Here is a 113,124-nt window from a genome sequence, read left to right as displayed (position 1 = left end):
ATCCTGCTGGTGGTGCTGAGCCCTCTGGCATGGTTGCGGCCGTCTCGCCACCAGAGCGGTCGCATGGCCCTGCGCATGGAGGCGCGACGCATCGGGTTGGCCATGCAACTGGCGCCTCAGGAGTGGCCGCACTGGTTGAGCCACGAGCCGCCGAGCCCTTGCGCCCAGTACCATCGACCGCGTCGGGGCAATCAGCCGGCGTGCTGGAGCTACTGGCAAAAGGCACCGGGAGTCTGGGTGAATCAGTGGCAAGAAGCCTGCGACGATCCGGCGTTGTTGATTCATTTCGAAAAGTTGCCAGACAACGTCTACAAGGTCGAAGCAGACAAGCAAATGATCACCTTGTATTGGGGCGAGAAGGGCGAAGCGACTGTTTTGCAACAAATCGATGCCACCCTGAAGGCATTAGCCTGAACACGATCCCCTGACATTTCCGAATCCTCTGCGTCGCGCGGAATCCTTGTAGGAGCTGCCGCAGGCTGCGATCTTTTGATCTTGCCTCTAAAAAAACAACATCAAAAAATCGCAGCCTTCGGCAGCTCCTACAGGATCGTGTGCATTCTGCGGGCAATAAAAAGCCCGACATCATCATCGGGCGGGGTTGGCCAGGCAGGCCGGTAATTCGTTGTGGGCAAGATCTTACGCCGGGCATTCGCCAAAAGCGTTCATATTTTTTCTCGTGTTCCCGCCAGCGTAGCCTGTTAAACAAAGGCTGCAGCGAATTAGGGCGACTTTTCTAACTATTGATTCTATGAATGGCCTCACATGCAGCCGCGTGTTGCAGGGCTTCGCGGTACGGAAATGACCGGAAAGTCGCATTTCAACCCGCATTTTGGGCGATTGACAATTGCCGGAAATTCCGTGAAGGTGACGTACCCAAATCAAACGGGCGTATGAATTGAGCGTTTGTATTTCAGATCGCTCCTACAGAATCCCGACTATCGCGTTGGAGGGTGTGCCGGGTGGATTGGCGTAGCATCAGACGTTAAACGTCCTGCCGAGCCATTCGCCTGCGTCCGACGTGTACTGTTCAGCTTCCATATCGTGGAGATCAGTTGATGATTTACGAAGGTAAAGCCATCACGGTTAAGGCTCTTGAAAGTGACATCGTCGAATTGAAATTCGACCTCAAGGGTGAGTCCGTCAACAAGTTCAACCGTCTAACCCTGAACGAACTGCGTCAGGCCGTAGACACTATCAAGGCAGATGCTTCGATCAAGGGTGTGATCGTCAGCAGTGGCAAGGACGTGTTCATCGTCGGCGCCGACATCACCGAATTTGTCGAGAACTTCAAGCTGCCTGATGCAGAGCTTGTTGCAGGCAACCTCGAAGCCAACAAGATTTTCAGCGATTTCGAAGACCTCAACGTCCCGACTGTCGCCGCGATCAATGGCATCGCCCTGGGTGGCGGTCTGGAAATGTGCCTGGCGGCGGACTACCGCGTCATGTCGACCAACGCCAAGATCGGTCTGCCGGAAGTCAAGCTGGGCATCTACCCGGGCTTCGGCGGTACCGTGCGCCTGCCGCGCCTCATCGGTGCCGACAATGCCATCGAGTGGATTGCCGCCGGCAAGGAAAACCGTCCTGAAGACGCGCTGAAAGTCGGCGCCGTCGATGCAGTGGTTGCTCCCGAGAAGCTGCAAGAAGCTGCCCTGGAGCTGATCAAACGCGCCATTTCCGGCGAGTTTGACTACAAGGCCAAGCGTCAGCCGAAGCTGGAAAAGCTGAAACTGAACGCGATCGAACAAATGATGGCTTTCGAAACCGCCAAAGGTTTCGTGGCCGGTCAAGCTGGCCCGAACTACCCGGCGCCGGTTGAAGCGATCAAGACCATCCAGAAAGCCGCGAACTTCGGTCGCGACAAAGCGCTGGAAGTCGAAGCCGCCGGTTTCGTCAAGCTGGCCAAGACCTCTGCCGCGCAGAGCTTGATCGGTCTGTTCCTGAACGACCAGGAACTGAAGAAAAAGGCCAAGGCCTACGACGAAATCGCCAAGGACGTGAAGCAGGCTGCCGTATTGGGCGCCGGCATCATGGGTGGCGGTATCGCTTATCAGTCGGCTTCCAAAGGCACGCCGATCCTGATGAAAGACATCAACGAGCACGGCATCGAGCAAGGTCTGGCGGAAGCCGCCAAGCTGCTGGTGAGTCGCGTTGATAAAGGTCGCATGACCGCTGCGAAAATGGCTGAAGTGCTCAACGGCATTCGTCCGACCCTGTCCTACGGTGATTTTGGTCACGTTGACCTGGTCGTCGAAGCAGTCGTCGAGAACCCGAAGGTCAAGCAAGCCGTTCTGGCCGAAGTGGAAGACAAGGTCAAAGAGGACACCATCCTCGCGTCCAACACCTCGACCATTTCCATCACCTTGCTGGCCAAGGCCCTCAAGCGTCCGGAAAACTTCGTCGGCATGCACTTCTTCAACCCGGTGCACATGATGCCGCTGGTTGAAGTGATTCGTGGCGAGAAGTCCAGCGAGCTGGCCGTTGCCACCACCGTTGCCTACGCCAAGAAAATGGGCAAGAACCCGATCGTCGTCAACGACTGCCCGGGCTTCCTGGTCAACCGCGTACTGTTCCCGTACTTTGGCGGTTTCGCCAAATTGGTCAGCGCCGGTGTGGACTTCGTCCGTATCGACAAGGTCATGGAAAAATTCGGCTGGCCAATGGGCCCGGCATACCTGATGGACGTGGTCGGCATCGACACCGGTCACCACGGTCGTGACGTAATGGCTGAAGGCTTCCCGGACCGCATGAAAGACGATCGCCGTACGGCCATCGACGTGCTCTACGAAGCCAAGCGCCTGGGCCAGAAGAATGGCAAGGGTTTCTACGCCTACGAGACCGACAAGAAAGGCAAGCAGAAGAAAGTTGCCGATCCATCGGTACTGGAAGTGCTCAAGCCGATCGTCTACGAGCAGCGCGAAGTCACTGACGAAGACATCATCAACTGGATGATGATCCCGTTGTGCCTGGAAACCGTACGTTGCCTGGAAGACGGCATCGTCGAAACTGCTGCCGAAGCCGACATGGGTCTGGTCTACGGTATTGGTTTCCCTCCATTCCGTGGCGGTGCGCTGCGCTACATCGATTCGATCGGTGTTGCAGAGTTCGTTGCCCTGGCTGACCAGTACGCTGATTTGGGCGCGCTGTACCACCCGACCGCAAAACTGCGTGAAATGGCCAAAACCGGCCAACGGTTCTTCGGTTAAGCGTCCCAACACTTGAGCGAGAGTGAAATTTTATGAGCTTGAATCCAAGAGACGTCGTGATTGTCGACTTCGGTCGTACTCCGATGGGCCGCTCCAAGGGCGGCATGCACCGCAACACCCGCGCCGAAGACATGTCGGCGCACCTGATCAGCAAATTGCTGGAACGCAACGTCAAGGTCGACCCTAACGAAGTCGAAGACGTGATCTGGGGCTGTGTAAACCAGACCCTGGAGCAGGGCTGGAACATCGCTCGCATGGCCTCGCTGATGACGCAAATCCCGCACACCGCTGCCGGCCAGACCGTCAGCCGTCTGTGCGGCTCGTCGATGAGCGCTTTGCACACTGCTGCGCAAGCAATCATGACCGGCAACGGTGACGTGTTCGTCGTCGGCGGCGTCGAGCACATGGGCCACGTGAGCATGATGCACGGTGTCGATCCGAACCCGCACATGTCCCTGTACGCGGCAAAAGCCTCGGGCATGATGGGCCTGACCGCTGAAATGCTGGGCAAAATGCACGGCATCACTCGCGAACAACAGGACGCGTTCGGCGTGCGCTCCCACCAGCTCGCCCACAAGGCAACGGTGGAAGGCAAGTTCAAAGACGAAATCATCCCGATGCAGGGCTACGACGAGAACGGTTTCCTGAAACTGTTCGACTACGACGAAACCATTCGTCCGGAAACCACTCTGGAAAGCCTGGCGGCATTGAAGCCAGCGTTTAACCCGAAGGGCGGCACCGTGACAGCCGGCACTTCGTCGCAAATCACCGATGGTGCTTCGTGCATGATCGTGATGTCGGCACAGCGTGCACAGGACCTGGGCATCCAGCCTCTGGCGGTGATTCGCTCGATGGCAGTGGCAGGTGTGGACCCGGCAATCATGGGCTATGGTCCAGTACCGGCCACACAAAAAGCACTGAAGCGCGCGGGTCTCGGCATTAACGATATCGACTTCTTCGAGCTCAACGAAGCTTTCGCCGCACAGGCCCTGCCAGTGCTGAAAGATCTGAAAGTGCTCGACAAGATGAACGAGAAGGTTAACCTGCACGGCGGCGCGATCGCCCTGGGTCACCCGTTCGGTTGCTCCGGTGCCCGTATCTCCGGCACTTTGCTGAACGTGATGAAGCAAAATGGCGGCACCTTCGGGGTAGCCACCATGTGCATTGGTCTCGGCCAAGGCATCTCCACCGTCTTCGAACGCGTTTAAGCGATCCGTTGATGGAAGCCGGGGCCAAGTGCCCCGGTTTTTGTTTTTCTGAATTTATTTTTGTTTTTATTTTGAAAAGATTTGAGTGAGGGCCAAAGCATGCCGATACAACCTGGGCTCTACCAACATTACAAAGGTCCGCAGTACCGTGTATTCAGTATTGCGCGGCATTCGGAAACCGAAGAAGAAGTCGTCTTCTACCAAGCCCTGTATGGCGATTACGGCTTTTGGGTACGTCCCTTGAGCATGTTCCTGGAGTCGGTCGAGGTTGACGGCGAACAGGTGCCGCGCTTTGCTTTGGTGCAAGCCGAACCGAGCCTTTTTTCGAAGGTATAAGCTGAGTGCGCGCAAGACCCTGCGCTTGACCTCACCTTGTAGCCACTATATATAGCGGTGCCGCGTCAGGCGCCAACCGCCTTTCACTTCTAGAATTCAGGAATTTTCTGATCCATGGGCAAATCGCTGGTCATTGTGGAATCCCCGGCTAAGGCCAAGACCATCAACAAGTATCTGGGTAACCAATACGTGGTGAAGTCGAGTATCGGCCATATCCGAGACCTGCCCACCAGCGGTTCGGCTAGCGCCAGCAAAGAGCCAGCCGCCAAGCGCGGCAAGGCTGCCGCGGGTGAAGGTCCGGTGCTCACGCCAAAAGAGAAGGCGCGCAAACAGCTCGTTTCCCGCATGGGTGTCGATCCTGATCATGGCTGGAAAGCCAAGTACGAGATCCTCCCCGGCAAGGAAAAGGTTATCGAAGAGCTGCGCCGGCTCGCCAAAGATGCTGACACCATCTATCTCGCAACCGACTTGGATCGCGAGGGGGAAGCCATTGCCTGGCACCTGCGCGAAGCCATCGGTGGCGACGACAGCCGCTACAAGCGCGTGGTGTTCAACGAAATCACCAAGAAGGCGATTCAGGAAGCGTTCTCCAAGCCGGGTGAGCTGGACATCGATCGTGTCAATGCCCAACAGGCGCGTCGTTTCCTCGACCGTGTGGTGGGTTACATGGTTTCGCCACTGCTGTGGTCCAAGATCGCCCGTGGCCTGTCTGCCGGTCGCGTGCAATCGGTTGCCGTGAAGCTGGTGGTCGAGCGTGAGCGCGAAATTCGTGCGTTCAACCCGGAAGAATACTGGGAAGTGCACGCCGACCTCGGCACCGCCAAGGGCGCTACTGTGCGCTTCGACGTGGCTCGCGAGAAAGGCGAAGCCTTCAAGCCGCTCAACGAAGCCCAGGCCATGGCCGCGCTGGAGAAGCTCAAGGCTTCCAGCTACAGCATCGTCAAACGCGAAGACAAGCCAACCAGCAGCAAGCCGTCGGCACCGTTCATTACTTCCACCCTGCAACAGGCTGCAAGCAACCGCCTGGGCTTCGGTGTGAAGAAAACCATGATGATGGCCCAGCGTTTGTACGAAGCCGGCTACATCACGTATATGCGTACCGACTCCACCAACCTCTCGGTTGATGCAGTGGCAATGGCGCGCACTTATATTGAAGGCGAGTTCGGCAAGAAGTACCTGCCGGAAACCCCGAACGTCTACAGCAGCAAGGAAGGCGCACAAGAGGCTCACGAAGCGATTCGTCCGTCCGACGCCAACACCGAGCCAAGCAAGCTGTCGGGCATGGAGCGCGACGCGGAGCGGCTCTACGAGCTGATCTGGCGCCAGTTCCTCGCCTGCCAGATGCTGCCGGCCCAATACCTGTCGACCACGGTCACGGTGGGTGCCGGTGACTTCGAGCTGCGCGCCAAGGGCCGCATCCTGAAGTTCGATGGTTACACCCGCGTGATGCCGCAAATTGCCAAGCCAGGCGACGACGACGTGCTGCCCGATATGGCCCAGGGCGACGCGATGAAGCTGATCAAGCTTGATCCGACCCAGCACTTCACCAAGCCGCCTGCGCGTTATTCGGAAGCCAGCCTGGTTAAAGAAATGGAAAAACGCGGCATTGGTCGTCCTTCGACCTACGCAGCGATCATTTCGACCATCCAGGACCGTGGCTATGTAGCGCTGCATAACCGTCGTTTCTATTCGGAAAAGATGGGTGACATCGTTACCGAGCGTCTGGCCGAGAGCTTCTCCAACCTCATGGACTACGGCTTCACCGCCGGCATGGAAGAGAATCTCGATGATGTGGCTCAGGGCGAGCGCGACTGGAAGAATGTTCTCGACGAGTTCTACGGGGACTTCAAGAAGAAGCTCGAAGTAGCCGAAAGTGCCGAAGGCGGCATGCGCGCCAACCAACCGGTAATGACGGACATTCCGTGCGTGGTGTGCGGTCGCCCGATGCAGATTCGTACCGCATCGACCGGCGTGTTCCTCGGTTGCTCGGGCTACAGCCTGCCACCGAAAGAGCGCTGCAAGGCTACCGTTAACCTGGTGCCGGGCGACGAAATTGCCGCGGACGACGAAGGTGAGTCGGAGTCGCTGGTGCTGCGTGGCAAACACCGTTGCCCGATCTGCAGCACCGCGATGGACGCTTACTTGCTCGACGAGAAGCGCAAGCTGCACATTTGCGGCAACAACCCGGATTGCGACGGCTACGAAATCGAAGAGGGTACTTATCGCATCAAGGGCTACGAAGGTCCGAGCCTGGAGTGCGACAAGTGCGGCAGCGAGATGCAACTCAAGACCGGCCGGTTCGGCAAGTTCTTCGGTTGCACCAACGCGACCTGCAAGAACACCCGCAAGCTGCTGAAAAGCGGTGATGCAGCGCCGCCGAAAATGGATCCGGTGAAAATGCCTGAGCTGAAATGCGAAAAGGTCAACGACACCTACATCCTGCGCGACGGGGCTTCCGGCCTGTTCCTGGCGGCCAGCCAATTCCCGAAAAACCGCGAGACGCGTGCCCCGCTGGTCATCGAAATTGTGCCGCACAAGGATGAGATCGATCCGAAGTATCACTTCCTCTGCGAAGCACCGAAGAAGGACCCGGACGGCCTGCCTGCCGTGATCCGTTACAGCCGCAAGACCAAAGAGCAATACGTTCAGACAGAAGTCGACGGTAAGCCGACTGGCTGGAAGGCGTATTACGACGGCGGCAAGTGGACCGTTGAAGACAAGCGTCCGGCGAAGGTCAAGGCTTAAATAGCTTTACTGTAGGAACGAGCTTGCTCCGTTGCACAAAAGGCCGCATGACAACCCTCGGGTTTTCATGCGGCCTTTTTGTTTTGGGGTTGCGGTGTGCTTGGGTGATCCATGACACTGTCCGACCTGCGTGAAGCAATTATTTCGTTGTGGAGGCTGCCGTCATGGCCCACGAACTCTATACCCGTACCAACCAGAAGATTTATTTCGCCGGCCTGTCGCTGGAAGCGCTCGCCAAAGCTGAAGAGGGGCGGGCGATGAATTCCCTGGCGCTGATTCAGGCAGGGCGTGAATCAGCGTTGTTTCACCTGTACGGTGCGCTGTTGGGGCTGTGCCATGAAATCGCCGGTTTCTATCGCTTGCCCCAAGCCAATGCGCCTCGTGCGGAATTGCTGCTGACTCGCGAAGTCCTGGAAACCATCGCTATTCCTGAAATGGCCGAGATGGTCGAACTGGCGCAGAACCCGGAAACATGGCTGGCCAAGCTGCTGGCGGCTCACTCAGCGCTGTTCCAGCCACCTCGTGCCCCGCGCAAACCCAAGGGCGACGTGACGCAACCGCTGATCGTGGCGGTTAATCTGGATGAGGTGGATGCTCCGGAGGAGTTGGGCCGGGAAGAGCTGGAGAGTTGGCGTCAGAACCTTAAAGGGCTGGCTATCCGGTTTCGTGAAGGCTTGAACGAGTGCTGATGACCGCAGTTCCAGTGGCGCGATTAAAAGTGCTGCTGGTCAAGATCATGAGCGAAGCCTGACCGATGCCTATATAATCCCCGCCTTTCGTGGAGAACAGACTTTTATGCCAACGTCCTTTCTAGAAATTGTCGAGTTGCCAGACGGCCGAATCGAGCTGCGCAGGGCTGAGGACGAGGGTTCTCTGGTTACTTTGGATTTCTCCAAGGATGCCAAAGAGTTCCTGCAAGGCCAGCACGTGGAAGTCGCAAAAGCGATGTTGAGCGTCGGCGTGCAGATGGCAGGACGTCTGGTTGAAGGCGATTTCAATACGGATGAGAGTGCTCGGGTTCTCCATTGATCCCGTTCGTCACTTTTTACTGATATCGCTACAGATTGGCTTCTCTATCCCTGGAGAAGCCCTGCGTCGTTCCTGTCGCACATGTTTTGTCCGTTACCCCAATCGAATATTCAAACTTTGTGCGTCCCCGGTGCGGGCTGCGCTGATCAACTGTTGCCGCGAGTTCGCGTTCAGTGGATTGAGCCAACTGACGACCGTGTGGCTGCGGCCCAGGCGCAAGGCTTCACACGTCAATTGCTGGGCGCTTTGGGTGCCGCGCGGTTGCAGCAGCAGGATGCGTTCGCGGTTAAGGCCAGCGTCCCGTAACCAGGCCTGAGTCAGGCTGGCGGGCGGGGCGATCAGTGTCAGCCAGCGCGCATCCTGATCCTCGCTCAGTTCCCTGAGGATCGGTGCCAGTAGGTTCAGGCAGTTCCCGGCCGCACCGCGCAACGACAATTCACTGAACACTTCAGGTTCAGCGATCCAGGGCGATTCGATCACGTCTTTCAGGATCGGCGCCAACGGCTGCACCATGAACGCCTCGAACAACGGCAGTTGGGCTTGCTGGGGTGTGTGCGGGAACTGCATAGAGCCTCCTTTAGCGGCGAATGACGCCGACACTCAAGCCTTCGATCACCAGTTCCTGATCTTTCAGGTCTACTTCGATAGGGGCGAATTCAGGGTTTTCGGCAATCAACCAGACTTTGCTGCCATCGCGCTTGAAGCGCTTGACGGTCACTTCGTCGCCGATCCGTGCAACCACGATCTGACCATTGCGGGCTTCACGGGTGGTATGGACTGCCAGCAGATCGCCGTCGAAAATGCCCACGTCCTTCATGCTCATGCCATGAACGCGCAGCAGGTAGTCAGCCCGAGGATGGAAGAAGGCAGGGTTGATGTTGCAGGATTCTTCGATGTGCTGCTGCGCGAGGATAGGCGCACCGGCAGCCACTCGGCCAATGATCGGCAGGGTGGATTCGTCGGCCTTGGCTTCGAAGCCGGGGATGCGGATCCCGCGGGAGGCGCCGGGCGTCATTTCGATTGCGCCCTTGCGGGCCAGCGCCTTGAGGTGCTCTTCCGCCGCGTTTGGCGACTTGAAGCCCAGCTCCTGAGCGATTTCCGCACGGGTTGGCGGGTAGCCGTTGTCTTCGAGGCAGCGTTTGATGAAGGCCAGAATCTCTGCTTGGCGTGGCGTCAGCTTTAGCATATTGATCGCTCTGTCTTTTTATACAGTGACTGGGATTATATACAGTGAAAGCGTCTTGGCAATGCCCCTTTTTTTGCCTGCCGCCGGACGGTCGATCAGCCTGCTGATTTACGCCTCGCCGTTGTATGGTTAAATAGCTGACCGACCATTCCCAAAACGAACTGCCAGGCTTGACAACGCACAGGCTGAAACGTATGTTTCAAACAAGTGTTTGTCAGGCGGAGTAGCCATGGCCCAGTCGGAAACCGTTGAACGCATTCTCGATGCTGCCGAGCAGTTGTTCGCGGAAAAAGGTTTCGCTGAAACCTCGTTGCGTTTGATCACCAGCAAGGCCGGTGTGAATCTCGCGGCAGTGAACTATCACTTCGGTTCGAAGAAGGCGCTGATCCAAGCGGTCTTCTCGCGCTTCCTCGGGCCGTTCTGCCTGAGCCTCGATAAAGAGCTGGAGCGGCGTCAGGCCAAGCCCGAAAACAAGCCGACACTGGAAGAGCTGCTGGAAATCCTCGTCGAACAAGCCCTGGTGGTCCAGCCACGCAGCGGCAATGATCTCTCTATCTTCATGCGCTTGCTGGGGCTGGCGTTCAGCCAGAGCCAGGGCCACTTGCGTCGTTATCTGGAAGACATGTACGGCAAGGTGTTTCGCCGCTACATGATGCTGGTCAATGAAGCTGCACCGCGTATTCCACCCATCGAACTGTTCTGGCGCGTGCATTTCATGCTCGGTGCCGCGGCGTTCAGCATGTCCGGTATCAAGGCCTTGCGCGCCATTGCCGAGACCGATTTCGGTGTCAATACGTCCATCGAGCAAGTGATGCGACTGATGGTGCCGTTCCTGGCCGCTGGCATGCGTGCCGAAACCGGCGTCACCGATTCGGCCATGGCCACCGCGCAATTGCGTCCGCGCAGCAAATCGGCCCCGGTTGCCGCCAAGGTTTAACCGCACGGGTGGGCGCGGCAGCTTACATCCGCTAAGCTAGCCGCCCATGCCGACTCTCGTTCTGAACCCGCTTCCCATTGTTATCGCCGACCTGCCGGGTACTGCCCATGGCGGCGAACGCGTGCGAGCCGGGTTTATCGTTATCAAGGAATCTCTATGACTGCTGGCCTGCAAGGCTCGTTGATGGTGGACGTCGCCGGTACCTGGCTGACGGCTGAAGATCGCCAATTGTTGCGCCAGCCCGAAGTGGGCGGCCTGATCATTTTTGCCCGTAATATCGAGCACCCGCGTCAGGTGCGTGAGCTGAGTGCTGCGATCCGTGCCATCCGCCCCGATCTGTTGCTGGCGGTGGACCAGGAAGGTGGACGGGTTCAGCGTCTGCGTCAGGGCTTTGTGCGACTGCCGGCGATGCGCGCCATCGCCGACAACCCGAATGCCGAATACCTGGCTGAACAGTGCGGCTGGATAATGGCGACTGAAGTCCTCGCGGTCGGCCTTGACCTGAGCTTCGCCCCGGTACTCGATCTGGACTACCAGCGCAGCGCCGTTGTCGGCACTCGCTCGTTCGAAGGTGACCCCGAGCGCGCAGCGTTGCTGGCCGGTGCGTTTATCCGCGGCATGAACAGCGCCGGCATGGCCGCCACCGGCAAGCATTTTCCCGGTCACGGCTGGGCCGAGGCCGATTCCCACGTCGCCATTCCAAATGACGAACGCAGCCTCGGCGAGATCCGCGCCAACGACTTGGTGCCGTTCGCCAGGTTGAGCAAGCAACTGGCCGCCGTCATGCCGGCCCACGTTATTTACCCGCAAGTCGACTCCCAACCTGCCGGGTTCTCTCGTCGCTGGTTGCAGGACATCCTGCGCGGCGAACTACAATTCGACGGTGTGATTTTCAGCGACGACCTTTCCATGGCCGGTGCCCACGTGGTTGGCGATGCCGCCAGCCGTATCGAGGCGGCGCTGACGGCCGGTTGCGACATGGGCCTGGTGTGCAACGATCGTGCGGCCGCGGAATTGGCCCTGAGCGCCGCCCAGCGTCTGAAGGTCAAACCCTCCGGGCGTATTGCGCGGATGCGCGGCCAGTCGTACGCCGGCACTGAATACCGTCAAGACCCGCGCTGGCTCACAGCCATTGGTGCACTCAAAGAAGCTCAACTGATTGAGTAAGGACTTCCCGTCATGACCGTTTACGCGATTATCGGTGGCACCGGCCTGACTCAACTCGAAGGCCTGAGCATTCGTCAGTCTCTGGCAGTGGACACACCCTATGGCGCTCCGTCGGCCGAGGTGCAGATCGGTGAATACGCGGGCAAGGAAGTGCTGTTTCTCGCACGCCACGGTCATCCTCACCGTTTTCCGCCGCATCAGGTGAACTACCGCGCCAACCTCTGGGCACTGAAACAGGCCGGTGCCGAAGCGATTCTCGCGGTCAACGCGGTCGGTGGGATTAATGCTGCGATGGGCACCGGGCATTTCTGCGTGCCCCATCAGTTGATCGACTACACCAGCGGTCGCGAACACACCTATTTCGCCGATAATCTCGAACAGGTCACCCATATCGATTTCAGCTATCCCTACAGCGAAGCCCTGCGCCAGCAGCTGATCTCGGCATTGGCGGCTGAAGGCGTTGGTTTTAGCCGTCAAGGCGTGTACGCCTGCACCCAAGGACCACGGCTGGAAACCGCTGGTGAAATCGCGCGACTCGAGCGTGACGGCTGCGACATTGTCGGCATGACCGGCATGCCGGAAGCGGCGCTGGCCCGTGAGCTGGAACTGGATTACGCCTGCCTGGCCCTGGTGGTGAATCCGGCGGCGGGCAAGTCGACGGCGGTGATTACCATGGCCGAGATCGAACAGGCGCTGCGTGACGGGATGGGGGCGGTGAAATCGGCGTTGGCGCGGGCGCTTAAGGCCTGAACAGGTTTTACACCGCGTTGACCCCTTCGCGAGCAAGCCCGCTCCCACATTCGACCTAACTCTTCCTAAAGAATACGGTCAAATGTGGGAGCGGGCTTGCTCGCGAAGGCGGCCTACCAGACGCCGCACATTTCAGCGCTTCTCCAGCTTATCCGGCAGCGGCGCAAACAACGCTTCAATGTCGTCACTCTGCAGCTTCCAGTCCCCGGTCTTGCGCCCATCTAGCACGCCTGCCGCCAGGTCGGATTTTTCTTTTTGCAGATGCTGGATCTTCTCTTCCACCGTGCCCCTGGCAATCATCTTGTAGACGAACACCGGTTTCTCCTGGCCGATGCGATAGGCGCGGTCAGTCGCCTGGTTTTCCGTTGCCGGGTTCCACCACGGATCGTAGTGAATCACCGTGTCCGCTTCGGTCAGGTTCAGGCCAACACCGCCGGCCTTCAAGCTGATCAGAAAAATCTGACGCTTGCCGCTCTGGAAGTCTTTCACGGGGGCGCGTCGATCGCGGGTTTGTCCGGTCAGCAACGCATACTCGACACCGCGTTTCTTCAGCTCGACCTCGATTAACGCGAGCATTGAAGTGAACTGCGAGAACAGCAGGATTCGCCGGCCCTCCTCGAACAGTTCCTCAAGCATTTCCATCAGGCTGTCGAGCTTGCCCGACGTGCTGCCACGAGTCGGCAGCACAGCGTCATTCACCAGCCGCAAATCGCAACACACCTGACGCAGCTTCAGCAGCGCCTCAAGAATGATGATCTGGCTGCGGGCCACGCCCTTGCGGGTGATCTCGTCGCGCACTTTCTTGTCCATGGCCAGGCGCATCGTTTCGTACACGTCGCGCTGGGCTTCATTCAGTTCGACCCAGTGAATGATTTCAGTCTTCGGCGGCAATTCCGTCGCGACCTGCTCCTTGGTCCTGCGTAGCAGAAACGGTTTGATCCGACCGTTCAGGTGCTGAAGTCGTACTTCACTGGCGCGCTTTTCAATCGGAACACGGTAATCGCGGTTGAAGCTTTTCACATCACCGAGCCAACCGGGCAGCAGGAAGTGGAACAGCGACCACAGCTCACCCAAGTGGTTTTCCAGTGGCGTACCGCTCAGGCACAAACGCTGGCGGGCATTCAGTTCGCGAGCAGCCTGCGCGGCCTTGCTGTTGGGGTTCTTGATGTATTGGGCTTCGTCCAGCACCAACACATGTAACGGCTGTGCGGCCAGGCGTTCGACGTCCTTGGGCAGCAGCGCATAAGTGGTCAGGATCAGGTCGTAATCGGACAGATTGTCGAAGTGTTTTTTACGGCTGGCGCCGTACAACGCCAGCACTTTCAGTTGCGGCGTGAAATGCGCCGCTTCGTCGAGCCAGTTGGGGATCAGGCTGGTGGGCATCACCACCATGCACGGTCGATCAAGGCGTCCGGCAATTTTCTCGCTAAGAACATGCGCCAGGGTTTGTAGGGTTTTTCCCAGGCCCATGTCGTCCGCGAGAATTCCACCGACTTCCAGTTGCCGCAACGACTGCATCCAGCTCAGGCCCTCCAGCTGATACGGACGCAACGTTGCATTCAAGCCTTCGGGCGCAGTGACAGTGAAGTCCTTGATGTCCCGCAGGCGCTGGGCAAACGTGCGGATCTGTTCGCCACCTTCCCACAGCAGCGGCATGCCTTCCAGCGGATTCAAACGTATGGCGTCGGCCTTGCTCAGGCGCAGCGCGGTTTCGCCGGGCCCTTGCAGATAGAACTCGCCGAGGGTCGCCAGCACCGGTTTCAAGCGGCCGAAGGGCAGGGCGACTTGCAACGGACCGTACTCGGAGTTCGGGCGATTTGGGATGTTCACCAGGATCAACTCGTCATCGCGCCGTCGGGCGAGGCGTTCCGGGTTGAGGATTTCGGTGTGGGAGCGCATCAGGTTCAACAGGATTGGCAACAAGCTCAGCCGTTCACCGTTAACGATGATCCCCAGCTCCAGATCAAACCAGTCACGTTCCGGTGCCTGCTCGACGGTGGCGTACCAGTCGTCCACGGCGGTCAGGTCGAAGCCGAATTCTTCGTCGATCTGCAACTCCCAGCCCTGGGCGCGCAGCTTCGGCAGTTCATTGAGGGTGAAGGTCAGCCAGGCACTGTCGTTGACCATCTCGAACAGCTCGCCGGCACTTTCCGGGAGGGCTTTGCTTTGTCGGGTGGCGACCTTGAAACCGAGGATTCTTAATTGTTCCCTGCAGGCCTGTTCGACTTCCGGGTGACGTTTTATCCGCAGGGTCTGTGTTTCCTGGCGGATCAGGATGTCGGCGTTCTTCTGCCCGGAAACGTATTCATCCAGATAGCTGAACGACAGCGCCGCGCGATGCTGGATGTAGCGTTGCATCTTGCCGTTGCGTGGTTCGAAGGCGCTGAACTCGATACTCGCCAGCCATAGGCGCGGCATCGGTTGCACGTTTTCCACCAACACTTGTGGCGGTGCTTTCGGGCTACGGTTTTCCAGCACGGCCTGAAGTTTTTCCAGTAGCTCGGCGTCCTGGGCGGCGGCGGGATAGGCCAGGGTTTCCTGAACCTTCAGCAGCACTGCCGCGCAATGTTTGCAGTTACTGTGGACGGGGCACGTGCACGTGGCGTCGACCATCAGCAAGGTGGCTTTGGCTGACTCGCGCAGGCGAATGGTCTGACGGTAAACGTTACCACCCGAGCCTTCGCAGGCGGCGATGATGGTGGCGTCGCCCACCTCGACGATCCTGACGCGATTCTCCAGCGCATAGCGTCGGCCGCGTTCCAGGCTTTGTTCCTTGAATCGGCTGACCCAGGAAGGCGCCAGGGGTTTGCTCAGGGTCGGGGGCATAAGGACTTCAATCAGTCCGGAATTTCTTCGGGGACTGGCCGGGGTGCAGGGGCGGTCAGCGAGGTAATCTTGATCAACATTCCGAGATGGCCGGCGTCGAGGAAATTCAGCTGTCCGTTTTTGGTATGGCTTTCTGTCTTCAGGCGTTCACTGGCGGTGACCAGGCCATCGGTGTTGATCTGGTTGACCCAGAAGTCTGCGTCGACATCGGTGAAGCGTCCCAGCTTCAGGTTCAGCGTGCCCTCGATCGGAAACTGGCCGAATTGTTCTTTGCCATCACTGATCGCGACTTTGCTGGCTTCTTCACCGAGCGTCTGTTGCCAGGACTTGTGCAGCAACACCGTGTAGTCATTGCTGGCGGTGAGTTTTTCCACTTCGCCATTGAGGCTCGGCGTGCGCAGGCTGTCGGGGTTGAGGCGCTGGGCGCCGGCAGCCCATTCTTCCGGCGCCGCACGACTGACGATGGCCGGTACGGCGTTTTGGCGGACCAGAATCATTTCAACCTGATACAGGTCAGCGGCGAACGCCGAGGGGGCGAGCAGCGACATCAACAACGTCAGTGAGCGAAACAGGCGCATGCGGCGTCCTTCAAGCAGTTTTCGGAATGAGGCGCTCGAACAGCGCCTCTACAGTATTAAAGCGCTCTTCCGGGCGCTCCATCGGCACCTGGAATTTAAACATCGTGGCGCCTTCGAATTTGTAGCGTTTGGGTTGGCTCTGGATCAATTTGATCAGCGTCAGCGGGTCGACCGGGGTTTGCGTCGCGAACTCGATGCGACCGCCTTGCGGGCCGCCGTCGACTTTCTTGATGCCCAATAGCTCGGCCTGCAATTTCAGCGCAGTGATGCGCATCAGGTTCTTGGTCGGCTCCGGCAACAGGCCGAAACGGTCGATCATCTCCACTTGCAGGTCCTTGAGGCCTTCCTCATCGGTGGCCGAGGCAATGCGTTTGTAGAGGATCAGTCGGGCATGAACGTCCGGCAGGTAGTCTTCGGGAATCAATGCCGGGACCCGCAAATTGACTTCCGGACCACCACCCAGCGGTTGATCGAGGTTCGGTTGTTCGCCCTTGCGGATCGACTTTACGGCGCGCTCGAGCATCTCCATGTACAGCGTGAAACCGACCGCCTGAATTTGCCCGCTCTGGCCATCGCCGAGCAATTCACCGGCACCGCGAATCTCCAGGTCGTTGGTCGCCAGCACGAAACCTGCGCCAAGATCCTGAGTGTTGGCGATCGCTTCCAGGCGCTTTTCCGCGTCCGTGGTGATTTGCTGGCGCGGCGGGGTGAGCAGGTAAGCATAAGCCTGGTGGTGACTGCGGCCGACGCGGCCACGCAATTGGTGCAGTTGCGCCAAACCGAACTTGTCGGCACGTTCGATGATGATGGTGTTCGCGCTCGGCACGTCGATGCCGGTCTCGATGATGGTCGAGGCGATCAGCACGTTGAAGCGCTTGTGGTAGAAGTCGCTCATCACCTGTTCGAGATCACGTTCACGCATCTGCCCGTGGCCGATGCCGATCCGCGCTTCCGGCACCAGTTCGGCGAGGTCGGCGGCGCACTTCTCGATGGTTTTCACGTCGTTATGCAGGTAGTAGACCTGGCCGCCACGCAGCAGCTCGCGGAGCAGGGCCTCTTTGACCGTGCTCTTGTTCTGTTCCATGACGAAGGTCCGCACCGACAGGCGACGAGCCGGCGGTGTGGCGATGATCGACAGGTCGCGCATGCCCGATACTGCCATGTTCAGAGTGCGCGGAATCGGCGTCGCCGTCAGGGTGAGGATGTCGACTTCACTGCGCAGTGCCTTGAGCTGTTCCTTCTGACGGACACCGAAACGGTGTTCTTCGTCGATGATCACCAGCCCGAGGTTTTTGATTTTCACATCGTCGGACAGCAGTTTGTGCGTGCCGATAACGATGTCGATCTTGCCCTCGGCCAGGTTCGCGATGGCCGCGTTCACTTCCTTGGTCGACTTGAAGCGGCTCATCACTTCCACGCTTACCGGCCAATCGGCGAAGCGGTCGCGGAAGCTGTTGTAGTGCTGCTGGGCGAGCAGGGTGGTCGGCACCAGAATGGCGACCTGACGACCACCGTGCACGGCGATAAACGCCGCGCGCATCGCCACTTCGGTCTTGCCGAAGCCGACGTCGCCGCAGACCAGTCGATCCATCGGTTTCGGTGCGAGCATGTCGGCGCGCACGGCTTCGATGGTGGTCTGCTGGTCCGGGGTTTCTTCGAACGGGAAGCCGGCGCTGAAGGTCGCGTAATCGGCTTTCGGGTCGGCGAAGGCATAACCCTCCCGAGCGGCGCGGCGGGCATAGATGTCGAGCAGTTCGGCCGCCACATCGCGCACCTGTTCAGCGGCTTTGCGCTTGGCTTTCTGCCAGGTCTCGGAGCCGAGGCGGTGCAGCGGGGCCAGGGCATCGTCGCTGCCGGTGTAACGGGCGATCAAATGCAGGTTGGCCACCGGCACATACAGCTTGGCGTTTTCAGCGTATTCGAGGGTCAGGAATTCGGCGGCCTGGCTATCGATTTCCAGAATCGTCAGCCCGAGGTAGCGACCAACACCGTGATCGATATGCACCACCGGCGCACCTTCGCGCAGCTCGGTCAGGTTCTTGATCACGGCATCGTTGTTGGCGTCGGCGCGTTTTTCGCGACGACGGCGTTGCATCACCCTTTGACCGAACAACGGACTTTCGGCCACCAGGGCCAGCGCAGGATCGTCCAGCACCAGGCCTTCGTCGAGCGGCGCGATGGTGATCGCCAGGCGCTCCTTGCTCGCCACGAAGTCCGGCCAGCTGTCGACGGTTTTCGGTCGTAGCTTCAGGCGTTCGAGCAATTCCAGCAGCACTTCGCGACGGCCTGCAGACTCGGCGGTAAACAGCACGCGACCCGGGAATTCGTCGAGGAAACCCGCCAGCGCCGCCAACGGCTGGGTGGCCTTGGCTTCGATGGCCAGGTTCGGCAGCTCCCGCGCGGGGAAGCGTTCGCGGCCGACGCCGGTTTCCACGTCCTGTTGACTGGCAACCACCCGCGGCCAGTTCTTCAGGCGAGCGAAGCAGTCTTCCACCGGCAGAAACAACTCGGCCGGTGGCAATAAAGGACGCGCCGGATCAACGCGGCGCTCTTCATAGCGATTGCGCACATCGTTCCAGAAGTTTTCCGCAGCCTGTTCAATGCCCGGCAGGGAAAACACTTGCGTGTCCTGCGGCAGGTAATCGAACAGGGTGGAGGTTTCGTCGAAGAACAGCGGCAGGTAGTACTCGATACCGGCCGGCGTAATCCCGCTGCTCAAATCCTGAAAGATCGGGCAGCGACGGAAGTCGACGTCAAAGCGCTCGCGGAAACGCGCCTTGAAGCGGGTGACGGCGTCTTTTTGCAGTGGAAACTCGCGCGCCGGCAACAGGCGGACGGTGTCTACCTTGTCGATCGAGCGCTGGTTTTCCGGATCGAATGTACGAAGCGTCTCGATTTCGTCATCGAATAGGTCGATGCGGAAGGGCAGTTTGCTGCCCATCGGGAACAGATCGATCAACGAGCCGCGGACGGTGAATTCGCCGTGCTCGTACACCGTGTCGACGTAACGGTAGCCGCTGGCCTCAAGCCGCGTGCGCATCTGCTCGACATCGAGTTTCTGGCCGACGTCCAGGACCAGGCTGCTGCCGAGCAGGAATTTGGTCGGCGCCAGGCGGTGCAGGGCGGTCGTGATCGGCACGACCAACACGCCATGACTCAGCTCCGGCAACCGGTACAGCGCGGAGATGCGCTGGGAAATGATGTCCTGGTGCGGCGAAAACAGATCGTAGGGCAGGGTTTCCCAGTCCGGGAAATGCAGCACCGGCAAATCCGGGGCGAAGAAACTCAGCTCCTGTTCCAGCCGTTCGGCACTCTGGCTGTCGGCGGTCAGTAGCAGGGTAAAGCGCTTGGCAGCGCTGGCAGCCTCGGCGATGGCCAGGCTCAGGGCGGCACCGGGCAGGTTGCCCCAGTGCTGTTTACCTGCCGCGGCAGGGAGAAGCGGTAGACGCAGAACGGGCACGGAAGGTTGAGCTCCAAGCGTTGCGACAAAGTCGGTAATTGTAGCGGCCTCGGGTGCCGCCTGTCAGTTGCAGACTGTGTCTATTACGCAGGTTTGGCGAAATGTAGTGGTAAAGACAAAAAACGCCGGTTTTTTAGCGGAAACGGCCGATTATGTAGTGGCAAAACGACCGGGTGTTACGGAGGGTTACGGACAAGACAGCGTTGTCTCCAAAAAATTGACTGCGCTGAAAGCCCCGGTTCTATTGGGCTTTAGCGGTGTGTGATTTTTTTGGACGGGAATTTGTTACGGATCGCACGACAGGCGCGCATTGCTACGGGAGGCACTCGGCGGCATAATGTAGCCCCTTTTTTCTGCCCCTACATGTGGAAGGTTCCCGTGACTCAGAAGCCCGACCAGTGTCTTGGTGAATGGATCGACCGTGAAGCACTCGCAGAAGCGATGATTCCGCTTATCGGTCAGCTCTACCGCAACAACAACGTGGTGAGCTCGATCTATGGCCGCAGCCTGATCAACCAGTCTGTCATCGCGATTCTCAAAGCTCACCGCTTTGCTCGCCACCGCTCTACCGACGACAGCGAACTCTCCGTCCACGAAACATTCCCTCTGCTTAAAGCCATGAGCGAGCTCAAGCTCGGCGCAGCTTCGGTAGATTTGGGCAAGTTGGCCTTCAAATTCCGTAACGAAGGCAATGGCCGCACCGCCGAGCAGTTCGTCCGTGAAGAAATGGCTGACGTTGTTGGCCAGCAAAACGCTACGGCGCGCAAAGGCACCGACGTTGTACTGTACGGCTTCGGTCGTATCGGCCGTCTGTTGGCGCGCATCCTGATCGAGAAAACCGGTGGCGGCGACGGCCTGCGTCTGCGCGCCATCGTTGTCCGCAAGGGCGCCGAGAACGATCTGGTCAAGCGCGCTAGCCTGCTGCGTCGCGATTCGGTTCATGGTTCCTTCAACGGCACCATCACCATCGATGAAGAGAACAACACCATCACCGCCAACGGCAACCTGATCCAGGTTATCTACGCGAAAAACCCGACTGAAGTGGATTACACCCAGTACGGCATCAAAGACGCGCTCCTGGTGGACAACACCGGAGTATGGCGTGACGCCGAGGGCCTGGGCCAGCACCTGGCCTGCCCGGGTATCGACCGCGTTGTCCTGACCGCGCCAGGTAAAGGCAAGCTGAAGAACATCGTTCACGGTATCAACCACGGTGAAATCACCGCTGACGACAAGATCATCTCGGCTGCTTCCTGCACCACCAACGCCATCGTGCCGGTGCTGAAGGCAGTGAACGACAAGTTCGGCATCATCAACGGTCACGTTGAAACGGTTCACTCGTACACCAACGACCAGAACCTGATCGACAACTTCCACAAAGGCGATCGCCGTGGTCGTAGCGCCGCGTTGAACATGGTCATCACCGAGACCGGTGCTGCCACTGCTGCCGCCAAGGCCCTGCCTGAACTGGCCGGCAAGCTGACCGGTAACGCGATCCGCGTTCCAACGCCAAACGTGTCGATGGCCATTCTCAACCTGAACCTTGAGAAAGCCGCCACCCGTGAAGAGATGAACGAGTACCTGCGCTACATGGCGCTGCACTCCGATCTGCATAAGCAAATCGACTACGTCAACTCGCAGGAAGTGGTTTCCACCGACTTCGTTGGCTCGCGCCACGCAGGCGTTGTGGATGCTGAAGCGACTATCAGCCAAGACAACCGTGTTGTTCTGTACGTTTGGTACGACAACGAGTTCGGTTACAGCTGCCAGGTCGTGCGCGTGATGGAAGACATGGCCGGTGTAAACCCGCCAGCGTTCCCGCGCTAAGCGTTAGCTGCAGATAAAAACGCCCCGACTTAGGTCGGGGCGTTTTTGTTTGGGTCGTACTTATATCGATTTAGTATTTGTCTAGTGATATTAAGAATTATCTAAAAATCGATACAAAGTTCATTTACATATAAAAAATAAAAACTCCCAATAAAAATAAGCAGTTGTCGGGCTATCGCTGTGCAATAAAAAGAACGGATCCAATTTATCGGTCGCTATATAATTGACGTCATTTAATTGTTTCCTGCGGATGCTTGACACCCGAATGCTCTGAATCTAGTGTCGCCAATGACAACGCCCGCTCTGCCTCGGGCTTGGTCAAGATTGTGGTCACCTGCGCTGTAAAGCAATTCTCCAACAAGACAGGAATCTCATTCCTGCTCACATCACCATAATTCCAAATAAAACAGCGTCGGCTTAGTTGCCGTCCAGCGAACTATTTCGTTTTGCTCACCCTGCCAAAAGTGTCTTTCGGTCACGGCCTGCTATTGCCTGACTTTTACGCGGTTGGTTTATCGGGAGAGTCGAACATGGCTGAAGAACGCTCAAGGTTATTGTCATTGTTACCCCGCCTGGTGGGTTTGGGAGTTCTCGGGTTTATCATTTGGCTACTGTTGTCGACGTTATTGATGCCCTTGGTATCGGCCTCCGCCACACGGGCTATTTTGAATGCGCCGGTGATTTTGCTGACCACGCCGATTGACGGCGTAGTGAGTACATTGGAAGTCAAACCCGGCGCGACGTTTGTACAGGGCCAGAAAATCGCCGTAGTGGAGAACCCAAGAGCCAATCAGGAAACATTGCTGACCCTGCAAACACGACGCCTCACCCTTGAGCAGCAGTTGTCCTCTTCGGCCAGCCAGGCCGAGCATGATCAGCAGTATTACGAAGCGCTGGAGAAAACCAGCGAGCAGTACCAAACCGCGTTTCATACCCGCCAACTCTTCACCCAGAAAGCCCTGAAAGCCGAGAGCAGCGCCGCCAGTGCGCGGTTGATGGACGCTCAGGAAACCGTCGAGCGCAATCTTGAGTTGTTCGTTCAAGGCGCCGTGAGTGGCGCGGTGGTCGCCTCGTCGAAAGCCCAACTGGCGTCCCTGCAAGGCGCGGCCGAATCGGTGCGCTCGCAGTTGCGGATTAACGACGGCGACGTCAGTGCGGCCAGCAAACAGGTGTACCTCGATCCCGATCAACTGCGCATGTTCGACCTCAGCGCACAAATGACCACGCTCAAGCTCAGCCTGGAGAATCAGGCGCGCAACCGTGCGACGTATCAACAGGAACTCGACAACCTCAACCAGTTGATTGAAACCGAACAGAACCGCGTCAAGTTGATGGCCGGATACGAGGTTGTGGCGTATTCGCCCGGCACCGTTCAGGAACTGTTGGCGCCGCAGGGCACGCTGGTGCAGGCCGGCTCGACCTTGTTGCGCGCCACCGATTGCGGGCAGAGCTATGTGATTGCGGTATTCCCCGAGCGCATGGCCAGCAAGATCGATCGCGACAGCGTGCTGATCGTCAAAATCCGCGGCCTCGATGAGCCGCTCAAGGCCAATGTGGTGCAGTTGTTGTCCAGCGCTTCGGACATTCGCGCCAACACCTACAGCGTGCCGTTCCCTTATGCCGAGCAGAACTCGGTGTACGTGGTCGGGACCTTTACCGCAGACCTGACGGATAACCAGCGCGCCATGACCTGCAATCCGGGGTTGTGGGCCAGCGCCGAGGTGTCGCGGCCATGAAGGGCATTTTGCGAGGGATCGTCAGCGTGATGCTGATGGGTAGCGGAGTCGGCGCATCAGCAGCGCAAGCCAGGCCGCAACTGGCGGCGATGACTTGCGCGGCGCTGGATCGGGCGGTGGCGTCGCAGCCGTCAGGTCCGGTGCTGGTGGCCAGTTATCCACCGCTCAATGGCCAGCCGGCGCCGATCCTGGCCTTGCGCGGCGTAGCGTTCACTTACGACAACGCCCTGGCCAGCATTGCGTTGTTTGCCTGTGGCAAAGCCGAGTCGGCGCGGCGGATAGCAGATGCCCTGGTCTTCGCCACGAACCACGATCCGGAGTATCAGGACGGACGTATACGTAACGCATATGCCGCCGGCCCGGTAGGTGCACCGTCGATGAAATTGCCGGGCTATTGGAGTACCGAGCGCAACGCCTGGAATCAAGACGCCTATCAAGTCAGCAGCGCCACGGGTAATCAAGCATGGGCGGCGTTGGCCTTGCTCGAGGCTTTTCGTCAAAGCGGCGAGGGGTCTTACCTCGAGGCTGCCAGAAAAGTCCTGCACTGGTCGCAGAAAAACACCTACGACGCTCAATCGCCGGCCGGGTTCAGCGGCGGCTATTACGGCTACTTCACCAAGCAGACCCAACAGAACTGGAAGTCCACTGAACATAACGTCGACCTGGCGGCTGCGTGGTCGGCACTCGACGCGGTGGCGCCGGATCAAGGTTCGGCGCAGCAGGCGCAGATTGCCCGGCAATTTGTCGCCAGCCAGTGGGACGCCGGGGAAGGGCGCTTCCTGATCGGCACGGGGGCGGATGGCCAGACGTCGGACCGCGTGCGATCAGGGCTGGATGCACAGATATGGCCGTTGATTGCCTTGCACGATCCGCCCAGGGATTGGCGTCGAGTCTTTGCGTTCATTGATCACGCGCACCGGGCAGGCGATGGCTACGGTTTCAACCGCGACCCCGATGGCCTATGGACCGAAGGCACCGCTCAGGCCGCCGCCGTCGCGCAATTGAATGGCTTGAGCGACAAGGCGCAGCCGTTGTGGAGCGTGTTGCTCGCACAGCAGGCCGGGGACGGCTGGCTGTTTGCAACACCGGCACCGCGCATCAGTACCGGACTGGCCATAGGTCCGGACTCCGTTACCAATGATTTTTACTATTACCACCTGCCTCACTTGGGCGCCACGGCGTGGGCGGCGATCGCGGCCACCGGCGTCAACCCCTTTACCGGTTCGCTAGAGGCTGACTGACATGCAGGCACTGGACTCGCTGCAACTGCTGCAAATCAATTTCTGGACGCTGGCGGCGGTGATTCTGTTCACTTGCCTGACTCACCGGAACCAATGGGCCGCGCGTGCAGGATTCGGCGCCGTCACTGCGTTGTTGCTGGTCAACTACGCGGCCTGGCGGATTCGTGACACCTTGCCCGACGGCCATTCAGGGTTTGCCACCGTCTGGGCCTACGCCTTTTTGTTTTTCGAAATGTTGGCGATTGGCTACACGCTGTTTTCCATCATCGTCATGCTCTGTCGCTCGGACCACAGCCAGGACGCGGATGCAGGCGAGGGACGGCTGCGCGCTCAAGGCGTGAATGTGCCAGCGGTGGACGTGTTCATCGCCACGTATAACGAAGGCCTGGAAATCCTCGAAAAAACCATTATTGCCGCGCAGGCTATCGACTACCCCAACTTCACCATTTGGGTGCTCGACGACACGCGTCGTGACTGGTTGCGCGATTATTGCGCCGAGGTCGGCGTGCAATACGCGCGACGCCCCGACAACGCCCACGCCAAGGCCGGCAACCTGAACAACGGCTTGCGCCAATCGGCCGCTGGCAGCAACGCACCCTATATTCTGGTGCTCGACGCCGACTTTGCGCCGCAGCAACCGATCCTGTTGCGCACGTTGGGTTTGTTCGACGACCCGAAAGTCGGCCTGGTACAGACACCGCAGTTCTATTACAACCCCGATCCGATTCAGCACAACCTGGGCACAGCAGCCTGCTGGGTGGATGAGCAACGGGTGTTTTTCGATGTGTTTCAACCGGCGAAGGACGGTTGGGATGCGGCGTTTTGCGTCGGTACATCCTTCGTGGTGCGGCGCGATTTGATCAACGAGATTGGCGGGTTTCCTACAGGTTCGGTGTGCGAAGACATCTACACCACGTATCGGCTGTTGCAAAAAGGCTACGTCACCCGCTGGTTGAATGAGCGGTTGTCGATCGGTTTATCGGCGGAGGGCCTGACCGAGTACATCAACCAGCGCGGGCGTTGGTGCCTGGGCACCATTCAAGTGGCGTTGCTCAAGGATGGACCTTTGCGCGGCGGTGGCTACACGCTCAATGACCGACTGCATTACATCCATGGGCTGATGCACTGGTTTTCCAAGCCGTTCATTTTGATGATGCTGGTCTCGCCGGTGTTGTATTGGTACTTCGGCATTGCCGGGTTCTATGCCAACCCGGTGGATTTCCTTGCTTTCGGCATGCCGGCGCTGATTGCGTTCTGGGGGTACGGGACGTGGGTCACGGACCGGCGCACCTTGCCGATTTTCACCGAGGTCACGCAAATCGTTGCCTCTTTGGCGGTCACGGCGACCATCGCCAGCGCCATGGTCCGACCGTTCGGGCGGCCGTTCAAAGTCACCGCCAAAGGCCTTGATCGCACGAAAACCATGGTGCACTGGAAGCTGTTCGGCTTCTTTTTCGCCTTGACGCTGTTTTCACAAATTGGCGCTTACATCGCCATCAGCACCGCCGCGGCGTTCGACGGCAACATGCTGTTCAACTTGTGTTGGACCGTGGTGGCGCTGGTCTACAACCTGGCGACACTGGTGGCCTGTGTTGACCGGCCACGGCTGCACGGTGAAGAGCGTTTTCCGTTCGACAAACCCACCGGGTTGCGTTTTGGCGGCAAGGTCCTCCCCGGTCGCCTGGTGGATATTTCCCTCAGCGGCGCGTCGCTGCATTGCGCCTTCGCCTCGTCGATCAAACCGGGGCTGTGCGGCCAGATGTGGATCGACAAGCTGGGCTGGCTCGACGTCGAAGTCATGCGCAATCACGGTGAAGATCAATTGGGCTTAAGGTTTGCCGAGCTCGATGAAGGCCTGCGGCGGCGGTTGATAGCGCGATTGTTCAGCGACGCGACGATCAATGTGGTCAGCAAAGCCGATCCGGCGCTGGCATTCGGCACCTTGCTGCGCCGCTCATTGCTGGGAGAAAAACGCACGACAGCGCGTTTGCCTGCGCCGGCCAAGGCATCGTCCTACGTCCCGCAACGTCGTTGGCGGCCGGTCAGTGTTCGTTCCCGTAAACAACCGCTGCCGCACATCAGTGTCGGTCGGTCAGGTCTGTGGTCTTTGCTGCTTTCTCCCTTGCGAGCTTTGCTCGGCCAACGTTTTTAGGTGCGCGCCATGAACAGTTGCTTACCGACCTCATGCTTCATGTCTTTGCTCCTGCTCGGCGGCTGTTCGCTGGAGCCGACCTACGAGAAACCCGACGCACCGATCGATCAACAATGGCCGGCCAACACCGCTGGTGAGTGCTGTGCCGGCAAGCAGGCATTCGACAAGGACTGGCGCGGTTTTGTGGTCGATGACCGACTGCGTCAGTTGATCGAAATGGCCCTGGCCAACAACCGCAGCCTGCGTCAGTTCGCCGCCAGCGTCGAAGAGGCGCGGGCGGGGTATGACAGTGCGCAGTCGGGACTTTTTCCTACAATAGGCATCGACACTTATGCCGGACGCAGCAAATTGCCGCCACTGGTGCGCACGCCAACCGGCGGCGTCAGTGCTGGCAGCATCGCCAACACTTTTCAGGCCACGGGTGGGTTCACCTCCTACGAGCTGGATCTGTTTGGTCGTATTCGTAGCCAGCGCAATGCCGCCGGGGCGCGTTTCGAAGCGTCCGAGGCGGACTATCAAACGGCCCGGCTGGCATTGATCGGTGAAGTCGCCAGCACCTGGTTGAGCCTCAAGGCCAATCAGCATTTACTCGATCTCGCACAGAGTACCTACCAATCCCAGGACCGTTACGGACAGCTGCTGCGCAAGAGTTTCAACCTCGGTTCCAGCGCGCGGATCGACGTCCACCAGGCCGATGCGCAAACCAACACGGCGGCGGTGCAGGTCAACACCTATCGCATGCAAGTGGCGCAGAACAGCAATGCATTGCGGGTGCTGGTGGGGCAGCCGGTGCCGGCGGGGTTGCTCCCCACCGGCGCGTTGGGTGAGCAGTTGGCGACGCTGGACGTGCCGGCCGGTTTGCCTTCGTCTTTGGTTGAGCGCCGCCCCGATATCATGTCGGCCGAGGCACAGTTGCGCGCGGCCAACGCGGATATCGGCGCGGCGCGCAGCGCCTACTTTCCAACCTTTTCCCTGACCTCGGCGCTGGGCAGCCTGACCGGGGATTTCTCGCGGTTGCTCACTGGCCCGGCTGAATTCTGGTCGGTGGCGTTGGCCGGGTCCCTGCCATTGATCGATGGCGGTGCGCGGCGGGCGCAGGTAGACGCGAGTCATGCGCGGTTTGACGGTCAAGCGGCAGCGTACGAAGCCACGGTGCAAAACGCTTTTCGCGAAGCGGCCGATGCGTTGAATGCGCGGCAGGAGATGCTCACGCAAGTGGAGTTTCAGAAGAAACTGGTGGGGGATTATCAGGAGGCTTATCGCCAGTCTCGCTTGCGTTTCGAGGCCGGGCTGGACAGCTATTTCTCGACGATGGATGCGCAGCGTTCATTGTTCGATGCGCAGCAGAAGTGGGCGCAGCTGGAACTGGCGCGGGAGATCAATCAGGTGACGTTGTATAAGGCGCTGGGCGGGGGGTGGAGTGGGTCGTTGAAGGTGGCGGGCCGTTGATTTTTTTTGGTGTTTGGCGGCCCCTTCGCGGGCAAGCCTCGCTCCTACAGGTCATGCGCCAATTTTGAAATCGCGCTAATCCTGTAGGAGCGAGGCTTGCCCGCGAAGGCAGTCTATCGGGTGCCGCCTAGTATCGCGGCCTGCGCGGTGCGCAATTCATGCCGGTTGCCACGGAACAACACCAGCGTCGCAATCAACCCCAGCACCGCCGCGCCACTCAGCCAGATCCCCGGCGCAGCCTTGTTGTCCAGCACGTGGATCAGGTATGTACACGCCGCCGGCGTAAAGCCACCAAAGGTCGCGGTCGCCAGGCTGTAGGCCAAGGAGAAGCCAGTCGTACGAACTTCCACCGGCATGATCTCGGTCAGCGCGACCACCATGGCGCCGTTATACGAGCCATACAGGAACGACAGCCACAGCTCGACAAGCAGTAAATGACTGAAGCTGGGGTTTGCGACCAGCCAGGCCAGGGCAGGGTAGGCGGTAAGGATCGCCAGAATAGTCGCCGCCAACAGCAGGGGCTTACGTCCGATCCTGTCAGACACTGAGCCCATGACCGGTAGCCAGAAGAAGTTCGACAGGCCGATGCACACCGTGACCAGCAACGCGTCCATATCCGACAGGTGCAGTTCGGCTTTGCCGAAGGTCGGGGTGTAGGCGGTGATCAAGTAGAACGACACGGTGGTCATGACGACCAGCGCCATGCCGGCAATGACAATGCCGAAGTTCTGGCCGATCGAACGGACGATTTCCTGCAGGGAAGGGCGGTGTTTACGCGCCTGGAACTCAGGTGTTTCCTCCAGTGAGCGACGAATCACGAAGATCACCGGCACGATCATGCAGCCGATCAGGAAGGGCACGCGCCAGCCCCAATCGCCCATTTGTTCCGGGCTCAACCAATGGTTCAAACCCACTCCCAGCAAACCGGCGAATACGACGGCGGCTTGTTGACTGGCAGATTGCCAACTGACAAAGAAGCCCTTGCGGCCCGGAGTGGAAATCTCTGCGAGGTACACCGACACCCCGCCCAGTTCCACGCCGGCGGAGAAGCCTTGCAGCAATCGGCCGAACAGCACGATCAGCGGCGCGGCCACGCCCAATGTGGCGTAACCCGGTACACAGGCAATCAACACCGTGCCGGCAGCCATCAACGCCAGCGTGATGATCAAGCCTTTGCGACGTCCGTGACGGTCGATGTAGGCGCCGAGGAAAATCGCACCCAGCGGGCGCATCAAGAAGCCGGCACCAAAGGTGGCTAGCGAAAGCATCAGGGAAGCGAAAGCGCTGTCGGCAGGAAAGAAGGTTTTGGCAATGGCCGTGGCGTAAAAGCCGTAGACCATAAAGTCGAACATCTCGAGAAAGTTACCGCTGACAACGCGAAAAATCGCTTTGCCTTTGCCCGTATTCGAGGACATTTGAACGTACTCACTTTTGGCTGTCTTGCTGGAAATCCCTGGTTTAGACACGTCCTCGCCGCCGCCCGTGAAGGCAGGCTCCTTCGGCGAACAGTTTTGTAACAATATGTGTGTGGAGATAGATAGGCAACAACTAGTTAGCGTGCTGCTTAAACGATATAACCATTACGCGGCAAGGTTTGCGCACCGAAGCGAATTACAGGGGGTGATGCATAATGGCGGGCATTGGCGTCGGGGAGCGTGGGATTTGTCGAATCGGCGGACGGGGTTTTTCTTGTTGGTAGCCGTTGTGCTTTCCGGCTGCGGCAACGGCGACTCAATGGAAAGCTTCGGCGGCCCGACCATGGGTAGCACGTATTCGATCAAGTACGTGCGCCACGCCGGTCTTCCCGCGCCAAAAGAGGTTCAATTGCAGGTCGAAAAAATTCTCGCTGAAGTCGATCAGCAGATGTCGACCTACCGCAGCGACTCGGACATCGGGCACTTCAACGATCTGCCTGCTAATCGTTGTCAGAAAATGCCCGCGCCCATCCTCAAATTGATCCGGGTGGGTGAACAGCTGTCGGAGCAAAGCGAAGGCTCCTACGATTTGACGGTGGAGCCGCTGCTCAATCTGTGGGGTTTTGGTCCGCAGGCGCGTGAAGAAAAAGTCCCCGCCGTCGAGGCGCTGGCCGAGGTGCGGCAGCGCGTCGGCTACCAGCACCTGCGCATCGATCGCGATCAGTTGTGCAAGGATGCGGCGGTGGAAGTCGACTTCAATAGCATCGCCGCCGGTTACGCGGTTGATACGATTGCCGCAAGACTGGAGGCCATGGGCATTCATGACTACCTCGCCGAAGCTACCGGCGAACTCAAGGCCTCTGGCAAAAAGCTCGACGGTTCCGCCTGGAAGATCGCACTGGAAGAACCCCGTGACGATCAGCAAGTCGCCGAGCGCATCATCAAGGTGGATGGCTACGGTGTGTCCACTTCCGGCGACTACCGAAATTATTTTCAACAGGACGGTCGGCGCTATTCCCACACCTTCGATGCCCGCACCGGCGCACCGGTCTCACACGCGCTGGCGTCAGTCACAGTGATTCATCCTTCAGCGTTGATGGCCGATGGCTTATCGACGCTGTTGCTGATTCTCGGTCCGGAACGGGGTTGGGACTACGCCGAAAGCCACGACATCGGTGCATTCTTTGTGATTCGCGCCGATACAGGTTTCGTCACACGAACCAGTCAGGCTTTTGAGCGCCTGAGTGGCGACAAACCCGAGTGATTACGGCGATTGATGCATCGAAGACTGGCGTTGTAGTGCAGGCAAAACTAGCCTACGACGCGACCAAGGGTTAATGTGCGCGGCGTTGACGCTTCTATAGACTGTGTCCGGGTTCTGCACTGGCCCCAAATTGTTCCTTCACGCCGCAGCTCGGCGTGATTTAGCCGCAGGTGCCGAGGGCGCCGCGGCCTGTTCTGAGGAGTACGCATGGCTGTCTACAACTACGACGTGGTGGTGCTGGGTTCCGGCCCGGCGGGAGAAGGCGCGGCAATGAACGCCGCCAAAGCAGGGCGCAAGGTGGCGATGGTCGATAGCCGTCGCCAGGTCGGCGGCAACTGCACCCACCTGGGTACCATCCCGTCCAAGGCACTGCGTCATTCGGTCCGGCAGATCATGCAGTTCAACACCAACCCGATGTTCCGGGCGATTGGTGAGCCACGCTGGTTCTCGTTCCCGGACGTGTTGAAAAGCGCGGAAAAAGTCATCTCCAAACAAGTCGCCTCGCGCACCGGTTACTACGCCCGTAACCGTGTCGACGTGTTCTTCGGCACCGGCAGCTTCGCCGACGAGCAAACCATCGAAGTGGTCTGCGCCAACGGCGTGGTAGAGAAGCTTGTTGCCAAGCACATCATCATCGCCACTGGCTCGCGCCCGTATCGCCCGGCGGACATCGATTTCCATCACCCGCGTATCTACGATAGCGACACGATCCTCAGCCTTGGCCACACCCCGCGCAAACTCATCGTTTACGGCGCCGGCGTGATCGGTTGCGAGTACGCGTCGATCTTCAGTGGCCTGGGCGTATTGGTTGAACTGGTGGACAACCGCGGTCAGTTGCTGAGCTTCCTCGATTCGGAAATTTCCCAGGCGCTGAGTTACCACTTCAGCAACAACAATATTACGGTGCGCCACAACGAAGACTACGACCGCGTCGAAGGCGTGGACAACGGCGTGATCCTGCACCTCAAGTCCGGCAAGAAGATCAAGGCCGATGCCTTGCTCTGGTGCAACGGCCGTACCGGCAACACCGACCAGTTGGGTCTGGAAAACATCGGCGTGAAGGTCAACAGCCGTGGCCAGATCGAAGTCGACGAGGCTTACCGCACCTGCGTGCCGAACATCTACGGTGCCGGTGACGTGATCGGTTGGCCAAGCCTGGCCAGTGCCGCGCACGACCAGGGCCGTTCGGCCGCTGGCAGCATTGTGGATAACAACAGCTGGCGCTTCGTCAACGACGTGCCGACGGGCATCTACACCATTCCCGAGATCAGCTCGATCGGCAAGAACGAGCAAGAGCTGACCCAGGCCAAGGTGCCGTACGAAGTGGGCAAGGCATTCTTCAAGAGCATGGCGCGCGCACAGATTGCCGGCGAGCCCCAGGGCATGCTGAAAATCCTGTTCCACCGTGAAACGCTGGAAGTGTTGGGCGTTCACTGCTTCGGTTATCAGGCGTCGGAGATCGTGCACATCGGTCAGGCGATCATGAACCAGCCGGGTGAACTGAACACGCTGAAGTACTTCGTCAACACGACGTTCAACTACCCGACCATGGCTGAAGCCTATCGGGTAGCGGCGTACGATGGCCTCAACCGGCTTTTTTGAGTGGCTCCGGCCGGTGGCCTGAGCCGGCCGGGGAGACCGATTTCAGCAATTCTCGAGCGTGGCGCTGGCCAAACCGGGAAAGTCTGTAATCAGGCTGTCAACGCCGAAGTCGGCGAGTCTGCGCATCAGCGCGGGCTCGTTGACTGTCCACACCGACACATGCAGCCCCTGACGCTGCGCCTTCTCCAGGCGTTCCGGCGTACACAGGGTCCAGTTCAGCGCCAGGATTTCGCAGCCATAACTTTGCGCGACCTTCAATGGATCGAGCCACGCATACTCGGCCACCAGTCCGCGAGACACGTCCGGCACCAGATCAAGTGCGGCCTTCAGCACTTCCCGTGAACTCGAGGTGATCGTCACCTTGTCCAGCAAGCCAAAACGCTGGGCCATTTCGCGAATGGCCAGCACCGTCGTTGAGGCGCGGGTGCGTGATGCGCTTTTGACCTCCAGCTGCCAGTGCTCGAAATCGCATTTCTCGAACAGTTCTTCCAGCGTGGGGATCGGGCACGGCTTGATCCAGCCCGGGCCACCCTTGCGCGCATCGTAGGTCACCAGCTCCGCCGCCGAGTGCTCGACGACCTTGCCGCGACGGTCGGTGGTGCGCTTGAGCGTGGGGTCATGAATGACCATCAACTCGTTATCCATGGACAGGTGCAGGTCCAGTTCGCAACGGCGCACGCCGTGCTTGAGACATTCCTGAAAACTGGTCAGGGTGTTTTCCGGTGCTTCGCCCTTGGCGCCGCGATGGCCGTAGATGAGGGTCACGGTTCTTCCTTAAATTAAATGCCTGATTCGTTTTGTTCGCGGGCCAGGCGTCGTTCCTGGGCCTGCCTTTGCAAAATGTAGCGGGCCAGCAATTGCCGTTGGGCATCGGTCGGGCGTTCGAACTCCGTGCCGATGTCATAGCCGCCGCCCTTGCGGTCGCAATGCGTGACCCTGGCCCGGAGCAACAGGCCCAGCGCTTGCGGCATCAGCACCAGTTTGACCGACAGGTGAGCGCCGGCGGCGATGGGCGTCGGGTTCTGGAAGTCGATGCCGCCTTCGGAGATGATCACCGGCTGCGGTTCGCCGATTTGCCCGAGCACCGTGATGGCTATCACCTGGCTGAGCAGATCGATGCGTTTATTCTGGGATTTCAGGAACGCCGCGAGGTTCCGGTCGCGTTCACTGATCTGGCGCAGCAGGTGTTGCGACTCGAATTCGCTCAGGTGCAGTTCGCTGAGCAAGTTGAACAGCGGGGAAGCGTCCTGCAACACTTCCTGTCCTGCCGCTTCGGGAGCGGACAGGGGCCGAATTTCCAGTGCGATCGAATCCTCGATACGGTAGTATTCGCGGCGATCTTCTTCATCTAATGTCGACATGGCGAACCCATGGTAGCGGCGGTGGTCTGAGTGTAAAGCTGGTTACCGACCCCCGCCACAAGGACGTTCCTTTTCCCTCCGAACAAGCCCCGACATGTTCAGACCTCTCTTCGTATTTATTGGCACGCGTTATACCCGTGCAAAGCGTCGCAATCATTTTGTGTCGTTCATTTCCCTGACTTCGATGATCGGACTCGCCCTCGGCGTGGTCGTGATGATTGTGGTGCTGTCGGTCATGAACGGCTTCGATCATGAGATGCGCACCCGCGTGCTGGGCATGGTGCCCCACGCGACCATCGAGTCCGGTGAGCCGATCAGCGACTGGCAAAGCCTGGCCGCCAAGGTCAAGCAGAACCCGCAGGTGACGGCCGTTGCGCCGTTCACCCAGATGCAGGGTTTGCTGACCAACAATGGCAAGGTCTCCAAAGTCCTGCTCAATGCCATCGACCCTGCGCTGGAGCGCAACGTCTCGATCATTGATAAGTTCATGCTGCAGGGCAAACTGGACGACCTGGCGCCCGGCAGCTTTGGCATCGTCATTGGCGACAAGGCGGCAGCCAAGCTCGGCGCGGCCATCGGCGACAAGCTGACATTTGTCGCGCCGGAGGTCACCGTGACCCCGGCCGGAATGTTCCCGCGCATGAAGCGCTTTACCGTGGTCGGCATCTTCCATGTCGGCGCGGGTGAGCTTGATGGCTACCTGGGTGTCACCAACCTGCAGGATCTGGCCAGGCTGCATCGCTGGAAACCGGATCAGGTGCAAGGCATCCGCTTGAAGTTCGACGATCTGTTCCAGGCGCCACGCACCGCGTGGTCCATCGCCCAGCAACTTGGCGAAGACCATTACTACGCACGCGACTGGACCCGCACCCACGGCAACCTGTATCAGGCGATCCGCATGGAAAAAGCCATGATCGGCCTGCTGTTGCTGCTGATTGTTGCCGTGGCCGCGTTCAACATCATTTCCACACTGGTGATGGTGGTGAACGACAAGAAGGGCGACATCGCGATTCTGCGCACCCTTGGCGCCACGCCGGGATCGATCATGGCGATCTTCATGGTGCAGGGCACGGTCATTGGTGTGGTCGGTACGCTGATCGGCGCCGTGGTCGGGATCTTTGCCGCGCTCAACGTCAGCGCCGCGATTTCGGTGCTCGAAGGCTTGATCGGGCACAAGTTCCTGAACGCCGACGTGTACTTCATCGATTACCTGCCGTCGCAGGTGCAGAGCCAGGATGTGTTGACGGTCTGCGCCGCCGCGTTGGTCCTGAGTTTCCTCGCCACCCTGTATCCAGCCTGGCGTGCCGCGCGCACCCAGCCTGCGGAGGCGCTACGTTATGAGTGAGTCGGGCATGAGTGAAAAAGCAATCTTGAGTTGCCGCAACCTGGGCAAATCCTACGAGGAAGGTCCGGAGTCGGTAGAAGTCCTGGCCGGTCTGCAGCTGGAGCTGCATCCAGGTGAGCGCGTGGCGATTGTCGGCACTTCGGGTTCGGGCAAAAGTACTTTACTCAACCTGCTGGGCGGTCTTGATACGCCGACCAAGGGCAGTGTCTGGCTCGACGGCGAAGAGCTCTCGGCACTCAGCGAGAAGAATCGTGGCCTGCTGCGTAACCGCTCCCTTGGGTTCGTGTACCAGTTCCACCATTTGCTACCGGAATTCACCGCGCTGGAAAACGTCTGCATGCCGCTGCTGATCGGCAAGACCGCAATCCCGGAAGCGCGCAAGCGTGCAACGGCGTTGCTGGAGCGGGTAGGCCTGGGGCATCGCCTGGAGCATAAGCCGTCGGAACTGTCCGGCGGTGAACGTCAGCGCGTGGCCATCGCCCGCGCCCTGGTGAACAACCCGGGCCTGGTGATGCTCGACGAACCGACCGGTAACCTCGACTCCCACACCGCCCAGGGCATCCAGGATTTGATGCTGGAACTCAGCACCTCGATGCGCACGGCGTTCCTGGTGGTGACTCACGACATGAACCTGGCTCGCCAGATGGACCGCGTCCTGCATTTGCAGGAAGGTTGCCTGACGCCCATCTGATTGGCTGAAACCCGGCGTCGCTGAAAAGTACGTCGGGTCTTTTATTTTTATACGGTGCCCCAGCGAATGTTCAGACCGTTATCGATCTTTATCGGCATGCGCTATACCCGCGCCAAGCGCCGCAATCGCTTTGTTTCCTTCATCTCGATGACCTCGATGATCGGCCTCGCCCTGGGCGTGCTGGCGATGATCGTGGTGTTGTCGGTGATGAACGGCTTCCAGCGCGAAATGAGCTCGCGCATCCTCGGCATGGTGCCGCACGCGACCATCGTCGGCGTGAACCCGATCGACGATTGGCAACCCGTGGCTGCTGCCGCGATGAAAAATCCGCAAGTGACGGCGGCGGTGCCGTTCACCGAGATGGAAGGCATGCTCTCCTATAAAGGTACGATGCAGCCGATCCAGGTCAGTGGCGTCGATCCGGCGCTGGAAGGCAAGGTGTCGATCGTTGCCCAGCACATCGTTCAGGGGCGCCTCGATGCCTTGAAGCCAGGCGAGTTTGGCGTGGTGGTCGGTGAGATCACGGCGCGGCGCTTCCGCTTGAATGTCGGTGACAAGATCACCCTGATCGTGCCGGAAGTCAGTAACGCACCGGGAGGCATCACCCCGCGCATGCAGCGGCTGAACGTGGTGGGTGTGTTCAAGGTCGGTGCCGAGCTGGACGGCTCCATGGCGCTGATCCACGTCGCAGATGCGGCGCAGATGCAACATTGGCAGCCGAACCAGGTGCAGAGCGTGCGCTTGGCGGTGAAGGATTTGTACGCGGCGCCGAAGGTTTCCAGTGATATTGCGGGCGGCCTGGGCACAGCCTACAAGGCTGACGACTGGACCCACACCCAGGGCAGCCTGTTCAGTGCAATGAAAATGGAGAAAACCATGATCGGCCTGCTGTTGCTGATGATCGTCGCCGTGGCGGCGTTCAACATCATCGCGACCCTGATCATGGTGGTGAACGACAAGGGTGCGGACATCGCGATCCTGCGCACCATCGGCGCGACGCCACGGCAGATCATGGCAATCTTCATGGTGCAGGGCACGGTGATCGGGATTGTCGGCACCGTGATCGGTGGCGTGCTGGGCGTGATTGCGGCGCTTAACGTCAGTGAGCTGGTGGGCTGGATAGAGCGAGTGAGCGGGCAGCACATCTTCAGTTCGGATGTGTACTTCGTCAGCAACTTGCCTTCGGAACTGCAGGGTGGGGATGTGGTGTTGATTTGCTCGGCGGGTTTCATCCTGAGCTTCCTCGCCACCGTTTACCCGGCTTGGCGCGCGGCGAAAATCGAACCGGCTCACGCGTTACGGTATTCATAAGCCGCTCCCTGTAGGAGCTGCCGAAGGCTGCGATCTTTTGATTTTGATTTTTAAGGGCAAGATCAAAAGATCGCAGCCTTCGGCAGCTCCTACAGGGGGCAGGCCTCAATCTCCCTTGGGCAACTCGATCACAAACCGCGTCCATCCGTTATCCGATTCGCAACGAATCTGCCCGCCATGGGCGCGGATGATCGACTGGGTGATCGCCAATCCCAACCCTGCATGTTCACTGCTGCCTTCCTGTCGCGCCGGATCAGCCCGGTAGAAACGGTCGAACAACCGCGGCAGCAATGCTCCGTCAATGCCTTTGCCGCTGTTCTCAACCGTCAGACTCAAACCTGCAGCTTGTTCAATAATCCGCACCCGGACCTCACCCTCGGCCGGCGTAAACCGCAATGCGTTGTCCAGCAGGTTGGACAATGCCCGCCGCAACATGCTGCGGTCGCCCTCCATCTGCGCGCTGCCTTCACGATGGAGCTTTACCTGAGCGTCCTCAGCCAGTGGCGCAAAAAACTCCAACAACAGATCCACTTCCTCCGCCAGCTCCAGCGGTTCGCGCTTGGGCATCAGCAATCCGTGGTCAGCCTTGGCCAGGTACAACATGTCGTTGACCAGTTGGGCCATCCATTGCAGTTCTTCGAGGTTGCTGTGCAGCGCTTCGCGGTAATCCTCGATGGGTCGTGGGCGGGTGAGGGTGACCTGGGTGTGGGTCAGCAGGTTCGACAGCGGCGTGCGCAGTTCATGGGCGATGTCGGCAGAGAAGGCCGAGAGCCGCTGAAAAGAGTCGTCGAGGCGTCCGAGCATGGCGTTGAAGCTGTGGGCCAGTTCCGCGAGTTCTGGCGGCATGTTCTCTTCGGGCAGGCGAGCCGTCAGCGATTGCGCGGAAACACCCCTGGCGACCGCACTCATCCGCCGTAATGGGCGCAAGCCACTGCGCGCTGCCCACGCACCCAACAGCGCAGTCGCCAGGGCCGACAACCCAACGGTGAGCCAGATCAGGTGCTGCATGCGTTGAAGAAAGTGTTGGTGGTGGGTGATGTCCAGCAACAAGGTCAGTTGCGGTGAATCAGGCTGGTCGACAAACAACGGAGCATTCAGCACGCGATAATCGGTGCCGTCGTTGTTCAGGGTCGACAGGCCAGGTATTGGCGGGAGTTTGTCGGGCAGGTGCGTCGAGCTGTCATACCAACGCTGGCCGTCGCTGCCGGTAATCCGCAGCGACAGATCAGCCTGCCGACTCAATTCATCGGCCAGTTTGATTTCGCTATCACTCGATTGAATGTCGTGAAGTGCCCGGCGTAACCCGATCAACTTACCGTCCAGCAATTGCTGATCGAGCTCCACGAAGTGCGCCTCACTGGCGCGACTGAACAACACGCCGGCGAACAACGAGACGACCGCCGTGCAAGCGGCAAACAGCAGCGCCAGGCGACTGCTCAAGGAGAGGCGACGCATCAGGCAGGGCGCTCTTCAAGGACATAACCCATGCCGCGCACCGTGTGAATCAGCTTGTTGGGGAATTCATCGTCGATCTTCAAGCGCAACCGGCGGATCGCGACTTCGATGACATTGGTGTCGCTGTCGAAATTCATGTCCCAGACCTGGGAGGCGATCAGGGACTTGGGCAGCACCTCGCCCTGACGGCGCAGGAGCATTTCCAGCAGGGCAAATTCTTTTGCTGTCAGGTCGATGCGCTGACCGCTGCGTTCGACGCGGCGACGGAGCAAATCCAGGCGCAAATCGGCCAGTTGCAGACTGGTTTCCTGAGGTGGGGCACTGCCGCGACGCAACAGGCTGCGCACCCGGGCCAGCAGTTCGGAGAAGGCGAACGGCTTGACCAGATAATCGTCGGCACCGAGTTCGAGGCCGTGGACCCTGTCCTCCACCGCGTCTCGCGCCGTCAGAAAAAGTACCGGCGTATCAAGGCCGGCAGCGCGTACCGCCTGCAAAATCTGCCAGCCATCGCGACCGGGCAGCATCACATCGAGGATCAACAACGCGTAGTCGCCGGTCAACGCCAGTTGCTGGCCGGTGCTGCCGTCGGCCACCAGTTCAGTGTTGAACCCGGCTTCGGTCAGGCCCTGGCGCAGATAGTGGCCGGTTTTCGCTTGGTCTTCGACAATCAGCAATTTCATGGTCAACTCGGGGCAATGGAACGAACGCGTTATACCGTGGGTAGCGTTAATACAGGTCAACCTGACAAAGTTGTAATCTAGCTGTCAGGTTATGGGCAGTGCCAGCAGTTTAGAGTTTTCCACAGGCTGAACCTTATCTTGTTGGAGTACGACTATGTTTTTGCGCAAACCTCTGGTGCTGGCCGCGTGCATGCTGGCGCTGAGTTCGCCGGTATGGGCCGCTCCGGTGCACACCTATGACTTCGGCCAGCCGGCGCCGGCGGCCAAGGCGACTCGTAGCGTTGAAGTGGTGATGGGTGACATGTCATTCACGCCCAAGGCCATCGATATCAAGGCCGGTGAGACGATTCGCTTTGTGTTGGTGAATAAAGGCCAGTTGCTGCACGAATTCAATCTCGGTGACGCGGCGATGCATGCCCGACATCAGCAGGAAATGATGAAGATGCAGCAAAGCGGCATGCTTACACCTACGGCCATGAAGGAAATGGACCACGGTTCTATGGCCGGAATGGATCATGAAATGAAGCACGATGACCCGAATAGCGTCCTGGTGGAACCGGGAAAGACTGCCGAACTGACGTGGACCTTCACCAAAGCCACCAACCTCGAATTTGCCTGCAATATTCCCGGCCATTATCAGGCGGGCATGGTTGGCAAGTTGACTGTCAGTCAGTAAGCACTCAAAGGCGCGCGCAAAGGCTGGTAGAATCCGCTGATTATTCAGTCAGGTTTCCGCCATGCATCCCGCAGCCGAACACTCGCCGCTGGGCAAATCCAGCGAATACATTGCCACTTACACGCCGTCTCTGCTGTTCCCGATCCCGCGCACCGCAAAGTGGGCCGAGTTGGGCCTGACAGCCGAAACGCTGCCTTATAAAGGCGTGGATTTCTGGAACTGCTTCGAGCTGTCGTGGCTATTGCCGTCGGGCAAACCCGTGGTGGCGATCGGCGAATTCAGCATCCCGGCGGACTCGCCGAACATCATCGAATCGAAGTCGTTCAAGCTGTACCTCAATTCGCTGAACCAGACGCCATTTGCTGACACCGCGGGCCTCGAAGCCACGCTGGTCAAAGACCTGTCGGCCGCTGCCGGCAAGCCGGTTGGCGTGCGAATTCGCAGCCTGAAAGAGGTCGAAGCCGAAGGTGTCGTGGCGTTGCCGGGTGTCTGCATCGATGATCTGGACATCAGCGTCAGCAACTATGAGCACCCGCGCCCTGAGCTGCTGCGTTGTGATGATTCGCAGATTGTCGAAGAAAGCGTGCACAGTCATTTGCTCAAATCCAACTGTCCGGTCACCAGTCAGCCAGACTGGGGCAGTGTGGCGGTGGAATACCGTGGCGCGGCGCTGGATCACGCAAGTTTGCTGGAGTACCTCGTGAGTTTCCGTCAGCACTCCGACTTCCACGAGCAGTGTGTGGAGCGGATCTTCCTGGATCTGCAGCGGTTGCTGAAACCGGAGAAATTGACGGTGTATGCGCGGTATGTGCGACGTGGCGGGTTGGACATCAACCCGTACCGCAGTACTGAAACCGTTCAACTGCCGAATCACCGTTTGGTCCGCCAGTAAGGTCAACAGATCGCAGCCTGCGGCAGCTCCTACAGGGAAACGCGTTCCAATGTAGGAGCTGCCGCAGGCTGCGATCTTGGCGATCTTCCTGGCAAAAACTAAAAAGCCCCGCTATCGCTAGCAGGGCTTTTTTGTATCCGGTGGGTTCAGACCCCCATGCTGACCAATGCATTCATGATGTTGCGCAAGGTGCCAGCAATCGCGGGGTGTTCGACTTCGAAGCGGTCGACGGCCAGGTTAACGCCGTCAGCGAGGTTCGAGTCCTTGGTTTTGGTTTCGAGCTCAAGCTCAAGTTCGATCTGTTGCATCAGTGCATGCAGGTCAGCGCGCTCGGCTTCAGACAGTGGCGGGTTCTGTTCCAATTGCTCGCGCAGAGTATTGAGCTGTTCTTGCAGTTCGCGGGCAGGCATGACGTTCTTCCTTTTATCGATAGGCACTGGCATAGACCGCAGCGGCACGCCAAAGGTCTATGGCTGGCCTTTAGATTAATCCACTCGCGCGCAACCTGCATGCGTTCATAGGTGTGAGGCGGCGATCAGGGCTTTTCGCCCTTGAGCCGGCGCAAGCTGATGTCTGCCAGGCAGGTGTCGAGTTCCCCAAGGTGGTCGATCACCGAATGCACGCCCAGGCCGAACAGCTGGACCGTTGCCTTGCCACGCTTGAGGTCACGCTCCTGCTGGGTCAGCGCCTGCCATTGTGCAGGCGACAGCCCACACAGCGAGCCGCAGGACGCCAGGCCAATGGTCCACAATCCGGCATTGAGCCCCGCTTGCAGCAATCGCGGTTCGCCGCTGACCAGCACGCAGCCATCCAGGCGTTCGACATTCAAAGCCATCAATGCTTGCCAGCAGGCATTCGGCGCCGGCCAAGGATTGTTTGTTGCGGGGTGTTGCGAAGGTTTGATCCATTCCGGCAGGGCGGCAGCCAGGGAATGGCTGAGGGCAGGGGGGAGCTCATCAAGCCAGGCACAGGGAATTTTCTGGCGTTGCAGGCTGCACAGGCTGTCCAAAGCGCCATGCGTTACCTCGGCGTGCTCGGCTGCAACACTGGCGTGCTCGCGTGTGCGGGCGCCGAAATCCACCAGGCAACCACTGAGGCCGAACAAAACGGCGGTCAGGCTGGGCGCAGCGAGGGGCAAGGTTTCGGCGTGCGGCATGTCAACGTCCCTGAAATAACCACAAGGCTAGGCGGCGAGGATGACAGTAGAGTGACAGGGTTGTGAATCACTCACAGTCAGGACAAATCATCCGTAGGCCATCGCGCTCGATACTGCCTAAAGTGGCTGTTACGTCTTATACTAGCCAGCTTAACGCCCGGGCCAAGCGCCCGCGCCAGTACAGTCCAAGGAGCTTTTCTATGCGCTGGAGCAATCATCTCGCTCAGCTATCCGTGTGTGCCAGCCTGTTGCTGGTTCCGTTCGTTGCCCAGGCAGCTTCGGAAGACGACCCTTGGGAAAGCATCAACCGTCCGATCTATAAGTTCAACGACGTGGTCGATACCTACGCACTGAAGCCACTGGCCCAGGGCTATGAGTTCGTGACGCCGCAGTTCCTGGAAGACGGCATCCACAATATGTTCCGCAACGTGGGCGATGTGACCAACCTCGCCAACAACCTCTTGCAGGCCAAACCGGCCGCGGCGGGTGTGGACACCGCGCGCCTGATCTTCAACACCACGTTCGGCGTGCTGGGTTTCTTCGACGTCGGCACCCGGATGGGCTTGCAACGCAGCGACGAAGACTTCGGTCAGACCCTCGGCTATTGGGGCGTAGGAAGCGGTCCATACGTGATGCTGCCACTGCTCGGCCCAAGCACCTTGCGTGATGCACCGTCCAAGTTCGTCGACAGCTACACCGGCCCGTACCCGTATATCAACGACGTGCCGGTGCGTAACTCGATCTTCGGCCTGAATATCGTCGACACCCGTGCCAGCCTGCTGTCAGCCGAAAAGCTGATCAATGGCGACAAGTACATCTTTATTCGCAACGCGTATTTGCAGAACCGCGAATTCAAAGTAAAGGATGGCCAGGTCGAAGACGATTTTTGATCTCGATCGGTAAAACAAAGAAGGCGGCCATTGGGCCGCCTTCTTTCGTTTCATCCGCGGGTTATTTCATCTTCAAGATTGTAAGCCCGAGTTTCTGGTTACTGCCGTCCTGTTCCTTGACCCACACCACTTCGGTGTCAGCCTCGAGCCCTTTGAGGGCGGCGTGCTCTGAATCTATGCGCACGCTCAGTCGGTCACCGACCTTGAACAAGCGAGGCGCCTGTACTTGCATGCCACTGCTGGAAAGGTCGATACAGACGGCTGCAACCTCGTCTCCCTCATGAATCAGCGATACATCGGCATCGACTCGCATGCGGATAAAATCGCGCTTTTCGCTGTAGTCCCGATCAGTTTGACTCATGGGCTTCATCCTTCCATTGAGTTACGGTTTAGCCTGTTCTTATAACTCTCGGTGATTTGACAAGTAAAGTCCTCAAGCGACCATCGGCGTGAGCTTGAAACGCCCCGCGGATGGGAGTACCGTCTGCGCCTTAGAAGGGCACCTTTGGTGGACCTGTGTGTAGGGCGCACGCTCGAAAACAGTGCAGCAGAGAGGCTAGAAAGCGAATCCAGTAGTGTGAGCCGGGCTAAAACCCCTGCTAGCTACGCCAACCTAATTCTGGCGCCGTTTGCCCACATGCCAAAAACCAGTGCCACGCTGCTGATAATCGATGATGACGAAGTAGTGCGCGCGAGCCTCGCCGCCTATTTGGAAGACAGTGGTTTCAGTGTCTTGCAGGCCAGCAATGGCCAGCAAGGTCTTCAGGTATTCGAGCAAGACAAGCCCGACTTGGTTATCTGCGATCTGCGCATGCCGCAGATGGGCGGACTCGAACTTATCCGCCAGGTCACCGAGCGTTCGCCGCAAACTCCGGTCATCGTGGTTTCGGGCGCTGGCGTGATGAACGATGCCGTCGAGGCCTTGCGCCTTGGCGCGGCGGACTACCTGATCAAGCCTCTCGAAGATCTGGCCGTGCTCGAGCACTCTGTGCGCCGGGCCCTGGATCGTGCGCGCCTGCTGCTGGAAAACCAGCGCTACCGCGAGAAGCTGGAAAAGGCCAATCGCGAACTCGAAGCCAGCCTGAACCTGCTCCAGGAAGACCAGAACGCCGGTCGCCAGGTGCAGATGAACATGTTGCCGGTCAGCCCCTGGACGATCGACGAGTTCCAGTTTGCTCACCAGATCATCCCGTCACTGTACCTGTCGGGTGATTTCGTCGACTACTTTCGGGTCGACGAGCGTCGGGTTGCTTTCTACCTGGCGGACGTTTCCGGTCATGGTGCCTCTTCAGCCTTCGTCACCGTGCTGTTGAAATTCATGACCACGCGCTTGCTGTTCGAATCCAAGCGCAGCGGCACATTGCCGGAATTCAAGCCTTCAGAGGTCCTTGGTCATATCAACCGAGGCCTGATCAGTTGTAAGCTGGGTAAACACGTCACAATGGTCGGTGGAGTCATCGACGAGGAGACAGGTTTGTTGACCTATAGCATCGGCGGTCATTTGCCGTTGCCTGTGTTGTACACACCCGACAGTGTCCGTTATCTGGAAGGGCGTGGCTTGCCGGTGGGCCTCTTCAATGAAGCCACCTACGAAGACCACGTGCTGGAGCTGCCGCCGACGTTCAGCCTGACGCTGATGTCTGATGGCATTCTGGACCTTTTGCCAGAACCTACACTCAAAGAAAAAGAAGCGGCTTTGCCCCAACGGGTCAAGGCAGCGGGCGGCAGCCTGGATGGTCTGCGGCAGGTTTTTGGATTGGCCACGCTAGGGGAGATGCCGGATGATATCGCCCTGTTGGTGTTGAGCAGGAATCTTTAATGAGTACCGGTAGAATCCAGTTCGCCGAGCAGGATGGCACTTTCGTCCTGAAGTTTGTCGGTGAAGTTCGCCTGACCCTGTGTTCGGCTTTGGATGCGACTATTGAGCGGATCTTCACGGCATTGAACTTCAATGCAATCGTGATCGACCTGACCGAAACCCGCAGCATCGACAGCACCACGCTTGGCCTGTTGGCCAAACTGTCGATCCTGTCGCGGCAAAAGGTCGGCCTGCTGCCGACCGTCGTCACCACCCATGAAGACATCACCCGGCTGTTGCAGTCGATGGGTTTCGAGCAGGTGTTCAACATTGTTGATCGTCCAATCCCGTGCCCGGAGTGCCTGACCGACCTGCCTGACCAGGACCAGTCCGAAGAAGTGGTGCGGATCAAAGTGCTCGAAGCGCACAAGATCCTCATGGGGCTCAATGACTCCAATCGTGAAGCGTTTCATGATCTGGTGAATGCTTTAGAGCGTCATTGATCCCACGATTGGTGTAGTCCGCACTGGCCCCTTCGCGGGCAAGCCTCGCTCCTACAGGGGAGTTGTGGCAGGTCGCGGTAATTTCAACGACGCGTAACTGTAGGAGCGAGGCTTGCCCGCGAAGGCGGCCTCACAGTCAGCCAATAACCAGCGCGAAGCCGACTCAAATCCAACGCATAAAAAAGGGCGAACCTGTAAGGGTTCGCCCTTTTTGCGTTTGCTGTTAACCGCTTATAGCTTGGCTTGCAGCAATGCCTCGAGTTTTTCCTGGTCACGGGCGAACTGACGAATGCCTTCAGCCAGTTTCTCTGTCGCCATCGCATCTTCGTTGGACAGCCAGCGGAATTGCGCTTCATTCAGGCTCAAGCGTGCTTCGCCGGCATGCCCAGGCGCCAGTTTGCGCTCCAGCTTGCCGTTGTCCGCCGCCAGCTTATCGATCAAGTCCGGGCTGATGGTCAGGCGGTCACAACCGGCCAGTTGCTCGATCTGATTCAGGTTACGGAAGCTCGCGCCCATGACGACAGTCTTGTAGTCATTGGCTTTGTAGTAGTTGTAGATACGGGTCACCGATTGCACGCCCGGGTCATCCGCGCCGGTGTAGTCATTGCCGTTGGCTTTCTTGTACCAGTCGTAGATACGGCCCACGAACGGCGAAATCAGGAACACCCCGGCATCGGCACACGCGGCAGCCTGAGCGAATGAGAACAGCAACGTCAGGTTGGTCTGGATGCCTTCCTTTTCCAGGATCTCGGCAGCGCGGATGCCTTCCCAGGTGGAAGCGACCTTGATCAGCACGCGGTCGCGGCCAATGCCGGCCTTGTCGTACAGCTCGATCAGACGGTGCGCACGCTTCAAGACGGCGTCAGTGTCGAACGACAAGCGTGCATCCACTTCAGTGGAAATCCGGCCCGGGATCACTTTCAGGATCTCTTGCCCTACCGCAACGCCAAAACGGTCGCTGGCCAGGCCCACATCGCCCTTGCAGTCGCTGACGCAGGCGTTGAGCAACTCGGCATAACCGGGAATGGCTGCCGCTTTGAGCAGCAGGGAAGGGTTGGTGGTAGCGTCCACGGGTTTGACGCGAGCGATTGCTTCAAAGTCGCCAGTGTCGGCAACGACGGTGGTGATTTGCTTGAGTTGTTCCAGCTTGGAAGTCATGGGCGTGCTCTGTCCTATGGGTCTGATGACATTACCCGAGCGCTGACAGCCACTCAAGGGCGCGTACGTGTATCGATGGCCCCAGCGGCAACAACCTGAAAACGGCTGTTTGAAAGGCGAGGCGCAGTGTCGATAAATACGATGCCAAACAAGCTCACAGGTTCAATTGGTCTGATGGCTAGCCCGGATTGACGGTTATGAGGCTGAGACCGGGTATAAAGCGTCCGCTCACGTTAGACGGCGCATGCCTGCGGTCTTGGCGGCCTTACTGTCAAAGGTGACGATGTACTCGCAGCCTGCAGCGTTGGCACTGCGCTCAATCAAGCAATCTGCAAAGTCGGCATTGGCCTGGGAGTAAACACGTAATGCCTGCCAAATAATTTCGGGGTTTTCCACTGAAAATTCACGCGTCCGTAAAAGCGTTTCGAGGACTGTAATGATCTCGCTTTTAGCACTCTCGTAGCAGGATTGGAGTACCCATACCAGCTCCACAACTGAAACCGTCGTGATAAAGCCCGGGGAGGTTATGGTCAATGACTCAATCAATTCAGAGGCTAGCGCCGACTGTTTTGGATCATCTTGAGCGACGTACCTCACAAGTACATTGGTATCCAGTCCTATCATATGGCCTTGGAACCCTGGGCTGCGATGGCATGGTTCATGTCCTCGATGCTTACGACTTTAGAGGGCTTGCGAATGAGTCCTTTGAGATCCCGAGCAGAATGCGTGGCAGCCATGATTGCGAATTTACCATCGCCTATGGCGACAAATTCGATGCGATCCCCAGTATCGAGCCCCAGCGAGGCCCGGACCTGTGCAGGAATGGTGATTTGTCCCTTCGAAGTCAATGTAGCAGTGGCCATGGCGGATTCTCCATTCAAACGGTTTTCCTTACATTATGGTAAGGATGACTTCAAATCAATGTTCTAGGAGGTGTAGCGATAGACGGCAAAACGGGATGTGGTTCGGAGCACCGGTGCTGCCCATGGATACATTCCCACGTCGACGGTTCGACGTGGGAAAGATCAGGGCGCAACAATCATCACACGCGGAACTGATCCATCAGGCTCTGCTGCTGATTCGCCAGGCTGTTGAGCGATTGGCTGACCCGTGCCGACTCATTGGCCTGTCCCGACAGGGACTCGGTCACGTCGCGAATGGTCGCCACGTTGTTGTTGATCTCCTCGGCCACGGCGCTCTGCTCTTCGGCGGCACTGGCGATTTGCAGGTTCATGTCGCTGATGACCGTCACCGCGTCGCCGATCTGGCGCAGGGCTGTCACGGCTTGACTGACTTGCTCGACGCTGCCCTGAGCCTGGCGATGACTGTTGCTCATCGAGCCCACCACCTCCTGGGTGCCGCTCTGCAACTGCTCGATCACCAGGCGTGTTTCCTCGACAGACTCCTGAGTCCGACGCGCCAGGTTGCGCACTTCATCCGCCACCACGGCAAAACCTCGTCCGGCTTCGCCGGCACGGGCCGCTTCGATTGCGGCGTTGAGCGCCAGCAGGTTGGTCTGTTCGGCGATGGCACGAATCACTTCCAGCACCGAGCCGATTTTCTCGCTGTTGGCCGCCAGCCCTTCGACTTGCACCATCGCCGAGCTCATGTCGGCGGCGAGGTTGTCGATGCTGGTGGTGGTCTGGTCGATCACGGTCAGGCCACGGCGGGTGGCGTGATCGGCATCCCGCGCGGCCTGGGCAGCTTGCGCTGCACTGCGGGCAACGTCCTGGGCGGTGGCGCTCATTTCGTGGGACGCGGTCGCGACCTGGTCCACCTGACGGTATTGCTGTTCCATGCCGGCACTGGTCTGGGTCGCGATGGCGGACGACTGGTCCGCCGTGCTGCGCGCGTCCTGCACCGAGCGTTTGACCTCGGCGATGATCGGTTGCAGCTTGTCTAGGAAGCGGTTGAACCAACCGGCCAACTGGCCCAGTTCGTCTTTCTTGTCGTAGGCGAGACGGCGCGTCAGGTCTCCTTCGCCGCTGGCAATGTCTTCCAGCATATGTGCGACGCCGAGGATCGGTTTGGTCACGCTGCGCGCCATCAACCACACCAGCAACAGGCCAATCAACGCGGCCAGCACGCCCAGGCCAAGCTCAACCAGGGTGCCGGCGGTGTTGCTGTCATCGAGTTGTTTTTTCAGCGCTTCGGCCGGCCCGACCAGGACTTTTTCCGGCACGTCGAGCAACACGCCCCACGACTTGCCGCCGGGAATAGGCTGGAACGGCGACAGCACTTTCAGTTGCTGATGGCTGCGCAAGCTTTGGGTGCGGGTGCTGGAAGCCAGCATGCGAACGAGTTCGGCGCCGCTGGTCTGGTCTACGGCCTCCAGGCGTTGGCTGAGTTTGCTGGCGTCCGGGCTGTAGCCGGCGAGCAAGCCGGCCGGGCTGATGATGCTGACGTTGGTCTGGCCGTCATAGAGTTTTTTGCTGGCGCCTAGGCTGACCGCTTGCAGGCTGTTGAGGTTGATGTCCACCGACAGCGAGGCGATGACTTTGCCGTTGACTATCAGCGGGAAAACGACGCTGGTCATCAGCACGTTCTGCCCGTCGATCATGTAGAAGTAAGGTTCGATCACACAGGGCTTGAGCGTGGTGCGCGGGCAGGTGAACCAGGCGTTGGCCGCCTCGCCGCTGGGGCCGGTGCTGGTGTCGGCGATGTCTTTTTCGGGGAGCGGCATGGAGGTCAACTGGCCCGGGGTCGGTTGTGACCAGTACAAGGCAAAGCGCCCCTTATCATTGCTGCCGACTTCGCTCTGGCCGGCGAACAGTTCGTCCTTGCCGTCCAGCCCGTTGGGTTCGAACACCAGAGACAAGCCGAGCAGTTCCGGGTTGGCTTGCAGGGCCGACTTGACCTGACGGGTCAAATCTTCACGCAGGTCGAAGGCATCGAGAAAACGTTTCTCGGCCTGATCCCGCAGAAACAGCACCTGACGGGAAAAGCCGTGGCCATATTGATAGGCGTCCATGAATTGCTGACGAATGTTCAGCGCCTGGTTTTCGCCCTGGGATTCGATCCGGGCCTGGGCGGCTTCGTTGAGCATCTCCATGCTCGAGGCTTTCACCAGCGCGGAGCTGTGCTCCATGCGATACAGCGAAAGACCCACGAGCAGGGTCACGATACCCGCCAGGCAAAGCCCGGCCAGCAGGGTGATCTTCCATTGAATGGAAAGTTGTCTGAGCGACATGGAGACGTCCTTTAATCGATATATATCTGAGACTTTGCACTGTAACGGCCGTCATCCCGCTTTCTTTATCCCTCCTGTCGAATATCGAATCCCCTGTAGGAGCTGCCGCAGGCTGCGATCTTTTGATCTTGTTTTTTAAGGGCAAGATCAAAAGATCGCAGCCTGCGGCAGCTCCTACAGGGGATGTGTTGGCTTTGACATGGGGGTGACTCTGCGGCACAGTGCGCGCCCTCTAATAAAACCCATTCCTTAATCCGCTGGCGGCTCTTTGCAGACTGCCGGCCGGACTCTTTCCGCTTGCCTTGAGGTAACAATGATTAATGCTGTAATTGCCGCGGTTGGCGTCATGCTGATCCTCAGCCTGTCCCGCGTGCATGTGGTGATCGCGCTGATCGTGGGTGCATTGGTGGGTGGTTTGACCGGTGGCCTGGGCATCGACGCAACACTTAAAGCCTTCAACAGCGGTCTCGGTGGCGGGGCGACGGTGGCGTTGTCCTACGCGCTACTCGGTGCTTTCGCCGTGGCGATTGCCAAGTCCGGCCTCGCGCATGCACTGGCAGACAAGGCTTTGCTGATGGTCGACCGCCAGCACGCCAGCGGTGGCCGCCAGGTTAAATGGCTGCTGATCGGTTTGCTCTGGGTGGTGGCCATCGCCTCTCAGAACATCTTGCCGATACATATCGCCTTTATTCCGCTGCTGGTTCCGCCCCTGTTATATGTGCTGACCAAACTGCAACTGGACCGCCGGTTGATCGCCTGCGTCATGACGTTCGGCCTGATCACGCCGTACATGGTGCTCCCGGTAGGTTTCGGCAATATCTTCCTGAACCAGATTCTGCTGGCCAATGTCAGCAAGAGCGGCGTGGACATCAGCCAGATCAACGTCATGCACGCCATGGCGATCCCGGCGATGGGCATGGTGTTCGGCCTTTTGGTGGCGGTGTTCTTCAGCTACCGAAAACCACGGGTCTACGACCTGGCAAAGATCGAACAGGTAGAGCAGGTCAGCATCGCGTACAACCCGATGACCCTGGGCATTGCCGGCCTGGCTATTGCGGCGGCCTTCATTATCCAGTTGCTGCTGGATTCGATGATCATCGGTGCGCTGGCAGGTTTCCTGATCTTTTCTGTCTCGGGGATTGTGAAGTGGCGTGAAACAGACGACCTGTTCACCGAAGGCATGAAGATGATGGCGATGATCGGTTTCATCATGATCGCTGCTTCCGGTTTTGCCGAAGTGCTCAAGGCGACCGGGCAAGTGCGCACGCTGGTCGAAAGCGCGGCAGCGTGGATTGATCACAGCCAGGCCATTGGTGCGTTGTTGATGTTGCTGGTGGGGTTGATGGTGACCATCGGCATCGGATCTTCGTTTTCCACCGTGCCGATCCTGGCGGCGATCTTTGTGCCGTTGTGCGTGCAGTTGGGGTTCAGCCCGATGGCGATTGTGTGCATCGTCGGCACCGCAGGGGCGTTGGGTGATACGGGTTCGCCGGCCTCGGACTCGACGCTCGGCCCGACCTCTGGCCTGAACATCGATGGCCAGCATCACCATATCTGGGACACCGTGGTTCCGACCTTTTTGCACTACAACCTGCCGCTGCTGGCGTTTGGCTGGGTGGCGGCGATGGTCCTTTAAGATCAAAAGATCGCAGCCTGCGGCAGCTCCTACAAGGACCGTGTTGGCTGCGATCTTTTTTGGGGGTTCAACTTTTGACCCGGCGTGCCGTTAAAGCCTTCAACCACGCCAACAAAATCAAAAGAGTGAACGTCATGCGCATGAGCCTGAAGGCTAAAGTCCTGTCCCTTGCCGTCCTCCCGATGTTGCTCTTTGCGCTGGTCATCAGCCTGACCACGTTGTTCATTCTTCAGGAACAGGCGCACAAGGAAGTCGAGGAAACGCGTCAGCGTCTGCTCAGCGATGCCAAGGCGACCCTGCAAAGCTACGTCGCCGTGGCCATGACCACGATCAAGCCGCTGTATGACGCCGCCGCTCCCGGCGACGACGCGGCGCGAGCCCAGGTGATCAAGTTGCTGTCGAGCATCACCTATGGCAAGGAAGGCTACTTCTTCGGCTACGACTCCAACACCGTGCGCCTGTTCAAGTCCAACAGTCCCGAAGGCGTGGGCCAGAGCTTCAAGGACAACCGCGATCCGAACGGCGTCTACGTCAACCGCGACCTGGTGAAAGTCGCGAAGGACGGCACCCACTACTTGCAATACAGTTCGCCGTTGCCGGGCAACAGTCAGGTGCTGGTGCCGAAGCTCGGTTACACCGAATACCTGCCGAAGTGGGACATTGCGGTCGGCACCTCGGTCAACCTTGACGGTATCGAAGCGCAGGTGGCGGTGGTCGAAGCCAAGGTTCAGGAGCGCATGGAAGGCGTGGTGTTGAGTATCGTCGGGATCGCCGCCGTGGTGCTGTTGGTGATCGCTGCCGCCGGCATGCTGTTGGCCAATACGATCCTGCGTCCGCTGAACATGATGAAAGCCAACCTCGACGACATCGCGGCGGGCGAGGGCGACCTGACCCGGCGCTTGACCATCACCAGTCAGGACGAGCTCGGCGAGCTGGCCGGCTCGTTCAACCGTTTCGTCGACAAGATCCATGGGCTGGTGCGCCAGATCACCGAAATGACTTCGCAGCTGACCGGGCTGGTGAACCAGGTCTCCGACCAGGCCCAGCGCTCGGATCAAGCGATGGAGCGCCAGCGCCACGAAACCGATCAGGTCGCCACCGCGATCAACGAAATGTCTGCCGCTGCCCAGGAAGTCGCCAAGAGCGCGCAAAACGCGGCGGTGGCTGCCCAGCAGACCGACGAAGAAGGCCAGGCCGCCAAGCGTGTGGTGGCCGGCAGCATCGTGAAGATTCATGCGTTGGTGGATGACATCCGCAGCAGCGGCGTCTCCCTCGACAGCCTGCAAAAGGACGTGTCATCGATTGTCAGCGTGCTCGGGGTGATCCGTTCGATTGCCGAGCAGACCAACTTGCTGGCGCTGAACGCGGCCATCGAAGCGGCCCGTGCCGGTGAGGCCGGTCGTGGTTTTGCGGTGGTGGCGGACGAAGTTCGGGCGCTGGCCAGTCGCACGCAAATCAGCACCCAGGAAATCCAGGGCATGATCGATCGCTTGCAGGCCGGTACCCAATCGGCCGTCGAAGCCATGCGCCGTTCCAGTGAGGCCGGCGACGGCACCTCCGCCCAGGCCAACGAGGCGGGGGCATCGCTCGACACCATGGCGCAGTTGATCGCCACCATCAATTCGATGAACGCGCAGATCGCCAGTGCCGCCGAAGAGCAAACCGCCGTGGCCGAGGAAATCAACCGCAGCGTGCATCAGATCGCCGTGGCTGTGGACAACGTCGCCGACGAAACCCAACTCGGCGCCCAAACCTCGCGCAGCCTCGCCGACCTCGGTCAGCGCCTCGGCAGTCTGGTCGGGCAGTTCCGGATCTAAGCCGAACACCACCCTTGTAGCAGCTGGCGCAGCCTGCGTTCGGCTGCGCAGCAGTCGCAAACCCTGTGTTTGCAGTTTGCCTGATACACCGTGTTCTCTGATTTCACGACTGCTGCGCAGCCGAACGCAGGCTGCGCCAGCTGCTACAGATCGCGTTGCTCCTATGGCCTGTCCCAGTAAGGAACAGCGCCGAAACACTCCACGAAGAAATCGATCACCGTGCGCACCTTCACCGACAACCGGCGGCTGCCGGGCCAGAGCACCGCGATCTGCTGCGGTTCGAGGCTGTTGGAGACCTGATAGTCCCCCAGCACCGGCACCAGCGTGCCGTTGCGCACCGCTTCACCAATCAGCCACGACGGAAACATCACCAGCCCCAGGCCTTGTTCAGCGGCTTGGGTGAGCGTGTCGGCGTGGTTGCCGGTGATGGGCCCTTTTACCGAGTAGGGCGTCCAGTCTTGCTGATCTTTGCGGAAAAACCAGCGTTGCTGGCCGGTCACGCCTTTGTAGGCCAGGCATTGATGGGCCGCCAGTTCCTTGGGATGTTGCGGCGTGCCAAAGCGCTTGAGGTAAGCCGGGCTGGCCGCAACCTGGAACCGATGCGGCGCCAGAATCCGCGCCTGCATACTTGAATCGTGCAACGGCCCGATGCGAAACAGCAGGTCGGCGCCTTCCTGTAGCGGGTCGACGTAACTGTCCGTCTGCTGGATATCCAATTGCAGTTTCGGATAACGCTCGCATAACTGCCCCAACCATGGCGTCAGATGCCGTTGCCCGAAGACCACCGGCGCATTGATGCGCACCAGGCCACTGGGTTCGCTTTGCTGTTCCTGCAGGGCCTGTTCCGCCTCTTCCAACTGCACCAACACCAATCGCGCGTGATGCCCGAGCATCCGCCCGGCTTCGGTGGGTGTCACCGCGCGTGTGTGGCGGTAGAGCAATTGCTGGCTCAGGGCCTGTTCCATCAGCTGGATTTGCCGGGAAATCGAAGAAGGCGCCAGGCCCTCACGGCGGGCGACTTCGGAAAAGCTGCCGTGGTCGAGCACGGCGACAAATAGCCGAAGTGCCTTGAATCCCAGTTCGTTGAGGCCGTGCATGGTGAATCCTGCTGTGCAAGTTGCGCAAAAGTGTTGTCCGGATGCTCCCATTTATCGCAAAGCATTGCCAACCGATAATGCCCACCTTTCCAACCGACAACACAACCCCGGTGTGTGGGACCTGTTGGGCCTGTTGGGCCTGTTGGGCCTGTTGGGCCTGTGGGACCTGTAGGAGCTGCCGAGTGAAACGAGGCTGCGATCTTTTGATCTTGATGTTTATTTAAAGTCAAAAGATCGCAGCCTCGTTTCACTCGGCAGCTCCCACAGGTCCCACAAATCCCACAGGTCCACCAGGTCCCACAAATCCCACAGGTCCCACAGGGGGCGCGCGAGGTGCTGCTTATGCAATCTTCATCAATCGACATCGCTGTCACGCCCGCCACCAAACCCGGGCTGCGGCTGTTGCTGTTACCACTGGTGATTCTCGCCGGCATGGGGCTTTCCGTGGAGGCCGGGTTACTGGGGCCGCTCGGGGTTCAGGTCGGGCACCTGTGGGCGACCTTGAGCATCTTTGGTGTCGGCTCGGCAATTTTGTTTTTGCTGCTGTTGTTCAGCGGCCCACAGCAAGGCCCGGCGCTAAATCAACTGCCACGCTGGCAGTTGATCGGCGGGTTCCTCGGGCCGATGTACGTGGTGGTGCTGACCCTGGCCACGCCACACATCGGCATCGCGATGACCATGATCGCCATTCTCTCCGGACAGGTCGGCAAAAGCGTGCTGATCGACCATTTCGGCTGGTTCGGCGCCACCCGTAAAAAGGTCAACGGCGAGCGTTGGCTGGCCTTGGTGTTGATTGTCGCGGCACTTGTTCTGATCGCTCGGGGTTAATGATGAATCTGATTATTTTGTTGGCGGTGGTCGTGGCGGCCGGTGCGGTGTTGAGTGTCCAGGCGGCGATCAATGGCCGTCTCGGCGAGACAGTCGGCGTGTTGCGCAGCAGTTTGCTGACGTTCGTGGTGGGCGCGGTGGTGAGCGGATTGCTGATCCTGTTTTTCGAACCGGCCCACGCGGTGAGCTTGCTCGACGTGCCGAAATGGCAGCTCAGCGGCGCCTTGTTCGGGGTGGTCTACATGATGGTGATGGTCGGCGCCGTGCCGCGGGTCGGCACGGCGGTGGCGACCGTGGCGGTGATCGTCGGGCAACTGGGCATGGGCATGCTGATCGACAATTTCGGCTGGCTGGGCAATCCGGCGATCGAGTTGTCCGGCAGCCGGATCCTGGCGATGGTCTGCCTCGCGCTGGCGTTGCTGTTCATGTATCGCAGCAATACGCGCCAGGCCTGACGCCGATCAACGGCTGGCAGCGATCTTTTCAGGGCGGGCACGCGTAGAATTGCCTCCTGAATCAGATCTTGAGGTTGCAGTGGTGGATTTACAGCAGGGCTTCGTCCTGACCCGGCATTGGCGCGACACCCCGGCCGGCACGGAAGTCGAGTTCTGGCTGGCGACCGATAACGGTCCCCGGCGCATCCGCCTGCCTCATCAACCGTCGGTGGCGTTCGTTCCGGCAGCCCAGCGTGAACAGGCTGACGCGGTGCTGCTCGGCGAAAAAAACGTCGAGCTACGGCCCTTGGCACTGCTGGATTTCGAACACCGCCCGGTGCTCGGTCTGTATTGCCAGCAGCACGGTCAGTTGATGCGCCTGGACACCGCGCTGCGCAAGTCCGGCGTCGACGTGTTCGAAGCCGACGTGCGTCCGCCGGAACGCTACATGATGGAGCGCTTCATCACCGCGCCAGTCATTTTCGGTGGCACGTCGAACGCTGAGGGCTTGCTGCTCGACGCGCAGATGAAACCCGACCCCGGCTATCGACCGAACCTCAGGCTGGTGTCCCTCGACATCGAAACCACCGCCCAGGGCGAGTTGTATTCGATCGCGCTGGAGGGCTGCGGCGAGCGCCAGGTGTACATGCTCGGACCGCCCAACGGCGATGATTCGGGCGTGGATTTCCAGCTCGAATACTGTGATTCCCGAACCCTGCTGCTGAAAAAACTCAACGAATGGTTCGCCCGGCACGATCCCGACGCGATCATCGGCTGGAACGTCGTGCAGTTCGATTTGCGCGTGCTGCACGAACACGCCCGACGCTTGGCGGTCCCGCTGAAGCTGGGGCGCGGTGGCGAGGAAATGCAGTGGCGCGAACACGGCAGCGGCAACCATTACTTCGCCTCGGCCGCGGGTCGATTGATCATCGACGGCATCGAATCCCTGCGCTCGGCGACCTGGAGTTTTCCCTCGTTCAGCCTGGAAAACGTCGCGCAAACCCTGCTGGGCGAAGGCAAGGCGATCAGCACGCCGTACCAGCGCATGGACGAAATCAACCGCATGTTCGCCGAGGACAAACCGGCGCTGGCCACGTACAACCTCAAGGACTGCGAATTGGTGACGCGGATCTTTGCCAAGACCGAGTTGCTGACGTTCCTGCTGGAGCGCGCCAGCGTCACTGGCCTGCCGGCGGATCGCAGCGGCGGCTCGGTGGCGGCGTTCACGCACCTGTACATGCCGTTGATGCACCGCCAGGGCTTCGTTGCCCCCAATCTCGGCGGCCGTCCCCCGCAAGCCAGCCCCGGTGGTTTTGTCATGGACTCGCAACCGGGGCTGTACGAATCGGTGCTGGTGCTCGATTACAAAAGCCTCTATCCGTCGATCATCCGCACCTTCCTTATCGATCCGGTGGGGCTGATCGAAGGCCTCAAGTATCCCGACGACAGCGAATCCGTCCCGGGTTTTCGCGGTGCACGTTTTTCCAGGACCCGCCATTGCCTGCCCGCCATCGTCGCCCGTGTCGCCGAGGGTCGCGAAACGGCCAAGCGCGAGCACAACGCGCCGTTGTCCCAGGCCCTGAAAATCATCATGAACGCGTTCTACGGCGTGCTCGGTTCCAGCGGTTGTCGCTTCTTCGATACGCGGCTGGCGTCGTCCATCACCTTGCGTGGCCACGAAATCATGTTGCGCACCCGACAGCTGATCGAAGGCCAGGGGCACACCGTGATCTACGGCGACACCGACTCGACCTTCGTCTGGCTTCGCCGCGCGCATGGCCAGGAGGAGGCGGCGAAGATTGGCCACGCGCTGGTGGACCACGTCAATCAATGGTGGCGCGAACACGTACGGCAGGAATATGGGCTGGAAAGTGCCCTGGAGCTGCAATTCGAGATCCACTACAAACGTTTCCTGATGCCGACCATCCGCGGGGCGGAGGAGGGCAGCAAGAAGCGCTATGCCGGGCTGGTGACGCGCGCCGATGGCATCGATGAAATGGTCTACAAGGGCCTGGAAACCGTGCGCACCGACTGGTCGCCACTGGCGCGGCAGTTCCAGCAGGAGCTGTACTCGCGGATTTTTCATCGCCAGCCCTATCAGGATTACGTGCGCGACTACGTGCGCCAAACCCTGGCCGGTGAGTTCGATGATCGTCTGGTTTACCGCAAGCGCCTGCGTCGCACGCTCGATGACTATCAGCGCAACGTGCCGCCCCACGTGCGAGCCGCGCGCATTGCCGACGACTACAACGATCAGCAGGGTCGCCCGCGGCAATACCAGAATGGTGGCTGGATCAGCTATGTCATCAGCGTCGCCGGGCCCGAGCCGCTGGAGATCCGCAGCGCGCCCATCGACTACGACCATTACGTCACACGGCAGCTGCAACCGGTGGCGGACGCAATATTGCCGTTCGTGGACGACGACTTTTCAACCTTGATTGGTGGGCAGTTGGGCCTGTTTTGAGTCCAGCAGCGATAACGTCCAGTCATCCTGAATCCCGTGGAAGTAGCGTTCCAGTGCTTTGTGAAACGGGCTGTCGTCAGGCGCGAACTGGGCGAACAGGGTGATCGATGAGTGAAACTTGAGGTCGTCGGGATGGCCAAAAATGTCCGCGACGGAGCGTTGCTGGACGTTCAGCACCAACTGCGTGCAAGTGCGCAAGCGTGGGCCCAGCAGGGGATGATTCAAGTACGCCGTGGCTTCTGCAGCGGATCCAATGGCGAAATGCCGCGACATCTCGCTGCCGCCCAGCCCGGCGATCTGCGGAAAAATGAACCACATCCAGTGCCGGCGTTTCTTGCCGGCACTCAGTTCTTCCTGAACCCAATCGAACACCGGCGCCTGCGCCTGGACAAAGCGTTGCAGATTATACGAGTCCAACTGGTCGGTGCTTCGCATACGGAAGCCCTCTGATGCAACTGCGATGGCTTAGACCATGGCCAACCGCTGTTTGCGTTGTGGCGCACGAAACGCTTGGTCCAGCGCCTCCAGATCGCCCGCTTCAAGCTGCACCTGCGCCGCTTGCGCATTGAGCCGCACATGCTCGGTGCGGACCGCTTTGGGGATGGCGATCACGCCCTCCTGTCGCAGAATCCATGCCAGCGCAACCTGTGCCGGCGTGACGCCGTGACGGGCGGCAACGTGCTTCAGCGCGGAATGGGCCAGCATTTGCCCACCCTGACCGATCGGGCTGTAGGCCATGACGGGCAAGCGCTGCTGTTGGCATCCGGGCAACAGGTCAAATTCTATGCCGCGCTCTTCTAGATTGTAGAGCACTTGATTGGTGGCACAGGCCGCCGAGGCGAGCTCTTGCAGATCATCCAGGTCGAAATTGGACACGCCCCAGCGGCCAATCTTGCCGGCTTCACGCAGCCGTTCGAAGGCTTCGACGGTTTCCTCCAAGGGGTATTGGCCACGCCAGTGCAGCAAATACAAATCGATGCAGTCGGTGCCCAGACGCTGCAGGCTGCGTTCGCATGCCAGCGGGACGCCGCTGCGACTGGCGTTGTGCGGGTAGACCTTGCTGACGAGAAAGACCTTGTCGCGCTGACCGGCGATGGCTTCGCCCACCACTTCCTCGGCGCCACCTTCGCCGTACATTTCTGCGGTGTCGATCAGGGTCATGCCCAACTCGATGCCTTGGCGCAGCGCGGCAACTTCGGCGGCGCGCCGGGTGTGATCCTCACCCATGCGCCAGGTGCCCTGGCCGATGACGGGTACCTGGGCGCCGGCCAATTCGAGGGTCCGCATGAAAACCTCCTTATTTTGAATCGATGAATGCTCTTTGGTTGGCAGCAGAATACTCCGGTGGTTCAAAAGATCGCAGCCTCTGTAGGAGCTGCCGAAGGCTGCGATCTTTTGATCTTCTCTTTTACTGTGCCGAAAACTTCAACACGGTGGTTTGCGTATACGTCTTGCCCGGATCCAATCGCGTCGACGGGAAGTTCGGCTGATTCGGTGCGTCCGGGTAGTGCTGGGTTTCCAACGTAAACGCGCCCCAGTGCGGATAGACCTTGCCCGACTTGCCCTTCACCGAGCCGTCGAGGAAGTTGCTGGTATAGAACTGCACACCGGGCTCGGTGGTGTAGAGCTGCAAGCGGCGCCCGGAGTGCGGATCGCTGACATCGGCGGCGAGTTGGCCCAGGTCACCGTTGGCATTCAGCACCCAGTTGAAGTCGAAACCGCCTTGTTTCGGTTCGGCGAATTTAAGTTGTGGGTGATCGGCTTTGATATTTTTGCCGATCGCCGTCGGCTGGGTGAAGTCCATCGGCGTGCCGGCGACAGGGGCCAGTTCGCCGGTGGGAATCAACTTGCCGGTGACCGGCGTGTAATGGCTCGCATGCAAGGTGGCGACCTGTTTCAGCACATCGCCATTGCCCGCGCCGGCCAGGTTGAAATAACTGTGGTTGGTCAGGTTCAGCACCGTGGGTTTGTCGGTGGAGGCCTTGTACTCGATGCGCAGTTCGTCGCGTTCGTTGAGGCTGTAGGTGACCTCGGTTTTCAGGTTGCCGGGGAAGCCCATTTCACCGTCTGCCGACAGGTACGTCAGGGTCACGCCGACCGAGTCCTTGTCTTTGACCGGCGCGGCTTGCCAGACATGTTTGTCAAAACCCAGCGGGCCGCCGTGGAGCGAATTTGAACCATCGTTGAGGGGCACCTGATAGCGCTTGCCGTCCAGTTCGAACGCGCCGTTGGCCAGGCGATTGCCGAAGCGGCCGATGGTTGCGCCGAAGTACGCGGTGCCTTTCTGGTAGCCCTGCACATCATCGAAGCCGAGCACGATGTCGTCGAACTTGCCGTTTTTGTCCGGTACTTTCAGCGACTGCAAAATACCGCCGTAGGTAATGACGGTGGCTTGCACGCCATGGCTGTTACGCAACACGTATTGCTCGACGGGCTTGCCGTCATTGGTTTTGCCGAAGGCTTTGTGTTCGCTGGACAGGCCGGCGGCCTGGGCGGAGAGCGTAGCGAGCATCAGGGACAGTCCGAGGCCGCAGAGCTGGTGTCGGGAGTGAAGCATGGTTGACCTTCCTTTTTGTTGTTATTGACTTAGTAGTCATACTAATTGACCGCTTTTCAAGTCGATCAAGGAAGGATTTATAGCTCATGTGCGCTGTCTTGCAATCATAAAGTATGACTAAATTGCTGTTTGAATATGAGCCACTTGCCGCTTGTGGATTGTCGGCACTGCACTTTTTCAGGTTTCACGGCTCTATCCTTGGCCAGCCTGCGGCGATCCCCACCTCAGGCCCATGCCCAAGTGCACGTGCCCATGGTTCGAGTTGTACCCCTCATCATTGCGCCCATCTGCCGCCATTGCCTGCTGCTGGCCTGCGTCTCGATGCTCTTCGCCAGTGGTTGCAGCCAGCAGCAAGGGCGGGACATCGTCAGCCAGTTTCGCGAAGGCCAGCCCCAGGAATTCCTCCAGACCAGCGTCGATCGCATGGCGACCCTGACCATGCGCGACAACCTCGACAGCCTTTACTTGCTGATGAGCAAGCTCTACCTGCGCAACCCCGAGGAGCTGAAAAAGTCCGGTTTCCTCGACGCACGCACCGCAGGCAAGCAAGTGCGCATGGCCATCGAACAGCAACAGCCGCTACCAACCCTGGGTGGCAAAAAAGACCTGGCGGCGCTGAGCTACGCCATGAGCCCGGAATTTCTCGGTGACCGGGTCGGCGCCTTCATCTATGCCATCGGCAGCATGCTGGTCACCGCCCATGGCAATCGGCTGGAGTTTTATATGACGGACGCGATAAACCCGACGTTCGTCAGCAACGCCGCACGCAACATCGAGAAAGCGACGTGGATCCTGAGTCAGCGGCAAAGCAAAAACGGCGAGCCGTTGCTGTTCTCCAATGAAATCTCGGAGGAGGGCAGCAACCTGAGTTTCGCCGTGGAGTTCGGCAAGATCGTCGCGCGCCTGGATTTACTGACGCAGATGCTCGATGAGCGTTACCGACGCATTGGTCTGAATTACGCGCAGAGCTTGCTGTTCCTCAATTTCCTGCCGGTGCAGTAACCCCCTTGTAGGAGCTGCCGAAGGCTGCGATCTTTTGATGTTAAAGATCAAGATCAAAAGATCGCAGCCTTCGGCAGCTCCTACAGGTCTTAGCGAGCAGTCCGGCTGATCGTGTGGTTTAGGGAATAACGATAGTTCGCATCGATATAAGTGGTTATAAGAAAAATCGCTATGCTGCGGGCCAGTTTTTTCATGTGTTTTTTGCGGGCGTGTTAATGGATTTCGTTAACTTCGGGTTGGTAATTGCAGGGCTGGTGGTCGGCTTTATTGTCGGTATGACTGGCGTTGGTGGTGGTTCGTTGATGACCCCGATCCTGTTGTGGTTCGGGATCAACCCGGCCACGGCGGTAGGCACGGACCTGCTGTACGCGGCGATTACCAAGTCCAGTGGTGTGCTGGTTCATCGCAAGAACAAGAACATCGACTGGGCAATCACCGGTTGGCTGACCCTCGGCAGTGTGCCAGCGGTGGCGATGACCCTGTGGTTTCTGAGCACGCTGCACACCTCGCCTGATGCGATGAACGCCGTGATCAAACAGGCACTGGGCTTCGTGCTGTTCGCCACGGCATTGGCGATTTTCTTCAAGAAACGCCTGCTTGATTTCGCTCACAAACGAGCGGGCGGAAATTACAACCCCAGCGGCTCGCGACTGAATGCGATGACCGTCATCACCGGCCTGGTCCTTGGCACCATGGTTGCGCTGACCTCCATCGGCGCTGGCGCCTTGGGCACCGTGGCGCTGTTTATCCTGTATCCGCTGCTGCCTACCCGCCGTCTCATCGGCACCGAAATTGCCCACGCCGTACCGCTGACCCTGGTCGCCGGTCTCGGCCATGCGAGCATGGGCAATATGGATTGGCATGTGCTGGGCTATTTGTTGATCGGCTCGCTGCCGGGGATCTGGCTGGGCAGTCACCTGACTGGCCGCATCTCCGATGAGGTGTTGCGTCCTTGCCTCGCGACGATGCTGGTGATGATCGGCTACAAGCTGGCGTTTTAAGCCAGCCGGGTTTGCTGGTCGCTGCGGTGGCCTAGGTCCGGGTCATGATTTCCAGCAGATGCCCGTCCGGGTCATCGAAATACACCCGTCGGCCACCGCCATACTCATTGATCTCTTTGGGCCGCTGTTTGCCGGGATCTGCCCACCAGGGTTGGTTGCGCGCTTGCAGGCGCGCGAAAGCCGCGTCGAAATCATCGTCGTCGATCAGAAACGCATAGTGCTGAGCCGCAATCGGCGGGTCATTGTCGTAGAAATCCAGCGAGACGCCGTTGTCGAGCTTGACGATGAGCATCGGGCCGAAGGGTTCCGGGGCGGGCAGGCCCAGCATTTCGACGAGAAAAGCAGCCGAAATATTTTTGTCGCGGCACCAGACGATGGTGTGGTTCAACTGAGCGCTCATGCACAGGTCCTCACTGCGGATCAGGTGCCAAGTATTGACCTTCAGATTAGCTCAGCCTGTTGCGCAATGACTGCCCTGACCTAAGCTTGGGGCAAGGCGGAACACAATTGCGGTGCGTCACCCGGAACGAACGCCGCGATGCGCAATCATTAGAGCGTGGATATCAAAAGGAGATGCGCATGCTCATCAGGTCATTGACCCTGGTAACCCTGCTGGCTATCGCCGGCCCCTTGTTTGCCGCCGATGGCGACTCACCACTGGACATGGACAAGGGCAGGTCCCGGCCGTTGATTGTTATCGCTCCCAGCACGGTTGATCCGACATGGGTCGGCCTTAAAAAATCGCTGGAGGAACCGGACAACAAAAAGGCTTTCGCTGATCGAAACATGGTGCTTTACACGGTTCTTAATCTGATGGGCCAGCGCGAAGGCAAAGACCTGGGGCCACAAGACACCGCGGCATTGATCCGTTCGCTCAAGCTGGGGGCCGGGGCCAAGACCAAGGTGATTCTGGTCGGCAAGGACGGCGAGAAAAAACTCGAGCAATCCGATGCGGTAGACCTGAAGGCGATCTTCAGCGCCATCGACCAATTGCCGCCCACCGAGAAAGAAGCCGTGGCGCCAACACCACCGCCCGTGACTGAAGCGGCACCGGAGAAAGGTGCCAAGGGCACCAAACCCGGCAAACCGGCGAAGCCCGCCAAGCCTGCAGAACAGCCGGATGATTGAACACAAACACAAACACAAACCCCTGTAGGAGCTGCCGAGTGAAACGAGGCTGCGATCTCTTGATCTTGCTTTTAAAAAACAAAGTCAAAAGATCGCAGCCTCGTTTCACTCGGCAGCTCCTACAGGTTTTTTTCAGCCTTTAGTTACCAGTTGTAGCGATAACCCAGCGTCACGGCCCAAGGCTGTTCGATATCGCTGCCCTTGGTGTACCTCCACAGATTTCCAACTTGAAATGCTCTCGTAGCAGCTGCCGAGCCTGCGAGGCTGCGTTCGGCTGCGAAGCAGTCGTAAAACCTGTTATTGCGATCTGTCAGGCATTCCGTGTATGCCGGTTTTACGGCTGCTACGCAGCCGAACGCAGCCTCGCAGGCTCGGCAGCTGCTACAGAATAGGGGTGTCCTAGGACGAGGTGTTTAGGCCTTCAACTGCGTCGGACATTTCCTGCAAGACGTGGCGTACTTCATGAACTGGTGCGGCGGTAGAAGGAGTTTTACTTGTAAAGAAAAATATCCCGAATCCCCCCGAAACCCCGTCCGATCCTCTCGAGTGCGCGATTCACCAGCAATTCGGATAACGGGCATCGATTGCCAAATCCCGTCATTGCTGATTGATACAGAAGCGCCGGTGGATGTGTTGCATGCCACGGCGGCGTACCGCATTCGCAGCGTGACGCAATTGCTGGAAAGCCTTTCAGAAGGCGAGGGGATCAGCCGTGATGCGGTACTGCTGCGCGATCGCTGCGATCTGATGGATGTGATCGGGCGACGATTGCAGGTGAAGTAACGAAAATGGGCGACCTCAACCGGTCGCCCATTTTGTTTACGCTGAAGAACCCGTAGGAGCGAGCTTGCTCGCGATGGTCGTCAACGATAACGCGTGCAGCCTGACACCCCACGGCGTTCTCGGGTTTTTCGCGAGTAAGCTCGCTCCTACAGGAAAGTTCGCGAGGTCACTCGGTCAATGCACTCAACACCGCATGGGCGATTTTGATTCGCTCCGGGTTCGGGTAGTTTTTGTTGGCCAGGATCACGATGCCAATGTCTTTCGACGGCACGTAGGCTACGTACGCACCAAAGCCGCTGGTTGAACCGGTTTTGTTGTACAGCACGCTGCCCGGTTGAGCTTGCGGTGGGTTCAGCCACTGGACTTCGTTGGGTTCATAGGCCATCTGCGCCGAATTGCCGGCCAGCAATGTGTCGAGGCTGGCCGGGGCGGTGTAGAACTCCCAACCCAGACCCTGGGTCATGTTGCCCACTTTGTAATACCCGGTGTGCGTCGTCGCGATGGCCCGTTGCATCGGCACTTCAAGGTTCGACGGTTTGATGTTCGCCTCGACATAACGAATCAGGTCCGCCGCGCTGGTTTTCACGCCATACGCTTCTGAATCCAGCGCCCCCGGTCCGACCCGCACGGGCTTGTCATCCTTGCCATAGCCCTGCGCATAGAGCGCCATCTGAGAGGCCGGCACCTTGAGATAGGTGTGCTGCAACCCGAGCTTGGGCAACAAGGTCTTTTCCATCAGTTCGTCAAACGGCTGCCCCAAGCTTTGGGCGGCGAGATAGCCGAACAACCCCAGGCTCGGGTTCGAATACTGCCGGTGGCTGCCGGCTTCGTAAGTCGGTTTCCACTGTTTGAAGTAGCCGAGCATCTTGTCTGGCGCATCAAACTCGCTGGGGAATTGCAGAGGCAGGCCTCCGGCGGTGTAAGTGCCCAGTTGCAGCACGCTAATGGAGTCGAACGCGCTGCCACGCAGTTCCGGCAAGACATGGCTGGCCTTGTCGGACAAGGACAGTTTGCCGCTGGCCTCGGCGTAGCCGGCGAGGGTGGCGGTGAACGTTTTGCTCACCGAACCGATCTCGAACAAGGTGTTTTCAGTGACGACTGTGCCGTTTTCCTTCGAGGCCACACCGTAATTAAAGTAATGCGGCTTGCCATTGAGGGTGATCGCGACCGCCATGCCCGGAATGTTCTGTTGCTGCATGATCGGCACCACGGCAGCTTTCACCGCCGCTTCGATCTGCTCGTCGGTCTGATTCCCGGCAACGCAGTAACCTGCACCAAGGAAAAGTCCGAAAGCGCTGTAGGATAAGGCCTTGCTGAGTTTTAATTTTTGCATGATTGAGCTGCTGTCCCTGATGTTTGATGGTTGCACCCGCTACACTCCGAGCGGCTGTTCGATCCGGCCGCTGATGGGCGGGCCAAATCTATGCAGTCTGTCCCAGCTCGACAACCGATGATATTTAGCACGAGCCATTAGAAAATTTTGGGAGTGGCATGATCCGTCCGCAATTACCACTCAACGCACTGCGCGCCTTCGAAGCCTCCGCACGCCATCTGAGTTTTACACGGGCGGCAGTGGAATTGTGCGTCACCCAGGCCGCGGTGAGTCATCAGGTAAAAAGCCTGGAAGCCCAGCTCAACGTCACGCTGTTCAAACGCCTGCCCCGCGGGCTGATGCTGACCAGCGAAGGCGAAACCCTGTTGCCGGTGCTGCGTGAGTCCTTCGACCGAATCGCCGAGACCCTGGAGCGTTTCGAAGGCGGCCATTTTCGCGAAGTGCTGTCGGTGGGCGCGGTGGGGACGTTCGCGGTGGGCTGGTTATTACCGCGACTAGCCGACTTCCAGACGAAACATCCATTCATAGATTTGCGCCTGTCGACGAATAACAATCGAGTGGACGTGGCAGCTGAAGGGCTGGATTACGCCATTCGTTTTGGCGCGGGCGCGTGGCACGGGATTGAAGCGGTGCGGTTGATCGAGGCGCCGTTGTCAGTGTTGTGCGTCCCCGAGATTGCGCGGCAACTGCACACGCCGGCTGATCTGTTGCAGCAAACGCTGTTGCGCTCCTATCGCACAGACGAATGGCCCGAATGGTTCCAGGCCACCGGCCTGCCTGCCCATGTCGCTACGCCCCGGAGCATTGTCTTCGATTCGTCGCTGGCAATGATGGAGGCGGCGCAGCAAGGGGCGGGCGTGGCGTTGGCACCGCCGCTGATGTTTGGTCGACAACTGGCGGCGGGCGCCATCGAGCAGCCGTTCGCCATCGGCATCACCACCGGCAGCTACTGGCAGACCCGCTTGCAGTCGCGGCCTGAAACGTCGGCGATGACGGCGTTCAAGGGCTGGCTGCTGCAAGCGGCACGACTGAACGATTGAACACCATTTACCCCTGTGGGAGCGGGCTTGCTCGCGAAAGCGGTGTATCAGTCGACATCATTGGTGAATGTCAGACCGCTTTCGCGAGCAAGCCCGCTCCCACATTGGATTGCGGTGTCCGGCTGATTAGCGCACCAGACACGGCCGCTTGTTATCGAACTTCCAGCCCGGAATCAGAAACTGCATCGCCACGCTGTCGTCCCGCGCACCCAGTCCCATGCCTTTGTACAGCTCATGGGCCTTGGCCACTTGATCCATGTCCAGCTCGATGCCCAGCCCCGGTTTTTTCGGCACCTGCACACAACCACCCACAATTTGCAGCGGCGCTTTGGTCAGGCGCTGGCCGTCCTGCCAGATCCAGTGAGTGTCGATGGCGGTGATTTCGCCCGGCGCGGCCGCCGCGACATGGGTAAACATCGCCAGGGAGATATCAAAGTGGTTGTTGGAGTGCGAGCCCCAGGTCAGGCCCCATTCGTGGCACATCTGCGCCACGCGAACCGAGCCCTGCATGGTCCAGAAGTGCGGGTCGGCCAGCGGGATGTCGACTGATTGCAACTGGATCGCGTGACCCATTTCCCGCCAGTCGGTGGCGATCATGTTGGTCGCGGTTTTCAGCCCGGTGGCGCGACGAAATTCCGCCATGACTTCGCGGCCCGAGTAACCGTTTTCCGCACCGCACGGGTCCTCGGCATAAGCGAGAACAGGATGCTGATCCCGGCACAGGCGAATCGCTTCTTTGAGCGACCACGCGCCATTCGGATCCAGGGTGATGCGTGCATCGGGAAAGCGTTCGGCCAGGGCGGTGACGGCCTGGATTTCTTCATCGCCGCTCAGTACGCCGCCCTTGAGTTTGAAATCCTTGAAACCGTAACGGGCATGGGCGGCTTCGGCGAGGCGCACCACGGCGTCGGCGGTCATGGCCTTTTCGTGACGTACGCGGAACCAGTCATTGTCCGCCTCCGGTTCGCTGCGGTAAGCCAGGTCGGTGGTGTTGCGATCCCCGACATAAAACAGATAACCAAGCATCTTCACTTCGTCGCGCTGCTGGCCTTCGCCGAGCAGGGCCGCGACCGGCACGTCCAGATGCTGGCCGAGCAAATCCAGCAGCGCCGCTTCCAGGCCCGTGACCGCGTGAATGGTGATGCGCAGGTCGAACGTCTGCAAGCCGCGACCGCCGGCGTCACGGTCGGCGAAGGTCTGGCGCACTTGATTGAGGATCTTCTGGTACGTGCCGATCGGGCTGCCGACCACCAGGCTGCGCGCATCTTCCAGGGTCTGGCGAATACGCTCGCCACCGGGTACTTCACCGACGCCGGTGTGGCCGGCGTTATCTTTGAGGATGACGATATTGCGGGTGAAAAACGGGCCATGGGCGCCGCTCAGATTGAGCAACATGCCATCGTGACCCGCTACCGGAACCACTTGCATGCTGGTGATGATCGGAGCTTTTGCGGTGTCTTGTGCGTTCATTTTATTGTCCTTGAATAGCAGCAGTCAGGCGTGGTTGGGCGTTGGTTTGCCCAGCGCAACGGCCGGTACGATTTTCGGTGTGTTGCGGGTGGCAAAGACGATGATCGCGGCGATGATCGAGGTCGCGGCCAAGCCGTACAGCCCGCCCTGAATCGAGCCGGTGTGTTCTTCCAGCAGGCCGAAGGTGGTCGGCGCAACGAAGCCGCCGAGGTTGCCCACCGAGTTGATCAGCGCGATGACACCGGCGGCGATCCGTGCATCCAGATACGCCTGGGGAATCGGCCAGAACAGCGACGAGGCGGATTTGAAACCCAGCGCGGCGAAGCAGATCGCGACGAAGGCAAAGATCGGCCCTCCGGTGGTGGACATGAACATCCCGGCAGCGGCGATCAGCAGGGCAGCGGCGACCCAGGCTTGCTGGTGTTTCCATTTCGCCGACAGCGAAGCGAAGGCGTACATGCCGACGATCGACAACAACCACGGGATCGAGTTGAACAACCCGACCTGAATGTCACTGAGGTCGCCCATCTTCTTGATGATGCTCGGCAGCCAGAACGTAGCGGCGTAAATGGTCAGCTGGATAAAGAAGTAGATCAGGCAGAACAGGATGATCTGACGATCCTTGAGCAGCGTGCCCAGTGATGGCTTGATCGGCGTCGCGGCTTCGCGGGCCTGTTGTTCCTCCTCGATCGCGTTGACCAGCGCGTCCTGTTCATCGCGGTTCAGCCATTTGGCGTCGTGGGGTTTGGAGTCCAGCCAGAACCAGACGAAGACGCACAGCCCGACGGAGAACATGCCTTCGATGAAGTACATCCATTGCCAGCCGTGCAGGCCCATTCCCTCGATTTGCAGGAGCATCCCGGACAGTGGGCCGGAAATCAGCGACGCCACGGCCGAACCGCTGAGGAAGATCGCAATGGCCTTGCCGCGCTCGACGCCTGGCAACCAGCGGGTGAAATAGTAAATCACCCCGGGAAAGAACCCGGCTTCGGCCACCCCCAGCAAAAATCGCAAAATGTAGAAGTGGGTTTCGGTCTGGATGAAGGCCATGCCCGCGGCGACCAGGCCCCAGGTCAGCATGATGCGGGTCAGCCAGATTCGCGCGCCGACTTTTTGCAGGAGGAGGTTGGAAGGGACTTCGAACAGCGCGTAACCGATGAAGAACAGGCCTGCGCCGAGGCCGTAGGCGGCAGCGCCAATGCCCAGGTCATGTTCCATGTGGGCGCGGACGAAGCCGATGTTCACGCGGTCAATGTAATTGACGATGAACATGATGACGAACAGCGGCAAGACGTGGCGTTTCACTTTCGAGATGGCGGACTTCAGGACCGAATTGGTGCCTTCGTCCCTCGCGGATAGGGGTGTGTTCACTGCGTTATCTCCCACTGATTATTTTTATGCGGGGTGCGGCTGGGTGCTGCGTGTTGATAGACATCATACAACTGCATTTTTTCGGCACGCAAGTGGAAATCGCTAATGAAATGGCTGTTTAATTGAGTTCTTGCAATTCGGTCGGCGATTGTATGTCAGGTCTTCTTAGGTGTTTTTTAGCGATTTGTTGAGTGTTGTCATACAAGTAGCGGCGCATTTATTGAGGATTCCGCTGGAGCGCAGTGCTACGATCCCGTTAGCCCTGCTTCCGGAACATCGCCATGCAAGAAGACCTCGACGCGCCTGCCCGTAAGCGCACGCACAACCTGGCCCATGACCTGGTCGCCAAACTGACCCAGAGCATCTTGCTCGGCCAGATGCTGCCCGGGGACAAACTGCCATCGGAGAACACCATCGTTCTCGAGCACGGGGTCAGTCGCACCGTGGTGCGCGAGGCCATCTCCAAATTGCAGGCGTCGGGGCTGGTGGAAACACGGCATGGCATCGGCACGTTTGTGATTGAGCGTGCGCCGGAGCAAGGGCTGCGCCTGAATGTCGATACCGCGCTGGGGGTGCGCAGTATTCTGGAGTTGCGGATGGGCCTTGAAACCCAGGCCGCCGCGCTGGCCGCACTGCGTCGCTCGGATCAGCAACTGGCGCAGATGCGCGAGGCGCTGGATGACTATCAAAGCCTGCTGGCCAACAACGACAGCTGCGTCGAAGCCGACAAGCGTTTTCATCTGCTGATCGCCGAAGCCACCGGTAACGTGTGCTTTACCGAAATCATGCAGCACCTGGGCAGCGCCATGATTCCCCGGACCCGCGTCAATGCCGCGGAGCGCGGCGCGGCGGATTTGAGCAAGCTCGGGCAACTGGCCAACCTCGAACACGAGGCGATTCTCAATGCCATCAGGCGCCAGGATGCGGATGCGGCGCGTGCGGCGATGTGGTTGCATCTGACCAACAGCCGCGACCGGTTTCTGGCGGATCGCGGGTAACCGTCGGTCTGCTCGATAGCACGCCTTTTGCAGGCTTGCTTCCAACGAGTACGGCCCAGATTTGCTGGACCTCATCAATGAGGTGCGTCATGGCTAATGCAATGGATCACGATGCTCCACCGGGTATGGACCCTTCACGAGACCCGTCCGGCGCGGAGCCTGATCGACCTGAAGACTGGATGGACCCGGCGGCGGAAGAGGAAGTCCCGGCGCCGGATGAGCAAACGCCATTATCCGACGACAGGCGATAAACAGAACCCGGCCATTGCGCCGGGTTTTTTGTGTGAGGCAGGCCGACCGAGTCATCGTTCTTCGCGAGCAAGCCCGCTCCCACACTGATCTCACGAGCAGTGGAAATCCCCTGTGGGAGCGGGCTTGCTCGCGAAGGCTCCAGATGCATCAACATCCTCAACGATCAGACACTAGCCCCTCGAATCACCACCACCCGCCGCTCCAGGTTCAACGCCAACACACTGACCAACACCACCATCGCCCCGACCACAATCATCACCGTGGGCTGCTCGCCCAATGCCAGCGACGCCATCGCCATCGCCGTCGGTGGCACCAGATACAGGGTCATCGTCGCCCGGCTCAAATCCACATGCGCCAATACATACGCCCACGCGAGGTACGCCAGCGCACTTGGAAAGACGCCCAAGCCGATCACCGCCAACTGCACACGGAGCGGCGCCTCCATCACCTGGTCGGCCAGACCGGGAAGAAACACCAACAGTAACGCCGTTCCCGACCACACGGTGTAACACACCAGTGTCAGCCCGTCGTAGCGCCCGGTGTGATGCTTTTGCAGCGCGAAGTAAACGCTCCAGGACAGCGCCGCCAGCAAAATCAACAAGCCGTGGGCGTCGATGCTGCCCAATCCATGATCGCCGGCCACCACAGTCACCACGCCGATCAATCCCAGAACAACACAGCCCCAGCGCCAGGCGCTCACCCGGTCCTTGAACACGAACCGCGCCAGCAGCGTGCTGAACAGCGGCGTCGATTGCGCCAACACGCTGGAGGCTCCCGCGCTGACACCTTGTTGGCCGAAGTTGATCGAGACGTGGTGCAGGGTGACCGCAAAGAAACCGAGCGCGAGCATCAGTGGCACGTCACCCATCGTGGGCAGGCGGATGCCTCTGAACACCGCGACCACCGCCATGAAGGCCGAGGCCAGGAGAAACCGCAGCAACGCGAGGTGAACCGGGTCGTAGGCTTGCAAACCGATGTGGATACCGGTGGGGGAATACCCCCAGCAAGCGACGACAAATACCATCGCCAGGATAATGTTCAGGGAGGGCGTGAAGGGCTTCATTGTCGAATACCAGTGGGCAGATGCACCGAGTATCAGAATTCGAAGTGCTCACCACAACTGACTTATACTGCTTAAAATGTTCACTTTTGGTGATGTGATGGAGCTGGCTCAGATTCGCATGTTCAAGACCGTCGCCGACGTTGGCAGCATCGCCCGGGCTGCCGAGCAATTGCATTGCGTGCCGTCGAACATCACGGCCCGGATCAAGGCGCTGGAGGCGGAACTGGGCGTTGCGCTGTTTTTGCGCGAGGGACGAGGGCTGCGCATCAGTCCTTCGGGGCAGACCTTTCTGGCCTACGCCTCGAAAATTCTCGCGCTCACGGCTGAAGCCAAGCGCGCGGTAGACCCGTCGGCAGAACCGTCCGGCCCGTTGCGCATCGGTGCCATCGAATCCTCGGCCACTGGTCGTCTGCCGCGTCTGCTCGCCAAGTTCCACAAGCGTTACCCGGCGGTGGCACTGGAACTGACCACCGGTACCTGGAGCCAGTTGCTCGATGACACCGTCAGCCACCGGCTCGACGGCGCGATCGTCGCGGTGGATGTCGAGCGCTCGCAACTCAAGCGCACGCCGATGTACCGCGAAGACTTGCTGCTGATTGCGTCGACGTCGCTGGGGCCGGTGCGTGGCATCGCGGACCTGCAGGACAAGACCGTATTCATGTGGCCACAGGGCTGCCCTTACCGGGCGGCGCTGGAGCATTGGTTGCTGCGGCAGGGGCAGGCGCTGCCGATCGTCAGCCTCGCCAGTTATGGCGCGATTGTCGGTTGCGTCAGCGCTGGCGCCGGTGTCGCGCTGGTGCCCAAAGGGGTGTTCGATCAGTACGCCAAGGGCGCGGGTTGCGCGGGGTATGAATTCCCCGAGCTGACAGCCGTCGACAACCTGTTTTACTGGCATGAAAACGCCGGGGTTCACCCGGCGCGAGAAGCGTTCGTGGCGATGTTGCGTGAGGAGTTCGTTTAAAGATCAAAAGATCGCAACCTGCGGCAGCTCCTCCAGTGCATTCCCTGTAGGAGCTGCCGCAGCCTGCGATCTTTTGATCTTGGGCTTCAAACGACAGCCCTCGATCTGGATCTATGCTTGATGAACAAACGGATGGCACTCGCGCGAACCGTGGCGGACTAAGCATCAGGACGGCTCTTGAGTACGAGAGTACGCGCCCCCTGCGGACTGACATGGATCGAACATGAACGAACAGACGGTACACAACAAATCGCTGGTGATCCTGCTCGGGGTGGTCACCGCTGCGTTTATCTGGATTCTGCTGCCGTTCTACGGCGCGGTGTTCTGGGCGGTGATCCTTGGCATTCTCTTCGCACCGCTCCAGCGTCGCCTGCAACTGAAGTTCGGCTGGCAACGCAACGTGACGTCGCTGCTCACGTTGAGCGTCTGCCTGGTCATCGCCATTCTGCCGGTGATCGTCCTCAGTATCCTGCTCGTGCAAGAGGGGACCACGCTGTACAAGAGTGTCGAAAGCGGTGAGCTGGACATCGCCGGGTATGTGACCCATTTCAAACACAGCCTGCCGGCGTACCTCCAGCACTTGCTCGATCGCGCCGGGGTCGGCGAACTGAACGGGCTGCGCGAGAAAATCATCAAGAGCGCGGTGACCGGCAATGAATTTATTGCCACCCAAGCCTTCAGTTTCGGTCAGGGCACATTCGATTTTGTGGTGGGGTTTTTCATCATGCTCTACCTGCTGTTTTTCTTTTTACGCGACGGTGCCGAGCTGGCGCGCAAAGTTCGCGCCGCCGTGCCGCTGGAGGATCACCAGAAACGCCGTTTGCAGCTCAAGTTCAACCGCGTGGTGCGGGCCACGGTCAAGGGCAACCTGGTGGTGGCCATTACGCAAGGCGCGTTGGGCGGTTTGATTTTCTGGTTTCTGGATATTCCGAGCGCGTTGCTTTGGGCGGTACTGATGGCGTTTCTGTCGCTGTTGCCAGCGGTGGGGGCGGGGATCGTCTGGGGGCCGGTGGCAGCGTTTTTCCTGTTCACTGGCGCCATCTGGCAAGGCGTGGTGTTGGGGTTGTTCGGCGTATTCGTCATCGGTCTGGTGGATAACGTGCTGCGACCGATCCTGGTGGGCAAGGACACGAAGATGCCGGACTACTTGATCCTCATCTCTACCCTCGGCGGCCTGGCGATTTTCGGCCTCAACGGCTTTGTCATCGGGCCGTTGATTGCCGCGCTGTTCATGTCGAGCTGGGCGATTTTCATCGAGACCAAACCACGGGTTCAGCTGCCTTAGGCGCTGAGTTTGCCGGCGTCGATACGTTGCGACAGCGCTTGGGCAGCCGGCAGCGAAGTGAGCGGACCGCTGATCGGTTCGCCGTCCTGCATCAGGTACCAGCAGGCGAGCAATCCCAGTTCCCTGAGGGAGGCGGGAACGGCGCTGCCGATAACGGACATGATTTGAACCTGGGACATAAGTACCTCCATCACTCTATGGAGCTACCTTACGGACCTCGCGGTTTTTCGGACAATCAACGCTTTCGATAGTGGTCATTGATATCAGTGAGGGCAGACGACCGCCTGTCGCTCAGTCGACCACCAGATCCAGCATATGAACCACTTCCTGCTCGTTAAGCAGACCTTTACGCACAAGGTTCTCGGCCAGCAGCGAAAGAAACTTGGCGCTGCGGTGGCCTTCCAGGTGCTTGAGTTCGGTCAAAGCGGTGTACACCTTGCTCGATGTGCACAAGCCGACATTGCGGTGCGGGTTTTGCGTTGGCATGAGGTCGTCCTTGTTTTTATCAACCTGTTGTTGGCGGACGGGCCCAAGCTTGCGGACCCGGTATGACAAAAATATGACCGTTTTCCCTGCTTCGGGGGAAGGTCGGTAGATTCAATCTTGCCAAGTTGAACCCTGGACACTGTCCCGACAGCGACCTTGATGGAATTTATCCAGACCTGTGCCGACGGACGGTCACAAAAAAGCCCCGCTGGTGAGGCGGGGCCTTTTGAGGCTGTTAATAGTGGCCATAACCGTGGGGAGGGCCGTAGTAACCGCGGGGTGGACCGTAGTAACCACGTGGCGGTCCGTAATAAACCGGCGGTGGGCCGTAATAGACCGGTTGTTGCACATACACCGGCGCCGGCTGGTAATAAACCGGTGGTGGCGGTTGTTGCACGTAGACCGGTTGTGGTTGAGCGTAAACCGGTTGTTGTACATAAACCGGCCGGTTGGCGTTTATCAGGGCCGAACCGACGATGGCCGAGCCAACGATCGCACCAAACACCGCTGGACCTTGCCAATAGTTACCACCACCGCCATGGGCTTGCGCCTGCCCTGCGATAGCGAGGGCGCCGATCAGCAAAGCTACTGTGGGGATTTTACGGATCATGATAATTCCTCGGTTCTTCGCCCCGGCGCTTGCGTCTGCAATAGACCCAAGGATTGTCGCGGGGATACATCTAAGACAGCGCTTTTCTGAAAATCAGCACAGTCGTTAGGTAAATTTTGTGTAAGGTCTGTACCGGCTTCCTTACCGACCTGTAATGACTCGCGCAGACAGGCCAATATGATCGAACAGAACTCGATGGGTTGGCTAATCCCGTCCATCCGAAAGTGCAATTGAAGGAGATTCACATGCAGATGAGCCCCAACAAAGACACCCAGTTGTGCATGTCCCTCTCGGGACGCCCGGGGAACTTTGGCCTGCGATTCCACAATCATCTGTACGAACAGCTGGGCCTGAATTTCTACTATAAAGCCTTCAGTAGCCAGGACCTGACCGGCGCTGTCGGCGGTATTCGTGCCCTGGGGATTCGTGGCTGCGGCGTCTCGATGCCATTCAAGGAAGCCTGCATTGCCTTGGTCGATGAACTGGACGCGTCCGCTGCCGCCATTCAGTCGATCAATACCATCGTCAACACCGATGGCCACCTCAAGGCTTACAACACCGATTACATCGCCATCGAGCAACTGCTCAAGACTCATGAGGTACCGAAGGACTCGACCTTTGCCCTGCGCGGCAGCGGCGGCATGGCCAAGGCCGTGGCCAGCGCCCTGCGCGATGGAGGCTACAAAAAAGGCCTGATCGTCGCCCGCAACGAACTGGCCGGGCGGGCGTTGGCCGAATCACTGGGCTTTCAATGGCAGGCGGAGCTGGGCAGCCAGCGGCCGCAAATGCTGATCAATGTCACGCCGATCGGCATGACGGGCGGGCCGGAAGCCGAGCAGCTCGCCTTCGACCCTGAAGCGATCGAATCTGCGGAAACTGTGTTCGATGTGGTGGCGATCCCCTCGGAAACACCACTGATCGTGCGTGGTCGTGCCGAAGGCAAGCGGGTGATCACCGGGCTGGAAGTGATCGCGATCCAGGCGTTGGAGCAGTTTGTGTTGTATACCGGCGTGCGGCCGACGGATGAGCAGTTTCACAAAGCGGTGGAATTTGCCCGCGGTTAAGATCAAAAGATCGCAGCCTTCGGCAGCTCCTACAAGGGAGGTTTTTTATGCATCCGCCCATTCTCAACCTGAACCATGTCGACCTTGAACCGCTGCCCGAAGCCTTGGCGCCCACCGGTAACACGGCAGGACGTTATCAACAGCGGATGGCCCGCGTCGGTCAGCAATTGGGGGCGCAGAAGCTCGGGTATCGCTTGTATGTGCTGGAGCCGGGCATGCGGGGCAGTCCGTTTCATAGCCATCGGGTCAACGAAGAGATGTTTTACGTGGTGGCCGGGGCAGGGGAGGTTCGTCTCGGGGCCGAGCGTTTCCCCATCCGCGCGGGCGACGTGATTGCCTGCCCGCCGGGCGGCCCTGAGGCGGCGCATCAAATCATCAACACCAGCGACGGTGAACTGCGCTATCTGGCGGTCAGCACCCAGCAGTCGCCAGAGATTTGCGAATACCCGGACTCGGGCAAGTACGCGGTGATGGACGACTTCAAGGTCGATGCCGAGGGCAATGCCTCGGGCTTCGTCGCCATCGCCCGGCAATCCGACGGCGTGGATTACTGGGATGGTGAATAACATTCCTGACATCGCCCAAACCCTGTAGCAGCTGCCGAGCCTGCGAGGCTGCGTCCGGCTGCGAAGCAGTCGTGATTCAGGCGATGCGGTGTTTCAGGGGAACCGAGTGTGCAGGGTTTACGACTGCTTCACAGTCGGACGCAGCCTCGCAGGCTCGGCAGCTGCTACAGGACCGGGTTGGTTATTCGAGGCGGGCCAAGCGTTCTTCCAGCGCTGCGATTCGTGCCTCGAGCTCTTCGATTCGCTCGACCGAAACACCGCCACCGCGCTCCACCGGATTTTGCCGTGCCGCGAGGATTACTTCGATATCCGCCGGGTCACCCAAGGCGTGCATATACCGGTCTTCCCGCTGGCCCGCCTGACGCGGTATCAGCAAGGCCAGCCCGCGAGCGATCAAGCGTTCCAGTTGATGCACGACCTGCTCGGCATCTTCAAACTCGTGCATGCGTCCGCTACGGGTCAGCAGTTCGTTCACGGTCTGCGGGCCACGCAAAAACAACAGCCCGGTCAGAATCACCTGCGCCGGGACCAGTTCCAGCGCCTTGTCGACCTTATGTTCCCAACGATCCGCGCGGCTGCCCATCACCAGCTTGGTGAAACCGCGACCTTCAAGGGCGCGCAAGCTCTGGCCGACCTGACCCTGGGTCAGGTTCATCACCGGTTCGCGGCTGGTTTTCTGATTGCAGGCAATGACCATCGCATTGAGGGTCAGCGGATAGGTTTCCGGGCTGGTGGCCTGTTTCTCGATCAACGAACCCAGAATGCGAATTTCGGTGCTGTTAAGTCGCGGCTCGTCAACGGTCGTCTCTTGCTCAGTGCTCACAGTGTCTGGAACCTCGCTAACGGTGGTTTTGATGATCTCGGCTAATAAGACCTCGTAGAGGGAGGTTAGTCGAGCTTTCCCAGCGTGCAGGTCTGCATTCTCTGCCGCATCGCTCGTTCGGACTGTTCGAGGTGGAGGGCGGCTGTCGATTGCCGACGGCTGGCGCCGCGGCCCGCAGCTGGACCGCCAGGGCCGTTGGGCGGTTGGCGAAATGGGCGAGGCCGTCACCCGATTGATGTCCCAGGCCGTACCGGCGGCCAAGGTCTATGGCAGAAAAGACCCGTCGCAGGAGGGGCGAGCATGGCTATAATCGGCCGACGTTTCCCTCCTGTCACTACATGAGACTGCCATGACCATTTTCCTCTACGACGCTTCCGTTCCGGTTTTCAAACAACTGCTTACCGCCCTGAGTGACGTATTGAACAAGGCCGAAGCCCACGCGACCGCCAAGAACATCGACCCGAACGCGTTCCTGCAGGCCCGTCTGTACCCGGACATGTTCCCGCTGGTGCGTCAGGTACAGATCGCCGTTGATTTCAGCAAAGGCGTTTCTGCACGTCTGGCCGAGATCGAACTGCCGAAGTATGAAGACAGCGAAACCACCTTCGCTGAGCTGCAAGCGTTGATCGCCAAGGTTCTGGCCTTCATCGGCGAGATCAAGCCTGAGCAGATCAACGGCAAGGAAGGCATCGAGATCATCACCCGCCAGGGCACGCCGAAAGAGAAACGCTTCACCGGTCAGGCTTACCTGCTGAGCTATGGCCTGCCGCAGTTCTTCTTCCACGTCACCACCGCTTACGCTTTGCTGCGCCACAACGGTGTGGAAGTGGGCAAGCGCGATTACATGGGCGCGTTCTAAACCGCCCAAGTACAAAAAAGCCCGCCAAGGTTCGCGCCTTGGCGGGTTTTTTTTGGGGCAAAGATCAAAAGATCGCAGCCTTCGGCAGCTCCTACAGGGTGTACGTGTTCCAATGTAGGAGCTGCCGAAGGCTGCGATCTTTTGATCTTTTCTTTCCTCCTCACCCTGATTGGAAACACTCTGTTAAGATTTGCCCTCCTCATTTTCATGTACTGCCAGTGGGCCCTCGGGCTATCGCTGGTGTTGTCGTTTTCTGGAGTTTTGCATGCTGTTGCCCATCCTTCTGTTGTCCGCCGCCGGTTTCACGGTGTTGACCACGGAATTCATCATCGTCGGCCTGCTGCCGGCCATCGCTCGAGACCTTGAAGTCAGCATTCCCCAGGCGGGTTTGCTGGTGACCTTGTTCGCGTTCACCGTCGCCGCCTTCGGGCCGTTCCTGACCGCTTATTTCGCCAGGTTTGAACGGCGAAAGCTGTTCGTCTCGGTGCTGATCATGTTCGGTCTGGCAAACACCCTGGCGGCGCTGGCGCCGAACATCTGGGTAATGGCCATTGCCCGGCTGGTCCCGGCACTGGGGCTGACGGTGTTCTGGGCGCTGGCCAGTGAGACAGCGGTGAACATTGTCGGGCCGGACTACGCCGGACGCGCCGTGGCCAAGATCGGATTCGGGATTGTCTGCGCCACGGTGTTCGGCATTCCGGTGGGCACATTGATTTCTGATGCATTCGGCTGGCGCAGCGCTTTCGGGATTCTGGCGGTCATCGCGTTTGCCAAGGCCTTGCTGCTGTTTATCTACTTGCCGAAAACCGATCTGCACCAGCATCAAGTGAGCTTCCGCTCGCAGTTCAAGATCCTGCGCAGCCCGCTGATGCTCGGCCATGTGCTGCTGTCGATTGTCGTCTTCAGCGGCATGTTCACCGCCTATACCTACCTGGCAGACATTCTTGAACGCCTGGCCGGTTTTAACGGCACGGTGGTCGGCTGGTGCCTGATGGGCTTTGGTGCGGTCGGGCTGATTGGCAACTCATTGGGTGGTCGTGCGGTGGATCGTCATCCGCTGATCGCCTCGATGATGTTTTGCGCGTTCCTGATTGCCGGCCTGGTGGCGCTGGTGCCGAACATTCATTCGCCCTTTGGCCTTGCGGCGGCGATGGGCATCTGGGGCGTGACTCAGGCGGCGTTGTTCCTGGTCAGTCATGTGCGCTTGATGAAAGCCGCGCCTGAAGCGCCGGCCTTTGCCGCGTCACTGAACATCGCCGGGGCCAACCTCGGGATCGGGCTTGGCGCCATGGTGGGCGGCCGGGTCATCGACTCCGTTGGCTTGCAGGGCCTGGGTTTCGCGGCGGCGGCTTTCATCTTGGCGTCGATCCTCCTGGCCATGGCATTGATGACGTTCAAGCCGCGCGAAATCTGCGCGTGAAGGTGCTTAGATCTCGGTAAACAGCTCGCGTCGGGCACCCTCGGTAATCGCAACAATGCCCGGATGCTTGACCTTGCGTTCCACCGAAATGGCGTAGAACGACTCGGTCACCGCGTCAGTCTGACCGATCAGCGCTACACCGTATTGGCGTTTCACTTCGTCGGCAATCACGCTCGGGCCGATGAAGATCCCGCTGCCGGATTGACCGAAGGCCTGCATCAGCGCGCTGTCGTCGAACTCGCCGACAATTCGCGGCTGAATCTGTTGCTCGGCAAACCAGCGCTGCAAGCGACTGCGCACCACGGTTTCCGGTCCGGGAATCAGCAGTGGTGCGCCGTGCAGGCTGCGGGGGAAATCCTGGCCGTATTGCGCGGCCAGTTCAGCGGTGGCAAAGAAGCTGATCCCGCATTCCCCGAGTTTTTGGCTGTAGCCCTTGATGTCCAGGTGCGACGGCATCGGGCTATCGGAAATCACCAGGTCCAGGCGCTGGATGGCCAGGTCAGCGAGCAGGCGTTCCAGTTTGTCTTCGCGACAGCTGATCCGCAGCGGCTCGCTCAGCTCCATGGTCGGCGCGATCAAGCGATAGACGATGGATTTTGGCACCACGTCCGCAACCCCGACACGAAACAGAATCTGTTGCTCATTGGGCTGCGCCCGCAGCATCAACTCCAATTCGCCTCCTAGCTGAAACATCTGCTCGGCGTAGGGCAGGGCCTGGCGCCCGGCTTCAGTGAGTTCAAGTTGCCGGCCGACCCGGCGAAACAGTTCGATGCCATAGGTTTGTTCGAGGAGTGAAATCTGCCCGCTGATGGTTTGCGGTGTCAGGTTCAGCTGTTCACAGGCGCGCACGATGCTGCCGGTCTTGGCCACGACCCAGAAGTAATGAAGCTGTCGATAATTCAACATGTTGGTGAATCCCCCTGGTCACATCGCTCGTTCATACCCCTGTAGGAGCTGCCGAGTGAAACGAGGCTGCGATCTTTTGACGTTGTTTTTAAAGGTCAAGATCAAAAGATCGCAGCCTCGTTTCACTCGGCAGCTCCTACAGTGAAACCCTGTACTCGAGTCTAGATTCGTAAAAACCGAAGTATAACCGGTAAAAATACGAATTTTCCTGAAGTGTTTACCTCCCTAGAATGCCCCGCTATCGACGGGAGGCCTTTTTGGCCCCGTCTGTTCTATAGAGGAAGCATCATGAAGCTTAAAGCCACGGTTCTGTTGATTGCGTCTTTACTGGTATTGGCCGGTTGCGACCAGGCCGAGAAAAGTGCCCAGCAATTGATGGGCAAGGCTGCCGAAACCGCTAAACAGGCGATCGACGACACCCACAAGGCAGCCGAGCGAGCCATCAGTGATGCCACGGGCGGCCTGATCAGCAAGAAAGAACAAACGGCCAAAGAGGCGGATAAATCCGACTCTTCGTCCCAGGAAATCTAAACCGTCTAAAACGAGTCAGGACTGACCCATGGAATACCTTTTAGAACTTGCTGCAAGTCCCACCGCCTGGGTCGCCCTGGCTACGTTGATCGTCATGGAAATCGTGCTCGGCATCGATAACCTGATCTTCATTTCGATCCTGACCAACAAACTGCCGGAGCAGCATCGGCAGAAGGCGCGGCGCATCGGTATCGGCATGGCGTTGATTCTGCGACTGGCGCTGTTGAGCACCATTGCGTTTATCGTCCAGCTGACTGAGCCGGTGCTCGACATCCTCGGCCAAACCTTCTCGTGGAAGGACATGATCCTGATTGCCGGTGGCCTGTTCCTGTTGTGGAAGGCGACCACCGAAATCCATCACAGCATGGACCCGGCGCCGGAAGATCCAACCTCGAAGACGTCGACCGTGACCCTGGGCTTTGCCGCCGCTATCGGTCAGATCCTGATGCTGGACATGGTGTTTTCCATCGACAGCATCATTACCGCTGTCGGCATGACCGAACATTTGCCGATCATGATCATCGCGGTAGTGGTGTCGGTACTGGTGATGTTGCTGGCGGCTGATCCTTTGGCCAAGTTCATCAACGACAACCCGACGGTGGTGATGCTGGCCCTGGGCTTCCTGATCATGATCGGCATGACGCTGATCGCCGAAGGCTTCGGTGCCCACGTTCCGAAAGGCTACGTGTATGCGGCCATGGCGTTCTCGGCGACGATCGAGGGCTTGAACATGATGTCGCGACGGGCCAGGCAGAAGCGCAGCGCCGCTGAAGCGTAAGCTGCGTTAAACGAAACGACCGCCTGAACGCATTGTAGGAGCTGCCGCAGGCTGCGATCTTTTGATCTTGAAGAATCAAAGTCAAAAGATTGCAGCCTGCGGCAGCTCCTACAAGGATTGCGTTCAGGCGTTTTTATGTGCGGGGGTCAGTGGGCGTTGGCGTGACGGCCGAGTGCCTTTACGGGTTTTACGGGTTGAACGTGGTGGTGATGGTGCCGGCGGGCAATTCGCAGGACTCCCCACAACATGGCGGCGGCCACGGCCAGCCAGCCGGAAATCAACATCAAAATGGTCATTGTCAGGCTCATCAGTGCCTCCTCTTTGCCCTGCTGCGGGCGCACACTCTTGTGTGCTAGTGACAGTCTAGTCGCTGCAATATTTCAGGCTATTGACCAAAGGTCGCCCATCACTAATCAGTTCGCTCTATTGAATGCAACCAACTACCGGTTAAGGCTATACCGGCGCCGCGCCGCGTCCTATGATCGACAGCCAAGCCGGGAACGCGATTGCCTGGCGTCTTAACAAGAGAGTGATGATGGAGCGGGTAATTTCTCGTATTTTATCGGCGGCGCTGATAGCGGGCTGTGTAGCGGGTCTGGCCGGTTGCGCGGGGAGCGTTGCGCCTGAAATCAAGCGCCTGCCGGAGCGTGTCGAACTCAGTGGTCGGTTCTATCGGGGCGTGGCCAATCAAAGCGGCCCGCAAGTGCTGGCCAGCATGTTGTCCCAGCAAGGCGTGGTGATTACTCCGGGTTTGCTCGACAAGCCGTTGCATTTGCCGGGCGCCGAAGCGCAATTGCCGCAGAACATGCAGAACCTCGCCCGCGAGTACGGCATGGTGGTGTATCCCCTCGACAGCAATCTGCCGGCGCTGTTGACCCAGGTCGCGGCCGGTTTTCCGGTGATGGTGCGCTATACCGAAGGTTCCGCGTTCTGGGCTGAACCTCGTTACGCCATTCTCGCGGGCTTCAACCGCAAGAAGCAGACCGTGCTGCTGCGCTCCGGTATGGATCGCCGGAACCTGATGAGCTTCAGTTCATTTGAATCGGCGTTCAAGGATGCCGGCGGATGGGCGGTGCTGATCCAGAAACCGAACCAGATCCCGGCGAACGTTGATCAACAGCGCTGGCTCAAGGCCGCGAATGATCTTGCCCAGGCAGGCCAGGAGCAAGCCGCTGCCCGTGCGAAGCAGGCACTGACTGCGCACTAGCTTCCGTTCGTCATCTGTCTGGCACTGCCAGGCGCGGTTGGCCTCTGAAGGATAAGGCCCGGATGTTTCCGGGCCAGTATCCAGGAGGCGCCCATGGCACATTCCCCTTCACCTTCCGGTCCGCACTCGTCCGAACATTCGTCGGGCGATGAATTGGGCTTTGATCCCGATTCGCCGGACCTCGCCGATCCTCAGGTCGATCCCATCGGACCTGCCAAGGCGCCCAGAGATGTAAAACCGGGCGAGGAGGGCAAGGCTCCAGCGAAGCCTTACGACCCGCTTGCCGATCTCAAACCCTAGATCCCAGTGAGGTGCGTATGTCTACCGATTCGAGTTTTGACGACAAGCGTCCGGACAGTGTTCCAACAACGCCGCAAGAGGACATTGATCCGGTGATGGATCCGAACGATCCGTTGAGAGATCCGTTGGCGCGTCCGATGGTCGTACCCACGGAGCATCCCCATGGCACCCGTGATCCGAGTGCCGGTGACGGTATCCCGGACGACGACCAGATGCCGCTGCCCAATGATTAAAACGGCAATGTGTAGGAGCTGCCGCAGGCTGCGATCCTTTGATCTTGATTTTGAAAGACAAGATCAAAAGATCGCAGCCTGCGGCAGCTCCTACAACGGTGTTACTTCGAGGCTTCGACTACACCGCTCTGGCGGTGCTTCAGGTTCTTTTCCGATTTGTACTGAACGGCTACTGCCGGCACAGTGCTGCCCTTGCCGGTTTCGATCCAGTTGCGAATACGGCTGGCATCGGCAAAGTGCGTGTACTTGCCGAATGCATCGAGAATCACCAGCGCCACCGGGCGATTGCCCATGCTGGTCACCAGCACCAGGCAGTGGCCTGCTTCGTTGGTGAAACCGGTTTTCGTCAGCTTGATGTCCCAGTTCGGCTTGCCGATCAAATGGTCGGTGTTATGAAAACCCAAGCTGTAGTTTGGCTTGCGGAACGAAACGGTTTTTTCCTTGGTGGTGCTCAGCTCGGTCAATATCGGGTATTTGTGAGCGGCAACCAGCAATTTGCTCAAGTCGCGTGCCGTCGATACGTTACGCGGCGAAAGGCCGGTCGGTTCGACGTAATGGGTGCTGGTCATGCCCAACGCCTTGGCCTTGGCGTTCATGGCGGCAATGAATGCGACATAGCCGCCCGGATAGTGATGCGCCAGGCTGGCGGCGGCACGGTTTTCCGAGGACATCAGCGCAATCAGCAACATTTCCCGGCGTGGCATTTCGCTGTTGAGTTTGACTCGGGAAAACACACCTTTCATTTCCGGCGTGTCGCTGATGTTGATGGAGATGTATTCATCCATGTTCTGTTTGGCTTCAACCACCACCAGCGCCGTCATCAGTTTGCTGACCGAAGCGATCGGCACAACCACATCCGGGTTGCTGGCATAGATGACTTTGTTGGTCTGCAGGTCCATCAGCAATGCACTACCGGAAGCGATCTTCAGTTGTGACGTGTCGCGTGGTGCCGCGGTGATATCAGCGGCATTGACCGCTGGCGTGAGTAACGTCCCTGTAAATGCAAAAACCAGGCTCAGGATGGAAAGACGAATTTTCACGCTGGCAGACTCATAAGGTGTGGATTAGCCGTTTGTAACGGGCTGTTTCTTAAAAACCGACGCATTCTAGGAGTATGGCTGAAGAACTGTCGATAGTTGTTCAATGAACAGGTGAAAGTCCTTGAAAACCCCTACAAAACAGCAGGTTTCCGGCGAATGGTCGTGTTACTTCTCCGGGCAAAAAGAACCCCGCCATTGGCGGGGTCTTTTTGTTCGTAGCCGAGGTCTCAGCTGTGCAGCGTTTCCGCTGCGTACAGCGTGTTTTCCAGCAAGCAAGCGCGGGTCATCGGGCCAACGCCACCCGGCACTGGAGTGATCCAGCCAGCCCGGGGCAGGGCGGTTTCGTAGATCACGTCACCGACCAGCTTGCCGTCTTCCTGGCGATTGATGCCGACGTCGATCACGATCGCGCCTTCCTTGATCCACTCTCCCTTGACCAGGCCCGGCTTGCCGGCGGCGACCACCACCAGGTCGGCGCGACCGACGTGGCCGGCCAGGTCCTTGGTGAAGCGGTGGGTGACGGTCACGGTGCAACCGGCCAGCAGCAATTCCATCGCCATGGGGCGACCGACAATGTTCGACGCACCAACCACCACGGCGTCCATTCCGTAGAGGTCTGCACCGGTGCTTTCCAGCAACGTCATGATGCCTTTGGGGGTGCAGGGGCGCAGCAGCGGAATACGCTGGGCCAGGCGGCCGACGTTATAAGGATGGAAGCCGTCGACGTCTTTGTCCGGACGGATGCGTTCCAGCAATTTGGAGGCGTCCAGGTGTTCAGGTAAAGGCAGCTGGAGCAGAACGCCGTCGATTGCCGGGTCGTCGTTCAGTCGATCGATCAGATCGGTCAGCGCTTCTTGAGTGGTTTCGGAAGGCAGGTCGTAGGCTTGGGAAAGGAAGCCGACCTCTTCACAGTCTTTACGCTTGTGCGAGACATAAACCTGAGAGGCGGGATCGCTGCCGACCAGGATCACCGCGAGACCGGGCGTGCGCAGGCCTTGCTGGCGACGCTCGGTGACGCGTTTGGCGATCTGCTGGCGCAGGCTGGCGGCGATCGATTTGCCGTCGATTAGTTGTGCAGTCATTGCGCGTGATTAACCATCGAGAGGGGAAAAAAAGAGAACGCATTCTCGCATGTCACGAGGTGAGGGCAAAGGCGCTTGGTCCGCAAATTCCGCTAACCCCTTTAATTAAATGAATTTTTTTTAAAAAGGATTTGACGCCCTTTGGGGCGGTCTATACTATTCGTCGCACTTGTCGGGCACAGCCTAGCACTGGTTAAGAAGGTCGAGTGGGATTACGGTTCTACGAGACTGAAAAGCACTTAGTTTGTAGTCCTCCAAGAGTACAGATTAATAAGGCGCCCGTAGCTCAGCTGGATAGAGCATCCGCCTTCTAAGCGGATGGTCGCAGGTTCGAGTCCTGCCGGGTGCGCCATTAGGCAGCTTTGGCACAAGTAGCGCGATATGGTGGGCGTAGCTCAGTTGGTAGAGCACGGGATTGTGACTCCCGTTGTCGAGGGTTCGATCCCCTTCGTCCACCCCATATTTCGAAAGGCGCCAGACTAACTGTCTGGCGCCTTTGCTTTAACAGCTTCAATCCGCGGATGTGGTGGAATTGGTAGACACACTGGATTTAGGTTCCAGCGCCGCGAGGCGTAAGAGTTCGAGTCTCTTCATCCGCACCAAATAAAGCTTCACTCATGCCGGTTGGCCTGGTTGGGGTTCAACAAAGAAGTTGTTTAGCTTCTTTGTTACGCAATATGGTGGGCGTAGCTCAGTTGGTAGAGCACGGGATTGTGACTCCCGTTGTCGTGGGTTCGATCCCCATCGTCCACCCCATATTCCGAAAGGCGCCAGATTTAACAGTCTGGCGCCTTTTTTGTTTCAGTGGTTTGAGTGTTTGGCGGCTGCAGGTTCTGGGTCGCAGGGGCGGGGCGTTTCGTCGTATTTATGTTTCTCGATGATGCCGCACTGCCCGCCGGCCTTGCTCGCAAGACCGGCTGCCAGGGGGTTGGTTGGCAACCGCTTCTATATATAGAAGGGTTGGCGCAGAGCCCTGGCAAGATTGGCTGTATTCGCCACCGGGGCGAGATGCATTCGTGCATTCGCCCCTATAAATTGCCTGCTGCGTTTTTACCCGTTTTCAGTAGGGTGACTTCTTGAGTTTGACCTACTAGAATGCATGCCCTTGATTCTGGGGTCGGAAACGGCCGGCCAACGTCTGTGCAACGAGGAATATCCATGCAAGTTTCTGTTGAAAATACTTCTGCTCTTGAGCGCCGCATGAGCATCACCGTGCCGGCTGAGCGCATCGAGACTCAGGTCAACAAGCGTCTGCAGCAGACTGCCCAAAAGGCCAAGATCGCTGGCTTCCGTCCAGGCAAAGTGCCAATGAGCGAAATCAAGCGCCGTTTTGGTGCTGATGCTCGCCAGGAAGCTGTAGGCGACGTGATCCAGTCTTCGTTCTACGAAGCTGTTGTCGAGCAGAAGCTGAACCCGGCTGGCGCTCCATCGATCGAGCCGAAATCCCTGGAAGCTGGCAAAGACCTGGAATACGTCGCTATTTTCGAAGTGTTCCCTGAGTTCACCGTTGCCGGTTTCGAAGGTATCGCTGTCGAGCGCCTGAGCGCTGACGTGGCTGACGCCGATCTGGACAAGATGCTGGACGTCCTGCGCAAGCAGAACACCCGTTTCGAAGTGGCCGATCGCGCCGCTCAAAATGAAGACCAGCTGAACATCGATTTCGTCGGCAAGGTCGACGGTGAAGTGTTCGCTGGCGGCTCCGCCAAAGGTACTCAGCTGGTCCTGGGTTCCGGCCGCATGATCCCTGGCTTCGAAGACGGTCTGGTTGGCGCTAAAGCTGGCGAAGAGCGCGTTCTGAACCTGACCTTCCCAGAGGACTATCAGAACCTCGACCTGGCAGGCAAGGCCGCTGAGTTCACTGTGACTGTGAACACTGTTTCCGAGCCAAAACTGCCAGAACTGAACGAAGAATTCTTCGCTCAATTCGGCATCAAGGAAACGGGTCTGGAAGGCTTCCGCACCGAAGTTCGCAAGAACATGGAGCGCGAACTGCGTCAGGCGATCAAATCCAAGGTCAAGAATCAGGTAATGGACGGTCTGCTGGCCACCAACCCGATCGAAGTGCCTAAGGCTCTGCTGTCCAACGAAGTTGACCGTCTGCGCGTGCAGGCTGTTCAGCAGTTCGGTGGCAACATCAAGCCTGACCAACTGCCGGCCGAGCTGTTCGAAGAGCAAGCCAAGCGCCGCGTTGTACTGGGTCTGATCGTGGCTGAAGTGGTCAAGCAATTCGACCTCAAGCCTGACGAAGCCCGTGTTCGCGAAATGATTCAGGAAATGGCTTCGGCCTACCAAGAGCCTGAGCAGGTTGTGTCCTGGTACTACAAGAACGACCAGCAACTGAACGAAGTCCGTTCGGTTGTGCTGGAAGAACAAGTTGTGGATACTGTTCTGCAGAAGGCTAACGTGACCGACAAATCGGTCTCTTACGAAGAAGCAGTCAAGCCGGTAGAAGCTCCACAAGCCGACTGATCGTTTTTGCGCTAAGAAGTACACACCATAAGCCAGCCTTCGTGCTGGCTTATGCGTATTCAAGACATAACTATTTGGGAGTGACTGCAGAGCATGTTCCGTAATTCGTATATTCAGCAGAACTCTGATATCCAGGCCGCAGGCGGCCTGGTCCCGATGGTTGTCGAGCAGTCTGCTCGTGGCGAGCGCGCCTATGACATCTACTCGCGCCTTCTCAAGGAACGAGTGATCTTTCTGGTTGGTCCGGTAGAGGACTACATGGCCAACCTGATCTGTGCGCAACTGCTGTTCCTTGAAGCGGAAAACCCGGACAAGGACATCCATCTCTATATCAACTCCCCGGGCGGTTCGGTAACAGCGGGCATGTCGATTTACGACACCATGCAGTTCATCAAGCCAAACGTATCGACCACCTGTATCGGTCAAGCATGCAGCATGGGCGCGTTTCTTCTGACGGCCGGTGCCGCCGGCAAGCGCTACTGCCTGCCGAACTCGCGCGTGATGATTCACCAGCCATTGGGCGGTTTCCAAGGCCAGGCGTCGGATATCGAAATCCATGCCAAGGAAATCCTCTTCATTCGTGAGCGTCTCAACACGCTGATGGCCAAGCACAGCGGGCACACGCTTGAAGAAATCGAGCGCGACACCAACCGCGATAACTTCATGAGTGCGGAAGCTGCGCGTGAATACGGGTTGATCGATGAAGTGATCGCCCAGCGCCCAGCTTAAAAATAAGCGGCTCAAAATAGGCTTGGTCGGCTGCTCTGATCACCGGCGGGCTTGAAAAAGCCCGCAATAGCCTTCATCTTGTGTTGCAAGCCTATCGGATTTGGATCGAACGAATGACTGACACCCGCAACGGCGAGGACAACGGCAAGCTGCTCTATTGCTCCTTCTGTGGCAAAAGCCAGCATGAAGTGCGCAAATTGATTGCCGGCCCCTCGGTCTTTATCTGCGACGAGTGCGTCGACCTGTGCAATGACATCATCCGTGAGGAGGTGCAGGAAGCCCAGGCCGAAAGCAGCGCGCATAAATTGCCTTCGCCTAAAGAAATCAGCGGCATCCTTGATCAGTACGTAATTGGTCAGGAACGTGCGAAAAAGGTTTTGGCCGTAGCGGTGTACAACCACTACAAGCGCCTGAATCAGCGTGACAAAAAGAATGACGACGTCGAACTCGGCAAGAGCAACATCTTGCTGATCGGCCCGACAGGCTCGGGTAAAACCCTGCTTGCCGAAACACTGGCCCGCTTGCTGAACGTTCCGTTCACCATCGCCGACGCAACCACCCTCACCGAGGCGGGTTACGTAGGTGAAGATGTCGAGAACATCATTCAGAAGTTGCTGCAGAAGTGCGACTACGACGTGGAAAAAGCCCAGATGGGCATTGTCTACATCGATGAGATCGACAAGATCTCGCGCAAGTCTGACAACCCGTCGATCACCCGGGACGTTTCCGGCGAAGGCGTGCAGCAGGCCCTGCTCAAGTTGATCGAAGGCACGGTCGCTTCCGTTCCGCCTCAAGGTGGTCGCAAGCATCCGCAGCAGGAATTCCTTCAGGTCGACACCCGTAACATCCTGTTCATCTGCGGCGGTGCGTTCTCCGGTCTGGAGAAAGTCATTCAGAATCGGTCCACCAAAGGTGGCATCGGTTTCAACGCGGAAGTGCGCAGCAAGGAAGAAGGCAAGAAAGTCGGTGAATCCCTGCGTGAAGTCGAGCCTGACGATCTGGTCAAGTTCGGTCTGATCCCGGAATTCGTCGGTCGTCTGCCAGTACTTGCCACGCTGGACGAGCTTGATGAGGCTGCATTGATGCAGATCCTTACCGAGCCGAAAAATGCCCTGACCAAACAGTACGCCAAGCTGTTCGAGATGGAAGGTGTGGACCTGGAATTCCGGGCCGACGCTCTGAAATCGGTCGCCAAACGTGCCCTGGAACGCAAGACCGGTGCCCGTGGACTGCGTTCGATTCTCGAAGGTGTATTGCTCGACACTATGTATGAAATCCCCTCGCAATCCGAGGTGAGTAAAGTAGTGATCGATGAAAGCGTTATAGAAGGCAAGTCCAAGCCACTGTATATCTACGAAAACAGTGAGCCGGCTGCCAAGGCCGCGCCAGACGCTTAAGCGTCACGCAGCTGGAATAAAGAAGGGGCCTTCGGGCCCCTTTGCTATTGTGGGAGCGAGCTTGCTCGCGATGCGGCATGGCATCCAGCTGATTTTTTCGATGTATCCTGATCCCACAGGCGCTGCCGTAAGCAGCGATCTTTTAAGTCGTTCCTTTATCCGCTTGTTTTTTTCCAAACCAGCCCCCATCTTGGTTTCAAGCTTACTTCCATCTGTTTACGGCCTTATGGCCGCCGTAGAGGCGAAATCATGAAGACAACCATCGAATTGCCTCTCCTGCCATTGCGTGATGTTGTGGTTTATCCGCACATGGTTATCCCGCTGTTCGTGGGGCGCGAGAAATCCATCGAAGCCCTCGAGGCCGCGATGACGGGCGACAAGCAGATCCTTCTGCTGGCTCAGCGAAACCCTGCTGACGACGATCCCGGTGAAGATGCACTCTATCGCGTAGGTACTATTGCGACCGTTCTGCAGCTGCTCAAGCTGCCTGATGGCACGGTCAAGGTGTTGGTCGAAGGTGAGCAGCGGGGCGCCGTGGAGCGCTTCAGCGAAGTGGACGGTCACTGCCGTGCCGAAGTCTCATTGATTGACGAAGTCGACGCGCCTGAGCGCGAGTCGGAAGTGTTTGTCCGCAGCCTGCTGGCTCAGTTCGAACAATATGTGCAGCTGGGCAAGAAAGTCCCCGCTGAAGTCCTGTCGTCGCTCAACAGCATCGACGAGCCAGGCCGCCTGGTCGACACCATGGCCGCGCACATGGCCCTGAAGATCGAGCAGAAGCAGGAAATCCTCGAAATCATCGATTTGTCGGCCCGGGTCGAGCACGTTCTGGCGTTGCTGGATGCAGAGATCGATCTGCTGCAAGTCGAAAAACGCATTCGCGGTCGCGTCAAAAAACAAATGGAGCGCAGCCAGCGCGAGTACTACCTGAATGAGCAGATGAAGGCCATTCAGAAGGAGCTCGGCGACAGCGACGAAGGCCATAACGAAATCGAAGAGCTGAAAAAGCGCATCGATGCCGCCGGTCTGCCGAAAGACGCGCTGGCCAAAGCCCAGGGTGAACTGAACAAGCTCAAGCAGATGTCGCCAATGTCCGCGGAAGCGACCGTGGTGCGTTCGTACATCGACTGGCTGGTTCAGGTGCCGTGGAAGGCCCAAAGCAAGGTGCGTCTGGACCTGGCCCGCGCCGAAGACATTCTCGACGCCGACCACTACGGTCTGGAAGAAGTCAAAGAGCGGATCCTCGAATACCTCGCCGTGCAAAAACGCGTGAAGAAAATTCGTGGTCCGGTGTTGTGCCTGGTCGGTCCTCCTGGGGTGGGTAAAACCTCTCTGGCGGAGTCGATTGCTCACGCTACAAACCGCAAATTCGTGCGCATGGCCCTTGGCGGTGTGCGTGATGAGGCGGAAATTCGTGGTCATCGCCGGACTTACATCGGTTCGATGCCAGGAAGATTGATTCAAAAGATGACAAAGGTGGGCGTTCGCAACCCGCTGTTCCTGCTCGACGAAATCGACAAAATGGGCAGCGACATGCGTGGCGATCCGGCGTCAGCGTTGCTGGAAGTACTCGACCCCGAGCAGAACCACAACTTCAACGATCACTATCTGGAAGTCGACTACGACCTGTCCGATGTGATGTTCCTTTGCACCTCGAACTCCATGAACATTCCGCCGGCGCTGCTCGACCGGATGGAAGTGATTCGTCTGCCGGGGTACACCGAAGACGAGAAGATCAACATCGCGGTCAAATACCTTTCGCCGAAGCAGATTACTGCCAATGGCTTGAAGAAAGGCGAGCTGGAATTCGAAGCTGAAGCCATCCGCGATATCATCCGCTACTACACCCGCGAAGCCGGTGTGCGTGGGCTGGAGCGCCAGATTGCCAAGGTTTGCCGCAAGACGGTCAAAGAACATGCACTGGAAAAACGCTTCTCGGTGAAGGTCACGGCCGACATGCTGGAGCACTTCCTGGGCGTGCGTAAATTCCGTTACGGCCTGGCCGAATCGCAAGATCAGATCGGTCAGGTGACCGGCCTGGCATGGACTCAAGTGGGTGGCGAATTGCTGACCATCGAAGCCGCTGTCGTGCCGGGTAAAGGCCAACTGATCAAGACCGGTTCGCTGGGTGACGTGATGGTCGAATCGATCACCGCAGCCTTGACCGTTGTCCGCAGCCGCGCGAAAAGCCTGGGGATCCCCTTGGACTTCCACGAGAAGCGCGACACGCATATCCACATGCCGGAAGGGGCGACCCCGAAGGACGGCCCTAGCGCTGGTGTAGGCATGTGCACGGCGCTGGTATCGGCATTGACCGGGATTCCGGTGCGCGCGGACGTCGCCATGACCGGCGAAATCACCCTGCGTGGTCAGGTACTGGCGATTGGCGGTCTTAAGGAAAAACTGCTCGCGGCTCATCGTGGCGGTATCAAGACGGTGATCATTCCTGAAGAGAACGTACGCGATCTGAAGGAAATTCCTGACAATATCAAGCAAGATCTACAGATTAAACCGGTTAAATGGATTGACGAGGTCCTGCAAATTGCGCTGCAATACGCGCCGGAGCCCTTGCCGGATGTGGTTCCGGAGATCGTTGCAAAGGATGAAAAACGCGAGTCTGACTCTAAGGAAAGAATTAGCACGCATTAGTACGCATTTGCCTGAGGGGCTTCCTTGACAGCTTTTTAGAGCCCTTGTTATAAAGCGGCTCTTCAGTAGTGTCTGTAGGCCATTCAGCACTCGTTTTTGCTTTCACCAAAAAAACTTAGAATCATACTCAAAATAGATATAAGGGGACTTAGAGTGAACAAGTCGGAACTGATTGATGCTATCGCTGCATCCGCTGATATCCCGAAAGCTGCTGCTGGCCGTGCGCTGGACGCTGTAATCGAATCCGTCACTGGCGCTCTCAAGGCTGGCGACTCTGTTGTTCTGGTTGGTTTCGGTACTTTCTCCGTAACTGATCGTCCAGCTCGCATTGGTCGTAACCCACAGACCGGTAAGACGCTGGAAATCGCAGCAGCGAAAAAACCAGGTTTCAAAGCCGGTAAAGCACTGAAAGAAGCTGTCAACTAAGTTCGATTCAGGTTTTTGCCTATCCGGGTCGGGGTCATGCCTGACCTGGCAGCGGAGCGGTAGTCCAGTCGGCGAGTCGCCGGTCCGAGACGCCGAGGGTCGCAAGTTCGAACCCTCGGTCCGTTCCGCCAGTTACGAGAAGGCGCATCCTCGGATGCGCCTTTCTTCTATCCGGATTCTACCCACGCTCCACGGTTGCCTAATTTTGAAGTTCAACCGTTTCTGGGGGACGCATGCTGCAGAATATCAGGGACAATTCACAAGGCTGGATTGCCAAGACCATCATCGGGGTCATCGTTGCACTGATGGCTTTGACCGGTTTCGACGCCATCTTCAAGGCTACGACGCACAGCAATGATGCGGCCAAGGTCAACGGCGAAGAAATCAGCCAGAATGAGCTCAGCCAAGCGGTCGATATGCAACGCCGTCAGCTGATGCAACAGCTGGGCAAGGATTTCGACGCTTCCTTGCTCGATGAAAAAATGCTGCGCGAATCGGCCCTCAAGGGCTTGATCGATCGCAAACTGCTGCTGCAAGGCGCAGAAAATTCGAAATTCGCTTTTTCCGAAGCGGCCTTGGACCAGGTGATCCTGCAAACGCCTGAATTCCAGGTCGATGGCAAGTTCAGCACCGAGCGTTTCGATCAGGTCATTCGCCAACTCGGCTACAGCCGCATGCAATTCCGCCAGATGCTGGCTCAGGAAATGCTGATCGGGCAGCTCCGTGCTGGCTTGGCAGGTAGCGGTTTTGTCACGGATGCACAGGTGTTGTCGTTTGCCCGTCTGGAAAAACAGACCCGCGATTTCGCTTCCCTGAACGTCAAGGCTGACCCGGCAGCTGTGAAGCTGACCGACGATGAGGTCAAGGCCTACTACGACGAACACGCCAAGGAATTCATGACGCCGGATCAGGTGGTCATTGATTACCTCGAGCTGAAGAAGGCTTCCTTCTTCGATCAGGTCAGCGTCAAGGACGAGGACCTGCAAGCGGCGTATCAGAAAGAAATCGCGAACCTGGCCGAACAACGCCGGGCTGCGCACATTCTGATCGAAGTGAATGACAAAGTGACCGAGGCGCAAGCCAAGGCCAAGATCGAAGAAGTTCAGGCGCGCCTGGCCAAAGGCGAGAAGTTCGAGGCACTGGCCAAGGAATTCTCCCAGGATCCAGGTTCGGCGAACAATGGCGGTGACCTCGGTTACGCAGGCCCGGGTGTCTACGATCCAGCGTTCGAAACAGCGCTGTACGCGTTGGCCAAGGATCAAGTATCGGCGCCGGTTCGCACCGACTTCGGTTTCCACCTGATCAAACTGTTGGGCGTTGAAGCGCCGGAAGTTCCGACGCTGGCCAGTCTGAAAGACAAGCTGACCCGCGAGCTGAAGACCCAGCAGGTCGAACAGCGATTCGTCGAGGCGACCAAGCAATTGGAGGACTCCACATTCGAAGCTTCCGATCTGGCTCAGCCGGCGCAGGACTTGAAGCTGACTGTTCACACCTCCAAGCCTTTCGGCCGTGAAGGTGGTGAGGGTGTTGCGGCAAACCGTGCCGTGGTTACCGCTGCGTTCAGTCCTGAAGTGCTGGATGAGGGTGCCAACAGCACCGCCATCGAACTGGACCCGGAAACAGTGGTTGTGCTGCGCGCCAAGGAACACCTGAAGCCTGCGCAATTACCACTCGAAAGCGTGAATGCGAGCATCCGTGGGCAATTGGCCAAGGAGCACGCCAGTGCTGCCGCCAAGACCAAGGCTGAACAGCTGATTGTCAGCCTGCGCGAAGGCAAGACTCCGCTGGACAAGGCGATCGACGGCCAGAACTGGAAAGTGACCCAGGCAGCCACTCGTGGCCAGGAAGGGGTTGACCCTGCCGTGCTGCAAGCGCTGTTCCGCATGCCGAAACCGGCAGCCAAGGACAAGCCGACCTTCAACAGCGTGACCTTGGCCGATGGTAGCCTGGTGATCGTGCGCCTGAACGGCGTGAACGAAGCGGCAGCGCCGACCGATGAAGAGAAGGCTCAATACCGTCGCTACCTCGCTTCGCGTATTGGCCAGCAAGACTTTGCGGCTTACCGCAAACAGCTGGAAAGCCAGGCCGAAATCAAGCGTTACTGATGCCTGACTGAGTTTTACGCTACACAAAAACCCCAGCCGAAAAGCTGGGGTTTTTTTATGGGCACAATCAAAAGATCGCAGCCTGCGGCGAATCTGTAGGAGCTGCCGCAGGCTGCGATCTTTTGATCTTGCGTACACCGGGACTTTTTCCCGTAAATCGCAGTCATTACCCCTGTAACTGTTTTAAGACACAATCGGTGCGACGCTAAGCATCGATCTGTTGCACAATACGCCCCGAACCGTTTTCCTCAGGATGTTCAATGTTTAAATCATTTCCCATGCGTGTTGCCGGGCTGGCGTTGGTGCTGGCCGCTGCGGCCGGTTGCTCGTCAAAAAAGTCCGCCATTTATGAGCATGAGAACTTTGACGACTCCGGTACGTTTTCCCGTAACTACCCGGTGACCGATGCGCAGACCTGCGAGGCCGCTCGTCGGGCGTTGCTCAGCCAGGGTTACATCATCACCAGCAGTGACCCGAAACTGGTCAGCGGCCACAAGAGCTTCCAGCAGACTGGCGATACCCATATGGAGATCAGCTTCAGTGTGGTCTGCGCCGATGACGGCAGTGAGGGGCATCATGCGACGATGTTTGCCAACGCCTTGCAGGATCGTTATGCGCTGAAGAAGACCAACAACTCCGCCAGCCTGGGTGTTGGTGTACTGGGTTCGGTGTCGATGCCGATTGGTTCGTCCGACGACTCGATGGTCAAGGTGGCCAGCGAAACCGTATCGTCGGCCAAGTTCTACGAACGTTTCTTCACGTTGGTCGAGTTGTTTCTGCCGCCGGAAGCGAAAAAGGCCGCGCACATCGTCGAGAAGCCGAAAACCGACCTGGGCGTGCCTGAACCCAAGGCTGCGCCGGCAGCGTTGGCCCCAACCCCGACCCCTGCGGCAGAACCTGCACCGGCACCTGCCGCCTCGGAACCGGTTGCTCCACCGCCTGAAACAGCACCGATCACTCCCGCTGAAAACACCGAGCCAGCACCGTCCACGGAAGCCATTACCCCACCGACGAACCCGAGCGACATGGCACCGCCGAGCGAGCCTATTAAGTCGATGCCGTAACAGCTACCAACGCCATATCCAATGTGGGAGCGAGCCTGCTCCCACATTGGTTTTCGTTGGCATCCCGGTTGCCTCGAAAAAATCCCCTGATAAATTCCCGAGTGCCTGCTACGTTTTAATAAGTAGCGACGAAGTGTCGTGCCTGCGTCATTTTTCTTTCACGCGGGCACTTTATGCTCAAGGCGCTGGTCATTTATTCAAGCGTTTTTTCAATGAGCCGTGAGGGATTCAAAATGGACGATTATCAAGAAGAACTGCTCGAGTTCCAGGCGTTTGAACTGGACCCACTGGAACCGGCGGAAGACGCTACCGAGCTATAAGCGTCAGGCGGATTGACGATGACTGCGGCGAAATTCGCCGGGTGTCTGCCCGCTCCAGCGTTTGAAGGCGCGTTGAAACGCTTCGGCTGAGGCAAAGCCCAGCAGGTAGGCGATTTCACCGAACGCCAGTTCGGTATCGCGAATGTAGGTCATGGCCAGGTCGCGGCGTGTGTCGTTGAGAATCGCGCGGAACTGCGTGCCTTCCTCGGCGAGTTTGCGGCGCAAGGTCCAGGTTGGCAGCTTCAGGCGTGCCGCCACTTCTTCCAGGTCGGGTTCCCGGCCACCATTGAGTAACGGCCCCAGTAACTGAGTGATGCGTTCACGCAGGCTGCGGGTGCGTGTCAGTTGCTCCAGTTCCCGCTCACACAGTTGCAACAAGTGCCGCCAGGTGCTCGGGCAGTGCTCCGGGTTACGCTGGGCGAGGCTTTCCAGGCTCAAGCGCAATTGATTGTGCTCGCCGCCAAATTGAACCGGGCAGTCACCCAGCACCGCATAAGCCTCACGGTAGTCTGGCGCTGCGAACTCGATCTCGATCCGTTCGGCACGCAGTGGGGCAGGGCTGATGCTGGACAGTTGTTGCAACCAACCGGCAATGATCGAATCCACGACGAAGCGGTTATAGGCGTTGTAAGGGCTGATGGAATAAAACCGCAGCCAGGCACCTTGGGCGTCTTCGTGAAAGCTCGATTGTCCGCGATAGTTGGAACCGTACAGGGCTTCGAAACGGATCAGGCAGCGTGCCGCTTCGCGCACCGTCGGCGCCTGCGCGGAGGTGACGCCGGCCAGGCCGGCCTGGCTCAGGCGACTGAGCTGGCCCATGCGCAAACCCAGGGCAGGATTGCCGGTCAACTGAATGGCGCCGTGGCCAAGGCGCATATAGCGCGGGATCGAGAGCCGGGCACCCGCTTCGCCAAGGCGTGCAGCGTCCAGGCCGTATTGTTCGAGCAGTGACTGTGGGTCTGCACCGTGGCTGCGCACGGCATCGGCGAGGCTATGAACGAAGCCTACGGAAAGATCACCGAGACGCATCGGCTGCGGTTTCATCGCCTACAACCACAGATTCAACAGACGTGCGCCACGGGCGTTGCCGTCAGCGAATTGCTGCCCGTTGCTGCTGAGAAAGCTCTGGCCGGCGCTGCCCTGATCCCAGAACTGGCCGCGCAGGAACACACTCATGCCGGCGATTGCCTGGCTGCTGGGCGGTTGCGCGGTCAGCGTCAGGCGATGCCAGGCCTGGCCTTCGCTGAGCTCGCCGGATTTGAGGCTGACGGAACCTGGCGTCAACAGGCCCTTGTACCCGCGCCACGGTTTGTCCCAGGTGCCGTGCCCACTGACATACGCCGGGACCGCCACCAATTGCGCGCCTTGTTCGTCGAGCTTGCGGTAGTTGTCGGGGTACCAGCTGTCGCTGCCAATCAGCACACCCAAACGTCCGGCCGGGGTGTCGACGGTGTTGAGTGTGTGCTCGCCATTGGCCTCGATGACCTCATGCTCAGCGAATATCGGGTGCATCTGGCGCTGGGGCTGGCCGATCGGCAGGCCATCGCGGCCGAACACCACGCTGCTGTTGTACAACGCGCCGCGGCCGATTTTCAGGGTGCCGTCGATGACACTGGGGTCGGGCAGCACGATGGAGCCGGCGACCAGGGTGATATGGAATTCTTTCGCCAGGCCACCGAACAGCGCCTGGTAATCCTTGGCCATGCCCTTGGCTTTCATGCGCAGGTGAGCGTCGTCCAGTCGGCTGTCACCCTTGGCACTGATCAACGCGCGAAGGAACTTCCAGGGGTTGCTCACCGCCAGCCAGTTCATCGCTTCCTTGAGCGTGGTGGCCTGATACAACTCGTCTTTCTCGCCGCTGACCATCAGCCAGGTGCCGACGTGTTCCGGCAAGACGACGATGGTTTTGTCATTCAACAGGCCCTGGTCCTGAGCCTTCTGCAAGTAGGCGGCGAGTTTGCGGTGCAGGCGCTCCGGGCTTTGATAGTCAGTGGGATACAACTCGGGCTGGATGCCCAGCAAGTTGCCGCGATCGGCGGGCGTGCCTTGGTCGACGGCCAGATTGATCCGCAGGTCCGACAGGTAATGGCCCACCGGACGATCCGCGGCCCACATTGCGTAGGTCGTGAGGGCGGCGATCAACGCCATGGAGAAGGTCAGGTACAGAAGTTTGCGCATGGAAAACAGTCAGCGGCCGTGTGCAGGGTTCGTGACTAGGGTAGGGCTCATGCCCGTGCTTGCCAAGGACTAGTGCGCATTTGGATCAATAAGTTGTCAGTTACGGTCATTGAGCGACACGGGCGCGGCTCTTAGTCTGTGCAACATGACTGACGGGGGCCGTAGAGCTCCTGCATTTTTTTCCGTGATCGCTCGTTGTGGAGTTACCGATGGCCGCCGCTCATTACCCGCACCTGTTGGCCCCGCTGGACCTGGGTTTTACCACGTTGCGCAACCGTACCCTGATGGGTTCGATGCACACCGGTCTTGAGGAGAAGCCCGGTGGTTTCGAGCGCATGGCGGCCTACTTCGCCGAACGCGCTCGCGGCGGCGTTGGCTTGATGGTCACCGGCGGTATCGGCCCGAACGACGAGGGCGGCGTGTATTCCGGCGCAGCCAAGCTGACTACCGAGGAAGAAGCGCTCAAGCACCAGATCGTCACCCGCGCGGTGCACGAAGCGGGGGGCAAGATCTGCATGCAGATTCTTCACGCCGGCCGTTATGCCTACAGCCCGAAACAGGTCGCGCCGAGTGCCATTCAGGCGCCGATCAACCCGTTCAAGCCCAAGGAACTGGACGAGGAAGGCATCGAGAAACAGATCAGCGATTTCGTGACCTGTTCGAGCCTGGCGCAAAAGGCCGAGTACGACGGCGTTGAGATCATGGGCTCCGAAGGTTATTTCATTAACCAGTTCCTCGCGGCGCACACCAACCACCGCACTGACCGCTGGGGCGGCAGCTACGAAAACCGCATGCGCCTGCCGGTCGAAATCGTGCGTCGGGTTCGCGAAGCTGTGGGGCCGAACTTCATCATTATTTTCCGTCTGTCGATGCTCGATCTGGTGGAAGGTGGCAGCACCTGGGGAGAAATCGTGACGCTGGCCAAGGCCATCGAGCAGGCGGGTGCAACGATCATCAACACTGGCATTGGCTGGCACGAAGCGCGGATTCCGACCATCGCCACCAAGGTGCCGCGTGCGGCGTTCAGCAAAGTCACGGCCAAGCTGCGCGGTTCGGTGAGTATTCCGCTGATCACCACCAACCGCATCAACACCCCGGAAATCGCTGAGCAGATCCTGGCTGAAGGCGACGCTGACATGGTCTCGATGGCGCGGCCGTTCCTCGCCGATCCGGACTTCGTCAACAAGGCCGCTGCCGGGCGTGCCGATGAAATCAACACCTGCATCGGCTGCAACCAGGCGTGCCTCGATCACACCTTTGGCGGCAAACTGACCAGTTGCCTGGTGAACCCGCGCGCTTGTCACGAAACCGAACTCAACTACTTGCCCGTGCAGCAGATCAAGAAAATTGCCGTGGTGGGTGCCGGTCCTGCGGGCCTGTCCGCCGCCACCGTGGCCGCTGAGCGTGGTCATCAGGTGACGCTGTTCGATTCGGCCAGCGAAATCGGTGGCCAGTTCAATGTCGCCAAACGCGTACCCGGCAAGGAAGAGTTCTTCGAAACCCTGCGTTACTTCAAGCGCAAACTGCAGACCGCCAATGTCGAGGTTTGCCTGAACACTCGTGTCGATGTGGCAAAGCTGGTTGAAGGCGGGTACGACGAGATCATTCTGGCCACCGGCATTGCCCCGAGAACCCCGGCGATTCCAGGCGTGGAAAACGCCAAGGTGTTGAGCTACCTGGACGTGATCCTCGAGCGCAAACCGGTGGGCAAGCGTGTCGCGGTGATTGGCGCCGGTGGTATCGGTTTTGACGTGTCGGAGTTCCTGGTCCATGAAGGTGTTGCGACCAGCCTGGACCGTGAAGCGTTCTGGAAAGAGTGGGGCATCGACACGCACCTTGAAGCACGCGGCGGTGTCGCCGGCATCAAGGCGCAACCGCATGCCCCGGCCCGTGACGTGTTCCTGCTGCAACGCAAGAAGTCCAAGGTCGGCGACGGCCTGGGCAAGACGACCGGCTGGATTCATCGCACCGGTCTGAAAAACAAACAGGTGCAGATGCTCAACAGCGTCGAATACCTGAAGATCGATGACGAAGGCCTGCACATCCGAATTGGCGAAACCGGCGAGCCGCAAGTGCTGGCGGTGGACAACATCGTGATCTGCGCCGGGCAGGATCCGCTGCGTGAGCTGCAGGACGGTTTGCTGGCTGCGGGGCAGAACGTGCATTTGATTGGCGGCGCGGACGTGGCGGCAGAGTTGGATGCGAAGCGGGCGATCAACCAGGGTTCGCGTCTGGCTGCCGAGCTCTAAAACTGTAGGAGCTGCCGCAGGCTGCGATCTTTTGATCTTGCTTTTGTAATGGCAAAGATCAAAAGATCGCAGCCTGCGGCAGCTCCTACAGGATTTGCGTTGGCTGGTAGACTCAATGCTTTCCAGATCGCGCAGAACTAATGATTTATCCCTCCAACTGGCTCCCCCAAGCCCCTTTAGAACCCCTCCATCTCGATTGGCTCACCAACGCCGGCATCGAAGTCGCCATCCTGCGTCTGGATCTAATCGATCCGCTGATCAGCGGCAACAAGTGGTTCAAACTCATCGAGCATCTGAAAGCCGCTGATCTCGCCGGCGCCGATGGCGTCATCAGCCTTGGCGGCGCTCACTCCAATCATCTCCACGCACTGGCGGCTGCGGGCAAACGCTTCGGTTTCAGCACCGTCGGCCTGCTGCGCGGGCATCCGCAAGACACGCCGACAGTAGCCGACTTGCAGGCCTTCGGCATGCGGTTGCACTGGCTGGGTTATGGCGGTTACCGCGCGCGGCACGAAGCGGGTTTCTGGGACCCCTGGCGGGCGCTGTATCCCCGTCTGCACCCAGTGCCTGAAGGTGGCGGCGGTTTGCCGGGCGCCAAGGGCTGCATGCCGTTAAAAGCGATGGTCCGTTCGCAACTAAGCGATTTGGGCTGGGGTGACCACGGCGGCTGGTGGCTGGCCTGCGGCACCGGCACGACGCTGGCCGGCCTGGTGTTGGCCGAAGCGGGGGGACAACCGGTTTATGGTGCGTTGGCGGTGCCCGACGATCATGGCGTGGCGCAGCAGGTCGAATCGATCTTGCAAGCGTCAGGTGTGCAACATCCCGCTTACCAACTGTTCGATGCCAGCCGCGGTGGCTTTGCCAAAGTCGATCCGCTGTTACTCGAATTCATTGAACAGACCGAGCGGGACGGCGGCATTCCCCTCGAGCCGCTGTACACCGGTAAGGCACTGCTGATGCTGAAGCAGCAAATCGAAGCCGGAAAATTTGAACAAGGCACACGCCTGATCTTCATCCACACCGGCGGCTTGCAAGGCCGCCGCGGAATGACGTAATCCCGCGGGGTGTTCAACCGCGCTTCGGCATCATCCGCAGCAGGGTGTTGTCGCCGACCACGTAGTGGTGATAAAGCCCGGCTACGGCATGCAGGCCGATCAGCCAGTAGCCGATGGTGCCGCCGAGTACATGCCAGCCCTCGATTTGCCTGGCCAGCGCTTTGTCCTCCGACACCAGCAGTGGCAGGTCAAAGCCGTAGAACATGACTTGATGACCCTTGGCGCTGGTGACCAGCCAGCCCAGGATCGGCATCGCGATCATGAAAATGTACAACGCCCAGTGCATCAACCGCGCGAGGGTGGTTTGCCAGTGGGCAGAGGCGGGGAATATCTGCGGTGCCGGGCCCAGGCTGCGGGCGAACAATCTGATCCAGACCAGCACAAACACGGTCAGGCCCAGCATGAAGTGCGATTCGGTGATCAGCGCTCGTCCGCCACTGCCTTTGGGAAATATCCCGCGAAATTCGATACAGGCGTAGACCAGCACCAGCAAGACCAGCATCAACCAGTGCAGCGCGATCGATACAGTGCTGTAGCGCGAATCGGAGTTTTTCCACGGCATACGGTGTTCCTCACAGGTCGGGTCAAGCCACCGTTCTTGTTCGACGGTGTGCTTTAACTGTAATCCGTTTTGGAGGGTTTGCCCGAGGCGATCGATTGCCGAGTGCTCTGGTTCAGGTAATTGACAGAAAAAATGCACACACCCCCTGTAGGAGCTGCCGCAGGCTGCGATCTTTTGATCTTTGCCTTTATAAAAGCAACATCAAAAGATCGCAGCCTGCGGCAGCTCCTACAGGGGGCGTGTGCGATCAGCTGGTTTGCGGCATCTCGCCGTTGGCCAGGCGCTGGTTGATGTCAGCGATCACTTGCGGCAAATCGGTGATGGTGTCGATCATGTAATGCGGCCGCGAGCCTTCGAACATCGTGTGGATGCGCTTGCGTTCGCTGTCCAGTTGGTCGCTGCCGAGGGCTTTGTAGCCTTCGTAATCCAGACCCAGCGCGTTGCCCGAGCAGATCAGCGCGACGGTCCACATGCCGGCGCGACGACCTTCGAGGATGCCCGGCACCGTGTCGTCGATCTTCACGCAGGCCGCGACATCGTCGATGCCCAGTGCGATCACGTTGGCCAGAGCTTGCGCCGGCCATGGGCGGCCATTCGGCACTTCGTCGGTGGCTACCACTTGATCGGCGACGTAACCGTTGGTGGCGGCCAGTTCGACCACTTTGTCCATGACCTGTTTCGGGTAGCCAGAACAGGAGCCAATCTTGATCCCTTGCTGGCGCAGGTGGGCGATGGTGTCCAGCGCCCCCGGAATCAGCGCCGAATGCTCGGCGATTTTCTCGATTTGCAGTGGCATGAAGCGTTTGTAGATTGCGGTGACGTCATCGTCGGTCGGCGTGCGGCCGAACGCCTTGCGATAACGTTCGGCGACGGCCGGCTGATCACACAGGGTGCGAATGTGATCCCACTTGCCCATGCCCATCGGCCCGCGTGCTTCTTCGATGGACACCTGGACGTCGAACTCGGCGAAGGCTTCGACAAAAATCTGCGTCGGTGCGAAGGAGCCGAAGTCGACCACGGTGCCGGCCCAGTCGAGGATCGCGGCTTGGAGTTTGGTTGGGTTGCTGTAGTTCATGTCTCAAATTCCTGTAATGAAGAATGTTGACCTGTAGGAGCTGCCGCAGGCTGCGATCTTTTGATGTTGATTTTTAAGATCAAAAGATCGCAGCCTGCGGCAGCTCCTACAGGGGATTAGATGTCGAGGACTTCCATCTCGCGCAGTACTTCGGCCACGGCCGCCACGGCCGCGTGCATCTCGGCCGGGTTGACGTGTCCGATGCAGCCGACGCGGAAGGTGTCGACTTGGGTCAATTTGCCGGGGTAGAGGATGAAACCCTTGGCCTTGACGCGTTCGTAGAATTCCTTGAACTGGTAGCGCGGGTCTTTCGGCGCGTGGAAGGTGACGATGATCGGCGCCTGGATCGCGGCGGGCAGGAAGCTGCGCAAACCGAGTTTGGCCATGTCATCCAACAGCACGTTGCAATTGTCGGCGTAACGCTGATGCCGCGCCGGCAAACCCCCTTCTTCGTTGTATTGCAGCAGCGCTTCGTGCAGCGCCGCGACCACATGAGTCGGCGGGGTGAAGCGCCACTGGCCAGTCTTGGCCATGTAGGTGTGCTGGTCGAACAAGTCCATCGCCAGCGAATGTGAATTGCCGGCGGCATTGGCCAGCGCGTCTTTGCGAGCGAAGACGAAACCCATCCCCGGCACGCCTTCCAGGCATTTGCCCGAGGCGGCAATCAGCGCGTCGAAGGGCACCTGTTGCGCATCGATCGGCAGCGCGCCGAAGGAACTCATGGCATCGATGATCAGGCGTTTACCGTGTTGCGCGATGACGTGGGCAATTTCCGGCAGAGGGTTGAGGATGCCGGTACTGGTTTCGCAGTGGATCAGTGCAACGTGGGTAATGCTGGCGTCGGCCTGCAGCAGACGGTCGACGTCGGCGGCGGTGGTCGGTTCGTCCTCGGCGGTTTCAAAGGTGCTGAAGGAGCGGCCGAGCACTTCGCAGATCTTCGCCAGGCGTTTGCCGTAGGCGCCGTTGATCAGTACCAGGACTTTGCCGTCGCGTGGCACCAGTGTGCCGATCGCCGCCTCGACCGCGAAGGTGCCACTGCCTTGCAGGGGCACGCAGTGGTGGCTGTCGCCGCCGTTGATAATCGCCAGCAATTGCTCGCAGAGGCTGGCGGTCAGTTGATTGAAGCGGTCATCCCATGAACCCCAGTCGACCATCATCGCCTGGCGGGTGCGGGCCGAAGTCGTCAACGGGCCGGGGGTGAGCAGGATGGGGTCGGCAATACTCATTCTCGTGTCCTCGCAATCGATGGGATGAAGCTACGGGGCATAAATTGCAATTTGCCGTGCTATCAATCAAATTGTTTGTTGTTATGCCAACCATTAGTGAGGGTTATTCATGAACCTGTTCCAGCTCCGCGCCTTCGATGCGGTGGCTCGCGAGGGCAGCTTCACCCGCGCCGCCGCGCGGCTGTTCATCAGCCAGCCAGCGGTCACGGGACACATCAAGGCGTTGGAGGAGCACTACCAAATCACCCTGCTGCGCCGCACTGCGCGACGGGTGGAACTGACGGAAGAGGGCTCCAGACTGGCGGCGATCACCCGGGCGATGTTTGGCCTGGCCGAAGAAGCGCAGGTGATGCTGGAGGCCAATCGGCAATTGTTGACCGGGCGTTTGGAGGTCGCTGCGGACGGGCCGCACATGGTCATGCCGATGCTCGCGAGTTTGCGCGCACGGTATCCGGGGATTACGGTCAATCTGCGTCTGGGTAACGCTCAGGAAACCTTGGCGGCGTTGCTCTCTGAGCACGCTGATGTGGCGGTGCTGACAGAAGTCGAGCCGCGCAAGGGTTTGCATTTACAGGCGCTGAGCGAGTCGCGGATTTGTGCGCTGGTGCCCGACAGTCATCCTTGGGTGCAGCGTTCGAAGGGGGTGCCGCTCACGGCGCTTGATCAGGTCATCATGGTGTTGCGGGAACCGAGTTCGATCACCCGCCGGACGTTTGATGAGGCCTGCGTTCAGGCCAAGGTCATTCCACGGGTATTGCTGGAGCTGGACAGTCGGGAGGCGGTGACCGAGGCGGTTGCTGCGGATTTGGGGGTGGGCGTGGTGTCGTCGGTGGAAGTCAGCCATGACCCCCGCGTGGTGGCGGTGCCGATCATCGGTGACGGGTTGGTGAATCGGCACATGATCGGGTGCATGGAGCGGCGGCGGGATTTGCGCTTGATCCAGGCGTTTTTCGGCTTGGCACCCAACCCAAATTGACCCTCCTGTAGGAGCTGCCGAAGGCTGCGATCTTTTGATCTTCGGCTTTTAAAAAGCAAGATCAAAAGATCGCAGCCTGCGGCAGCTCCTACAAGGGGGGTGTGATCTAGACGGACTCTCCGAACCCTCTCCAGAAACGTCGCCGCAGTGGCTGGCAAGGCGGACAAGGGCTGAGGTTCAGGGCGCAAGGTCCTGGCGATTGATCAGCCAATCGAGTAGCAGGCGGCTATCGTTGCGCGGCTTGTAAGCCCTTTGGGGCGTTGGCGGGTCGTCCACCGTGGCGCACAAAACCGGGCGGTCCGGGTCACTGTCCAGAAAGTTGATGAATACCTCGGAACCGCCCACCGGCAGGCTGGATGGATCCATCCTTGGCACCGGCGTTGCGACGGCAACGGGTAGCCACAGGCCAGTGACGTCGTCGGTATCGGAACCCGGCGTGGGCCACAGCCTGACTTGTATGCGCCCACAGTCATCCAGCAGCGGGGGTTGCCCGACAGGGCCCAGCACTCGCGCGGCCTGCAAGCCGGGAATGCTGGGCCGGGTTTGCGCAAGCGCGGGCCGGAACACCGTTGACCATGGAATGGCGGTGAACTGATTGCTGTAACGCCGGACCCTGTGAGGCGGGGGTGGGGTGAGGATCGACGGCTGTTGGCCCTGGTGACGGATCTCGGTCAGCAACCACTGATCGTTGAAGTGCGGGAATGGATGTTCCGACACTTGTACGATGCGTCCGCTGCGCAATTCGTTCTGGTTGCTTTGCCCCTGTATCTGCCGATGCCGGCAGCGCAGCCGCTCGAGTATCCGGCGGCTCTGTTGCTCACGTTGCAGTTGTTGCGCAGCAGCGGGCGCGGTGGGTGGGGGCGAGGTGTGACACTGGAACAATTCACGGATCAGCGGAACATCGCCGTGAAGGGGAGCGTCACCGTGAAAGGGCAGTAGTAGCGGTTCCTGAGGGAAACTCAGGCCATCATCTGCCAGCACCAGCACATGGCCTTCGCGCTGATGTTCGAAATGATAGTGGATACCTTCTTCTTCGCAGAGCCGTTGCAGGAACGCCAGGTCGCTCTCATCAAACTGAATGCAAAATGGCCGGACAGGATAGCGCCCGTGCGGCAGTTCAAAACGATAGCTGTCTTCGGGCAGGGCGTTTTCCTCAAGCAACTGGCGCAGGATGGCGGGCACGTCGAGTTGATGAAATACGCGACGGGAACGCTGTCGGTCGAGGTTTTGCAGGTAGGGCACGAGTACCAGGCGGTAGCCGACGCGGTTCGGGCCGCGATGTTCGCGACTGGCATTGTGCAGGATGCCGTGAATCCCGGTACCGTCGCCCAGGCTCAGGTAAACCGGCTGTTGCAGCAGTCGATCAAGACTCATGGCCGGTGCCAGGCCGATGGCTTCTATGTCGAATCGAAAAGGCTGGTTGAGGGCTTCATGGCCGCTGAACTGTAACACCTGCCAACTTAATGCTCCCTCGAGGAGCGTCAGTGTGTAGGGACTTTCCTTGTCGTTATGCATCGATCGCGCTTCTGCCATGGAATACGGGTGCAGAGGGTACGAAACCGTGGCCGTTTAGGGATATCGCAAATCGACTTTTCAGAATCGCCCTACAACCGCTGGTGAAGATGTCGATTCGTCATGCCGGTGTATCAGTCAGAATTTTTGGTCGATTGCCAACTTTAGGCCGTATAAACTTGCCGCCATGCGTCGGCCAACAGATGTCTCGGCGCCACAGATAAGAGAGTGAGTAATGGGCGCACAGTGGAAGGTTAAACACAAAGAAGCGGCATCTAACGCCAAGGGCAAGATCTTCGGCAAACTGGTGAAAGAAATTACCATTGCTGCGCGTAACGGGGCCGATGTCTCGACCAACGCACACCTGCGTCTGGTCGTGGAGCAGGCTAAAAAAGCCTCGATGCCCCGTGAAACCCTGGAACGTGCGATCAAAAAAGGCTCGGGCCAGCTCGGCGAAACCGTGCAATACCATCGCGTGACCTATGAAGGGTTCGCACCGCATCAGGTGCCTTTGATCGTTGAATGTGTGACCGACAATATCAATCGCACCGTTGCGGAAATTCGCGTTGCATTCCGCAAGGGCCAGTTGGGCGCTTCCGGTTCGGTGTCTTGGGACTTCAATCACGTCGGCATGATCGAGGCGTCCCCGGACAGCCCTGACGCCGATCCGGAAATGGCCGCCATTGAAGCGGGCGCGCAGGATTTCGAGCCGGGCGAAGAAGAGGGCACGACCCTGTTCCTGACCGAGCCTGCGGACCTGGATGCCGTACAGAAAGCCCTGCCTGAACAAGGTTTCACCGTGTTGTCGGCGAAGTTGGGCTACCAGCCGAAGAACCCGGTCAGCGGGTTGAGCGACGAGCAGATGGCAGAAGTCGAAGCGTTCCTGGAAGGCCTCGATAACCATGATGATGTGCAGGATATGTTTGTCGGGTTGGCCGGTTAAAGATCAAGAGATCGCAGCCTGCGGCAGCTCCTACAGTAGATTTGTGATCAACGCAAAACCCCTGTAGGAGCTGCCGCAGGCTGCGATCTTTTTCGCCATTACCGGATATCAAGCTCCCGCAAAATTTGGCTGAACCCCGGCCGTGCCAGCACATCCGGCTGACAGCAGCGCTGCTGCAACGCCTCCAGTCGCCCCCGCGCTTTATCGCTCAACCCCGAGTCGATCCGTTCCAGCAATTCCCCCAGCAACACCCCGAACGCCCGCACTTCGATCCGTTGCAATGCACGGGTTTCCAGGCTGTCCACCGACGCGTGGAATGACGCCGCACCAAAGTCCCCCAGCAGGCATTCGCCTTGCTCGTTGCACAAAATATTGTGGGCATAGAGATCGCCGTGGGTGATGCCCTGGCAGTGCAAATGTTCGGCCGCCGCAGCGATGCCACGGGCGATACGCAACGCCACACCCGCGCTGAACCGGGTGTCGTCGGCGTAGACGTCCCGGGTGCAGGACGCCAGGCTGGGTAGCCCGGCGAGATTACGGTAGCTTGGGTCGATCAGTTGCATCACCAGACCGGCCTGGGCGTGGGGATGCTCGATGATCCGTCCTTCGACCCGGATCAGATTCGGGTGCAGGCCGGCCGTGATGCAGGCGTTCATTTCGTGCAACGGCGAGCCATCGCTGGTCATTTCGCCTTTGTAGAGTTTGACCGCGACCTGCATGGCAGGTTGTTCCGGCCGTTTCCACGTCGCCCGGTGGATCACCCCCGAGGCGCCTTCGCCCAATGGCTGTTCCAGGCGCAGCGCTGACCAGGGGATGCTCGGCGTCGCCTCAAGGGCGGCGGCATCGGCTTCGGTTTCCAGCGGATTGCCGGCGTAGGCCAGCCAGGTCAGGCTCGGCAGGGACAGCAGCCACTCGGGCAGTTCGGTCATTTGGTTGGCGGCGATGCGGATCAGTTCGAGTCGATCGCAGTGACGCAAGCGCTCGGGCAAACGCTGCAAGCGGTTTCCGGCCAGCATGAGCTTTTGCAGATGCGGGCGCTCACCCAGCTCGGCCGGCAGTTCACGGATGCAGTTGTCGGTGAGGATCAGCCAGCGCAACAGCGGTGGCAGGGCGCTGGCCGGGACGTTTTCGATGCGGTTGGCCTTGAAGCCGACCATCGTCAGTGCGGCGCATTGGCCCAGGCAGGCGGGCAGTTCGGTGAACAGGTTGTCCGAGCAGAACAGCACGCGCAAACGGGTCAGTCGGTGCAGGTCGTCCGGCAGGCTGCTCAAGGCATTGCCACTGAGGTTAAGCACCTCCAGCGAGTCCGCCAGGTCGAAGATTTCCCTTGGGAACTCCGTCAGGCCGCAGGCGAGGTCCAGGCGGGTGATGCCCGTCAGCGTGCCGGCGCGAAGTTGAGCGAGGGTGTCCATGAGCAGATCCATTTTGGTCGAGTGGGGGGGGCGGGCGACATGATAACGGGACATAGATCAAAAGATCGTCCGAACGCGGCCCGAGCCTTCGGAGGATCTTTTGATTTATGCCTCCCGCACTTCCACCAGCTGCCCCAACCGGCTGCGCGTGCGCGCCAGGTCGATGGCATCGCCGCCCAGGCTTTCGCGCAGTGAGCGTTCTCCGAGCACAATCAAATGCTTGTCCTGATCGTACAAAACGTCGATCAAATTGATGAAGCGCTGCTGGGCGGCAATCGAACAATCGGCGAGATTGGGCAGTTCAAAGAGGATCCATTGATCGAAGCGCCGGCACAGCTCCAGGTAGTCCATGACCGCTGTCGGGTGGTCGCACAGCTGGCTGAAGGTAAAGCCGACGGTCCGTCCTTCGCAGTATCCGGCTTGAAGATGCCGTGCCCCGACCGCCAGTTCGATGGCAGGCAACCCGGGTTCAGGCAGGCTCAATGCCTGTCGCTGCACCACAGTGGCCGGCCAGACGTAACGGCCCTGAGTGAACAGTTGCTGGGCGTGGCTCCGGACCTGGCTCCGGTAGTCATGGGGGCCACCGACTTCCATGACTTGCATGCGTGCGTTGATCAGGTCGATCACCGGTTTGAAGCGCGCATGGTAGAGCGGGTTGGGCAGCAAGCCTTCGGGTGGGTAATTGGACGTGACCAGCAGCAGGATGCCTCGGCGGAACAAGGCCTTGAACAGTCGGGTGATGAGCATCGCATCGCCGATGTCGTGGACATGAAACTCATCGAAGCACAGCACCCGGCAATCGCGCAGCTGTTCATCGAGGGTGGCCGCCAGGGCATCCGGCTGGTCGCGATGTGTAAACATGCCCTGGTGCAACCGGGCAAAGAACTCATGAAAGTGCAGGCGCTGTTTTTCCGCGAGCGGAAGGGCCTGGAAAAAACCGTCGAGCAACCAACTCTTGCCGCGACCGACGGCGCCATGCAGGTAAAGCCCGGGCAGCGTTTTCACCGACGGGCCCAACAGTGCGTTGGCGTTATGCGCCATGCAGTCGATCACGCGTTGTTGACTGTGGCTGAGGGTGTAGCCCTGGGAATGGGCTTTTTGACGAAACCATTCGTGGACGAGGCGGCCGGACGCAGTGCTGCTGGCGGAACTGGCCGATGCCTTGCCGAATAGACGGCGGAGCGCGGGCCAGCGTGGTGCGAAACGCGAACGGTTGGGCGGTCGAGCGGCCACTGTAATGTCACCCCCTAATTTTCGTGCCGGCTCTGCCGAGCGGCGGCGGCGTAGTGTAACCAAAGGGAGAACAACCCTACCACTACAGCGCATCTCCTGTAGGAGCTGCCGCAGGCTGCGATCTTCAGCAATCCCGGGCGCGCCGAGAAGCAAGGTCAAAAGATCGCAGCCTTCGGCAGCTCCTACAAAGGAGTCGGTAGGGCCGGTGATTGTTTGGTGTCAGTTGTTTAGTGCCGGATGCCACGCAACAGTGTGCGAAACCATGCTCTGCTAGAATCGGTCGCCTTGACTTCGCGAGGTACCCTCCATGAACGAGCCGATCCGTCTGACCCAGTACAGCCACGGTGCAGGTTGTGGCTGCAAGATATCCCCACAAGTGCTAGAGGTGATTCTGGCCGGCAGCGGGGCGCAGAACCTTGATCCAAAACTCTGGGTCGGTAATGCCTCGCGCGATGACGCGGCGGTGTACGCCATTGATGAAGAGCGTGGTGTCGTCTCGACCACCGACTTTTTCATGCCGATCGTCGACGACCCGTTCGACTTCGGCCGCATCGCCGCCACCAATGCCATCAGCGACATTTACGCCATGGGTGGCGATCCGTTGATGGCGATTGCGATCCTCGGCTGGCCGGTGAATGTGCTGGCGCCGGAGATTGCCAGGGAAGTGATTCGTGGCGGGCGCTCGGTGTGCGATGAAGCGGGAATTCCACTGGCCGGCGGGCACTCGATCGATGCGCCGGAACCGATTTTTGGCCTGGCCGTCACCGGGCTGGTGGAAAAGCGCCACATGAAGCGCAACGACACCGCCACCGCCGGTTGTCTGCTCTACCTCACCAAACCCCTGGGCATCGGCATCCTTACCACCGCCGAGAAAAAGGGCAAGTTGCGCGATGCCGACATCGGCCTGGCCCGCGACTGGATGTGCACCTTGAACAAACCCGGCAGCCGTTTCGGCAAGCTTGAGTGCGTGACCGCGATGACCGACGTCACCGGTTTCGGTCTGCTGGGGCATCTGGTGGAAATGGCCGACGGCAGCAACGTGTCTGCCCGTATCGACTATGACCGTGTGCCGCGCCTGCCGGGTGTCGAGTATTACCTCGATCAGGGTTGCGTACCGGGCGGGACACTGCGCAATTTCGACAGCTATGCGAGCAAGGTCGGTCGCCTCCAGGAACTGCATAAACGTGTGCTTTGCGATCCACAGACCAGCGGTGGGCTGCTGATCGCCGTCACCCCCGAAGGCAATGAACAATTCCTCAACGTGGCCGCCGATCTGGGCCTGACTCTGTCGCCGATCGGTGAACTGGTCGAGCGACAGCGCCACGCGGTTGAGGTGTTTTGATGTCCATCGACTTCACCGATTATCGCGACATCTTTCTCTACGACCGGCCGCTGATGGATGCCCGCGCGCCGGTCGAGTTTCACAAAGGTGCTTTCCCCGGTGTGATCAACCTGCCGCTGATGAATGACCTGGAGCGACAACGGATCGGCACTTGCTACAAACAGCACGGTCAGCAAGCGGCCATTACCCTGGGGCATCAGTTGGTGTCTGGCGACATCAAGGCCCAGCGCATCCAGGCCTGGGCTGATTTTGCCCGGACTCATCCTGAGGGATATTTGTATTGTTTTCGCGGTGGTTTGCGCTCGCAGATCGTCCAGCAGTGGCTCAAGGATGAGGCCGGTATCGACTACCCGCGGGTCAGTGGCGGCTATAAGGCCATGCGGACTTTCTTGCTGGAGACGGTCGACCAGGCGGTCGCCCAGTGCGACTTCGTGTTGCTCGGTGGCATGACCGGCACCGGCAAGACCGAAGTGCTCACGCAATTGAGCAATGGTCTGGATCTTGAAGGTCACGCCAATCATCGAGGCTCCAGTTTCGGCAAACGCGCGACGGGCCAACCG

Annotated in this window: 102 protein-coding genes, 4 tRNA genes and 2 pseudogenes (2 of these 108 only partly in view); 65 read left to right on the top strand and 43 right to left on the bottom strand. The window is 59.0% G+C overall.

What is annotated here, in order from left to right; translation table 11 throughout:
* The 7 genes from ACA052_RS20115 to ACA052_RS20085 form a co-directional block, all read left to right on the top strand.
* Window positions 1-414 carry the 3' portion of a hypothetical protein gene (locus tag ACA052_RS20115; RefSeq protein WP_497646467.1) on the top strand. The gene continues 24 nt to the left of window position 1, outside the view, so the window shows 414 of its 438 coding nt (coding positions 25-438); the start codon falls outside the window, past its left edge; its stop codon occupies window positions 412-414.
* A 644-nt stretch (window positions 415-1,058) separates the two neighbouring features.
* Window positions 1,059-3,206: a fatty acid oxidation complex subunit alpha FadB gene (gene fadB / locus ACA052_RS20110; RefSeq protein ID WP_497646466.1), complete on the top strand. Its 2,148-nt coding sequence runs from the start codon at window positions 1,059-1,061 to the stop codon at window positions 3,204-3,206.
* 32 nt (window positions 3,207-3,238) lie between these two features.
* Window positions 3,239-4,414, top strand: coding sequence for an acetyl-CoA C-acyltransferase FadA (gene fadA / locus ACA052_RS20105; RefSeq protein WP_008028488.1), 1,176 nt, complete (start codon window positions 3,239-3,241; stop codon window positions 4,412-4,414).
* Window positions 4,415-4,513: 99 nt separating this feature from the next.
* On the top strand, window positions 4,514-4,750 hold the full coding sequence (locus ACA052_RS20100; RefSeq protein WP_497646465.1) for a DUF1653 domain-containing protein: 237 nt from the start codon (window positions 4,514-4,516) through the stop codon (window positions 4,748-4,750).
* Between the two features lie 114 nt (window positions 4,751-4,864).
* Complete coding sequence (gene topA / locus ACA052_RS20095; protein WP_497646464.1) at window positions 4,865-7,495, top strand: type I DNA topoisomerase; 2,631 nt, start codon at window positions 4,865-4,867, stop codon at window positions 7,493-7,495.
* A 164-nt stretch (window positions 7,496-7,659) separates the two neighbouring features.
* Window positions 7,660-8,184: a DUF6586 family protein gene (locus ACA052_RS20090; RefSeq protein WP_497646463.1), complete on the top strand. Its 525-nt coding sequence runs from the start codon at window positions 7,660-7,662 to the stop codon at window positions 8,182-8,184.
* 106 nt (window positions 8,185-8,290) lie between these two features.
* Window positions 8,291-8,524 (top strand): hypothetical protein, encoded by a 234-nt coding sequence (locus tag ACA052_RS20085; protein ID WP_497646462.1) that lies wholly within the window; start codon window positions 8,291-8,293, stop codon window positions 8,522-8,524.
* Window positions 8,525-8,617: 93 nt separating this feature from the next.
* On the opposite strand, the gene sulA is transcribed toward ACA052_RS20085, so the two are convergent.
* Together sulA and lexA are read right to left on the bottom strand one after the other, a co-directional pair.
* Complete coding sequence (sulA, locus tag ACA052_RS20080) at window positions 8,618-9,091, bottom strand: SOS-induced cell division inhibitor SulA (protein WP_497646461.1); 474 nt, start codon at window positions 9,089-9,091, stop codon at window positions 8,618-8,620.
* Between the two features lie 10 nt (window positions 9,092-9,101).
* Window positions 9,102-9,710 carry a transcriptional repressor LexA gene (lexA, locus tag ACA052_RS20075; RefSeq protein ID WP_497646460.1) on the bottom strand — a complete coding sequence of 203 codons (609 nt, stop codon included), beginning with the start codon at window positions 9,708-9,710 and terminating at the stop codon, window positions 9,102-9,104.
* Window positions 9,711-9,939: 229 nt separating this feature from the next.
* Between lexA and ACA052_RS20070 the strand changes: the two genes are divergently transcribed.
* The 3 genes from ACA052_RS20070 (at window position 9,940) to ACA052_RS20060 (ending at window position 12,564) form a co-directional block, all read left to right on the top strand.
* On the top strand, window positions 9,940-10,647 hold the full coding sequence (locus tag ACA052_RS20070) for a TetR/AcrR family transcriptional regulator (protein WP_090182102.1): 708 nt from the start codon (window positions 9,940-9,942) through the stop codon (window positions 10,645-10,647).
* Window positions 10,648-10,815: 168 nt separating this feature from the next.
* Window positions 10,816-11,814 (top strand): beta-N-acetylhexosaminidase, encoded by a 999-nt coding sequence (nagZ, locus tag ACA052_RS20065; protein WP_497650364.1) that lies wholly within the window; start codon window positions 10,816-10,818, stop codon window positions 11,812-11,814.
* Window positions 11,815-11,826: 12 nt separating this feature from the next.
* Window positions 11,827-12,564 (top strand): S-methyl-5'-thioinosine phosphorylase, encoded by a 738-nt coding sequence (locus tag ACA052_RS20060; RefSeq protein WP_497646459.1) that lies wholly within the window; start codon window positions 11,827-11,829, stop codon window positions 12,562-12,564.
* A gap of 132 nt (window positions 12,565-12,696) precedes the next feature.
* On the opposite strand, the gene ACA052_RS20055 is transcribed toward ACA052_RS20060, so the two are convergent.
* From ACA052_RS20055 to mfd, 3 genes are read right to left on the bottom strand one after another with little or no spacing between them, the layout of a single operon-like run.
* On the bottom strand, window positions 12,697-15,390 hold the full coding sequence (locus tag ACA052_RS20055) for an SNF2-related protein (protein WP_497646458.1): 2,694 nt from the start codon (window positions 15,388-15,390) through the stop codon (window positions 12,697-12,699).
* A gap of 11 nt (window positions 15,391-15,401) precedes the next feature.
* Entirely contained in the window at window positions 15,402-15,968 is a 567-nt protein-coding gene (locus ACA052_RS20050) for a CsiV family protein (RefSeq protein WP_497646457.1), read from the bottom strand.
* A gap of 10 nt (window positions 15,969-15,978) precedes the next feature.
* Entirely contained in the window at window positions 15,979-19,428 is a 3,450-nt protein-coding gene (gene mfd, locus ACA052_RS20045) for a transcription-repair coupling factor (RefSeq protein WP_497646456.1), read from the bottom strand.
* 363 nt (window positions 19,429-19,791) lie between these two features.
* On the opposite strand from mfd, the gene ACA052_RS20040 reads away from it, so the two are divergent.
* The 5 genes from ACA052_RS20040 (at window position 19,792) to ACA052_RS20020 (ending at window position 27,833) form a co-directional block, all read left to right on the top strand.
* Entirely contained in the window at window positions 19,792-21,255 is a 1,464-nt protein-coding gene (locus tag ACA052_RS20040; protein ID WP_497646455.1) for a glyceraldehyde-3-phosphate dehydrogenase, read from the top strand.
* Window positions 21,256-21,785: 530 nt separating this feature from the next.
* Entirely contained in the window at window positions 21,786-22,991 is a 1,206-nt protein-coding gene (locus ACA052_RS20035) for an HlyD family secretion protein (RefSeq protein ID WP_497646454.1), read from the top strand.
* Window positions 22,988-24,232: a hypothetical protein gene (locus tag ACA052_RS20030; protein WP_497646453.1), complete on the top strand. Its 1,245-nt coding sequence runs from the start codon at window positions 22,988-22,990 to the stop codon at window positions 24,230-24,232. Before ACA052_RS20035 ends, ACA052_RS20030 begins: the two co-directional genes overlap by 4 nt.
* A 1-nt stretch (window position 24,233) precedes the next feature.
* Window positions 24,234-26,384, top strand: a complete 2,151-nt coding sequence (locus ACA052_RS20025) for a glycosyltransferase family 2 protein (RefSeq protein WP_497646452.1) — start codon at window positions 24,234-24,236, stop codon at window positions 26,382-26,384.
* Window positions 26,385-26,393: 9 nt separating this feature from the next.
* Entirely contained in the window at window positions 26,394-27,833 is a 1,440-nt protein-coding gene (locus ACA052_RS20020) for an efflux transporter outer membrane subunit (protein WP_497646451.1), read from the top strand.
* A 113-nt stretch (window positions 27,834-27,946) separates the two neighbouring features.
* Here ACA052_RS20020 and ACA052_RS20015 read toward each other — a convergent pair whose 3' ends face one another.
* Window positions 27,947-29,248, bottom strand: a complete 1,302-nt coding sequence (locus ACA052_RS20015; RefSeq protein WP_497646450.1) for an MFS transporter — start codon at window positions 29,246-29,248, stop codon at window positions 27,947-27,949.
* A 319-nt stretch (window positions 29,249-29,567) separates the two neighbouring features.
* On the opposite strand from ACA052_RS20015, the gene ACA052_RS20010 reads away from it, so the two are divergent.
* Both ACA052_RS20010 and sthA read left to right on the top strand, forming a co-directional pair.
* Window positions 29,568-30,512 carry an FAD:protein FMN transferase gene (locus ACA052_RS20010; RefSeq protein ID WP_497650363.1) on the top strand — a complete coding sequence of 315 codons (945 nt, stop codon included), beginning with the start codon at window positions 29,568-29,570 and terminating at the stop codon, window positions 30,510-30,512.
* A gap of 207 nt (window positions 30,513-30,719) precedes the next feature.
* Window positions 30,720-32,114 (top strand): Si-specific NAD(P)(+) transhydrogenase, encoded by a 1,395-nt coding sequence (gene sthA / locus ACA052_RS20005; protein WP_057400216.1) that lies wholly within the window; start codon window positions 30,720-30,722, stop codon window positions 32,112-32,114.
* Window positions 32,115-32,156: 42 nt separating this feature from the next.
* Here sthA and ACA052_RS20000 read toward each other — a convergent pair whose 3' ends face one another.
* Entirely contained in the window at window positions 32,157-32,879 is a 723-nt protein-coding gene (locus ACA052_RS20000; RefSeq protein WP_497646449.1) for a glycerophosphodiester phosphodiesterase, read from the bottom strand.
* 14 nt (window positions 32,880-32,893) lie between these two features.
* Window positions 32,894-33,475: a PilZ domain-containing protein gene (locus tag ACA052_RS19995; protein ID WP_497646448.1), complete on the bottom strand. Its 582-nt coding sequence runs from the start codon at window positions 33,473-33,475 to the stop codon at window positions 32,894-32,896.
* A gap of 94 nt (window positions 33,476-33,569) precedes the next feature.
* Here ACA052_RS19995 and ACA052_RS19990 point away from each other — a divergent pair, with 94 nt between their 5' ends.
* The 3 genes from ACA052_RS19990 to ACA052_RS19980 all read left to right on the top strand — a co-directional run bounded on the left by ACA052_RS19990 (window position 33,570) and on the right by ACA052_RS19980 (window position 36,822).
* Window positions 33,570-34,820, top strand: coding sequence for a lipoprotein-releasing ABC transporter permease subunit (locus ACA052_RS19990; RefSeq protein WP_497646447.1), 1,251 nt, complete (start codon window positions 33,570-33,572; stop codon window positions 34,818-34,820).
* 7 nt (window positions 34,821-34,827) lie between these two features.
* Window positions 34,828-35,511: a lipoprotein-releasing ABC transporter ATP-binding protein LolD gene (lolD, locus tag ACA052_RS19985; protein ID WP_497646446.1), complete on the top strand. Its 684-nt coding sequence runs from the start codon at window positions 34,828-34,830 to the stop codon at window positions 35,509-35,511.
* 66 nt (window positions 35,512-35,577) lie between these two features.
* Complete coding sequence (locus ACA052_RS19980) at window positions 35,578-36,822, top strand: lipoprotein-releasing ABC transporter permease subunit (protein ID WP_497646445.1); 1,245 nt, start codon at window positions 35,578-35,580, stop codon at window positions 36,820-36,822.
* Window positions 36,823-36,927: 105 nt separating this feature from the next.
* Here the strand turns inward: ACA052_RS19980 and ACA052_RS19975 are convergent, their stop codons facing one another.
* Window positions 36,928-38,277, bottom strand: a complete 1,350-nt coding sequence (locus ACA052_RS19975) for a heavy metal sensor histidine kinase (protein ID WP_497646444.1) — start codon at window positions 38,275-38,277, stop codon at window positions 36,928-36,930.
* Window positions 38,277-38,957: a heavy metal response regulator transcription factor gene (locus ACA052_RS19970; protein ID WP_497646443.1), complete on the bottom strand. Its 681-nt coding sequence runs from the start codon at window positions 38,955-38,957 to the stop codon at window positions 38,277-38,279. Before ACA052_RS19970 ends, ACA052_RS19975 begins: the two co-directional genes overlap by 1 nt.
* Window positions 38,958-39,111: 154 nt before the next feature.
* Between ACA052_RS19970 and copI the strand changes: the two genes are divergently transcribed.
* Window positions 39,112-39,633 carry a copper-resistant cuproprotein CopI gene (copI, locus tag ACA052_RS19965; RefSeq protein WP_497646442.1) on the top strand — a complete coding sequence of 174 codons (522 nt, stop codon included), beginning with the start codon at window positions 39,112-39,114 and terminating at the stop codon, window positions 39,631-39,633.
* Between the two features lie 61 nt (window positions 39,634-39,694).
* Window positions 39,695-40,525 (top strand): NADPH-dependent 7-cyano-7-deazaguanine reductase QueF, encoded by an 831-nt coding sequence (gene queF, locus ACA052_RS19960; protein ID WP_497646441.1) that lies wholly within the window; start codon window positions 39,695-39,697, stop codon window positions 40,523-40,525.
* 146 nt (window positions 40,526-40,671) lie between these two features.
* Here queF and ACA052_RS19955 read toward each other — a convergent pair whose 3' ends face one another.
* Both ACA052_RS19955 and pcrP read right to left on the bottom strand, forming a co-directional pair.
* Window positions 40,672-40,935 (bottom strand): DUF4404 family protein, encoded by a 264-nt coding sequence (locus ACA052_RS19955; RefSeq protein WP_497646440.1) that lies wholly within the window; start codon window positions 40,933-40,935, stop codon window positions 40,672-40,674.
* Between the two features lie 125 nt (window positions 40,936-41,060).
* Window positions 41,061-41,681, bottom strand: coding sequence for an HAD superfamily inactivated hydrolase PcrP (pcrP, locus tag ACA052_RS19950; protein ID WP_497646439.1), 621 nt, complete (start codon window positions 41,679-41,681; stop codon window positions 41,061-41,063).
* Window positions 41,682-41,881: 200 nt separating this feature from the next.
* Here pcrP and ACA052_RS19945 point away from each other — a divergent pair, with 200 nt between their 5' ends.
* Window positions 41,882-42,571 (top strand): MlaA family lipoprotein, encoded by a 690-nt coding sequence (locus tag ACA052_RS19945; protein WP_497646438.1) that lies wholly within the window; start codon window positions 41,882-41,884, stop codon window positions 42,569-42,571.
* A 61-nt stretch (window positions 42,572-42,632) separates the two neighbouring features.
* Here ACA052_RS19945 and ACA052_RS19940 read toward each other — a convergent pair whose 3' ends face one another.
* Window positions 42,633-42,932, bottom strand: a complete 300-nt coding sequence (locus ACA052_RS19940) for a PilZ domain-containing protein (RefSeq protein ID WP_497646437.1) — start codon at window positions 42,930-42,932, stop codon at window positions 42,633-42,635.
* 276 nt (window positions 42,933-43,208) lie between these two features.
* Here ACA052_RS19940 and rssB point away from each other — a divergent pair, with 276 nt between their 5' ends.
* Window positions 43,209-44,390 carry a two-component system response regulator RssB gene (gene rssB / locus ACA052_RS19935; RefSeq protein ID WP_497646436.1) on the top strand — a complete coding sequence of 394 codons (1,182 nt, stop codon included), beginning with the start codon at window positions 43,209-43,211 and terminating at the stop codon, window positions 44,388-44,390.
* A complete protein-coding gene (rssC, locus tag ACA052_RS19930) occupies window positions 44,390-44,872 on the top strand; it encodes an anti-sigma factor antagonist RssC (protein WP_007935262.1) in 483 nt (160 codons plus the stop codon). The genes rssB and rssC overlap by 1 nt, the downstream gene beginning before the upstream one ends.
* A gap of 231 nt (window positions 44,873-45,103) precedes the next feature.
* On the opposite strand, the gene tal is transcribed toward rssC, so the two are convergent.
* The 5 genes and pseudogenes from tal to ACA052_RS19905 form a co-directional block, all read right to left on the bottom strand.
* Window positions 45,104-46,030: a transaldolase gene (gene tal, locus ACA052_RS19925; protein ID WP_497646435.1), complete on the bottom strand. Its 927-nt coding sequence runs from the start codon at window positions 46,028-46,030 to the stop codon at window positions 45,104-45,106.
* A 228-nt stretch (window positions 46,031-46,258) separates the two neighbouring features.
* Window positions 46,259-46,654 carry a type II toxin-antitoxin system VapC family toxin gene (locus ACA052_RS19920; RefSeq protein WP_497646434.1) on the bottom strand — a complete coding sequence of 132 codons (396 nt, stop codon included), beginning with the start codon at window positions 46,652-46,654 and terminating at the stop codon, window positions 46,259-46,261.
* Complete coding sequence (locus ACA052_RS19915) at window positions 46,651-46,893, bottom strand: AbrB/MazE/SpoVT family DNA-binding domain-containing protein (protein ID WP_497646433.1); 243 nt, start codon at window positions 46,891-46,893, stop codon at window positions 46,651-46,653. Before ACA052_RS19915 ends, ACA052_RS19920 begins: the two co-directional genes overlap by 4 nt.
* 179 nt (window positions 46,894-47,072) lie before the next feature.
* Window positions 47,073-47,663: pseudogene (locus ACA052_RS19910) on the bottom strand (methyl-accepting chemotaxis protein); the annotation flags it as partial.
* Window positions 47,664-47,930: 267 nt separating this feature from the next.
* A pseudogene (locus tag ACA052_RS19905) lies at window positions 47,931-49,001 on the bottom strand (methyl-accepting chemotaxis protein); the annotation flags it as partial.
* 535 nt (window positions 49,002-49,536) lie between these two features.
* Between ACA052_RS19905 and ACA052_RS19900 the strand changes: the two are divergent.
* Both ACA052_RS19900 and ctpM read left to right on the top strand, forming a co-directional pair.
* Entirely contained in the window at window positions 49,537-50,856 is a 1,320-nt protein-coding gene (locus ACA052_RS19900) for a Na+/H+ antiporter family protein (protein WP_497650362.1), read from the top strand.
* A 134-nt stretch (window positions 50,857-50,990) separates the two neighbouring features.
* Window positions 50,991-52,673 (top strand): methyl-accepting chemotaxis protein CtpM, encoded by a 1,683-nt coding sequence (gene ctpM, locus ACA052_RS19895; RefSeq protein ID WP_497646432.1) that lies wholly within the window; start codon window positions 50,991-50,993, stop codon window positions 52,671-52,673.
* 161 nt (window positions 52,674-52,834) lie between these two features.
* Here ctpM and ACA052_RS19890 read toward each other — a convergent pair whose 3' ends face one another.
* Complete coding sequence (locus tag ACA052_RS19890) at window positions 52,835-53,770, bottom strand: LysR family transcriptional regulator (protein WP_497646431.1); 936 nt, start codon at window positions 53,768-53,770, stop codon at window positions 52,835-52,837.
* 342 nt (window positions 53,771-54,112) lie between these two features.
* Here ACA052_RS19890 and ACA052_RS19885 point away from each other — a divergent pair, with 342 nt between their 5' ends.
* From ACA052_RS19885 to ACA052_RS19875, 3 genes are all read left to right on the top strand, one after another.
* Window positions 54,113-54,598: a DMT family transporter gene (locus ACA052_RS19885; protein WP_497646430.1), complete on the top strand. Its 486-nt coding sequence runs from the start codon at window positions 54,113-54,115 to the stop codon at window positions 54,596-54,598.
* 2 nt (window positions 54,599-54,600) lie between these two features.
* Window positions 54,601-55,053 (top strand): DMT family transporter, encoded by a 453-nt coding sequence (locus tag ACA052_RS19880; RefSeq protein WP_497646429.1) that lies wholly within the window; start codon window positions 54,601-54,603, stop codon window positions 55,051-55,053.
* An 82-nt stretch (window positions 55,054-55,135) separates the two neighbouring features.
* Entirely contained in the window at window positions 55,136-57,496 is a 2,361-nt protein-coding gene (locus ACA052_RS19875; RefSeq protein ID WP_497646428.1) for a DNA polymerase II, read from the top strand.
* Here the strand turns inward: ACA052_RS19875 and ACA052_RS19870 are convergent.
* The 3 genes from ACA052_RS19870 to ACA052_RS19860 all read right to left on the bottom strand — a co-directional run bounded on the left by ACA052_RS19870 (window position 57,461) and on the right by ACA052_RS19860 (window position 60,053).
* Window positions 57,461-57,931, bottom strand: a complete 471-nt coding sequence (locus tag ACA052_RS19870) for a DUF1810 domain-containing protein (RefSeq protein WP_497646427.1) — start codon at window positions 57,929-57,931, stop codon at window positions 57,461-57,463. The genes ACA052_RS19875 and ACA052_RS19870 overlap by 36 nt on opposite strands.
* A gap of 30 nt (window positions 57,932-57,961) precedes the next feature.
* Window positions 57,962-58,783, bottom strand: coding sequence for an aldo/keto reductase (locus ACA052_RS19865; RefSeq protein WP_497646426.1), 822 nt, complete (start codon window positions 58,781-58,783; stop codon window positions 57,962-57,964).
* A gap of 121 nt (window positions 58,784-58,904) precedes the next feature.
* Entirely contained in the window at window positions 58,905-60,053 is a 1,149-nt protein-coding gene (locus ACA052_RS19860) for an aldose epimerase family protein (RefSeq protein WP_497646425.1), read from the bottom strand.
* A gap of 252 nt (window positions 60,054-60,305) precedes the next feature.
* On the opposite strand from ACA052_RS19860, the gene ACA052_RS19855 reads away from it, so the two are divergent.
* Window positions 60,306-61,055 carry a hypothetical protein gene (locus ACA052_RS19855; protein WP_497646424.1) on the top strand — a complete coding sequence of 250 codons (750 nt, stop codon included), beginning with the start codon at window positions 60,306-60,308 and terminating at the stop codon, window positions 61,053-61,055.
* A 215-nt stretch (window positions 61,056-61,270) separates the two neighbouring features.
* On the top strand, window positions 61,271-62,056 hold the full coding sequence (locus ACA052_RS19850; protein WP_497646423.1) for a sulfite exporter TauE/SafE family protein: 786 nt from the start codon (window positions 61,271-61,273) through the stop codon (window positions 62,054-62,056).
* A gap of 31 nt (window positions 62,057-62,087) precedes the next feature.
* On the opposite strand, the gene ACA052_RS19845 is transcribed toward ACA052_RS19850, so the two are convergent.
* A complete protein-coding gene (locus tag ACA052_RS19845) occupies window positions 62,088-62,456 on the bottom strand; it encodes a VOC family protein (RefSeq protein WP_497646422.1) in 369 nt (122 codons plus the stop codon).
* Window positions 62,457-62,635: 179 nt separating this feature from the next.
* Between ACA052_RS19845 and ACA052_RS19840 the strand changes: the two genes are divergently transcribed.
* A complete protein-coding gene (locus tag ACA052_RS19840; RefSeq protein ID WP_497646421.1) occupies window positions 62,636-63,184 on the top strand; it encodes a DUF4174 domain-containing protein in 549 nt (182 codons plus the stop codon).
* Between the two features lie 462 nt (window positions 63,185-63,646).
* Window positions 63,647-63,967: a hypothetical protein gene (locus ACA052_RS19835; RefSeq protein ID WP_497646420.1), complete on the top strand. Its 321-nt coding sequence runs from the start codon at window positions 63,647-63,649 to the stop codon at window positions 63,965-63,967.
* Window positions 63,968-64,133: 166 nt separating this feature from the next.
* Here ACA052_RS19835 and ampC read toward each other — a convergent pair whose 3' ends face one another.
* Window positions 64,134-65,300 carry a class C beta-lactamase gene (ampC, locus tag ACA052_RS19830; RefSeq protein WP_497646419.1) on the bottom strand — a complete coding sequence of 389 codons (1,167 nt, stop codon included), beginning with the start codon at window positions 65,298-65,300 and terminating at the stop codon, window positions 64,134-64,136.
* 158 nt (window positions 65,301-65,458) lie between these two features.
* On the opposite strand from ampC, the gene ACA052_RS19825 reads away from it, so the two are divergent.
* The gene (locus ACA052_RS19825) at window positions 65,459-66,340 is read left to right on the top strand and encodes a LysR family transcriptional regulator (RefSeq protein ID WP_497646418.1); all 882 of its coding nucleotides are present in this window, start codon (window positions 65,459-65,461) and stop codon (window positions 66,338-66,340) included.
* 126 nt (window positions 66,341-66,466) lie between these two features.
* Here the strand turns inward: ACA052_RS19825 and gudD are convergent, their stop codons facing one another.
* Window positions 66,467-67,810, bottom strand: a complete 1,344-nt coding sequence (gudD, locus tag ACA052_RS19820) for a glucarate dehydratase (RefSeq protein WP_497646417.1) — start codon at window positions 67,808-67,810, stop codon at window positions 66,467-66,469.
* Between the two features lie 24 nt (window positions 67,811-67,834).
* Window positions 67,835-69,181 (bottom strand): MFS transporter, encoded by a 1,347-nt coding sequence (locus ACA052_RS19815; protein WP_497646416.1) that lies wholly within the window; start codon window positions 69,179-69,181, stop codon window positions 67,835-67,837.
* A gap of 281 nt (window positions 69,182-69,462) precedes the next feature.
* Here ACA052_RS19815 and ACA052_RS19810 point away from each other — a divergent pair, with 281 nt between their 5' ends.
* Window positions 69,463-70,179: a FadR/GntR family transcriptional regulator gene (locus ACA052_RS19810; RefSeq protein ID WP_497646415.1), complete on the top strand. Its 717-nt coding sequence runs from the start codon at window positions 69,463-69,465 to the stop codon at window positions 70,177-70,179.
* Between the two features lie 89 nt (window positions 70,180-70,268).
* Window positions 70,269-70,430 carry a hypothetical protein gene (locus tag ACA052_RS19805; RefSeq protein WP_497646414.1) on the top strand — a complete coding sequence of 54 codons (162 nt, stop codon included), beginning with the start codon at window positions 70,269-70,271 and terminating at the stop codon, window positions 70,428-70,430.
* 164 nt (window positions 70,431-70,594) lie between these two features.
* Here ACA052_RS19805 and ACA052_RS19800 read toward each other — a convergent pair whose 3' ends face one another.
* Window positions 70,595-71,494: a DMT family transporter gene (locus tag ACA052_RS19800; protein ID WP_497646413.1), complete on the bottom strand. Its 900-nt coding sequence runs from the start codon at window positions 71,492-71,494 to the stop codon at window positions 70,595-70,597.
* A 97-nt stretch (window positions 71,495-71,591) separates the two neighbouring features.
* On the opposite strand from ACA052_RS19800, the gene ACA052_RS19795 reads away from it, so the two are divergent.
* Both ACA052_RS19795 and ACA052_RS19790 read left to right on the top strand, forming a co-directional pair.
* Window positions 71,592-72,455: a LysR family transcriptional regulator gene (locus ACA052_RS19795; RefSeq protein WP_497646412.1), complete on the top strand. Its 864-nt coding sequence runs from the start codon at window positions 71,592-71,594 to the stop codon at window positions 72,453-72,455.
* 223 nt (window positions 72,456-72,678) lie between these two features.
* The gene (locus ACA052_RS19790; protein ID WP_497646411.1) at window positions 72,679-73,740 is read left to right on the top strand and encodes an AI-2E family transporter; all 1,062 of its coding nucleotides are present in this window, start codon (window positions 72,679-72,681) and stop codon (window positions 73,738-73,740) included.
* On the opposite strand, the gene ACA052_RS19785 is transcribed toward ACA052_RS19790, so the two are convergent.
* The 3 genes from ACA052_RS19785 to ACA052_RS19775 all read right to left on the bottom strand — a co-directional run bounded on the left by ACA052_RS19785 (window position 73,737) and on the right by ACA052_RS19775 (window position 74,836).
* Window positions 73,737-73,919, bottom strand: a complete 183-nt coding sequence (locus ACA052_RS19785) for a hypothetical protein (RefSeq protein WP_497646410.1) — start codon at window positions 73,917-73,919, stop codon at window positions 73,737-73,739. The two genes, ACA052_RS19790 and ACA052_RS19785, sit on opposite strands and share 4 nt — an antisense overlap.
* 112 nt (window positions 73,920-74,031) lie before the next feature.
* Window positions 74,032-74,226, bottom strand: a complete 195-nt coding sequence (locus ACA052_RS19780) for a hypothetical protein (protein ID WP_497646409.1) — start codon at window positions 74,224-74,226, stop codon at window positions 74,032-74,034.
* A 235-nt stretch (window positions 74,227-74,461) separates the two neighbouring features.
* Window positions 74,462-74,836, bottom strand: a complete 375-nt coding sequence (locus ACA052_RS19775; RefSeq protein WP_497646408.1) for a hypothetical protein — start codon at window positions 74,834-74,836, stop codon at window positions 74,462-74,464.
* Between the two features lie 245 nt (window positions 74,837-75,081).
* Here ACA052_RS19775 and ACA052_RS19770 point away from each other — a divergent pair, with 245 nt between their 5' ends.
* Window positions 75,082-75,900, top strand: coding sequence for a shikimate 5-dehydrogenase (locus ACA052_RS19770; RefSeq protein WP_497646407.1), 819 nt, complete (start codon window positions 75,082-75,084; stop codon window positions 75,898-75,900).
* A gap of 47 nt (window positions 75,901-75,947) precedes the next feature.
* Window positions 75,948-76,466, top strand: coding sequence for a cupin domain-containing protein (locus ACA052_RS19765; RefSeq protein ID WP_497646406.1), 519 nt, complete (start codon window positions 75,948-75,950; stop codon window positions 76,464-76,466).
* Between the two features lie 181 nt (window positions 76,467-76,647).
* Here the strand turns inward: ACA052_RS19765 and ACA052_RS19760 are convergent, their stop codons facing one another.
* Window positions 76,648-77,289: a YceH family protein gene (locus tag ACA052_RS19760; RefSeq protein WP_497646405.1), complete on the bottom strand. Its 642-nt coding sequence runs from the start codon at window positions 77,287-77,289 to the stop codon at window positions 76,648-76,650.
* Window positions 77,290-77,638: 349 nt separating this feature from the next.
* Between ACA052_RS19760 and ACA052_RS19755 the strand changes: the two genes are divergently transcribed.
* Together ACA052_RS19755 and ACA052_RS19750 are read left to right on the top strand one after the other, a co-directional pair.
* On the top strand, window positions 77,639-78,148 hold the full coding sequence (locus tag ACA052_RS19755) for a DUF1993 domain-containing protein (protein WP_497646404.1): 510 nt from the start codon (window positions 77,639-77,641) through the stop codon (window positions 78,146-78,148).
* Window positions 78,149-78,413: 265 nt separating this feature from the next.
* Window positions 78,414-79,568 carry an MFS transporter gene (locus ACA052_RS19750; protein WP_497646403.1) on the top strand — a complete coding sequence of 385 codons (1,155 nt, stop codon included), beginning with the start codon at window positions 78,414-78,416 and terminating at the stop codon, window positions 79,566-79,568.
* A gap of 6 nt (window positions 79,569-79,574) precedes the next feature.
* On the opposite strand, the gene nhaR is transcribed toward ACA052_RS19750, so the two are convergent.
* Window positions 79,575-80,474, bottom strand: a complete 900-nt coding sequence (gene nhaR / locus ACA052_RS19745) for a transcriptional activator NhaR (RefSeq protein WP_497646402.1) — start codon at window positions 80,472-80,474, stop codon at window positions 79,575-79,577.
* 288 nt (window positions 80,475-80,762) lie between these two features.
* On the opposite strand from nhaR, the gene ACA052_RS19740 reads away from it, so the two are divergent.
* Both ACA052_RS19740 and ACA052_RS19735 read left to right on the top strand, forming a co-directional pair.
* Complete coding sequence (locus ACA052_RS19740; RefSeq protein ID WP_497646401.1) at window positions 80,763-81,005, top strand: hypothetical protein; 243 nt, start codon at window positions 80,763-80,765, stop codon at window positions 81,003-81,005.
* Window positions 81,006-81,033: 28 nt separating this feature from the next.
* Window positions 81,034-81,783: a TerC family protein gene (locus ACA052_RS19735; protein WP_497646400.1), complete on the top strand. Its 750-nt coding sequence runs from the start codon at window positions 81,034-81,036 to the stop codon at window positions 81,781-81,783.
* A gap of 146 nt (window positions 81,784-81,929) precedes the next feature.
* Here the strand turns inward: ACA052_RS19735 and ACA052_RS19730 are convergent, their stop codons facing one another.
* Window positions 81,930-82,091 carry a hypothetical protein gene (locus tag ACA052_RS19730; RefSeq protein WP_497646399.1) on the bottom strand — a complete coding sequence of 54 codons (162 nt, stop codon included), beginning with the start codon at window positions 82,089-82,091 and terminating at the stop codon, window positions 81,930-81,932.
* A 170-nt stretch (window positions 82,092-82,261) separates the two neighbouring features.
* Here ACA052_RS19730 and ACA052_RS19725 point away from each other — a divergent pair, with 170 nt between their 5' ends.
* From ACA052_RS19725 to ACA052_RS19715, 3 genes are all read left to right on the top strand, one after another.
* On the top strand, window positions 82,262-82,990 hold the full coding sequence (locus ACA052_RS19725; RefSeq protein WP_497646398.1) for a peptidase C39 family protein: 729 nt from the start codon (window positions 82,262-82,264) through the stop codon (window positions 82,988-82,990).
* A 93-nt stretch (window positions 82,991-83,083) separates the two neighbouring features.
* Window positions 83,084-83,290, top strand: coding sequence for a DUF6021 family protein (locus ACA052_RS19720; RefSeq protein ID WP_497646397.1), 207 nt, complete (start codon window positions 83,084-83,086; stop codon window positions 83,288-83,290).
* A gap of 17 nt (window positions 83,291-83,307) precedes the next feature.
* The gene (locus ACA052_RS19715) at window positions 83,308-83,523 is read left to right on the top strand and encodes a hypothetical protein (protein ID WP_497646396.1); all 216 of its coding nucleotides are present in this window, start codon (window positions 83,308-83,310) and stop codon (window positions 83,521-83,523) included.
* 101 nt (window positions 83,524-83,624) lie between these two features.
* Here ACA052_RS19715 and pbpG read toward each other — a convergent pair whose 3' ends face one another.
* On the bottom strand, window positions 83,625-84,563 hold the full coding sequence (pbpG, locus tag ACA052_RS19710) for a D-alanyl-D-alanine endopeptidase (RefSeq protein ID WP_497646395.1): 939 nt from the start codon (window positions 84,561-84,563) through the stop codon (window positions 83,625-83,627).
* A 227-nt stretch (window positions 84,564-84,790) separates the two neighbouring features.
* Window positions 84,791-85,645, bottom strand: coding sequence for a bifunctional methylenetetrahydrofolate dehydrogenase/methenyltetrahydrofolate cyclohydrolase FolD (gene folD / locus ACA052_RS19705; RefSeq protein ID WP_462024359.1), 855 nt, complete (start codon window positions 85,643-85,645; stop codon window positions 84,791-84,793).
* Between the two features lie 275 nt (window positions 85,646-85,920).
* Between folD and ACA052_RS19700 the strand changes: the two genes are divergently transcribed.
* The 11 genes from ACA052_RS19700 (at window position 85,921) to ACA052_RS19650 (ending at window position 96,481) form a co-directional block, all read left to right on the top strand.
* Window positions 85,921-85,997, top strand: a tRNA-Arg gene (locus tag ACA052_RS19700).
* A gap of 32 nt (window positions 85,998-86,029) precedes the next feature.
* A tRNA-His gene (locus ACA052_RS19695) sits at window positions 86,030-86,105 on the top strand.
* Window positions 86,106-86,162: 57 nt separating this feature from the next.
* Window positions 86,163-86,247 (top strand) — tRNA-Leu (locus tag ACA052_RS19690).
* Between the two features lie 78 nt (window positions 86,248-86,325).
* Window positions 86,326-86,401: transfer RNA gene (locus ACA052_RS19685), tRNA-His, on the top strand.
* Between the two features lie 402 nt (window positions 86,402-86,803).
* Complete coding sequence (gene tig, locus ACA052_RS19680; RefSeq protein WP_497646394.1) at window positions 86,804-88,114, top strand: trigger factor; 1,311 nt, start codon at window positions 86,804-86,806, stop codon at window positions 88,112-88,114.
* A 93-nt stretch (window positions 88,115-88,207) separates the two neighbouring features.
* Window positions 88,208-88,843 (top strand): ATP-dependent Clp endopeptidase proteolytic subunit ClpP, encoded by a 636-nt coding sequence (gene clpP, locus ACA052_RS19675; protein ID WP_095167796.1) that lies wholly within the window; start codon window positions 88,208-88,210, stop codon window positions 88,841-88,843.
* A 113-nt stretch (window positions 88,844-88,956) separates the two neighbouring features.
* Window positions 88,957-90,240 (top strand): ATP-dependent Clp protease ATP-binding subunit ClpX, encoded by a 1,284-nt coding sequence (clpX, locus tag ACA052_RS19670; protein WP_007946893.1) that lies wholly within the window; start codon window positions 88,957-88,959, stop codon window positions 90,238-90,240.
* 249 nt (window positions 90,241-90,489) lie between these two features.
* Window positions 90,490-92,886: an endopeptidase La gene (gene lon, locus ACA052_RS19665; RefSeq protein WP_497646393.1), complete on the top strand. Its 2,397-nt coding sequence runs from the start codon at window positions 90,490-90,492 to the stop codon at window positions 92,884-92,886.
* Between the two features lie 153 nt (window positions 92,887-93,039).
* Window positions 93,040-93,312: an HU family DNA-binding protein gene (locus tag ACA052_RS19660; protein ID WP_002552737.1), complete on the top strand. Its 273-nt coding sequence runs from the start codon at window positions 93,040-93,042 to the stop codon at window positions 93,310-93,312.
* Window positions 93,313-93,545: 233 nt separating this feature from the next.
* Entirely contained in the window at window positions 93,546-95,417 is a 1,872-nt protein-coding gene (locus tag ACA052_RS19655; RefSeq protein ID WP_497646392.1) for a SurA N-terminal domain-containing protein, read from the top strand.
* Window positions 95,418-95,677: 260 nt separating this feature from the next.
* On the top strand, window positions 95,678-96,481 hold the full coding sequence (locus tag ACA052_RS19650) for a DUF2242 domain-containing protein (protein ID WP_497646391.1): 804 nt from the start codon (window positions 95,678-95,680) through the stop codon (window positions 96,479-96,481).
* Window positions 96,482-96,804: 323 nt separating this feature from the next.
* Here the strand turns inward: ACA052_RS19650 and ACA052_RS19645 are convergent, their stop codons facing one another.
* Both ACA052_RS19645 and ACA052_RS19640 read right to left on the bottom strand, forming a co-directional pair.
* A complete protein-coding gene (locus ACA052_RS19645) occupies window positions 96,805-97,845 on the bottom strand; it encodes an AraC family transcriptional regulator (RefSeq protein ID WP_497646390.1) in 1,041 nt (346 codons plus the stop codon).
* Window positions 97,846-97,848: 3 nt separating this feature from the next.
* Window positions 97,849-98,979: a carbon-nitrogen hydrolase family protein gene (locus tag ACA052_RS19640; RefSeq protein WP_497646389.1), complete on the bottom strand. Its 1,131-nt coding sequence runs from the start codon at window positions 98,977-98,979 to the stop codon at window positions 97,849-97,851.
* 209 nt (window positions 98,980-99,188) lie between these two features.
* On the opposite strand from ACA052_RS19640, the gene ACA052_RS19635 reads away from it, so the two are divergent.
* Window positions 99,189-101,228, top strand: coding sequence for an oxidoreductase (locus ACA052_RS19635; RefSeq protein WP_497646388.1), 2,040 nt, complete (start codon window positions 99,189-99,191; stop codon window positions 101,226-101,228).
* A 140-nt stretch (window positions 101,229-101,368) separates the two neighbouring features.
* Complete coding sequence (locus tag ACA052_RS19630; protein WP_497646387.1) at window positions 101,369-102,283, top strand: 1-aminocyclopropane-1-carboxylate deaminase/D-cysteine desulfhydrase; 915 nt, start codon at window positions 101,369-101,371, stop codon at window positions 102,281-102,283.
* A 13-nt stretch (window positions 102,284-102,296) separates the two neighbouring features.
* On the opposite strand, the gene ACA052_RS19625 is transcribed toward ACA052_RS19630, so the two are convergent.
* The 3 genes from ACA052_RS19625 to ACA052_RS19615 all read right to left on the bottom strand — a co-directional run bounded on the left by ACA052_RS19625 (window position 102,297) and on the right by ACA052_RS19615 (window position 105,146).
* Window positions 102,297-102,845: a cytochrome b gene (locus ACA052_RS19625; protein WP_497646386.1), complete on the bottom strand. Its 549-nt coding sequence runs from the start codon at window positions 102,843-102,845 to the stop codon at window positions 102,297-102,299.
* Between the two features lie 247 nt (window positions 102,846-103,092).
* A complete protein-coding gene (gene phnX / locus ACA052_RS19620; RefSeq protein WP_497646385.1) occupies window positions 103,093-103,920 on the bottom strand; it encodes a phosphonoacetaldehyde hydrolase in 828 nt (275 codons plus the stop codon).
* A 116-nt stretch (window positions 103,921-104,036) separates the two neighbouring features.
* Window positions 104,037-105,146, bottom strand: a complete 1,110-nt coding sequence (locus ACA052_RS19615) for a 2-aminoethylphosphonate--pyruvate transaminase (RefSeq protein ID WP_497646384.1) — start codon at window positions 105,144-105,146, stop codon at window positions 104,037-104,039.
* Window positions 105,147-105,255: 109 nt separating this feature from the next.
* On the opposite strand from ACA052_RS19615, the gene ACA052_RS19610 reads away from it, so the two are divergent.
* Window positions 105,256-106,122 carry a LysR substrate-binding domain-containing protein gene (locus ACA052_RS19610; protein WP_497646383.1) on the top strand — a complete coding sequence of 289 codons (867 nt, stop codon included), beginning with the start codon at window positions 105,256-105,258 and terminating at the stop codon, window positions 106,120-106,122.
* Between the two features lie 177 nt (window positions 106,123-106,299).
* On the opposite strand, the gene ACA052_RS19605 is transcribed toward ACA052_RS19610, so the two are convergent.
* Window positions 106,300-107,637 (bottom strand): type VI secretion system Vgr family protein, encoded by a 1,338-nt coding sequence (locus tag ACA052_RS19605; RefSeq protein ID WP_497646382.1) that lies wholly within the window; start codon window positions 107,635-107,637, stop codon window positions 106,300-106,302.
* Window positions 107,638-107,869: 232 nt separating this feature from the next.
* Here ACA052_RS19605 and ACA052_RS19600 point away from each other — a divergent pair, with 232 nt between their 5' ends.
* Entirely contained in the window at window positions 107,870-108,577 is a 708-nt protein-coding gene (locus ACA052_RS19600) for a YebC/PmpR family DNA-binding transcriptional regulator (protein WP_497646380.1), read from the top strand.
* 98 nt (window positions 108,578-108,675) lie between these two features.
* Here the strand turns inward: ACA052_RS19600 and ACA052_RS19595 are convergent, their stop codons facing one another.
* Both ACA052_RS19595 and zapE read right to left on the bottom strand, forming a co-directional pair.
* Window positions 108,676-109,989 (bottom strand): leucine-rich repeat-containing protein kinase family protein, encoded by a 1,314-nt coding sequence (locus ACA052_RS19595; protein WP_497646378.1) that lies wholly within the window; start codon window positions 109,987-109,989, stop codon window positions 108,676-108,678.
* Window positions 109,990-110,094: 105 nt separating this feature from the next.
* Window positions 110,095-111,222: a cell division protein ZapE gene (zapE, locus tag ACA052_RS19590; protein ID WP_497646377.1), complete on the bottom strand. Its 1,128-nt coding sequence runs from the start codon at window positions 111,220-111,222 to the stop codon at window positions 110,095-110,097.
* Window positions 111,223-111,529: 307 nt separating this feature from the next.
* Between zapE and selD the strand changes: the two genes are divergently transcribed.
* Together selD and mnmH are read left to right on the top strand one after the other, a co-directional pair.
* Window positions 111,530-112,564: a selenide, water dikinase SelD gene (gene selD, locus ACA052_RS19585; RefSeq protein ID WP_497646375.1), complete on the top strand. Its 1,035-nt coding sequence runs from the start codon at window positions 111,530-111,532 to the stop codon at window positions 112,562-112,564.
* A protein-coding gene (gene mnmH, locus ACA052_RS19580; RefSeq protein ID WP_497646374.1) for a tRNA 2-selenouridine(34) synthase MnmH crosses the window boundary here: on the top strand, window positions 112,564-113,124 show its 5' portion. It continues 543 nt past the right edge of the window; 561 of the gene's 1,104 nt are visible here — the first part of the coding sequence; the start codon lies at window positions 112,564-112,566; its stop codon lies beyond the right edge, outside the window. Before selD ends, mnmH begins: the two co-directional genes overlap by 1 nt.

The organism is Pseudomonas sp. LBUM1644 (assembly GCF_059716195.1).
This window is presented reverse-complemented; position numbering and strand designations above follow the sequence as displayed.

Bases quoted from the DNA above. Each gene is read 5' to 3' on its own strand.
- fadB (WP_497646466.1), top strand. From the start codon at position 1,059: ATGATTTACGAAGGTAAAGCCATCACGGTTAAGGCTCTTGAAAGTGAC.
- fadA (WP_008028488.1), top strand. From the start codon at position 3,239: ATGAGCTTGAATCCAAGAGACGTCGTGATTGTCGACTTCGGTCGTACT.
- ACA052_RS20100 (WP_497646465.1), top strand. From the start codon at position 4,514: ATGCCGATACAACCTGGGCTCTACCAACATTACAAAGGTCCGCAGTAC.
- topA (WP_497646464.1), top strand. From the start codon at position 4,865: ATGGGCAAATCGCTGGTCATTGTGGAATCCCCGGCTAAGGCCAAGACC.
- ACA052_RS20090 (WP_497646463.1), top strand. From the start codon at position 7,660: ATGGCCCACGAACTCTATACCCGTACCAACCAGAAGATTTATTTCGCC.
- ACA052_RS20085 (WP_497646462.1), top strand. From the start codon at position 8,291: ATGCCAACGTCCTTTCTAGAAATTGTCGAGTTGCCAGACGGCCGAATC.
- sulA (WP_497646461.1), bottom strand. From the start codon at position 9,091: ATGCAGTTCCCGCACACACCCCAGCAAGCCCAACTGCCGTTGTTCGAG.
- lexA (WP_497646460.1), bottom strand. From the start codon at position 9,710: ATGCTAAAGCTGACGCCACGCCAAGCAGAGATTCTGGCCTTCATCAAA.
- ACA052_RS20070 (WP_090182102.1), top strand. From the start codon at position 9,940: ATGGCCCAGTCGGAAACCGTTGAACGCATTCTCGATGCTGCCGAGCAG.
- ACA052_RS20060 (WP_497646459.1), top strand. From the start codon at position 11,827: ATGACCGTTTACGCGATTATCGGTGGCACCGGCCTGACTCAACTCGAA.
- ACA052_RS20055 (WP_497646458.1), bottom strand. From the start codon at position 15,390: ATGCCCCCGACCCTGAGCAAACCCCTGGCGCCTTCCTGGGTCAGCCGA.
- ACA052_RS20050 (WP_497646457.1), bottom strand. From the start codon at position 15,968: ATGCGCCTGTTTCGCTCACTGACGTTGTTGATGTCGCTGCTCGCCCCC.
- ACA052_RS20040 (WP_497646455.1), top strand. From the start codon at position 19,792: ATGTGGAAGGTTCCCGTGACTCAGAAGCCCGACCAGTGTCTTGGTGAA.
- ACA052_RS20035 (WP_497646454.1), top strand. From the start codon at position 21,786: ATGGCTGAAGAACGCTCAAGGTTATTGTCATTGTTACCCCGCCTGGTG.
- ACA052_RS20030 (WP_497646453.1), top strand. From the start codon at position 22,988: ATGAAGGGCATTTTGCGAGGGATCGTCAGCGTGATGCTGATGGGTAGC.
- ACA052_RS20025 (WP_497646452.1), top strand. From the start codon at position 24,234: ATGCAGGCACTGGACTCGCTGCAACTGCTGCAAATCAATTTCTGGACG.
- ACA052_RS20020 (WP_497646451.1), top strand. From the start codon at position 26,394: ATGAACAGTTGCTTACCGACCTCATGCTTCATGTCTTTGCTCCTGCTC.
- ACA052_RS20015 (WP_497646450.1), bottom strand. From the start codon at position 29,248: ATGTCCTCGAATACGGGCAAAGGCAAAGCGATTTTTCGCGTTGTCAGC.
- ACA052_RS20010 (WP_497650363.1), top strand. From the start codon at position 29,568: ATGGAAAGCTTCGGCGGCCCGACCATGGGTAGCACGTATTCGATCAAG.
- sthA (WP_057400216.1), top strand. From the start codon at position 30,720: ATGGCTGTCTACAACTACGACGTGGTGGTGCTGGGTTCCGGCCCGGCG.
- ACA052_RS19995 (WP_497646448.1), bottom strand. From the start codon at position 33,475: ATGTCGACATTAGATGAAGAAGATCGCCGCGAATACTACCGTATCGAG.
- ACA052_RS19990 (WP_497646447.1), top strand. From the start codon at position 33,570: ATGTTCAGACCTCTCTTCGTATTTATTGGCACGCGTTATACCCGTGCA.
- lolD (WP_497646446.1), top strand. From the start codon at position 34,828: ATGAGTGAAAAAGCAATCTTGAGTTGCCGCAACCTGGGCAAATCCTAC.
- ACA052_RS19980 (WP_497646445.1), top strand. From the start codon at position 35,578: ATGTTCAGACCGTTATCGATCTTTATCGGCATGCGCTATACCCGCGCC.
- ACA052_RS19975 (WP_497646444.1), bottom strand. From the start codon at position 38,277: ATGCGTCGCCTCTCCTTGAGCAGTCGCCTGGCGCTGCTGTTTGCCGCT.
- ACA052_RS19970 (WP_497646443.1), bottom strand. From the start codon at position 38,957: ATGAAATTGCTGATTGTCGAAGACCAAGCGAAAACCGGCCACTATCTG.
- copI (WP_497646442.1), top strand. From the start codon at position 39,112: ATGTTTTTGCGCAAACCTCTGGTGCTGGCCGCGTGCATGCTGGCGCTG.
- queF (WP_497646441.1), top strand. From the start codon at position 39,695: ATGCATCCCGCAGCCGAACACTCGCCGCTGGGCAAATCCAGCGAATAC.
- ACA052_RS19955 (WP_497646440.1), bottom strand. From the start codon at position 40,935: ATGCCTGCCCGCGAACTGCAAGAACAGCTCAATACTCTGCGCGAGCAA.
- pcrP (WP_497646439.1), bottom strand. From the start codon at position 41,681: ATGCCGCACGCCGAAACCTTGCCCCTCGCTGCGCCCAGCCTGACCGCC.
- ACA052_RS19945 (WP_497646438.1), top strand. From the start codon at position 41,882: ATGCGCTGGAGCAATCATCTCGCTCAGCTATCCGTGTGTGCCAGCCTG.
- ACA052_RS19940 (WP_497646437.1), bottom strand. From the start codon at position 42,932: ATGAGTCAAACTGATCGGGACTACAGCGAAAAGCGCGATTTTATCCGC.
- rssB (WP_497646436.1), top strand. From the start codon at position 43,209: ATGCCAAAAACCAGTGCCACGCTGCTGATAATCGATGATGACGAAGTA.
- rssC (WP_007935262.1), top strand. From the start codon at position 44,390: ATGAGTACCGGTAGAATCCAGTTCGCCGAGCAGGATGGCACTTTCGTC.
- tal (WP_497646435.1), bottom strand. From the start codon at position 46,030: ATGACTTCCAAGCTGGAACAACTCAAGCAAATCACCACCGTCGTTGCC.
- ACA052_RS19920 (WP_497646434.1), bottom strand. From the start codon at position 46,654: ATGATAGGACTGGATACCAATGTACTTGTGAGGTACGTCGCTCAAGAT.
- ACA052_RS19915 (WP_497646433.1), bottom strand. From the start codon at position 46,893: ATGGCCACTGCTACATTGACTTCGAAGGGACAAATCACCATTCCTGCA.
- ctpM (WP_497646432.1), top strand. From the start codon at position 50,991: ATGCGCATGAGCCTGAAGGCTAAAGTCCTGTCCCTTGCCGTCCTCCCG.
- ACA052_RS19890 (WP_497646431.1), bottom strand. From the start codon at position 53,770: ATGCACGGCCTCAACGAACTGGGATTCAAGGCACTTCGGCTATTTGTC.
- ACA052_RS19885 (WP_497646430.1), top strand. From the start codon at position 54,113: ATGCAATCTTCATCAATCGACATCGCTGTCACGCCCGCCACCAAACCC.
- ACA052_RS19880 (WP_497646429.1), top strand. From the start codon at position 54,601: ATGAATCTGATTATTTTGTTGGCGGTGGTCGTGGCGGCCGGTGCGGTG.
- ACA052_RS19870 (WP_497646427.1), bottom strand. From the start codon at position 57,931: ATGCGAAGCACCGACCAGTTGGACTCGTATAATCTGCAACGCTTTGTC.
- ACA052_RS19865 (WP_497646426.1), bottom strand. From the start codon at position 58,783: ATGCGGACCCTCGAATTGGCCGGCGCCCAGGTACCCGTCATCGGCCAG.
- ACA052_RS19860 (WP_497646425.1), bottom strand. From the start codon at position 60,053: ATGCTTCACTCCCGACACCAGCTCTGCGGCCTCGGACTGTCCCTGATG.
- ACA052_RS19855 (WP_497646424.1), top strand. From the start codon at position 60,306: ATGGTTCGAGTTGTACCCCTCATCATTGCGCCCATCTGCCGCCATTGC.
- ACA052_RS19850 (WP_497646423.1), top strand. From the start codon at position 61,271: ATGGATTTCGTTAACTTCGGGTTGGTAATTGCAGGGCTGGTGGTCGGC.
- ACA052_RS19845 (WP_497646422.1), bottom strand. From the start codon at position 62,456: ATGAGCGCTCAGTTGAACCACACCATCGTCTGGTGCCGCGACAAAAAT.
- ACA052_RS19840 (WP_497646421.1), top strand. From the start codon at position 62,636: ATGCTCATCAGGTCATTGACCCTGGTAACCCTGCTGGCTATCGCCGGC.
- ACA052_RS19835 (WP_497646420.1), top strand. From the start codon at position 63,647: ATGAACTGGTGCGGCGGTAGAAGGAGTTTTACTTGTAAAGAAAAATAT.
- ampC (WP_497646419.1), bottom strand. From the start codon at position 65,300: ATGCAAAAATTAAAACTCAGCAAGGCCTTATCCTACAGCGCTTTCGGA.
- ACA052_RS19825 (WP_497646418.1), top strand. From the start codon at position 65,459: ATGATCCGTCCGCAATTACCACTCAACGCACTGCGCGCCTTCGAAGCC.
- gudD (WP_497646417.1), bottom strand. From the start codon at position 67,810: ATGAACGCACAAGACACCGCAAAAGCTCCGATCATCACCAGCATGCAA.
- ACA052_RS19810 (WP_497646415.1), top strand. From the start codon at position 69,463: ATGCAAGAAGACCTCGACGCGCCTGCCCGTAAGCGCACGCACAACCTG.
- ACA052_RS19805 (WP_497646414.1), top strand. From the start codon at position 70,269: ATGGCTAATGCAATGGATCACGATGCTCCACCGGGTATGGACCCTTCA.
- ACA052_RS19800 (WP_497646413.1), bottom strand. From the start codon at position 71,494: ATGAAGCCCTTCACGCCCTCCCTGAACATTATCCTGGCGATGGTATTT.
- ACA052_RS19795 (WP_497646412.1), top strand. From the start codon at position 71,592: ATGGAGCTGGCTCAGATTCGCATGTTCAAGACCGTCGCCGACGTTGGC.
- ACA052_RS19790 (WP_497646411.1), top strand. From the start codon at position 72,679: ATGAACGAACAGACGGTACACAACAAATCGCTGGTGATCCTGCTCGGG.
- ACA052_RS19785 (WP_497646410.1), bottom strand. From the start codon at position 73,919: ATGTCCCAGGTTCAAATCATGTCCGTTATCGGCAGCGCCGTTCCCGCC.
- ACA052_RS19780 (WP_497646409.1), bottom strand. From the start codon at position 74,226: ATGCCAACGCAAAACCCGCACCGCAATGTCGGCTTGTGCACATCGAGC.
- ACA052_RS19775 (WP_497646408.1), bottom strand. From the start codon at position 74,836: ATGATCCGTAAAATCCCCACAGTAGCTTTGCTGATCGGCGCCCTCGCT.
- ACA052_RS19770 (WP_497646407.1), top strand. From the start codon at position 75,082: ATGCAGATGAGCCCCAACAAAGACACCCAGTTGTGCATGTCCCTCTCG.
- ACA052_RS19765 (WP_497646406.1), top strand. From the start codon at position 75,948: ATGCATCCGCCCATTCTCAACCTGAACCATGTCGACCTTGAACCGCTG.
- ACA052_RS19755 (WP_497646404.1), top strand. From the start codon at position 77,639: ATGACCATTTTCCTCTACGACGCTTCCGTTCCGGTTTTCAAACAACTG.
- ACA052_RS19750 (WP_497646403.1), top strand. From the start codon at position 78,414: ATGCTGTTGCCCATCCTTCTGTTGTCCGCCGCCGGTTTCACGGTGTTG.
- nhaR (WP_497646402.1), bottom strand. From the start codon at position 80,474: ATGTTGAATTATCGACAGCTTCATTACTTCTGGGTCGTGGCCAAGACC.
- ACA052_RS19740 (WP_497646401.1), top strand. From the start codon at position 80,763: ATGAAGCTTAAAGCCACGGTTCTGTTGATTGCGTCTTTACTGGTATTG.
- ACA052_RS19735 (WP_497646400.1), top strand. From the start codon at position 81,034: ATGGAATACCTTTTAGAACTTGCTGCAAGTCCCACCGCCTGGGTCGCC.
- ACA052_RS19730 (WP_497646399.1), bottom strand. From the start codon at position 82,091: ATGAGCCTGACAATGACCATTTTGATGTTGATTTCCGGCTGGCTGGCC.
- ACA052_RS19725 (WP_497646398.1), top strand. From the start codon at position 82,262: ATGATCGACAGCCAAGCCGGGAACGCGATTGCCTGGCGTCTTAACAAG.
- ACA052_RS19720 (WP_497646397.1), top strand. From the start codon at position 83,084: ATGGCACATTCCCCTTCACCTTCCGGTCCGCACTCGTCCGAACATTCG.
- ACA052_RS19715 (WP_497646396.1), top strand. From the start codon at position 83,308: ATGTCTACCGATTCGAGTTTTGACGACAAGCGTCCGGACAGTGTTCCA.
- folD (WP_462024359.1), bottom strand. From the start codon at position 85,645: ATGACTGCACAACTAATCGACGGCAAATCGATCGCCGCCAGCCTGCGC.
- tig (WP_497646394.1), top strand. From the start codon at position 86,804: ATGCAAGTTTCTGTTGAAAATACTTCTGCTCTTGAGCGCCGCATGAGC.
- clpP (WP_095167796.1), top strand. From the start codon at position 88,208: ATGTTCCGTAATTCGTATATTCAGCAGAACTCTGATATCCAGGCCGCA.
- clpX (WP_007946893.1), top strand. From the start codon at position 88,957: ATGACTGACACCCGCAACGGCGAGGACAACGGCAAGCTGCTCTATTGC.
- lon (WP_497646393.1), top strand. From the start codon at position 90,490: ATGAAGACAACCATCGAATTGCCTCTCCTGCCATTGCGTGATGTTGTG.
- ACA052_RS19655 (WP_497646392.1), top strand. From the start codon at position 93,546: ATGCTGCAGAATATCAGGGACAATTCACAAGGCTGGATTGCCAAGACC.
- ACA052_RS19650 (WP_497646391.1), top strand. From the start codon at position 95,678: ATGTTTAAATCATTTCCCATGCGTGTTGCCGGGCTGGCGTTGGTGCTG.
- ACA052_RS19645 (WP_497646390.1), bottom strand. From the start codon at position 97,845: ATGAAACCGCAGCCGATGCGTCTCGGTGATCTTTCCGTAGGCTTCGTT.
- ACA052_RS19640 (WP_497646389.1), bottom strand. From the start codon at position 98,979: ATGCGCAAACTTCTGTACCTGACCTTCTCCATGGCGTTGATCGCCGCC.
- ACA052_RS19635 (WP_497646388.1), top strand. From the start codon at position 99,189: ATGGCCGCCGCTCATTACCCGCACCTGTTGGCCCCGCTGGACCTGGGT.
- ACA052_RS19630 (WP_497646387.1), top strand. From the start codon at position 101,369: ATGATTTATCCCTCCAACTGGCTCCCCCAAGCCCCTTTAGAACCCCTC.
- ACA052_RS19625 (WP_497646386.1), bottom strand. From the start codon at position 102,845: ATGCCGTGGAAAAACTCCGATTCGCGCTACAGCACTGTATCGATCGCG.
- phnX (WP_497646385.1), bottom strand. From the start codon at position 103,920: ATGAACTACAGCAACCCAACCAAACTCCAAGCCGCGATCCTCGACTGG.
- ACA052_RS19615 (WP_497646384.1), bottom strand. From the start codon at position 105,146: ATGAGTATTGCCGACCCCATCCTGCTCACCCCCGGCCCGTTGACGACT.
- ACA052_RS19610 (WP_497646383.1), top strand. From the start codon at position 105,256: ATGAACCTGTTCCAGCTCCGCGCCTTCGATGCGGTGGCTCGCGAGGGC.
- ACA052_RS19605 (WP_497646382.1), bottom strand. From the start codon at position 107,637: ATGCATAACGACAAGGAAAGTCCCTACACACTGACGCTCCTCGAGGGA.
- ACA052_RS19600 (WP_497646380.1), top strand. From the start codon at position 107,870: ATGGGCGCACAGTGGAAGGTTAAACACAAAGAAGCGGCATCTAACGCC.
- ACA052_RS19595 (WP_497646378.1), bottom strand. From the start codon at position 109,989: ATGGACACCCTCGCTCAACTTCGCGCCGGCACGCTGACGGGCATCACC.
- selD (WP_497646375.1), top strand. From the start codon at position 111,530: ATGAACGAGCCGATCCGTCTGACCCAGTACAGCCACGGTGCAGGTTGT.